Here is a 113,580-nt window from a genome sequence, read left to right as displayed (position 1 = left end):
TCTACGCAGTCCAGGCTCCGGTTCGGCGGGATCACGCCGTCGCGCAGCATCTGGCACATGCCCATGATCTGGAATGCCGCCGCACCGCCCTTGGCGTGGCCGGTCAGGCTCTTCTGCGACACCACGAACAGCGGTGCACCCTCGGAGCGGCCCAGCGCATCGGCCAGACGCTCGTGCAGTTCGGTCTCGTTGGGATCGTTGGCCAGCGTGGAGGTGTCGTGCTTGGACACCACCGCGATGTCGTCGGCCCCGACGCCGAGCTCGGCCAGCGACCGCGCCAACTGCGACTGGCGGCCACCGCGGCCCGCGCCGAGCGCGCCGAGGCCCGGCGCCGGGATCGAGGTGTGCACACCGTCGCCGAACGACGACGCGTAGGCCACCACGGCCAGCACCGGCAGGCCCATCTGCACGGCCAGGTCGCCGCGGGCCAGCAGCAGTGTGCCGCCGCCCTGCGACTCGACGAAGCCCAGCCGGCGCCGGTCGTTGGCGCGGGAGAACTTCGAGTCACTGATGCCCTTGGCGCGCATCGTCTCGGTGTCGGCGGTGGCCGCCATGTCACCGAACCCGATGATCGCCTCCAGCGTCAGGTCGTCGTAGCCGCCGGCGACCACGAATTCGGCCTTGCCCAACCGGATCTTGTCGACGCCCTCCTCGACCGAGACCGCCGCGGTCGCACAGGCCGCGACCGGGTGGATCATCGATCCGTAGCTGCCGATGTAGGACTGCACCACGTGGCCGGCGAAGACGTTCGGCAGGACCTCCTGCAGGATGTCGTTCGGCTTGTTCCGGCCCAGCAGGTTGCCGTGATACATGGTCTGCATCGACGTCATCCCGCCCATGCCGGTGCCCTGCGTGCTGGCCACCAGGCTCGGGTGCACCCAGCGCATCAACTCGGCCGGGGTGAAGCCGGCGGACAGGAACGCGTCCACCGTCGCGCACAGGTTCCACAGCGCCACCCGGTCGATCGAGTTCGCCATGTCCTGGGTGATGCCGTAGACGGTCGGGTCGAACCCGGTCGGGATCTGCGCACCGACGGTCCGCGACAGCTTCACCTTGCGCGGCACCCGGATCTCGGTGCCCGCCTTGCGGGTGACCTGCCAGTCGGCGCTGTCGGGCACCGGCGCGATGACCGTGTGCTCGGGGTCGAACTGCACGAACGCGCGCGCATCGGCCTCCGAGGACACCACGAACGTGAAGTCCTTGTCCAGGAACACCGAAACCAGAAGCGGCGACGCGTGATCCGGGTCGATGGCGCCGTCGTCCACCCACTCGCGGATACCGACGCGCTCCACGACCGCGTCGTGGTAGCGCTCGACGAGTTCGCCCTCGTCGATCAGCTCACCGGAGGCGGTGTCGTACCAGCCCGGCGTGGGATCGTCTTCCCACTTGACCAGGCCGGTCGTCCACGCCAGCTCCAGCACACCGGCCGCCGACAGTTCGTTGTCGACCTCCATCTCGAAGCGGGTGCGCGACGAGCCGTACGGCCCGATCTCGGCACCGCCGACGATGACCACCAGGTCGGCCGGGTCGACGTCGAGGTCGTCCCACTGCGGAGCCGGCGCCGCCTGGTAACCGCGCGGGGGCGACGGCAGCGCACGCACGGTGCCCTCGTCGTCGTCCTCGTCGGCGGCGCTCTCCGACACCATCTCCTCGCGGGCCTGGGTCGCCAGCGCGGTCAGGTCGAGCTCCACCTCGGCCAGCCCGCCGGTCAGGTCGACTTGCAGCGGTTCACGCGCCGCGGCGACCTTGGACTCGATGTCGCACAGCGCGACCAGCATGTCGGCCATCTCGTCGGTGGTGTAGGTGGTGACACCCGCCTGCTCAACCGCGCCGACGATCACGTCGTTGTGACCCATCAGACCGGTGCCCTTGGTCCAGCCGATCAGCGCGTGCGCCAGCGAAACCCGCTGCGCCCACGACGATTCGGCCTTCCACCGGGTCACCAGGGCGTCGAGCGCCGACTTGGCCTCACCGTAGGCGCCGTCGCCGCCGAACATGCCGCGGTTCGGCGAACCGGGCAGCACGACGTGCAGTCGCGCGGCGATGTCACGCTCGGCGCCGATGTGCGACAGTCCGGCGATCAGCCGCTGCACCGCCCACAGCAGCACCTTCATCTCCATCTCGGCGCGCGAGCCGGCCTCCGAGAGGTCACCGGCCACCCGCGGCGCCGCGAACGGGAACAGCAGCGTCGGGGTCTGCGCGTCCTTGAGGTGAATCGACTGCGGCCCGAGGTTTTCGGTCTGCTCGCTGCCGACCCACTGCACCAGCGCGTCGATGTCGGTGTAGGACGCCATGTTGGCGGGCACCACCCACAGCTTCGCGCCGAAGCGGGCGTTGTCGCGGTAGAGCGTGCGGTAGAACGCCAGCCGGGAGTCGTCGAGCTTCGAGGTCGTCGCGATCACGGTCGCGCCGCCGTCGAGCAGCTTGGCCACCACCGAGGCCGCGATCGACCCCTTCGACGCACCGGTGACGACCGCCACCTCGTCGGCGTAGCGACCCTTGCCCGGGTTCTCCGCACCGGCCGCGGCGCGACCGTACAGCGAGGCGTGCACGTTGCGGCCCGCGGCCAGGGCCTTGCCCTGCCACCAGGTGGCCTGGGTGCCGACGATGTGCCCGGCGCCTTCGAAGCGCTCCGACAGCCGGGCCCAGTCCGCGTCGATCTCGCCCTCGTCGAGCAGCCACAGCCGGGCCAGGTCCTCGCGGGCACTGGCCCAGCGGTCGTCGAACAGCACCGCCTTGCGGCCGTCGAACACCGGCGCCACCAGACGCGGCCAGTCCGAACCGAGTTCGGCGGTGACCAGGTCGATGAGTTCGGCGTCGGTGGCCTCCGGCACCGGGATCGGCGTCTCGAGGCCGAGCTGGTTGAGGATCGTGCGTGCCGCCGCGGCAAGCACACCGTTGCGGCCGGTCACCTGTTCGGCGAACTCGGTCAGCGCGGCCGAGTCCACGACTCCGCCACCGCCGCCGGCCGCGGACGGAAGCGACACCGCAATGCCGCGCCGGCCCGCAACCGAGGTGACCGCGCTGTCGATGACCTTGTCGACGGTCGCGGCGTCGGCCAGTGCGCCGTCGTGCAGCCCGCCGAGTTCACCGCCGCGCACGCTGCTGCCCTCGCGGGTGCCCAGCGCCACCTCCACGGTGACGTGCTTGACCCAGCCCTCGCCGAGTTCCCAGGTCTTGGTGACCCGTTCGGCGATGTAGGCCGGCCGCTTGCCGGACGGTCCCAGCACCGTGCGCAGCTGATCGTTGACCGCGTCCGACAGCACGGGCCCGAACGGCTTGTAGGTCCGGGCCAGCTTCGTGACCTGACCCTTCAACCCGGCCAGGTCGGCCTCGGCCGCACCGTCGATCGCCCCGAGGTTGAGCTCCGAGCCCAGGTCGACCAGCAGCTGGTTGCGTCGCGACGACGCGCCGTCGGTGATCGACTCGATGGAGTCCAGCGCCTCGATCTGGTCGATGCGCATCTTGGCCGACAGCGCGATCAGCGCCGTGGTGGCGTCGGCGGCGTCGAACGGCAGATCGTCCGGTCTGGGTCCGCCGGCGGGTGCGGCCGGCGCGGCCGGTGCAGGAGCTGCCGGAGCCGAGGCCTCGACGGGCGCGGCGGCCTCGGGGGCCGGGGCCGGTTCGTCGTCGAGATCCGGTTCGGGATCGGTGTCGGTCGCGAACAGCACCGCGGCGTCCCGCTCGGAGTTCAGCACTTCGGTTGTGCTGTGCGAGTATTCGGGCAGCTTGAGGGTGTTGGTCGCCAGGCCCGCGACGGTCGGCGCGGACTTGACGCCGATCTCGACGAACCGCTCGATGCCGAGACCACCCGCGGCCTCCTCGATGAAGAGCAGGTCCTGGGTCTCGATCCAGCGCACCGGGCTGGCGAACTGCCAGGCGAGCAGCTCGATGACGATCTTGCGGCACAGCTCGCCGGGCTTCTCGTTCCGCCAGGTGTCGTAGTCGGCGAGGATCTCGTCGAGCGGTTCGGCGGGCACCAGATCGCGGATCTCCTGCACGAAGTCGCGGTCCAGCGTGAACGGCCGGGGCACCAGGTTCGGAATGTACTTGCCGACCAACAGGTTCGGATCGGCGTCCCGCGGCATCACACGCTCCAGCGAGCGACGGAAGTCGGCGACACCGACCCGCAGCACCGACGAGTGGAACGGCACGTCGACCCCGGGCACCAGGATGAACGAGCGCTTGCCGCCGGTGATCTCGCGACGACGCTCGACCTCCTCCTCGAGCGCCTCGAGCCCGCGGACGGTGCCGGCGATCGCGTACTGCGAACCACGCAGGTTGAAGTTCACGATCTCCAGGAATTCGCCTGTGCGCTCGGAGATCTCGGCGACGAACGCTTTCACTTCGCTGTCGTCGAGGTCGATCTGCGACGGGCGGATCGCGGCCAGCCGGTAGTTCGACCGGCCGAGGTGGTCACGCGGCACGATGTCGTGCATCTTGCTGCCGCGGTGGAACACCACCTCCAGCAGCGCCTCGAGCTGGTACACCCCGGACACGCACGCCAGCGCGGTGTACTCGCCGACGGAGTGACCGCAGGCGATCGCGCCCTCGACGAACGCGCCCTGCTCTCGCATCTCGGCGACCTGGGCGGCCGCCACCGTCGCCATCGCGACCTGGGTGAACTGCGTCAGGAACAGCACGCCGTCGGGGTGGTGGTAGTGCACGCCGCTGGCGATCAGGCTGGTCGGGTTGTCGCGCACCACGTGCAGCACCGAGAAGCCCAGCGTCTCGCGGGTGAACTTGTCGGCACTGTCCCATACCTTGCGGGCGGCCTTGGACCGGGCGCGGACCTCCATGCCCATGCCCTTGTGCTGGATGCCCTGACCGGGGAACGCGTAGACCGTCTTCGGCGCCGCCAGCTGAGCGGTCGCCGACATCACGAGTTCGCCGGCCACCTTCGCGCTGACCTCGACGATCTCGGCGCCACGGTCGATTCCGACGCGGTCGACGCGGAAGTCGATGTCGTCACCGGGCAGCACCATCCCCAGGAACCGGGAGGTCCAGCCGACCACCCGGGCGGGCGGCGCGGGCTTGCCGTCGGTGGCGGCGACGACGTGCTGGGCGGCCGCGGACAGCCACATACCGTGCACGATGGGCGATTTCAGCCCGGCCAGCAGTGCGGCGGCGCGGTCGGTGTGGATCGGGTTGTGGTCACCGGAGACGACGGCGAACGCGCTCATGTCGGTCGGCGCGGTGACCGTGACGTCGCGGCGGCGCCGACGCGGGGTGTCGGTCGCGTTGTCGGTGATGGCTCCGCCGGCGCGCGGCGGGTCGGCCAGTTCGGCGGCACCGGTGCGGCCGCGGATCGCGAAGCGCTCCTCGAGCTTGGCCAGCACCGTGCCCTCGGCGTCGCTGATCGTCACCGAGACCGGCACGACGCGGCCGTACTCGGTGTCGGTGGCGGCCGAACCCGTTGCGGTGACGGTCAGTTCGGCCTTGGTCTTCGGCATCTGCGCCAGCAGGTGGGCGGCGTGGTCCAGGTGCACCAGGCTGAGCAGGCCCTCGACGACCGGGAAGCCGTCGTCGGTGACCGCGGCGCCGATCGCGGCGAACACCGCGGGCCAGCAGTGGCCGACCAGCGCGTCGGGCACCAGCGTCAGCCCGGGCGCCAGCGGCGCGCCGAACGTGGCGGTCACCCCGGTGTGGTCGGCGACCTGCTCGGGGTCCCATTCCACGGTCACCGTCGCGGTGTTGTCCTGCACGGGCGGAAGCGAATCCGGGCCGTCGACGCCGGCGGCGATCGCCAGCACGGACCGCATCGCAGCCGAGGCGTCCTCGACGGTGACGACGGGCATGCCGCCGTTGACCGTGCACGACGGCAGCGTGAACGGGATGTTGATCCAGATGTCGGACAGCGGGACGCTCAGCGTCACCCGGTCACCGGTCAGCTCCAGACGAGCACCGGTCGATGGATGCGTCGCCTGTGTGAATCCCCGGGTAGTCCCCTGCCCTGCGGGCGTGGGCCCTCCGCTCCTGCCCGCCGGCCGGTTCTCGTTGGCCTGCCACTCCCCCGGCGCCCCGATGCGGTGCACCGGGTTGATCGCGGTCCGGCCGGCCCACAGCACGTCGGGCGAATCCAGCACCACGGCAAGCGGTCCGGTGACGTCGGCGCGGGCCTGGCGGCGCGACACCACCGGCATCGGCTGGCCGTTGTTGGCGAGCACCTCGTCGATCGCGGCCTGCTCGAAGCGGTCGAGGAGCTCACCGACGGGCTCGTCGACGCGGGTGATGCCCGCGACGGCCTGCGTGCCGGGGATGATGCACACCTGGTCGGCGGTGTAGCGGGCGTCGTGCGCCTGCCACAGCGAGTCGCTGCGCCACCACCGGCGCACGTCCTTGTCGATGACCGGGACGAAGTTGACCGGCTTGCCCGGCTTCTTGCACAGCGTGATGAACCACGGCACGTCGGCGGGGTGCAGCCGCAGCGTGTCGGCCTCGGGGTAACGGGCCAGCAGGATCTCGAGCGCGCGGTCGGGATCGTCGAACAGCGCGGCGTCCTCGAACAGCGTCGGGATCGGGCCGGAATCCTTGGTATGCAGCCGGGCCTCGGCGCGGTGCAGCATGTCGGCGAACCGCTCGCGCCAGGTGTCGGCCAGCCACGGGCTGTTCGGCAGCTTGGTGTCGGCAGTGCTGTCGCCGTCACCGATGGCCAGTTCGACGTAGCGCTGCAGCCACTGCCGGTAGGTCATGTCGCCGAGGTCGCCGAAGTACGGCTTGCAGGTGGTGGCCATCGCGGCGATGATCTCGTCGCGCCGCTCCGCCACGGCGTCGGCGTCACCGGCCACCTCGTCGAGCAGCCGACCGCAGCGCGACGCCGCGTTGTCGATCTCGTGGATGTCGGCGCCGAGCTGGCTGCGGCTGGAAGCCATGCCGCCCTGGGCTTTTCCGGCGCTGATCCAGGTGTCGGTGCCGGTGGTCTCGACCAGCATCTGCTTGACCGCGGGCGAGGTCGTGGCCTCCAGCGTGGCCATCGCGGCGGTGCCGACGAGGATGCCGTCGACCGGCATCTCCGGGAAGCCGTACGGCTTGGCCCAGCGACCGGAGAGGTACTCGGCGGCGCGCTCGGGGGTGCCGATGCCACCGCCGACGCAGACCGTGATGTTGGGCAGCTTGCGCAGATCGCCGTAGGTACTCAGCAGCAGGTCGTCGAGGTCCTCCCACGAGTGGTGCCCGCCGGCGCGGCCGCCCTCGATGTGCACGATGACGTCCTTGTCGGGAACCTCGGCGGCGATCTTGATGACCGACTTGATCTGGTCGACGGTGCCGGGCTTGAACACGACGTGGGTGATGCCGACGGTGTGCAGTTCCTGGATCAGCTCGACGGCTTCCTCGAGTTCGGGGATGCCCGCCGAGACCACGACGCCGTCGATCGGCGCACCGGACTGCCGCGCCCGCTGCACCAGCCGCTTGCCGCCCAACTGCAGCTTCCACAGGTACGGGTCGAGGAACAGCGAGTTGAACTGCACCGCGCGGCCCGGCTCGAGCAGCGTGGTCAGCTCGGCGATGCGGTCTTCGAAGATCTCTTCGGTGACCTGGCCGCCGCCGGCGAGCTCGGCCCAGTGCCCGGCGTTCGCGGCGGCCGCGACGATCTTGGCGTCGACGGTCGTCGGCGTCATACCCGCCAACAGGATCGGCGAGCGGCCGGTCAGCCGGGTGAACTTCGTCGACACCTTGACCGAACCGTCCGGCAGCGCAATGGCTTTGGGCGCGAACGACGACCACGCCGGCGGCACGTCGGGCTCGGCGCCGACGGTGAACAGGTTGCGCTGTCCGGCCCGGGTCGCCGCAGGCACGATGCCCACCCCGAGACCGCGGATGACCGGTGCGGTCAGACGGGTCACCGTGTCGCTCGGGCCGAGGTCGACGATCCACTTGGCGCCCGACTCGTGCAGGCGCTCGACCTCGGAGACCCAGTCGATCGGGCGCACGAAGATGGCTTCGGTCATCTTGTGGGCGAGCTCGGCGTCGATCCCGCACCGCGCGGCCCAGCGGTCGACCACCTCGACCCCGTCGGCCAGGCGCGGGGTGTGGAACCCGACCTCGACCTGAACCTGACTGAACGCTGGATTGAATACGCTGCCGCCGCGCAGCTTGTTCTTGCGCTCGGCCTCTTCCTTCTCGGTGATCTTCGCGCAGTACAGCTCGAAGCGACCGAGTTGTTCGGGGGTGCCGGTGATCACCACGGACCGGCGGCCGTTGCGGATCGACAGCACCGGCGGCAGCACCGTGCGGACGTCCTGCGAGAACTCCTCGAGCAGCTCGGCGATGCGGTCGGGGTCGACGTTGGTGACCGACACCATCGGCGACTTGTCGCCGCGGCCGACCATTCCGCGCCGGCGCGACACCAGCGAGCCGGCCGCGCCGATCAGCTGCAGCAGGGCCAGCAGTTCGGCGTCCTTGGTGCCGCGTGCCCGCAGCGACTCGCAGGCCATGATGCCCTGGGAGTGACCCGCCATCGCGACCGGCGGCGTGTCGTACAGGTCGAGCCCCTGGCGGATCGCGGCGCGGATCGCGGCCATCTGCGCGAGCAGGATGCCGGGGCCGGAGATCGCCGCGGTGATCAGTTGCTTGGTCGCGGGAAGGGGTTCGTCGGCGGCCAGCGCGCGCACCCACTGCAGCGGTTCGAAGCCGATCGGGCGGACCACGACCAGCTCGCGGGCCACGGGTTCGAGCAGCAGGGCGGCCTCACCGACCACCTCGCTGAGTTCGGACTCGATGCCCGCCGAGCTGACCAGCTCCTCGAGGTTCTCCAGCCAGGAGCCGCCCTGGCCGCCGAAGGCGACCGCGTAGGGCTCGCCGGCGTTGAGCCGGTCGACGAGCGCGGTACTACCGGCGATCGCGGTATCCGCGCTGCGGTCGGTGGACACCCGGTGCTGCTCGTTGATCGTCACGTGCTGTTATCTCCTCGGTCCCGCGTCATGCTCGTCGTCGGCTGGTGGTCGGTGGGTCTGAAGACGCGTCCGGCTGCTCTGCCGGCGCCTGCGATTCGGCGTCGAATCCCGACTGGTCCGGTGGTCCGGGCCGGCTCGGGCGGTTCCGCGACGCCTTCCTCGAGGCATTGCGTGGACCGTCTTCCGTGCACTCCAGCCGTACTAAGAGTGTCATAAGAGGGACCCCTCTTTTGGCGTCCGAAATGGTTACTGATGAGTTCTACGCTCGGGTAACCATCCGTTGCGTAACGCGGTCCGCGATCGCCGCGGAACGCATTCGGGACAAACGTCCTGCATGCAGGTGGTTACGGTCGAGTAGGCAGAACAGCCCTGATCAAGGCAGTTTTGTTATCGAATCGTTATATAAAAATTCCGTATGGATCTCACCAGCGGAGTCGGACCGCCGCGACGAGACAATTGGCTCGTTAGTGTCCTCTCGACGCCGCCGGACACCCCGATGAGTTTGCTGGGCCGACTTACTGATCGGTAAGGTCTAGTCCCACTGTCCGTAGCGGGGTTTGAGGATGTGGTTGATGTCCACACCGACGCCACCAACGGAGCGCTCGTCGATCTCGACCTGATGCAGGTGCGCCGCCGGGTGCGCCCGCTTCCCCGGCGAGCCCCAGTTGTGCTGCCAGAAGTACGTGCCGATGCCGTCCTGCAGCGCCCATTCGATGGTCTTGGAGTTCGCGTAGACGCCGACCCGCTGCTTGCCCAGCACTGCCTCCCAGCCCTTCAGATACGGCGCGACCTGCTGTTTGTACTGCTCATAGCTGGGGTCGTCGTCGATGGAGGCATAGATCGGGGCACCGTAGGAACCGCCGGCGGCGACGTGCAGTTCCCACCCGCGTTTGGCGTGGGCGACGCCGGCGTTCTGACCACCCAGCCAGTCGGCGGTGTCCTTCTTGCCGTACTGGTAGCACGAGACGATCTTCAGGCCGTTCTGGTAGAGGTCACGCGCTTCGGGCAGCTGGATCGGCTTGCCGAGCATCCACGCACCGCCCGGCCGCCGGTCGGAGACGTACCGGATGGCGCCCAGCGCGCCCGCGGCGCGGATGTCGCTGGCCTTGAGCACGCCGGCCGCGTAGTCCAGCAGGATGCCCAGCGGCGCGGCCGAACCGGTGGCCGGCGCGGCCGCGGTCGCCAGCACCTGCAGTCCGGTGCCGGCGGTCAGCGCGGCGGGCGCGGCGACGAGACCCTTGAGAACGGTGCGCCGCGATATTGACACGAACCACAGAATACGACAGCTGCCGCAGTGATCACGCTGACAACACTGACCACGCCGGCACCGATATTCACGTCGGCGAGCCCGAGCGGCGTGGTTGCCGAGCGAACCGGCTGCGCGTCCGCGAGCGGGTTCAGGGCGTCGTCGGGCGCGCGCCGGGATCGCGCCGCCCGCCGAGCAGGATGCCCGCGGTGTAGTCGGAGTCGGCCGCGGCCATCTTCCGCTGCAGCGCCTGATCCAGATGACTCGACACGACACCGGTCCACAGGTCGCGGTAGTCCCGCACGATCTGGCTGAGTTCGTCCATCTCCTCCGGTTTCGCGGTGTAGTTCTCCCCGAACCGGGCGGTCACGCATTCGTCGAGCGAGCGCACGAACCCGCCCGCCAACCCCTCGATCGCCTCCCGGGTCGCTTCGAAGATCTGCAGCAGCGCGCGCACGTACGCCAGGTGATCCGGCGAGCGCGCCACGACCGCCCGCACGGCGGGGTCGCTGAGCACCAGCGCACCGTCGACGACCTCGGCCAGCCCGTAGCCGAGCAGTTGACGCGCTTCGTCGCCGTCCGGGTCGACGTCGAGAGAACCCGGCGAACCCGCGCCGGGCGCCTCCCGCTCGTCGGACCGGACGCCGAGCACCGCGCGCTGAATGCCGAGGATGTCGGCGAGATCGGCGCCCTGACGCAGGCTCGTGAAGAACTCGGCGATGTGGGCGGTGTTGAAGCCACGACGGTGCAACTGGTTGATGGTCCGCAGCTGCGAGAGGTGGTAGTCGTCGTAATAGGCCGACCGGCCGACCCGGCGCGGCGGATCGAGCAGCCCGCGTTCGCGGTAGGCGCGGATGTTGCGGGTGCTGACACCGGAGATCCGGGCCAGTTCGTCGAGACGGTACTCAGCCACCGTCGCGCACCTTCGCTCCTCGCAGGGTGCGCGTCGCCGCTACGTCACGACGATTCATGCGACCACTGTAGCCCCGCGACGGGGTTTGCGAGCGAAGTGTGACGCACAAATGATCAATTTGCTAGCTATTTGCCACATGCGTCACTATCTGCAGTGATACCTCTGCCCGCTAGCGCGTTAGCGGAAAGAATTTCGCTTACAGCCAACTTCTTAGCCGACCTCGGGCAACCGGTGATCGAGCTCACCGGAAAGGATTTGGCGCCAGCGCTGCTCCTACGGAACCATGGACAGGTCAGCGCTGAGAACCCCACCACGCGAGAAAGGTCCGGTGTGCGTCCCTGGATCGTCTGGGCCACCGGACTGTTCGCCTACATCGTGGCGGTGCTGGACCGCACCACCCTGGGGGTTTCCGGCCTCGATGCGGCGCAGCGGTTCAACGCCAGTCCCGGCGTGCTGTCGACGTTCGTCGTCCTGCAGGTCATCGTCTACGCCGCCGCGCAAGTCCCGGCCGGGTTGCTGCTCGACCGATTCGGCTCGAGGAACCTGATCCTGGCCGGCGGCGCGTTGATGGCCTCGGCCCAGTTCGCGCTCGCGTTCACCGAGTCGCTTCCGACCGCGATCGCGGCCCGCGCGGTGCTCGGACTCGGCGACGCTCTCACGTTCATCTCGGTCCTTCGGCTGGTACCGCACTGGTTTCAGCCGCGCCAGGTGCCGCTGGTGACCCAGCTGACCGGCATCTGCGGACAACTCGGCCAGGTGCTCTCGGCCATCCCGTTCTTCGCGATGCTCAACGCCCTCGGTTGGACGCCGGCCTACGTGTCGGTCGGCGCGCTGGGCGTGCTGTCGATGGTGCTCACCGCGGCACTGGTGAGAAACACCCCGAACGGGAACGCCGTCGAGGCCGACACGATCTCGGTGCGCGAGACGCTCAGGAGCGTCAAGACCGTGTGGCTGCGCCCCGGCACCCGGCTGGGATTCTTCACCCACATGGGCACCCAGTTCTCCGTCACCGTGTTCGCGCTGATGTGGGGTGTCCCGTATCTGACCCGCGCGCAGGGACTTTCAGCCGGGCTGGCTGGCACGCTGCTGACCGTGTCGGTGGTGGCCGCGATCTCCGCGGGCGTGCTGATCGGCATCTTCACCGGCAGACGTCCGCACCGCCGGTCCCGGTTGGTGCTCGCGATCATCGGCAGCAACGCCCTGATCTGGACGGTGGTGCTGGCGCTGCCGGGCCGCGCTCCCCTGTGGCTGCTGGTCGTGCTGATCGTGGTGATCTCGGTCGGCGGTCCAGGCTCGATGGTCGGGTTCGACTTCGCGCGCACGTTCAACCCGAGCGCCACCCTGGGCACCGCGTCCGGGTTGGTCAACATGGGCGGGTTCATCGCGTCGCTGCTGGTGATGCAGGCGATGGGGTTGATCCTCGACGGCTTCGGCGAGATTTCCTCCGAATCGTTCCGGGTGGCGTGGACGGTGCAGTACGCGATCTGGGCCTTCGCAGTGCTGGGCATCCTGATCACCCGGCGCAAGACCCGCAGGCTGATGGCCGCCGAACGCGAGCGGCAGGACGAGATGCTCCTCGAGGGTGTGCGAACCCGCCGGGGCAACTAGCGGTTGCGCGCCGATTCGCGCCGGTTGGCCTTCTTGATCGCCGACACCAGCTCGTCCTTGTTCATCGTCGAGCGGCCCGAGATGTCAAGCCGCCGGGCGACGTCCATCAAGTGCTTCTTCGAGGCGTTGGCGTCCACGCCCTCGGCGGTTTCGCCCTTGGCGTTGGGGCCGCCGCTGCGGGCCCGCGCGTCGGACGGCCCCTTCTCGGACTTCGCTTCCCAGTGGTCGCCGACCTTCTCGTAGCTGTGCTTGAGCGCGTTGTAGGCCACCCGGTGGGCGCGTTCGCCTTCGCCGTACTCCTCGGCCGCGGCGTCGTGCGCTTTGGCGAAGGTGCGCTGGGCTTTGGCGTCTGACTTCTGCAGCGTGCTGGGCAGTTCGCTCTTGCGTGCGCTGCCGCTCTTGGTCGTCTTCGGCATCGTCGAACTCCTCACTGATGGAAAGCATTGCCGCTTTTCGGGAGTTACCCGCGCCGATTCGCGTTAAACGATCGCCCAGTTCGCCGTGCGACGGCAGGGAGGAGGGGTAGTGCACTACGCACGACGTCGCGCGCCGACGGCCCGAGTATCGAGTCATGGCTCGATACTCGGTGCACCTGCTGGGCGGTTTCGCCGTCTACCACGACGGTGAGCTGATCGACCTGCCGCCCGCCTGCCGACGAGTCGTCACGCTGGTGGCACTGAAACACAAACCTGTGCACCGCCTGTGGGTGTGCGCCACGCTCTGGCCGCATGCGCAGACCCGGCAGGCGGTCGCCAGCCTGCGCTCGGCGGTGTGGCGACTGCGCCCCCTCGGTGCCGCGCCGCTGCTGTGCATGGATCCGCAGTATCTGCAGTTGGGTGCGGATGTCTCGGTGGACTGGTACGACGCCGGCGCCCTGATCGACGACGTGCTCGCGGGCGGATTCGACGCGCAGCAGGTGGCCGAACTGCTCCCGCTGCTGCGCGCCGGCGAACTGCTCGACAAGTCGAGCGAGCCCTGGGTGGCCTGCGAACGCGAGCGCTATCACGGCCGGCGAGAGGCGGCGTTCGAGGCGCTGGGCCGCAGCGCCGACAAGCCCGGCCCGCACTCGTCCCGCGCGGTGCTGCGAGGGCCGCGCCCCCACCGCGCCGTCACCGGCACCCGCGGTGAACCCGAGGAGCGTCACCGATGACCGCGCTGATGATCTGCCTGACCATCGGGATACCGTTGCTGGCGTTCGGTCTTTACGACACGCAGCGACGGCTGGAACGCTGGGACTACGACCGTCACGCCGAGGACTGAACGCGCGGATGCCAAGATACGACGGTGACGACGACGGCTGCCGTGGCGGTGGTGCTGGCCGCGGGCATGGGCACCCGGGTCGGCGCCGACGGGAACAAGGCCTATCTGCCGCTGGCGGGCCGGCCGATGGCGGCGTGGTCGCTGGACACCCTGACCCGGGTTCGGGTGGTGGACCGAATCGTGTTCGTGTACCGGCCGGGCGAAGAACAGCTCGCCCGGGACATGGTGGCCGCCGAGATACCCGGTGTCGCTGTTGAATTCGTCGCCGGCGGGGACAGCAGGCACGGCTCGGAGCTCAACGTGCTGCGCTATCTTGCCGCCGACATCGAGTCGGGGGCGGTCGACGTCGTGCTCATCCACGATGCCGCCCGACCGGTCGCCGGCCCCGAGATGTTCGAGCGGGCAGTGTCGGTGGCGCGGGAATCCGGCGGCGCCATCCCGGCGCTGCCGATGTCGGGGGTGCTCACCGCCGAGTTGAGCGCACCGGCGCACCCGCGGCTCGTCCGGGTGCAGACACCGCAGGCGTTCCAGGCGGCGCCGCTGCTGACGGCGTACCGTCGCGCCGACGTCGACGGCTTCGAGGGCACCGACACGTCGTCGTGCGTCGAATCATTCAGCGACCTTGCAGTACAGACGTTTCCGGGCGAGCTGCGCAATCTCAAGGTCACGTTCGCGCGCGATGTCGCGATCGCAGAGCGGCTGCTGGGTGTCAGCGCCGACTCGACATGACCGCGTCGACGAACACGGTGTCGCTGCGCGACTCGACGACGAACGCGTGGGGGTCGCCCTCGACCGTGGTGATCGGCGCACCGGTGGCGAGCGCCGCGGCGATCTCGTCGGCCGTGCCGGTGTCAACGATCCGGACCAGCCGGGCGGTGGCGAACCCGCGTGGGAACTGCGCGGTGCGCAGCGTGGAGCGGTCGAGTGTCGCGGTGACCGCGCCCTGCGCGTCGACGGCTTTGACGCTGTCGGTCACCGGCAGCACCGGGAGCACCATCTCAGCACCCTCGCCCAGAGCTGTGACCACGCTGTCGCGCACCGCGGCCGACGTCAGCGGCTGCCGGACATCGTGCACGAGGACGTACCGTGCCGAATTCGCCTGTCGGGCAATGTGTGTGACGACAGCGGCCAAACACTGCATCCAGTCGGTCCCGCCGGCCAGCACCTGCACCGCTTCCAGGTCGTCGTCGGCGAGCAGCGTCTCGACGATGTCGACGTGGGCCGGCGCGCACGCCACCACGACAGCGGCCGGGTCCGCAACGGACTCCAGTAGAGCGCGCACCACCTTCTCGAGCACCGCGCTGCCGTCGAGTCGGTAGCGGGCGATGTCGGCCGCGACCGGCGGCACGGGCACGACGGCCGACAGCTGCGCGGTCATTACACCGGGTCGAAGGTGTTGATCAGCCAGCGGTCGTCGACCTTGGTGAGCCCGACCTTGACCGCGCTCGCGGCGAACGCGCCGTCGGGGTTCTCCTTGCTGGTGGTGGTCTGGTTGACGAACACCAGCACCACCGCCGAGTCCGGGTTCATCTCGGCGACGCCGGCCTGCACGACCGCCGCGCTGGTCTCGACCTGTTTCTCCTTGGCCGCCGGAGTGACGATCTGCTCGGTGAACTGCGTGTAGTAGTCGAGGAAGTCGCCGGTGAGCCGGGACTTGGCCTCGGTGAAGTCCTGTTCCAGGGTGTCCGGCGAGTAGGACAGCAGCGCGGTGGTCCCGGTGGTCGCCGCGTCCAGGGCGACCTTCTGTGCGTCGGCGTTGACCTGCAGGTCGGTGCGGAACTGGAAGAAGTACAGCCAGGCCGCGACTCCGGCCGACGCCACCAGCGCCACGATCAGCAGGATGGCGCCGAGGTGTCGGCGCACGCCGGTCGGTGCCTTGCGTTCGGTGGGCTCGGCGGTGTCGGCATCGAGTTCGACCCCGGTCGACTCCGGTTCGGTGACTTCCACGTCGTCGGTGTGGGATTCGGTGCTCACGGGACGAACTCGACTTTCGACATCTTGATCTGGTCGCCCTCGCGGACCAGGTCGACCAGCAATCGCCAGGACCGCGGCTCCTGGTTGGCGCCGGCGGCGTTGGTGACCCGCGAGGTCGCCGACACGATCGCGGTGGCGGTGTCGTCGGTCATCGACTGCACAGCGGCCACGTTCACGTTGACCTCGGTGATGACCTTGGAGTCCTTGGCGACCTTGGCGAAATCCTCGGCCTGCGCCTCGAAGTCGTCCCGGAACTGACCGGTCGTGTTGTCGATGATGCGCTGGACGTCTTCCTGGGCCTTGTTGAAGTCCAGCGACATCAGCGTCACCACGCTCTGCCGGGCCGCGGCGGCGTACTCGGCGGTGCGCTGCTGCTCCTGCTCGGTGAGCCGGTGCTGCCAGACCATGTAGCCGCTCGCCCCGGCGAAACCGAGGATGAGCAGGATCGCCAGCACGGCGGCGACGATCTTCCACCGGATCCGCGGGAACCGCCGCCGCGAGCGCGCCGCGGGTTCATCGGCGGCTTCCGTGGTGTCGGCTTGGGTGGTGTCAGCTTCCGTGGTGTCGGCTTCGGAGGTGTCGGCTTCCGTCGCGTCGACAGTTTCCGTCGCGTCGACAGTTTCCGTCGCGTCGGCGGATTCGTCGGCCTCCGGGGCGCCGGACGGAGCCGCGGCCTCCTCGGCCTGCTTGCGGAGCCGGATCGCCTTCGCGCGGGCACGGGCGGCTGCGGCGCGGGCCTCGGCCTCGGCCGCTTCGGCCTCCGCCTCCTCCGCGAGGCGCAGTGCTTCGTCCGCGTCCGCCGACCGCTCAGGGTCTTGCTGCGTCGGTGCGACGCTGTCCGCGTCCGCGACCGATGCGCGGCGCCTGAAAGACGGCACTGCGACCTCCTTGTCTGCACAACTCGATGAGAATGCCATTATCCATTTTGGAGTATCGCTGCGACGATACCCGCGTCCGTAGGCCCCGGCAAACACCGATGCGCTGCGGAAACGCAATTTACGCACTGTGCGGCTGCTCAGCGCACGCTGTCCCGAAGACGGTCCTTCATCACCTTGCCGGTGGCGTTCAACGGCAGCTCGTCGAGGAACTCTACATAGCGAGGCACCTTGAACCCCGCCATTCGTTCGCGGCTCCACGCTATGAGGGCCTCCGCGGTCAGCCCCGCGTGCCCGTCCTTGCAGACGACGAACGCCTTGCCGACCTGTCCGAGCCGCTCGTCGGGCACACCGATCACCGCGGCCTGGGCCACGCCGGGGTGCTCGAGCAGGAAGCCTTCGATCTCGGCCGGGTAGGCGTTGAAGCCGCCGACGATGAACATGTCCTTCTTGCGGCCGACGATGCGCAGCCGGCCCGAATCGGTGAATTCACCGAGGTCGCCGGTGTGCAGGAAACCGTCGGCGTCGATCGCCTCGGCGGTCGCCTCGGGGTCGTCGAGGTAGCCCTGCATGACGTTGTAGCCGCGCACCAGCACCTCGCCGTCGTCGGCGATTCGCACCTCGACGTCCTCGCAGGGCAGACCGGCGGTCGTCGCGACGTCCTCGGGGCTGTCACCGGGGCGCGACAGCGTGACGTTGCCGGCCTCGGTGAGCCCGTAACCGGTCATCAGCGACTGGAACGGCAGCTCGTCGCGGATCCGGCGGATCAACTCGACCGGGATGTCGGCCGCGCCGGTCACCCCGGCCCGCAGGCTTGCGAGCCGGCTCTTGTCACCGACGGTGAGCAGCGAGTGGTACAGCGTCGGCGGGCCGGGCAGCATCGTGATGCGCTCGCGCTCGATGAGGTCGACGACCGTGTCGACGTCGAACGCGGCCACCGGCAGCATCGTCGCCCCGCGCAGGAACGAGGCGACCAGCCCGGCCTTGAGCCCGAACGTGTGGAAGTACGGGTTGATCATCAGGTAGCGGTCGCCGCGGCGCAGATCGGCCAGCGTGGCCCACTCCTCGTAGGCCCGCAGCGTCTGCAGGTGGTTCATCATCGCGCCCTTGGGCCGGCCCGTGGTGCCCGAGGTGAAGATGACGTCGGCGATGTCGGTGCCGGAAATCGCGCACTCGAACGGTGAGCCCTGCGAGAGGAACCCGGACTTCAGGTCGATGACCGGAACATCGGTTGCCACCGAGTAATCCAGGCCCAGGAAGTCCTTCTGCACCAGCACGGCCTTGGCGCCGCTGCGGGTGATCACGTCGCCGGCCTCGTCGGGTTTGAACCGCGTGTTGACGGGCACCAGCACCCCGCCTGCGGTCATCAGGCCGAACGCCGCCACGATCCACTCGGCCGAGTTCGGCGCCCACACCGCGACGCGGTCGCCCTTCGCCACCCCGAGTTCGGCGAACGCTCCTGCGGCGCACCGGATTCGGTGCACCAGTTCGGTGAAGGTCAAGCGCAGCGGACCGTCGACGACCGCTTCCGCGTCGCCGAAGCGGTCCGCCGCGCTCAAGACCATCCCGGGGATGGTCTGCCAGCCGGGCGTCACACTGTGACGAGACGACCCAGGTTGCCGCCCATGATCTTGGCCTGATCCTCGACCGAGAGGTGTTCCAGCGCGGTGACGTAGTGCGTCGGTTCGGCCAGGCCCTCCGGGTGCGGCCAGTCCGATCCGTAGAGCACCTGGTCCACGCCGATCAGGTTGATCAGGTCGTCGATGCCCTCCTCGTAGAACGGGCTGACGTAGATGCGGTTCTTGATCTCCTCGATCGGGTTGCCCAGGAACGCCTCGGGGGCCTTCTTGTACACCTCGGCCATCGAATCCAGAAGCGGGAACATCCATTTCGAGCCGGCCTCGACGATGCCGACCTTGAGCTTGGGATGCCGGAACAGCGCACCGTGGATCACCCACGACGCCACCGCGTCCTGGATCGGGCGCCACTCGTTGAGGATCGACATCGCGTTGGTCTGGAACGGCAGCATCTCCTGCGCGACGCCGTCCCACTCGGAGGTGTAGCGCGAGTAGCCGCTGTCCGACGAGTGCATGCCCACGAAGACGTCGTACTCGACGCACTTCTCCCAGAACGGGTCGAACTCCGGCAGCGCGAACGAGCGAGGGCCGCGGAAGCCCGGCACCGGCGCGGGACGGACCAGGATCGCGCGGGCGCCCCGCTTGACCGCCCAGTCCAGCTCCTCGATCGCCTTCTCGACGATCGGCAGCGTGATCACCGGCGTGACGAAGATGCGGTTCTGGTAGTTGAAGCCCCACACCTCGTCGAGCCACTGGTTCAGCGAGTGGATGATGACGTGGATCGCCATCGGGTCGTCGCGCAGCCGCTCCTCGATGAGGCTGGCCAGGGTCGGGAACATCAACGACCGGTCGACGCCGAGTTCGTTCATCAGCTCCAGCCGCGGGGCCGGCTCGAAGAACGCGGGGATGGACCGCATCGGCTCACCGAACAGCTCGCGCTTGCTCTTGCCGTCGGGGTTGCCGAACTTGAAGTACTCCTCCCACGCGCCGGGCTTGGCGACGTGCGAGAAGGTCGGGTTCGGGATGTAGTTGCTGATCTGGCCCTTGATGGCGATCTTGGTACGCCCGTTGACCTCGACGTACTGGACGACGTCCTTGTACTCCTTGGGCAGGTACTTGGTCATCGCCTCGGGCGGCTCGTAGAGATGGTTGTCCGCATCGAACAGCGGAAACGGGATGTCAACCCGGTGTGAAAGTTGCCCCATGGAACACTCCTTTTCTTCTCGGGAGAATCCTATTCTCACAGATGGTGGCAGCGCAACGTCCCTCCGCTACCCGGTGGCTGCCTGACGGACCATTTCGCGGACCCGGAACTTCTGCACCTTGCCGCTGGCGGTGCGCGGGTAGTCCTGCCCGGCGGGCACCTCGTGCAGTTGTTCGGGCCACTTCTGGATCGCCACGCCGGCCTGCTTGAAGTGGGTCCGCACGTCGTCGAGCGTGGGCATCGAGTGCCCGTCGCGGACCCGCAACACCGCCGCGGTCCGCTCCCCGAGCCGGTTGTCGGGCGCGGCCACCACAACGGCCTCGGCGACACTGGGCATGCTCAGCAGCACCTCTTCGACCTCGAGCGCCGAGATGTTCTCCCCGCCGCGGATGATCACGTCGGCCTTGCGGTCGGTGATGGTCAGGTAGCCGTCCGCGTCGAGCACACCGATGTCGCCGGTGTGGTACCAGCCGTCCTCGTCGAACGACTTGCGGGTCAACTCGTCGTCGGTGTAGCCCAGGCACAGATCCGGTCCGCGGGACAGGATCTCGCCCTCCTCGGTCAGCTTGATCTCGACGCCCGGCCGGGGATCGCCGTCGGTGTAGAGACGCTTGTCCTCCGGCGCCGTCGGCCGCGACCCGGTGATCGACGGGTGCTCGGTGCTGCCGTAGGAGCGGAAGACGAAGAACCCCATGTCCGCCAGCCGCCTGGTCACCGCGGCCGGTACCGTCGACCCGCCCAGTCCGACGGTGGTGAACCGCGACCGGTGCGCGTCGGTGCAGTCGGGATGGTCGAGCAGGCTGGTGACGAAGTACGGCGGACCGCCGCCGATCGACATCCCCTCGGTCTCCATGAGTTTGAGCACCCGGCCCGGATCCCACACGTCGCACAGGTCGATCGGAGCGCCCTCCAGCACCGGGATCAGGAAGGCGCCGACCATGCCGATGAAGTGGCCGATCGGGGTGGCGGTCAGTTGGCGGCCGCGGTCCTTCGGATAGTTCTCCAGCAGCTGGCGGGTTTCGAAGCCCAGCGTCTGATGGCTGTGCACAACGCCTTTGGGGTTGTTGGTGGTTCCGGAGGTGAACGCGATCAGCGCCGGTCCCGCGGGATCGGCGGCCAGGGTGCCGGTCATCGGTTCGGGGTCGAGGAGCTCGTCGAAATCCTCGCCGACCAGTGCGACGATCGGCACGTCGGCGGCCAGGTCGGCGTCGAACCGCATCCGGCCGAAGTCCCGGGTGGTGACGAAGACCTTGGGCCGCGCCACCGACAGGATGTGGGTGAGTTCGCGTCGACCGTAGAAGTGCACGATCGGCACCACGACGGCACCGAGGAACGTGGTGGCCCAGAACGTGACCGCGGCCTCCATCCAGTTCGGCAGCTGCAGTGCGACCACATCGCCCGGCCCCACTCCGCGCCGCCGCAGGCCCGCGGCCAGGCGCCGGGCGCGGTGTTCGACGTCAGCGAAAGTGCCCGTATAGGGCCGGATTTCGGAATGCACGCAGAAGCCGGTGTGCGGATTGGCGGCGAGGTGACGCGCCAGCAGCTCACCGAGCGTGTCGGGCGTCCACCACCCCTGCTCTTCGTAGCGTCTGGTCAGCTCGACAGGAATGGTGCGCATGGACTCCCCACACTCGGGCGGCAGCTCCGACTCGAGGCGATGCTATTCTCTCAATCCGAGAATGCCAATACCGCAAACGGAGAACCTCTGATGGTCGACCTCGAGTTGGACGACGGCTTGGCGGTCATCACCATCGACCGCCCGCAGGCCCGCAACGCAATCGCGCCCGAGACGATGGAACAGCTCGACGATGCGCTCGACCGCGCGCAGGATGCGCGGGCCCTGGTCCTCAGGGGCGCGGGTGACCGGGCGTTCGTGTCCGGCGGCGACCTCAAACAGCTGGCCGCGCTGCGCACCGAGGACGACGCGGCGGCGATGGCACGCCGGATGCGCTCCGTGTGCGACCGGATCGCCGGCTTCCCGGGTCCCACGATCGCGGCGCTCAACGGCCACGCGCTCGGCGGCGGCGCGGAGTTCGCGGTGGCCGCCGACATCCGCCTGGCCGCCGCGGACATCAAGATCGGCTTCAACCAGGTCTCGCTGGCGATCATGCCGGCCTGGGGTGGCGCCGAGCGACTGGTGTCGCTGGTCGGTTACAGCACCGCGCTGCTGCTGGCCGGCACCGGCACGATTCTGCAGGCACCCGAGGCCGAGCGGATCGGGCTGATCGACCGGGTGCTGCCCCGCGAGACGTTCGACGACGACTGGCGTGCGATCGCCCGGCAACTCGCGCACCGCCCCGCCGGTGAGATCAAGCGGGTGATGCGCGGCGCGTCGACCGACGAGGCGGTCGCGGCGTTCGCCCGGCTGTGGGTGTCCGACGAGCACTGGGCGACCGCCGACAAGGCGATGAACCGCGCCAAGTGATTTCCGCGAAACTGTATTCCGTCAGGTCCTCACTCGAACTTTCCCTGCTGGAACACAGTTTCGCGAACGGTCACCCGCCGAGGACGCGGACCGGGTCGGATCCGTCCCAGTTCGCGGCGGCGTCGCGGACGAACGCCGCCATGCCGGTGGTGACCTCGTTGAGTTCCATGATCTCGACGACCGGCGCGACGTACACACCGCCGGCGGGTGGCTCGACGTAGGCGAAGCGGGTGCCGACGTCTTCGCCACCCTGCCAGACGACTGGCCAGCCGGCGGCCGCGACAGCCACCAGCGTGGAGTCGAAATCGTCTGCCCAGTAAGCGATCTGGTGAAATCCTTCACCGTGTGCTTCGAGGAACTCGGTGAACACGCTCGGGCCGGTGCTCTGCTGCCGAATCAGTTCGATCTGCAGGTCGCCGCTGTTGCTCAGCGCCAGCGACTGGGTGATCTCGCAGCGCTCCCCGCGGTAGCTGGCGGTCAGGGTCAGATCGCGCATGACGAACCACGGGCCGACCCCGATGGCGAGCCAGGCTTCGATCGCGCAGTCGATGTCGGTCACGACGTAGCCGACCTGGCGGATCGGTCCCGGCAGGGTCGTCATCTGTCCCTACTCTCGGCGAATTCGGTCGAGGCCGCGCTCATCATCTCCACCAGCGTGCGCCGGTCGATCGTCCAGACCTGCTGTGCCACCGCGCGGTTGTTCTCCCCGACCACGAAAGTCGGCCCGCTGCCGACGTTGGCGATGATCTCGGCGGCCACATCCTCGGAGCGCATCTGCGTCTGCGGGTCGTACTCCACACCCATCCGCGCCAGTGCCGGTGTGTAGGTCATCCCCAGCGGTGTGCAGCACACGTCGACGCCGTGCGGTCGCAGCTCGGCCCACAGCCCCTCGGCGAACGTGTGTTGAAACGCCTTGACCGCGGAGTAGACCGCCAGCGTCGCCGATCCGGCCAGGCAGGCCAGTGAGGCGACGATCACGATGCCGCCGCGACCGCGATCGCACATCGCCGGTCCGAAGTGGTGGGTGAGCGCCAGCGGCCCGATGCAGTCCAGCGCCACCTGATGCAGCGAGTACTCGAGCTCGTTGCGCAGGAACGGCGTCGTGCGATCCGATGCGCCCGCGTTGTAGACCAGCAACCCGACCTCGAGATCGGCGGTGGCAGCGGCGATTCTGGTGCTCGCGTCGGCGGCCGTCAGATCCTGGACCACCACCTGCGTCCGCACACCGTGCCGGTCGCGGACGCCGGACGCAACCTCCTCGAGCAGTGCGCCGTTACGTGCGATCAACACCACGTTGAGCCCGAGCGCGCCGAGTTCGTCGGCCAGCGCGGCGCCGATGCCCTCCGACGCGCCGGCGATCACCGCCCACGGTCCGTAGCGCGCCGCGAACTCTGCACCGTCGGATTCGGTCACGTCGCCGTGCCAGCGGCGCTCAGCACCCGCGCGATGTTGGTGGCGCGCTTGGTGATCCGCCAGCCCTCGGAGGTCCGGGTCAGCTCGTCGTCGTAGTGGCCGAGCGCATCGATCCAGCTGTTGGCGTCGCCCGGTACCGCCATCAGCACCGCGTGCACGTACGAGCGCGCGGTGGCCCGGTCCCCGTCGAGCGTGATCGCGACGTTCGAAATGCGGTGGTACGTTGGGCCCATCCCGCCGTGGATCTGCTCCATCAACTCGGTGAAAGCGCCCGCATCGGTGAACGTGCCCAGATCTCCGTAGTCGATGTCGACCTCGTCGGTCCAGCAGGTGCGAAACAGCGCCCAGTCCTTGGTGTCGATGCCGGTCGCGTAGCGAATCAACACCTCGGTGATCTGTATCTTGTCAGCGTCCACACCGGCAGGCTACGGCACCGAGGCGCTGCGATGGGTGCGGGCACGGCAACCAACCGGCTCCCGGCGCCGACTCGTGTGGCCGAAAGGGGTTGTTCGGCAATTGCTTTGCGCTGAGGTGGCTATGCTTCGCGGGTGACCCCCCAGCGGATCCTGATCACCGGTGCGAGTTCCGGTCTGGGCACCGGCATGGCCCGGATGTCGCCGCGCAGGGCTGCGATGTGGCGATGTGCGCACGGTGTCGCACGACGACCCGACGCACTACCCCCAGCCCGAGGTGTTCCGGCCGGAGCGGTTCCTCGACGGCAACGAGCCCGACCCCAGCGCCTGATTGCCGTTCGGCGGCGGCGCCCGGCGCTGCCCCGGCGCCAACCTGGCGATGCTCGAGATGCGCGTGATCCTCGCGACGGTGCTGCGCCGGGTGCGTCTGGCGCCGGACCGCCCCCAGCCGGAGAAGCGCAAGGCCCACCACGTCACGATCGTCCCGGACCGCGGCGTTCGCGTCGTCGTGACCGCACGCCTCGCCGCCACGCCACGCGTGGTGTCCTGACCGACCACCGCCGAAACCGGGGCGCGGCGGCGGTTCTCTCTAGACGAGAACGTCATTTCCGATTATGGTCACCCCGTGTCCACCCAGATTGCACTCGCACCGGAGATCTCGACCTGGCCCGATGAGAAACCCCAACTCATCGGCAGTAAATGCACCAAGTGCGACGCCACCACCTTTCCCGTCCAGCAGCGCTGCCCGAAGTGCAGCGCCGGCGAGATGTCGCAGGTACTGCTCCCCCGGCGCGGCACCCTGGTTGCCTGGACCACGCAGGGCTTCCCGCCCGGACCGCCCTATAAGGGGCCGTCCGGTAAGGATTTCGTGCCCTTCGGTGTCGGCCTGGTGCAGCTCGAGGACGTCATCCGAGTCGAGGGCCGGCTCACCGAGAACGATCCGGCCAAGCTGCAGTTCGGCCAGCAGGTCGAGCTGACGATGATCCCGTTCACCACTGACGACGAGGGCAACGAGGTCGTCACCTTCGCGTTCCAACCGGTCTAGAGAGGACCACGAAAATGAGCACCGCAGACAACTCGGTCGCGATCATCGGCGTGGGCCTGCACCCGTTCGGCCGCTTCGACAAGACCGCGATGGAGATGGGCGCCGAGGCCATCCACACCGCGCTCGGCGACGCCGGGGTGGAGTGGAAGGACATCCAGTTCGGCTTCGGCGGCAGCTACGAGGTGTCCAACCCCGACGCGGTGACCCGGCTCGTCGGGCTCACCGGCATCACGTTCACCAACGTCTTCAACGCCTGCGCCACCGCCGCGTCGGCGATCCAGCAGACCGCCGACACCATCCGGCTCGGCAAGTACGACATCGGGATCGCGATCGGCCTGGACAAGCACCCGCGCGGGGCGTTCACCGACGACCCGGCCAAGCTGGCCCTGCCGCAGTGGTACGCCGAGAACGGCCAGTTCGTCACGACCAAGTTCTTCGGCATGAAGGCCAACCACTACATCCACAAGCACGGCATCTCCCAGGAGACGCTGGCCCGGGTGGCGAACAAGAACTTCCGCAACGGCGCGCTGAACCCGAACGCGTTCCGGCGCAAGGAAATCCCTGTCGACGAGATCCTGAACTCGACGGTGCTGAACTACCCGCTGACGCAGTACATGTTCTGCGCCCCCGACGAGGGCGCGGCCGCGGTGATCATGTGCCGCGGTGACATCGCGCACCGCTTCACCGACAAGCCGGTCTACGTGCGGGCCTCAGAGATCCGCACCCGCACGTTCGGCGCCTACGAGGTGCACGCGACCTCGGCGCCGCTGGACGAAGACCCCTCGCCGACGGTGTACGCGGCCAGGGCCGCATACGAGGCCGCCGGTATCGGACCCGAGGACGTCGACATCGCCCAGTTGCAGGACACCGACGCCGGCGCCGAGGTTATCCACATGGCTGAGACCGGCCTGTGCGCCGACGGCGAACAGGAGAAGCTGCTGGCCGACGGCGCCACCGAGATCCACGGGTCGATGCCGATCAACACCGACGGCGGCCTGATCGCCAATGGTGAACCGATCGGCGCGTCGGGGCTGCGGCAGGTGCACGAGCTGGTCCGCCAGTTGCGCGGCGAGGCGGGTGACCGCCAGGTGCCCGGCGAGCCGAAGGTGGGGCTCGCGCAGGTGTATGGCGCGCCGGGGACCGCGTCGGCGACGATCCTGTCCCGGTAGGTGACGATTCGCGTCCTGGTCAGCAAACGACGTTTTAAAATCCGGAAATGAACTTCTCGCGACGCTTCCGCGCCTCGGTGTCCGCCCTGCTCGGTGTCGCCTCGGCGGCCGCCGTGACGGTCGGTGGTGTGCTGGCGGCCACCGCACCCGCGGCGGCGCAGGAGCCGCCGGGGCCCCCGTTGCGCAACGTGAAGTACACCGTGTTCGCCGAGCAGCCGTTCTACGTCGACATCTACTACCGCGACGTCGACCCGCCGAACTGGGCTGCCTACAGCCACAATCCGTACTCGTTCAGCCCGAAGGCCAAGGCGCAGATCGGGCCGGACCAGCAGTGGAACCTCGACGTGCAGCTGGCCGATCCCGATCAGTGGGCGATGGTCACGGCGACCAGCGGCCCGGGCGAGGCGAAGCCGAACATCCACTGCGTGCTTGCGGTCGACGGGGTGGTCGTCGCCACGGACCAGGGCCCCAAGGGCGCGCTCTGTTCGATCCGAAGCTGGTGACAGCCCGCCTATTTCGTACTGCCCGCCGGGAGCGGGTCCCCCTCCAGCCGGCGAATCCACGCCTCACAGAACGCGAACACCTCGGCGTGCCCCGTCGACATGCCGAGCGCCCGCTCGACCACCAGGCTCTGCGACACGCTGGTCGCGAACACGGTCCAGACCACCGGCGGCACATCGATGGACTCGACGCCGTACCGCTTGAGCGCCGCGGCGATCGCGTTGTTCTGCTCCTCGCGGAATCGTTCGGCGTAGAAGACGATCTCGCTGCGCAGCGCCTTGCGGTGATTGGCCAGCCCCATGAACTCCATCGTGAGCCGGGTGGCCTCGGGCTGAGTGCTGAACCGCCACAGCGCCCACAGCGGCTGCGGCGACGCCAGCGCTTCGGTGAGCACCTCCAGACCCGCTTCGGCCATGCGCCGGAACACCGCCAGGAACAGGTCCTCCATGGTCCGGAAGTAGTAATGCACGAGTTGCGGTTTCAGGCCGGCCTTCTCCGCGACGCGCCGCGAAGTGACCGCCGCGTACCCCTCCTCGAGGAGCAGTTGTTCGGCCGCGTCGAGCAGCACGCCGCGGTTCTTCGCATCCGGCGCCCCGATGCGGCGCGCCGACCCGGAAGCGCTCGTCATGGCTTCACTTCACTTTCCCGCCCGTTCCGACACGCCGATCGTAGTGGCGACCCGTCGCGCGATCTTGACCCTGACCTTAACCCCATGCTAAGCAAGTGCTCAGCATATTCAGCCAATGTGTTCCCGCGAGCGGCGGCGTCCGCTCATCACCACGCCGGTAAGCGTCGACCCTGGAGGGCGAACAGACCATGACCACAGATTTCGATTCGGTTGACTACTTCACCGACCCCTCCCTGGTCCCCGACCCGCACCCGTACTACGACCACATCCGGTCCAAGGACCCGGTGTGCTGTCCGATCACCAACAACGTGCTCGCGGTGACCGGCTGGGAAGCGGCCAACAGCGTCTACAAGGACAGCGAGAACTTCTCGTCCTGCGTCGCGGTGATGGGTCCGTTCACCCCGATGCCGTTCACCGCCGAAGGCGATGACATCAGCGAGTTGCTGGAGAAGCACCGCACCGAGATCCCGATGTTCGAGCACATGGTCACGATGGACCCGCCGCAGCACACCGATGCGCGCTCCATCCTGGCGCGGCTGCTGACGCCCAAGCGGCTCAAGGAGAACGAGGACTTCATGTGGCGGCTGGCCGACCGCCACATCGACGAGTTCATCACCGACGGCAAGTGCGAGTTCCTGGCGGCCTACGCAAAACCGTTCTCGCTGTTGGTCGTCGCCGACCTGCTGGGTGTGCCCGAGGAGGACCACGAAGATTTCCGTGAGGCCTTCGGCGCCGAGCGCCCCGGCACCAACATCGGCGGCCTGGACCACGAGGTGATCGCCACCAACCCCCTGGAGTGGGCGGACGAGAAGTTCGCCCGCTACATCGAGGAGCGCCGGGAGAACCCGCGCGACGACGTCCTCACCTCGATCGCGACCGCGAAGTACCCGGACGGCTCGACTCCCGAGGTGGTCGACGTGGTCCGCACCGCGACGTTCCTGTTCGCCGCCGGCCAGGAGACCACCGCCAAACTGCTGGGCTCGGCGATGCGGGTGCTGTCCGACCGGCCCGACATCCAGCAGCAGCTGCGCGAGGACCGCAGCCTGATCCCGGTGTTCGTCGAGGAGTGCCTGCGGATGGACAGCCCGGTCAAGAGCGTGTTCCGGATGGCCCGCAAGACAACGACTCTGGGCGACACCCCGGTACCTGCCGGCACCACGGTGATGGTCAGCCCGGGTGCGGCCAACCGCGATCCGAAGCGCTTCGACAACCCGCACGAGTTCCAGCTGGACCGCAAGAACGTCCGCGAGCACATCGCGTTCAGCCGCGGCATCCACTCCTGCCCCGGCGCCCCGCTGGCCCGCGTCGAGGGCCGCGTATCGATCGAGCGCCTACTGGACCGGTTGGGCGACATCACGGTCAGCGAGGAGAAGCACGGACCGCTCGACGCGCGCCAGTACGTCTATGAGCCGACGTTCATCCTGCGTGGGCTCACCGAGATCAACATCGAGTTCACGCCGCTCGACTGATCCTCGACCGTCGACTCTGCGCCGTGGGCGCAGAGTCGACGCAGAGCGTTACAGGTCGCCGCGTTCCCAGTAGGATCGGCCGTCTTTGGCCACACAGGTCAGGAACAGGCCGTCGGGTGCCTGGGCGACTTCGCCCTCCATGGCGGGACACAGGTCGTTCTCCATCTTGATCCCGTGCATCTCCGGCGACCGGAACCACCGCGGTTCGTAGCGTCGCGGCGAACCGCAGAACACCAGCCGACCCCACGACGTCACCCCGAACACGTAGTACGTTGTGTTGTTGCAATAAGACCCGAGCACGATGTTGGGCTGGATGCCCGGTGTGCAGTTCGGGTGGTTGCACTCGGCGCCCGGTGGCGGCAGCGGCGGCAGTGCGGGTTGCGCGCCCGCAGGCGGCGCACCGATCACCCACACCGAGGACACCAGGGCAGCGAACACTGCGGCCACACTTCGCACCCTGGCATTGTTCCACACCGCCAGAACGAAATTCTCCCTTTCGGAGAGCAGAACTACCGGCCACGATAAACTTCCAGCATGCGTGGAGTTGGTCTGACCGCGGGAGCCGCGGCAATCACCTTGCTGGCAAGCCTGGGCACCGCAACCTCGGCCCACGCGAACGACTTTGGCGTCGCTCTCAACGGCACCTACCGCGTGCTGTCCGACGGCGACTGGGCCCAGGTGGGCATGGCTCCCGGCGGGGCCCTGGTCTTCATCGACCAGCAGACCGTAGTCCAGACGTGGACCGTCAGCACCCAGTGCGTCAGCCCGATCGAGTGTGTCGGCGAAGTCAAAAGCGACCGCGGCTGGACCGGCACCGTCCGGCTGAAGGACTACTGGTACATCGACCACGACATCCCGAACTGGCTGCCCTGCCCCGACGGCACCTTCGCGCCCGGCCACCAGAAGTACATCCTGACCGGATGGGACGCTCCCCGAAACGAACGCAACGTCAAGAACACCAATTTCCTGATGGGACGCGAGGCTACCGAGGGGCCCACCGGGGCGTGCGGACGCAACCAGCCGCTGGTGATCGAGATACCGGTCCGCATGGAGCGGATCTGACCTGACCGCTCCGGTCTGCGGCCGCTACGGCCGCAGACCGGTCGCCGCTCACGTCGGCAGCAGGTCCTTCCACGACTTCGGTTCGTTGGTGGGCAGATTGGTGTGCTCCAGCATGCCGTCCGGGGTCATATATCCGCCGGTTTGCGGGTTGTAGTGCGTCACTGCCACCGACGGCCCGCCGGATTGATTGGTGCCGTGCGCACTTGGCGCAACCGGTAGCGCACCGTGATCCGCAGACGGCGGCGCCGGGATCGGCGTGCCGTTGACGGAGTTTCCGGGCGGAGGCGGCGGGGCCACCGGTGCAGGTGCAGGCGCCAGAAGCGACGGAGGCTGATCGGCCACGGGTGCGCCGGCCACCGGCAGCGGTGGCGGTGGCATACCGGGCGGTGTTCCCGACGGCGCGGCACCCGGCGGCAGCGGCGTGCCCTCCACCGGCGCGTAGAGACGCTCGGAGAAGTCGGTCCGGTCGTCGGGCGGGATGCCCTGCGAGATCAGGTTCGGGTCGATCGGGTACGCGCCCAGCGTGTGCTGCCGCATCGCCAGCGGCGTATAGCCTTTGGGGTCGTTGCAGAGTTCCACGGTCGGCGCCCGCTTACCCGGAATGCCCATGCACGGGTAGTTGCGCGCCCCGCGCACCGCGATCGGCGAGTCCTGGGGCAACTTGCAGTACAGCCCGTCCGGGGTGTCGATCGAGGTCATGTCTTCAGGGGACCGCCAACTCGACGGCGGAAGGAACCCGACCGTGCACGGCGGCGGGTCGTTGATGGTGATGGCGAAGTCGCCGGTCGGCAGGCCGGTGGGGTTGTTCTGCGGAAGCCCGAACGACTGCTGGGCGGCGATGATGCCGGGGAAGATCACCAACAGCTGCTCGAGCGACGGGTTGTACTTCAGCAGCACCTGGCCGACGGTCGTCAGGTTGGCCAGCAGGATCGGCAGCGTCGGCTTGATCTCGTTGAGGAGGGTCGAAACCTCCTGCGCGAAACCGGGTCCCTGCTGCAGCAGTGTCCGGATCTGCGGGTCGTTCTGCTGCAACTGGCCGGTCACCCCGGCCAGGCTTCTCGCCCACGTCCGGATCGAATCCGCGGTCTCGGCCTGTGAGTCGAGCAGCGGTCCGCTGTCGTCGATCAGGGCGCGCGTCTGGTCCGAGACACCGTTGGCGTCGGCGCTCACCCGGGCGGCCGAGTCCATCAGTGACTGGAAGTCCGGTCCGGCACCGTTGAACGCCTTGAACGACTCGTCGAGCAGGTCGGAGATCCGGTCTCCGGGGATGCTGCCGACGAGCTTGTTGATCCCTTCCAGGACCGGTCCGACCTCTTGCGGAATGGTGGTGTCCTTCACCGGGATTCGGGACCCGTTCTGCAGGTACGGCCCGGAGTCGGTGCGCGGGCGCAGGTCCACGTACTGCTCGCCGACCGCCGAGACGCTGCGCACCTCGGCTTGCAGGTCCGCGGGGATCTTCGGTGACGTGTCGAGCGACAGCGTCGCCTCCGCGCCGGTCTCGGTCAGGTTCACCTCGGTGACCTTGCCGATCTGGACACCGCGGTAGGTGACATTGCCGAAGCGGTAGAGCCCACCGGCGGCGGGCAACTCGAGGGTCACCTTCAGCCGGCCGATGCCCAACAGTGTGGGCACCTGCATGTAGGCGAACAGCATCACCGTGACGCCGACGATCGAGGCGATCGTAAAGATGATCAACTGATTTCGTACAAAGCGGGTGAGCATCAGCCACCGCCTCCCGGAGTCGGTGCAACCTCCGCCGGCGGCGCCGGTGGCGCGTCCGGCCCGTACGGTCCCGCGAAGATCTGAGACGACGTGATCGCCTTGGCCTGCGGCAGCCACGGCGCTGCCGGGGGCGGTGGCTTGACCGGCAGCAGCGGGCCGGCCGCCGGAAACAGAGGCGCCGTGCCCGGCGGCGGGTTGCCCTCCGGCGGGGCGGTGTCCGGTGGCGGCGCCACCCCGAGGCTCATCGGGTTGTACGAATAGTTCAGGAAGTACGGATCGCCGGGCGCCGGAATCAGTTTCGCATTCTCGTCGCCCCACCGTGTGCCCAGCAGGATGGTCTTCTTCAGCCGCGGGTAGGTCAGGTCGAACGTCGCGAACAGGTTGATGTAATCACCCCTGGTGATCCGGTCGGCGAACGTCGGACCGTACGGGAACGCCGTCGCCCACAACAGCGCCAGGTTGAGGTCGGGCCCGACGTCGGCGAGCGCCCCGAGCACCGGTCCCAGGTTCTCCAGATCCTTCACCAGGTCGTCACCGGCTTCGTTGACCAGATCCGCTGCGGTGTCGCCGAACCGGCCGAGCCGATCAAGTGCGGTGGTCAGCCTCGGCCGCTCCTTGATGAGCACATCCAGGGCCGGCGGAATGTCGCGCAGCGCGCGGTTGATGTCTTCGCGCTGACCGGCGAACGTGCCCGCGACGCGGTTGAGTTGCTCGATCGAGGCGATGATGTTGTCGCGCTGCCCATCAAGGATCCCGACGAAATTGTCGAGCCGGGTCAGCAGCTCGCGAATCTGCGGTTCCCGACCCGAGAGCGCGGTGTTGAAGTTGTGGATGATGTCGCCGATCTGGCCCAGTCCCCCACCGTTGACCACCGTCGCCAGCGACGACAGCGTGCGTTCGGTGGACGGGTAGGTTGACGAGTCGCTCAACGGGATCGTGGCGCCCGGTTGCAGCCGGCCGTCGGGCTTCTCGCCCAGCGGCGGGTTGAGCGCCAGGTGCATCGATCCGAGCAGACTGGTCTGGCCGACCGTCGCGACAGCGTTGCCGGGGACGGCGACGTCGGGCTTCACCGAGATCTCGACGTCGGCATGCCAGTTGTCGACGGTCATCTTCCGGACGCTGCCCACCACGACGTCGTCGATGAGCACCGGCGAATTCGCTTCCAGGGTCGCGACATTGGCGACCTGCACATGGTAGATGGCCGCGTCCGGGCCGCGCCCGACCGCGCCGGGCAGCGGCAGCGAATTGACCCCTTGGAACGAGCACCCGGTCAGCGTCACCGCCAGGCTCACACCGGCGACCGCCAACTTCTTCACGTGACCACAGATCATGCTGGCGGCGCCCCTTCGGCAGGCAACAGCGGTGCGTTCGGGTCCACCGGGGCGGCGGCCGGCGCCGGAGTCGGTGGCAGCAACATCCCCTCGACCGTCTGCGGTTGAGAAGGCAGGTCGCTGATCACGTTCGGCGGACCGGGGATCGGCGCGCCCGGGAACAGAGCCGGCGACGGTATTGCCGGCCCGTCGTCGTCGGGCTTGTACAACCCCGGAGGCCCGGGGGGCGCGTTCCACCCCGGCGGCGGCGGAACGTCACCGGCACCGGTGTAGGCGGACACCGACGGCGCCGGTTCGGGCGCATCGCCGGGTCCGCTGCCGCCAGGCGCGAGCTTGGGATCGGTGTAGATGATCCTGTCCGGGCTGACCGCGGGACGCAGGTACGCATTGATCGGCAGCGGGACGTTGTTGAAGTTGAGCAGGCGCAGTACCGGACCGAGATACTGTGCGCACAGTTTGGCGGTCTCGGGCCCTGTCGCATTGGCGACGGCGCCGATCATGCCGCAGAACATCTGCACCGGGCTGTTGAAGTTGACGATCGAGAACGCACCGGTCACCGATCCGCCGTTGGGGTAGTAGATGTTCTGGAAGTTCGCGATCGCGTTCGGGGTGATGTGCAGGACGTTCTCGAGCGCCATCTTGTTGTCCACGAGGATTTGGAGCAGGCTGCCCAACCGTTGAACCTGCTCGGTCGTCTGGTCGCGGCTTCCGACGACGAACCGCTGGACTTCGCCGACTGCGACCGACAGGTTGCTCAGCGCACCGTCGAGATCGGAGCGGCTGTCGTTGATGACACTGGTTAGGGTCGCCAGCCGGTTCTGGAACAGCACGATCTGCTCCTTGCTGTCACGCAGCGCGGAGACGAACACCTGCAGGTTCTTGATGATGTCGACGATGTTGCCGCTGCCCTCGGCGAAAATCCTTGCCACACCGGACAGTTGGGACAGCGTCTGGCGCAGCTTCTCTCCGTTGCCGCCCATCGCGTTGGCGGCGCTGTCGATGAACCGCGACACCGACGTGTCCGACACGCCGGTCTTCGGGCCCAATTCGTCTGACAGACGCAGCAGTTGTGTCTTGACCTCGTCCCACTCGACCGGCACCGCGGTCCGGTCGCTCGGGATCACCGCGCCGTCGGCCATTGTCGGTCCGTCGCCGTTGCGGTAGGCGGGGGTGAGCTGCACGTACCGCGCGGCGACCAGGTTCTGCGCGACGATGATCGCCTTGGCGTCCGCGGGCACGGGCACACCGCGGTCGACCTTGAGGACCATTTTGGTCTGCGTGCCCTCGGGGGTGATCGCCTCGATCGTGCCGACCTGCACACCCGACACTCGGACCTCGTCGCCCGGGTAGATCGCGGTGGCGGTCGGGAAATACGCGGTGATCGTGGTCGGCCCGAAGAACACCTGGCGCACCAGGACGGCGGCGCCGGCGACCAGACCGATGGCCAGCAGGATCGCCGTGCCGGCCACCATCCGCTTACGGGTTGCCATCATTGGGAAGATCTCCTGGCTGCGGAATGCCGTTGACGGGGAGGGGAAGTTCGGCCCGCGGGCCGGCCTGGTCCGGCGGCTGGCCGGCGTCGGTGCCGCGCCGGAAACCGAACGCGTAGTCGAAGAACGGCTGCAGGATCTGGGCGAACGTCAGGTTCGGGACCAGCGCGTTGTAGTACGCACCGTTGGCCACGATTTCACCCTGGGTCAGGTAGTACTTGGCCGCGCCGGGCAGCATCTTGGCGAGGTTGTCGCGGTTCTTCTCCAGCATCGCGGTGACCGTGTTCAGGTGCTCCAGCGCCGGCGCCAACTCCTTTTCGTTGTCGGCGACCAGCCCGGTCAGCTCCTGGGACACCGCCGAGGTCGCCTGCAGCAGGCTGGTGATCGCGTACCGCCGCTCGTTGAGCACCGCAAGCAGGTCGTTGGAGTTGAGGATCAGCTGGTTGACCTGCTGGCTGCGCTCGGCGAAGATCCCGGTCACATCGCTTGCGGTGCGCAGCAGTTCGGCCAGGCTCTGGTTGCGGTTGTTCAACGACGTCGACAGCCGCGAGAGCCCGTCGAACGTCGGCCCTAACTGGGGCGCAACCTGATCGAGGGTGGCCGCCAGCGTGTCCAGTGACTCGTTCAGGTTGCCGGTGTCGGTGGCCGCGGTGTTGGCGGTCAGGTCGCTGACCGCGTCGGTCAGCGAGTACGGCGACGACGTCCGCGACGTCGGGATCGTCTCGCTGCGATCGAGCGTGCCGCTGCCGTCCGATTCCAACGCCAGCACCCGCTCGCCGAGCAGGGTGCCGGTCCGGATGTGCGCGGTGGTGTCCGATCCCAGCGCGTATTTGCCGTCGATGGTGAAGCCGACCAGGGCATCACCGTTGACCAGTTCCACTGATGAGACCGACCCGACCTTGATACCCGACACCGTCACGTCGTTGCCGACGGTGATCCCGCCCGCTTCGGTGAACAGCGCCTGGTACCGCAGCGAGGTGGCCCAGGACAGCAGCCGCTCGGGCTGGAGCCCGACGGTGATCACCAGGACGATGAGGACGACGCCGATGAAACCGGCCCGCATCAACTGAGCACCACGGTATTTCAGCATTACTCGTCCACACACCTTCCCGTTTCTTGCCGAATCCACGGGAACACCACGGTGCGACCCTCGAGATCGCTGGCACGGAACGTCACACCGCAGATGTAGTACGGGAAGAAGGCACCGTAGGACCCGACGCGTGCCAGCTTGCGGTAGATCTCGGGCAGGCGCTGGATGGTGGCGTCCAGCCGCTCGAGGTCGGTGTTGACCAGCGGGGCGAGCCGCGCCAACTGGTCGACGCTCTCGTTCAGCGGTGCCCGGCCGCGGCTGAGAAGGTCGGCCAGGGAGGTGGTTCCGTTGTCGAGCGCATCGATCGCGGCGCCAATGGGGTCGCGGTCGTCGGCCAGTCCCTTGACCAGTTGATCCAGCCGGTCGATGGCGCCGGAAAACTCCTCGCCGTCCTGGGACAGGGTGTCGAGCGTGGTGCGCAGGTTGTCGATCAGCTGCTCGACGACCTCGTTGTTGTCGGCCAGCGAGTTCGTGAACGACGACGATTTCGACAGCAGCGATTCGAGGGTGCCGCCCTGCCCCTGCAGAATCTGGATCAGCGAGCTGGTCAGCCCGTTGACATCTTCAGGATTGAGTCCCTGGATGACGGGTTTGAGCCCACCGAGCAACAGGTCGAGATCCAGTGCGGGAGCGGTCCGTTCGACGGGAATCTGCGCGCCGACCGGCAGGATCTTCACCGAATCCGGGGTGTCGATCAACTCGAGATAGCGGTCCCCGACCAGGTTGAGATACCGGATCGCGGCCTTGGTCCCTGTCGTCAGCTTCGTCTTGGTGTCGGCGTCGAACTCGACGAGGACTTTCCTGTCGGCCTGCAGCGAGACGCTTTTCACCGTGCCGACCCGGATGCCGGCGATGCGGACGCTGTCGCCTTCCTTCAACCGGGAGGCATCCTGGAAGACCGCCGAATAGCCCTCGGTAGAACCGGTTCTGGTCTCGCTGAAGACGACGAACAGGAAGGCGGTCAGCAGCGCCATCACCAACCCGAAGATGCTGAACTTGATCAGGGTTCCTGTTGATCGTGTCATCCCGGCATTCCGATCTGCGCGGTGTTGCGCGGCGGTCCGTCGAGCGGCCCGAACAGCCAGTTCTTGAGGCCCTCAGAGTTGAGCAGGATTCCGGCGTTGCCGTATTGGTTGGGGTTGCTGCCGACGTCGCCGACGATCATCGGCGGCACGAACTCGGGTGGCATCTCGGGCAGTCCGAGTTCATCGCAGAAGTCGGCGCCACCGCTCTTCGCCGCGACCTTGGGCAGGTCGCGTGGATACCGGTAGCGCTCGACGCCCATGGTCAGGCCGGCGCTGACGATGATCCCGGAGTACTGCGGAGCGGACTTGGAGAACGGCACCAGCCCTCCGATGCCGCACCACAGCGATTTGCGGTATGTGCTGAGCATCTCGACGGTCGGCACCAGCAGGTGGGTCACCTCGGCCAGCGCGTCCTTGTTGCCGCCGATCACCTCATTACCGAGGTCAGCCAGACCGATTGCACTGACCAGGAATTCGTCGAGTTGGTGCTGTTGGTCGACGATCGAGTTGCTCACCTCGGTCGTGCTGCGGATCGTCGACATCAGGTCACCGGCGGCGTCGCCGTAGGCGCTGAACGTGGGCACCGCGGCCTCGATGTCGTGCGCCAGATTGGGCAGGCTGGGTTCGATCTTGGCGAGCAGCTCGTTGAAGTCGACCAGCGTTTTGCCGAACTGCTCACCGCGGCCGTTGAAGGCGGTGGCGATGGCGCCGAGGGTCTGGTTCAGCTTGGCCGGGTCGATCTTGTCCAGCACCTGGACGAGCTGCTGGAACACCGTGTTGACCTCGATGGTGACGTGCTGGCTTTGGATCACCTGGCCGGCCCGCAGGGTCTGGGCCGACGGGTTCTGCGGCGCCTTCATCTGGACGAACTTGGCACCGAAGACCGTCGACGACGTGATGTCGACCGAGACGTTGTCCGGAATGAGGTGTAGCGCACCGCGATCCATCGCGAGGTTGAGTTCGGCGGTGCCGTCCGGGCGCTCCTTGATCGACTCGACCTGCCCGACCTGGACGCCGCGCATCCTGACCTTGGCGTCGGGGTTCATCACCAGACCGGCCCGGTCGGAGATCACGGTCACCGGAACCGTGTCGGCCCAGTCACCCCGGAACAGGCTGATGGCCAGCGCGATGATCAGACCGATGGTCACCACCAGGCCCAGACCCGTCAAGGGGCGAACCACATTGCTGTTCATGCGCCCTTATCCCGAGAGGTTGAAGTTGCCGTTGGAGCCGTAGATCGACAGTGACACCAGCAGGGTGACCGACACGACGACGACCAGGGAGGTGCGCACCGCGTTGCCGACCGCGACCCCGACCCCGGACGGTCCGCCGGAGGCGAAGTAGCCGAAGTAGGTGTGGATCAACAGGATCGTGATCGCCATCAGCACCGCCTGCAGGAACGACCACAACAGGTCGATCGGGTTCAAGAAGGTGTCGAAGTAGTGGTCATACAGGCCACCGGATTGGCCGAACAACACCACCGTGGTGAACTGCGACGCCACGAACGACAAGATCACCGCGATCGAATACAGCGGGGTGATCGCCACCATCCCGGCCACGATGCGCGTGGACACCAGATACTCCACCGGCCTAATCGCCATGGATTCCAGCGCGTCGATCTCCTCGTTGATGCGCATCGCGCCCAGCTGCGCGGTCACCCCGGCACCGAAGGTCGCGGCCAACCCGATCCCGGCCACCACCGGCGCGGCGATCCGCACGTTGATGAACGCCGCCAAAAACCCGGTCAGCGCCTCGATCCCGATGTCACCGAGCGACGAATACCCCTGCACCGCCAACGTGCCACCGGCCGCCAACGTCAAGAACCCGACGATCGCGACCGTGCCACCGATCATCGCCAACGTGCCCGCACCCATGGAGATCTCGGCGATCAACCGCACGATCTCCTTGCGGAAATGCATCGCCGCATGCGGCACCCCCGCCAACGCCCGCAGGTAGAACAGCATGTGGTCGCCGATCCGGCTGAGCAGATCGACCGGTCGGCGTGCACCCCGCGTCAACCGCGGGTAGGTGCTGCGCAGGACTGCCAGAGTTCCCATGGTCGCTCCCCGTTATCCCGCCGTCATCCGGATACCGATCGCGGTGACGACCACGTTGATCACGAACAACGCCATGAACGCGTACACCACCGTCTCGTTGACCGCGTTACCCACCGCCTTGGCCCCACCACCAGAAATCGTCAACCCCCGAAAACAGGCCACCAACCCCGCGATCAACCCGAACAACGCCGCCTTCACACACGAGATCACCACCTCGGGCACCCCGGTCAACAACGTGATCCCCGCCGCGAACGCCCCCGGATTCACATCCTGAATGAACACCGAAAACGTATAACCACCCAAAATCCCGATGATCACCACCAAACTGTTGAGCAACAACGCCACCAGACCCGAGGCCAACATCCGCGGGGTCACCAACCGCTGCACCGGGTTGATCCCCAGCACCTCCATCGCGTCGATCTCCTCACGGATCGTGCGCGACCCCAGATCCGCACACATCGCCGTCGCCCCAGCCCCGGCCACGATCAACACCGTCACGATCGGACCCACCTGGGTGACCGCACCAAACGCCGCCCCCGCCCCCGACAGATCCGCAGCACCCAACTCCCGCAACAAGATATTGAGCGTGAACGACACCAACACCGTGAACGGGATCGCCACCAACAACGTCGGCGCCAACGACACCCGAGCAATGAACCAGCACTGCTCCAAGAACTCCCGCCACTGAAACGGGCGCACGAACACATACCGCACCGCATCAGCAGACATCGCGAACAACGCCCCGACCGCCTGCATCGGACCCGCCAGATTCCGCAACGGCGGAAGCCCAGCCGACCACCGCTCCGGTCCGCTAGCTTGCGCCATTGCCGACTCCCTCCAGGATGGTGACTGCCGACACTGCTGTCGGTCCTCCGATATTGTGCGCCAGGCCAATCCGCGCGCCGTCCACCTGGTTGACGGCTTCACCGCGCAGTTGGGCGAACAGTTCGACGCATTGTGCGACGCCGGTGGCGCCCGGCGGATGCCCCTTGGCCTTCAAACCGCCACTCGGGTTCACGGGCAGCCCCCCGCCGATAGTCGTGACTTCCGCTTCGACGAGTTTGTGGCCCCCGAACCGCTCGGCGAATCCGAGATCTTCATAACTGATCAACTCGATGCCTGTGAAGAAATCGTGAACTTCGGCGACATCGACGTCCGACGGCGTCATTCCGGCCATCGCGAAGGCCTGCTTGGCGGCGCGCGTCGTGGCCGGCATCGTCGTCATGTCGGCCTTGTGCTGATGCATCACCGAGTCCAGGCCCAGACCCACACCGCGGATCCAGACCGGCCGGTCGGTGAACCGGTCGACGGCGTCTTCGGCGGCCAGCACCAACGCGGCGGCCCCGTCGCTCTGGGGCGCGCAGTCGTAAAGCCCGAACGGGGTGACCACGATCGGCGCCGCGAGGGCCTGTTCGACCGTGATCTCGAAGCGCAAGCGGGCTTTGGGATTGTTCACGCCGTGCCGGTGGTTTTTGACCGCGATCATCGCAAGGTGCTCACGGGTAGCGGGCGATTCGTGCAGGTACCGCCGCACATGCAAGGCGAATCCGGCCGGTGAAACCACCCCCAGCGGGTAGTCCCAGGCCATGTCGCGGGCCATCGCCTCCCACTCCCACAGCATGTTGCGCGACGTGGTGTCCCGCAGCTTGTCGGCGCCCACCACCAGTGCGACGTCGAACGCGCCGGAGGCCACCCCGAACAGGGCATTGCGGATCGCGTCGTTGCCTGTGGCACACGAGTTCTCGACCCGTGTCACGGGAAGGTCGGGCAGGCCCAGCGAGTCGGCGAGGATGCCGGCCGGGAATCCGTCGGCGGTGCCCATCGCACCAAACCAGGCGGCCTGCAGATCGGTTTTGAGCAGCCCCTTGTCCACGCTGGCCGCGCATTCGGAGAACGCGATCGGCAACAGGTCTTTGAGGCCGAGCGCGAAATGTTCCCCGAACGCAGTCATCCCGGCGCCGACGACGGCGACGCGTCTCACGCGGCCACCGTCTCGGGTTCGAACATGTAGCCGTAGTCCGGAACCCCGGAGCGCACCGCGACCCGCCGTAGGGCCAGTCGGCCCCTGGTGCCGATGTCGACGCTGCCCGGCTCCGCGCCGGTCACCTTGACCAGCGCGCGCACGCCCACACCGTCGAGTTCGACGATCACCAGTGAGTACGGGGTGCGCAGACCGGGCACCGGCATGTGCACCGTCGTCTCGGTGTAGACGGTTGCGGTGCGCGGCAGGGGGATCAGTTCGTAGCAGGTGGACAGTGCGCCGTTGTCGGCGAGGCGGTAGCGCGGCGGGAAGTCCAGGTCCCCGGAGTCGGCGAATCGTCCGGCCTCCCAACGCACTTTCGCCTCGAACGCCCGCTCGTAGGCGGCCAGCGAGATCGGGATCTCGGCGTCGGCCACGTAGTCGCCCCGCGGCTGCGGCCGGGCGGCGGGCTCGCGCCGGTGCAGCTCGGCCGTCCCGCCGGTGACGCTGAGCCCGGACAGGCTGGCCTGTTCGACCGCCACCAGCGGACCCGTCGTCTGCCGCTCGGCCATCCCGGCCAGCGCGAACAGACTCGAGCTCGCACCGGTGGTCGGCAGCGCCGGCGGATCGCCGATCGTGAGTTCGGCGGCGCGCGCGTGGTCGACGCCGGCCACCGCCACCGGGGTGTCCAGCCACGCCGCCTCCAGCGAGGCGATCAGCCCGCGCTCGTGCAGCAGCCGCGGGTCGCCGTAGTCATGCACGTCGCCGGTCGATTTGCGGGTCCGCACCGGCAGGCTGCGTGCCACCCGCGCGGCGGTGCGGACCTGCAGCCCGCGTTCGGCGGTCAGGATCGCCGCCGCCCCAGCCGGGTCGAGATCGGTCCCGATGATCAGGGTCCGCGGACGCGCCGAGCTGACCGCGTCCAGCGTGGCGGGCGCACCGCCGAGCCGCTCGTCGACCTCCAGTTCCGGGTCGAGTCCCAGGCCGGCCAGCAGCACCGCGGCGTTGCTGCTGTCGAGCAGCGGCAGGTCGCGGCTGACCAGGACCACCCGTTCCACCGCCCCGCTGGCGACCAGCGCGGCACGGCCGGCTTCGACCGCGAGCGTGATCGCGTCCTCGTCGTCACCCGGCACGCGATGCCGGGGCGCACCCCAGCACGGCAGGTACGTGCCGATCGATGCGACGTAGGGCATGGGGATTCTTCTCCGAATCAGGTGACGGCGCCGGCCGTCTTGAGCTCGATGATGCGGTCCCAATCCAAGCCGAGTTCGGTCAGGATTTCGTCAGTTTGCTCGGCAAACCCGGGGGCCGGACCGGTTTGCGGCGCGCTGACGTCGAACTGCACCGGATTCGCGACCAGTTCGAGTTCACCGGCCTGCACGAGGTACTCGTTGGCCCGGATCTGGGCGTCCTCGGCCGCCTGCAGCGTGTCCTGCACCGGCGCCCACGGGCCCAGCAGCGTCGCGAACCGTTCGCTCCACTCGGCGAGCGGACGCTTGGCCATGGTCTCCTTGAGGATCTCCGCGGCCGTCTCGGTGTTCTCGGCGATCGACTCAGCGGTCGCGAACCGCGGGTCGTCGACGAGTTCGTCGAGTCCCATGTGCTGGCACACGTCGGCCCAGAACTTGGTCGGCTGCATCATCACGAACGAGATGTAGCGGTCGTCGGCGGTCGGATACAGCCCGACGAGCGGGTTGATCGGCGATCCGTGCACACCCGGCGGGAACGCCTCCATCCGCTGACCCAGGTGCTTGGTCAGCGCCACCGTGTGACCGAGCGACCACAATCCGCTGCCGAGCAGCGAGACGTCGACCACCGACGCCTCGCCGGTGCGCTCCCGTTTCAGCAGCGCGGCCGCGATGCCGCCGGCGAGGTTGGTGCCGGAGATGGTGTCGCCGTAGGCCGGTCCGGGCGGGCCGACCATGCCCGGGGTGCCCGGCGGCGTGATCGTCGCCGCGGTGCCGGCCCGGCACCAGAACGCGGTCATGTCGTAACCGCCCTTGACCGACTCCTCGCCGCGGGGGCCCAGGGCGCTGCCCCTGGCGTAGATGATGTTCGGGTTCACCGCGCGGATGTCGTCGACGTCGATGCCGAACCGCTGCCGGTGTCCGGGCAGGAAGCTGGTCAGGAACACGTCGGCCTTTTTTGCCAACACCATCAGTATCTCGCGCCCCTCGGGCACCGACATGTCCAGGCCGATGCTGCGTTTGCCCCGGTTGGCGTGTTCGATGTTCGGGTTCGGGTCGCCCTCGACGCGCAGCAACCCGGTCTGGCGCAACCCGCGCTGCGGGTCGCCGGTCACCGCGTGTTCGACCTTGATGACGTCGGCGCCCCACTCGCGCAACACCGCACCGGCCGACGGCACGAAGCCGTACATCGCCACCTCGAGGACGCGGATGCCGTCCAACGGACCACTCATCAGCTCACCACCGTTGCAAAGGTTTTCGACTCCAGGAACTCCTCGAGCCCCGCGATCCCCATCTCCCGGCCGATGCCGGACTGCTTGTAACCGCCGAACGGACTGTCGGGGCTGAAGTAGTTGCCGCCGTTGATCGAGAAGGTGCCGGTGCGGATGCGCCGCGCGACCGCCAGCGCGCGGTCCTGGCTGCCGAACACTGCGCCGGACAGGCCGTAGATCGAGTTGTTGGCGATCCGCACCGCGTCGTCGTCATCGTCGTAGGCGATCACGACCAGCACCGGCCCGAACACCTCTTCCTGGGCGATCTCGCTGTCGGGGTCGACGTCGGTCAGCAGGGTCGGCGTATAGAAGTAGCCGGGGTCGACCTTCTCGCCGCCGGTGACCAGGGTGGCCCCCGCCTCGACCGCGCGCTTGACCATGCCGTCGACCTTGTCGCGCTGCTTGTCGCTGATCAGCGGACCCATGTAGGTGCCGGGGTCGGCGGGGTCGCCGTAGCGCACAAGGCCGAAGTTGTTCTTGACCAGTTCGACGATCTGGTCGTGGTGGCTGCGCGGGACCAGCAGCCGTGACGTCAGCGCACAACCCTGGCCGGCGTGGGTGACCATGGAGAACGCGCTGAACAGCGCGGCCATGTTGAAGTCGGCGTCGTCGAGCACGATCGCCGCGGACTTGCCGCCCAGTTCCAGGAAGACCTTCTTGAGGGTCTCGCTGGCCGCGGCCATGATCCGCCTGCCGGTCGGCGTGGACCCGGTGAACGTCACCATGTCGACGTCGGCGCTGGTGGTCAGCGCGGCGCCCACTTCCGGGTCGGCGCCGCTGAGCACGTTGACCACCCCCGCCGGGATGTCGGTGTGGTTGGCGATCAGCTCCCCGATCGCGAGCGTGATCAGCGGGGTGTCGGGCGCGGACTTGAGGATCACCGTGCATCCGGCCGCCAGTGCGGGCGCCAGCTTCGCCAGCGCCAACTGGTTGGGGTAGTTGTAGGCGATGATCGCCGCGACCACCCCGCCGGCCTCTTTCTCCACCCAGCGGTGGTGCTGCATCCCGCGGCTCTCGATGTTGCCGAGGTCTTCGGTCATCGGATAGGTCTTCAGCAGTTCGGCGTAGTAGCGCACGATCTCGATCGGCTGGTCGAGTTGGGCGCCCTGGCAGAGCGCCTCGGTGGCGCCGACTTCGGCGATGGTCAGGGCGGCCAGTTCGTCGCGGTGCTCGACGAGCGCGCGGTGGAACTGTTCGAGGCAGCGGATTCGCAGCTCGGAGTTGGTCGACCAATCGGTCTCGTCGAACGCCCGGCGGGCGGCGGCCACCGCCGCGAGCGCATCATCGACCGTCGCGTCGGGCGCGTACCCGAGCACCTCGCCGGTGGCGGGGTTGCGCGACGGGAACGTGCGAGCGGTCTCGATCAACCGACCGTCGATCAGCAGCCGGCGATCCACGCTCGAGGGGGTGGCGGCGGGTGGGGCTTCCTCGCTCGAGATGGTGGTCGCGTCCTGCATCTTCCTCCTCAGCCGCGGGCAAGAGTCGCCCTGTGATGGAAACTTCATTCTCATCCCCGGCGAATCATACATTCGCCTCAAGAGAACTCAAGAAAATGCGCCGAATCGCCACTGCCTGCGAATAACGGTGCGACAATCGTCCGTCGATCGTCTCATTCGTGCGAACCGCAGGCCCATGCTGTCTTGCGGAATTACGACGCACGAGAGTACGGTTCTCATAATCGGAAGGACGATTCTTGATAGGTGGAGGCCTGCTGCAGCAATGAAGAACGCCGTCGTCACCGGAGGTGGTTCCGGCATTGGGCTGGCCGTCGCGCAGCGTCTGCGCGCCGACGGCATGCACGTCGCCACCATCGACATCGCCTCGTCGGATGACGAGTTCGCCCACACCGCCGACGTGACCGACCGCGCCGCAGTGGAAGCGGCGTTCGCGGCGATCCGCAGCCAGCTCGGTCCGGTCACCGTTCTGGTCAACGCCGCGGGCCAGGAGAAGTTCAAGCGGTTCGCCGATCTGAAGTTCGAGGACTGGCAGCGCATCATCGACGTCAACCTCAACGGCGTCTTCCACTGCATCCAGACGGTCCTGCCCGACATGGTCGAGGCCGGCTGGGGCCGCATCGTGAACATCTCGTCGTCGAGCACCCACTCCGGGCAGCCGTTCATGTCGTCGTACGTGGCCGCGAAGTCCGCGGTCAACGGCCTCACCAAATCGCTCGCGCTCGAGTACGGCCCCAGCGGCATCACGGTCAACGCGGTGCCACCCGGTTTCATCGACACCCCGATGCTGCGCAAGTCCGAAGAACGCGGCTACCTCGCCGTCCAGCAGAGCATCGACTCGACGCCGGTGCGGCGCATCGGCAGACCCGAGGACATCGCGGCAGCGTGCGCGTTCCTGGTCTCCGAGGAAGCCGGATACATCACCGGGCAGATTCTCGGCGTCAACGGCGGCCGAAACACCTAATCGGATTCGAGTGTCATCGCGAGTGTGAGGAAAGGATTTTCAGTGGGACGCGTACAAGGCAAGGTCGCATTCGTCACCGGCGCGGCGCGCGGGCAGGGACGCAGCCACGCGCTGCGGCTGGCCGAGGAGGGCGCCGACATCATCGCCGTCGACCTCTGCGAGAACATCGACACCATCGGCTACCCGATGGCCACACCGCAGGATCTCGAAGAGACCGCCGCCTTCATCGAGAAGACCGGCCAGCGCGTGGTCACCGCGAAGGCCGACGTGCGTGAGGCGTCGCAGCTGAAAGCCGCGCTCGAGGACGGCATCAGCCAGCTCGGCGGGCTCGACATCGTGGTCGCGCAGGCCGGGGTGGCCGGCATGAAAGGTCAACCGCCCCTGCAGGCGTGGATCGACGTGATCAACACCAACCTGATCGGCACCATCAACGCCATCCAGGTCTCGCTGCTGCATCTGAAGGAGGGCGCGTCGATCATCGCGACGGGCTCCACCGCGGCGCTGATGGACACCCATCAGAAGGACAATCCCGGCAACGACCCCGGCGGCATGGCCTACGTCCACTCCAAGCGAGCCCTGTCGGCGTTCGTGCACGACCTCGCGACCGAGCTTGCGCCCCGCGGCATCCGCGCCAACGTCGTGCATCCGACCAACTGCAACACCAACATGCTGCAGAGCGAGCCCATGTACCGCTCCTTCCGCCCCGACCTGGAGAAGCCGGAGCTCAAGGACGCCGAGCCGGTGTTCTACGTGCAGCAGGCCATGAAGGTGCCGTGGGTGGAACCCGAGGACATCAGCAACGCGGTGCTGTGGCTGGCCTCCGACGAGGCGCGGTTCGTCACCGGCGCTCAGCTGCGTGTCGACGCCGGCGGCTACCTGAAGTGGTACGACTACCACAACTAGAGCGGAAGGAATTGCGACAGTGAAAGTTTCGGTTGACGGAACACGCTGCCAGGGGCACACCCTGTGCGCCATGATCGCGCCGGATTCGTTCGAGCTCGACGATGTCGACGGCCACGCGTCGCCGGTCAATGAAGTGGTGCCTCCCGACCAGGAGGACGCGGTCCGCGAGGCCGCCCACTCATGCCCCGAACAGGCCATCGTCATCGAATGACGCCGGGCTAGCTGCCGGGCTTTGAGGCCGCCGAAATCGATTAGGAGACAGCCGTGACCATCGAAAGCGATGTCGCGACCGACGACGACCGCAAGAAGAACCGGTATCACTTCGACCGGCACACCCCCGAGTACCGGTTGCAGTTCGAGAAGATCACCGAGGAGATGCAGTCCCGGTGCCCGATAGCGTGGACGGACACGTACAACGGGCACTGGGTCGCCGCCGACAGCAAGCACGTGTTCGAACTGGCGCGCTGCCCGGCGGTGTCCAACCACCACGACATCACCGGTGAGACGCCATTCCAGGGCATCACGATCCCGAAGGCGAGTCGCGCCACCGTGGTCCGCGGCGGCATCCTCGAGATGGACGAGCCTGAGCACAGCGCCTACCGCGGAGCGCTCAACCCGTATCTGTCGCCGGCCGCCATCAAACGCTGGGAACCGTTCGTCAACGAGATCACCCGCGCCGCACTCGACGAACACATCGCTTCGGGGCGCATCGATTTCGTCGAGCATCTGGCGAACGTGGTGCCCGCGGTGTTCACGCTGGCGATGATGGGCATCGAGCTCAAGAAGTGGAACGTCTACAGCGAACCCACGCATGCCTCGGTCTATACCCCCGAGCACGCGCCAGAGCGCGAGAAGATCAACGAGCAGCATCGCGAGATGGGCATCGATCTGATCAACAACATGATGGAGATCCGGGAGAACCCGCGCCCCGGCCTGGTCAATGCCCTGCTGCAGTTGCGGATCGACGGCGAGCCGGCCCCGGACATGGAGATCCTGGGCAACCTGGGTCTGATCATCGGCGGCGGGTTCGACACCACCACGGCGCTGACCGCGCACGCGCTGGAATGGCTCGGCGAGCATCCCGACGAACGGGAACGCCTCAGCCGCGACCGTGACACGCTGCTGCATCCGGCCACCGAGGAGTTCCTGCGGTTCTTCACCCCCGCACCCGGCGACGGCCGCACGTTCTCCGAGGACGTCGAGGTCGAGGGCCAGCAGTTCAAGAAGTACGAGCGGCTCTGGTTGTCCTGGGCGATGGCCAACCGGGACCCGTCGGTGTTCGAGAAGCCCAACGAGATCGTCATGGACCGGAAGGGCAACCGGCACTTCAGCTTCGGGATCGGTGTGCACCGCTGCGTCGGCTCCAACGTCGCGCGCACGGTGTTCAAGTCGATGCTGACCGCGGTGCTGGACCGGATGCCCGACTACGTCTGCGACCCCGAGGGCGCCGTGCACTACGACACCATCGGCGTGATCCAGGGCATGCGCAACCTGCCCGCGACGTTCACCCCGAGCGAACCGCTGGGGCCGGGGCTCGACGAGACGTTGGACAAGTTGCAGCGGATCTGCGACGAGCAGGAGCTGGCCCGCCCGATCACCGAACGCAAGGAAACCGCCGTCATCGACTGATCGACGACGTAACAGGGGCGGGGAGTGTTTTGATGGCAGTCGGTACGCGACAGGAAGGGCCGGAATGATGCGGACCGTGCTCACCAGGCTCACCGCCGTGGTGGCCGCACTCGTGCTGGCCGGCGGGCTCGGCGCGCCGGCGCCCGCGGGCGCGATGATGAACCTGGGCAACTACGACCTGCTCACAAACCGCTACGACCGCGCGTCGTGGGTGTGGTTCGTCACCAACTGTTTTCCGGACAAGCAGCCCGACTGCGTGTACGTCAGCGCGCGGCCCCGACTGAAGTTCTACGCGTACTACGAAGGGGCCGCCCAGCTCGTGGACGGGCGCTACACCATGACCGTCGACGTCCCCGACGGCCTGCGCTGCCCCGGCTACAATCTGCCGACTCGCGAGACGTATTCGTGGGACGAGAGGTCACTGGGCGGCACCATCGAATCCCATTACAACGTCGGGTGTTTCAACGGTCCACCGGGCATGCAGTTCTGGACTTTCGCCCTGCAGCGGCTCTGAGGTCAGCGTCCTCGAGTCTCGCAGGCAGCAAACCCGGTGTAGGGGAAACCGGCGAGAAGTCGTCAGCCGGCGTAGCGGCGGCGAACGCCGTGGAACCGTTCCCACATCTGCGCGACGCGCTGCTGCGGTGTTACGGTCACGGTGTCCGGCGGCAATGCGTCGGCCAGTTCGGCACGCTTGACCAACCGGGTGCGCAACGGAGCGGGCTCACCGTCGAGCATGTGCCGGTAGGTGAGATTCCCCCGCTCGAAGCCCTGGGTGTCGATCCAGTTGTGGTAGCCGGGGTCGTCGTGCGAGAGCACCAGACGCACGGCGCCATCGGCGTCGACGGCGGTGCGGCTCGGCGTGTAGCTGACCGGTCGGTACAGGTAGTCCATGCTGGTGAAGAACGCACCCATGTTCGTCAGCATCCACAACCCCTCGTGAGCATCGAACTCGACGATGAGCGCCTCGTCGGGGGCGAGTCGCCAGTGCATGTTGACAGCTGCGCGACCGCGTTTCGCGTCGGCGCCGGTCGTTTCGACGTCGGGGAACCTGTTGACCCGCTCGGGGTCGACACCGCCGTAGGTGAACGGGTAGTCGGGCCAGTCGTCCATCATCGTGGTGAGGAAATCTCCCGCCCACTCGATGGCCGCTGTCATGTCCGTCGGGGTGGGCAGCGGTCTGGGGGTGGTCATGTCGAGCCGCTCGATGTGCATACGCGCCGGCAGCTCGTCCCACCGGTCGAAGCCCTGGCGGATGAACAGCTTCCGCGAGTCCGCGGTGGTGGGTAGCCAGTTCGGTCCCTGTCGCGGTCCACCGACGTAGATCTCGAAGCTGCCGTCGTCGTCTGTCTGCAGCTGCGCGCCGGTCAGATTCGCTTGCGGCACATCGCCGAACGGTTCGTGCAGCACGCCGGGGCCGGCCGGGCGCGGCCCCTGGACCGTGACGTTGAAGAAGGCGGCGCTGCCGCGGTCGCCGACGACGCGATACCTCGAGGACCCGTCGATCCACGCCTGCTGATAGAGGAAGTCAGCGCAGTCACCGCCCAGCTTGCGGCTGGGATGGCAGAACGTGTGGATCGCCGGGTAGCGGGTGTCGCGGGTTTCCAGCGCGAGGTCGAACGCCTGGCCCAGGTTCTGGGTCAGGAACCGCAGCCCGTCAACCCGATGCACGCCCGACGTGGGGTTGTGATCCTTGAAGGCACGTTCGCCGGCCTCTTTGAGCCTGTCGCAGAACGTATCCCACGCCGATCTCAGAGCCGGGTCATCGGGGCCGTCTCCGAACGCCATCGCACTCCCTCAGCTGTCGTCGAGCATCGCCGAGACCACCGCGCACGCCCGGCGTGCCGCCTCGAACCGGCCTTCCTCGTCGATGCGCGGCCCGATCAGCTCCAGATCGAACCCGTGCCGATATCCCTCGGCGAGCACCGAGGCGACGAACGCCTCGATCGGGATCGCGCCGTCCCCCGGCACCGCACGGGCGGGCAGCGCCCGGTCGCCGAGGACGTAGTCGCTCAACTGGATCAGCTCGGTACGGGGCAGCGCCCGCCGGGTCCGCGCGGGCAGGTCGGCTTCCGCCCAGCAGTGGAACAGGTCGATGCAGACCCCGAGCCCGGCCATCTCGGCCAGCGTGATGGTGTCACGCAGGCTGTGCGCGATATGGATGTCGGCGTACAGGGCCGAGGCGTTCTCGATCGCCAGCGCGACCCCCGCCGACTCGGCGGCCCGCACGCACGGCGCCACGGCCTCGCAGAACCGCTCGGCCGCGTGCTCCCATGTGAGGTTTGCCCGGCCGCCGGTCAGCATGTAGACCACCCGCGCGCCGAGCCCGGCGGCGTCATCGATCACCCGCAGCAGGGCATCGGGGGTGTCGAACAGGTGGTAGACGGATTCCACCGAGCACTCCCCGCCCGAAACCGATTCCCGCAGAGCGTCGTCGGACAGCTGCGCATCGATGAGGCTCAGGCGCCGCACCCCGAGTGCGCGCCAGTGCTCGCGCTGATCGCGCACCGGCTCACCGAGGAACGTCACGCTGTGCACCGACAGTCGCTCGTCGGTCACGTCATCCCCGCTTCTCGATCTGGACGCCGAACCGCTCACGGAACGGGCGGAACTCCTCGTGCAGTGCGTCCAGATCCTCGCCGATGTCGGTCAGCAGCGAGGTGGAATAGCGGAACTTGCCGTGCCGGTCGCCCGGGTTGGCGGCGAGGTAGTCGCGCATCGCGGACGCGGCCTGCGGGGTGAGCTCTCGGCCGCGGAACTCGTAGTAGCGGCCGACGGTGCCGACCTGGTCGCCGACGAAGTCGGTGTAGCGCACGTGCAGGATCCGGGGGTCGTCGACCAGTGGGTTGGTCATGGTGTTGGCGATGCTCTCGCGGGTCAGCGCCAGGTGCATCTTGGCGGCGGCCCGCAGGTCGACGGGACCGACGATGCCCTCGAGAATATCGGCCATCATCATCGTGCGCGACGCCGCGACCTGGACCGGGTCGCGGTGCAACCACAGCAGCGTGGCGTCCGGGTAGGCGTCGAACAGTTCCCGCAGCCGGAACCCGTGAAACCCCTTGAGCACCCAGCGTTTCCGTGGCCGACGGTACTGCAGGTGCTGCAGCATCGCTTTGTGGATGCGGTACTGCGCGGCGGCGTCGGTGGGCAGACCGCCGACGACGGTCTGCATGGGCACCCGCCACCACGCCGTCGGGGTGAGTACCCGGAAATCGAAGGCCCAGGTCCGCTCGTCCTCGGGCAGCCCGTTGCCCAGCATGTCGTTGTACGGGTGGCTGTGCAGCCATTTCGGCAGCTTGGTGTTGATCTCACGCCAATCGTCGTCGGCGCGTGCGCGACGCGGGTCGTCGCCGCCGACCGTGCCGGGCGGCGGCGACGGGTACATCACCTCCCAGAACCGCAGCGCGCGGGCATCGGGGTCCACCGCCATCAGCGCGTGCATCAGCGTGGTGCCCGACCGTGGTTCGCCGGTGACGAACATCGGCTGCTCGATCACTTCCTCGGCCAGCGGATAGCGGTCGCGGTCGGCGAAGAACTCCAGGCGGGAAGTGAGCAGCCAGTGGCACGTCTCGGTGGCGCGCCGTCTTCCGTCGGCGTCCATCCCGACCGCGTTGAGGTGGTCGACGACCAGGGAGAACCGTTCCGGCAGCGACGGATCCCCGTAGTCGGTCAGTCCGGTTTCGGTCTCGGCGCGATCGAGCATGTCGCGCGCCACCAACTGCGCGGTCACCGGATGTCTCCGCACAGGGCCATCAGCTCGTCCTCGACTTCCCGTACGTTCTGCGCCGACCGGGCGCTGTACCGCAGGCCGGCCATGGCCCCGTAGTCCATGATCTTGGGGACACGCAGGCCGGCGTCGACGTAGTCCTTGATGACGCGCGCAAGCTGTTTCGGCGTCCCGTGCGGGACCATCGCCAGCACCATCTCCGGTTGGACGCGGTCGAGGAAGTCGACGATGCGGTCGCGGGTGAGCACCGCGGGATCGATGTCCTGGTACCCGCGCCAGTTCTCCCCCATCGGGTGCTCGAAGCCCGCCTTGCGCAGCGCCTGCGCGGAGACCTGCAGCAGGAACGACTTGACCAGCGGCGCGTCGAGGATCTCGGCCAGCGCGGCGTCGTCGCGGCCCACCAGGCACACCTGGATGAAGCACGGTGTGATCGCCGAGGGGTCGCGCCCGGCCTGGTCGGCGGAATGACGGACAGCCGAGAGCTTTTCGGCGTAGTCCTCCGGTGACCACGCCCCGGTGGGCCACCACCCGTCGGCGTAGCGGCCCACGATGTCCAGGGTGCGGGGCCCGCTGCCGCCGATCCAGATCGGCGGGAAGCGACCGTCGAAGGGCTCGGTGTCGAGGCGGGCGTGCTGCAGGCGGTAGAAGCGGCCGTCGAAGTCCACCGGCCCGTCGCTGTCCCACAGCAGCCGGATCACCTGCAGCGCCTCCTCGAAACGGCTGACCGGCGTGGAGAAGTCGAAGCCGTACGGCACGGTGTTCTCGGTCTCGCCGCTGCCGAGTCCGAGGATGAACCGTCCGCGGGAAAGGTGGTCGATGGTGAGCGCGCTCTGCGCCAGCAGCGCCGGATGGCGGCGCACGGTGTCGACCACGCTGGTGGCGAGCGGGACGTTCTTGGTGAGCACGGCGGCGGCCGCGGCGACCGCCAACCCGTCCAGGTGCCGGTGCGGCGACGGGGACACCGTTGCCAGATCGGTGAATTCGGGCGTCCAGATCGAGTCCGGCCAGAAGCTGACCATGTGGTCGGGCAACCAGATCGAGTGGTAGCGGCCGCCGTCGAGGTCGTCGAGCACGGCAAGGTCCAGCGGCAGCGTGGTGCGCAGGTACGCCGCCGGCTGCACCCTCATTCGAACACCCCTTCGCGCGCCGAACGTGGGTTACCGTCACACCGAACCGCCGGTTGGCGTGACAAAACCCCACACTCGCGCGTCACGGCGTCTCCGCGAGGAAGGGCTGGGTGTGGGCGATCCGCCCTGTCAGCACCCGCGGGTCGCCGGTGCAGAGCAGATACGCGGTCTCGGTGATAAGCCCGATGTCCTCGGTGTCGGTCTTGGCCAGGTCGAGGCTGCCCGCGCCGGGGGTGGCGACCGGGTTGGACGGCGCCGCGGCGTTGACCGCGATTCCGTCGTCGAACAGTTCGGCGGCAAGGCTTTTCGTCAACCGGTTCAGCGCCGCCTTCACGGTGCCGTAGATCCCGAAACCGGCGCTGCGGTCGAACTCGGCGAACGGCGGCCCCGGCGGCAGGTCACCGCCGACGGAGGTCAGGTTCAGCACCCAGCCCCGGCCGCGCTCCCGCATCGCCGGCACCGCCAACTGAACCAGGTGCAGCGGCGCCACCACGTGCATCTCCATCATCAGCCGGACCCGGCGTTCGGGGAACGTGTCAAGCGGGCGCAGGAAGGTGACCGCCGCGTTGTTGACCAGGATGTCGGGTGCACCGACCCGCTCGACCACTTCGGCGAAGAGCCGCTCCCGCTCGGCGCTGTCAGACAGGTCAGCCGCGACGGCGATCGCGGTTCCGCCTGCGGCTTCGATCTCTTCGCGTGTCTGGCGCAGTGAGCCTTGGTATTTCGGGTCGGGTTCGGCCGTGCGGGCGGTCAGCGCGACCGTCGCCCCCTCGGCCGCCAGCCGCTGGGCGATGGCCTTTCCGAGGCCGCGGCTGCTGCCGGTCACCAGCGCGACCTTGCCCTCACACGACATTGTGTGCCTCCCGGTGTCAGCTGCGCGGAATGCCCGCGAGTTTGTCGGCGAATTTGGCCTCGGCGGCGGCGCGTAGCCGCAGCAGGTGCTGCGAGGGGAACACGTCGGGCGCCGGTTCGACGTCTTTGAGCAGCAGCCGGGCCAAGGTCACCTTGTGCACCTCGGTCGGTCCGTCGGCCAGTCCGAGCACGAACGACTCGGTCAGGTACTGCACGAACGGCATCTCGTGGGAGGTGCCCAGCGACCCGTGCAACTGCAGCGCCCGCGCGGACACGTCGTGCAGCACCTTCTGCATCATCGCCTTGACCGCGGAGATGTCCGCGCGCACCGCCTTGTAGTCGTTGTACTTGTCGATCTTCCACGCCGTCTGCAGGGTCAGCAGCCGGAACGCCTCGATCTCCATCCACGAGTCGGCGATCATCTCCTGGACCATCTGCTTGTCGGCCAGCACCGAACCCTGGGTGTAGCGCGATACCGCGCGCTCGGTGAGCATGTCGAAGATCCGCCGCACCAGGCCGACGGTGCGCATCGCGTGGTGGATGCGGCCGCCGCCGAGGCGGGTCTGCGCGACGACGAACGCGCCGCCGCGCGGTCCGAGCATGTGATCGGCGGGCACGCGGACGTTCTCGTAGCGGACATAACCTTCGCGCCCTCCGCCGCCGAGCGGCTGGTAGCCGAGCCCGACGTCGCGCAGCACGTTGATGCCGGGCGTGCCGCCCGGCACCACGAACATCGAATACCGTTGATAGGGCGGTGCATCCGGGTCGGTCATCGCCATCACGATGATGAACGACGCCATCGACGCGAACGACGAGTACCACTTCTCGCCGTTGATGACCCAGTGGTCGCCGTCTTCGGTGGCGGTGGTGGTGAACACTTTCGGGTCGGCGCCGCCGTGCGGCTCGGTCATCGAAAAGCACGACACGATGCGGTTGTCGAGCAGGGGTTCCAGGTAGCGCTGCTTGAGTTCGGGGGTGCCGTAGTGGGCGAGGATCTCGCTGTTACCGGAGTCGGGCGCCTGGGAGCCGAACACGATCGGCGCGCATTCCGAGCGGCCGAGGATCTCGTTGAGCAGCGCGAGCTTGACCTGGCCGAAGCCCGGCCCGCCGAGGTGCGGGCCCAGGTGGGTGGCCCACAGGCCGCGCTCCTTGACGATCTGCTGTAGCGGCGGGATCAGCGCCTGGCGCACCGGGTCGTTGAGGTCGTGCGATTCTTTGACGATCAGGTCGATGGGCTCGCACTCCTCGCGGACGAACTCCTCCACCCACGCCAGTTGCCCGGCCCACTCGGGTTCGGTTGCGAAATCCCATCCCACTTACCGGTCCTCCGTCCGCGCTCAGGACCACTTCTGCCGTCGGTCGGCGGCGTCGTCGGTGGCATGGCTGAGCACCTGGTTGCGGTTCTCCAGCTCCATCGCTGCCTCCAGTGCCGGTGCGTCGGTGTTCGCCTGCAGCGCGCGTTTGGTCAACTGGACACCCAGCGTGGAGAGTCCCGCGATGGTGGCGGCGATCTCGTGTGCGCGCTCGGTCAGTCCGTCCGGTGAGACGACCTCGCTGACCAGACCGCGGCGGTCGGCTTCCTCGGCGCTCACGGTGCGCCCGGTCAGCATCCAGTCCGCGGCGACGCTGGTGCCCACGATCCTGGGCAGGTGGTAGCTCATCCCCATCTCGGCGCCGGAGAGCCCGAGCAGGATCGCCGCGTTGCCGAATGTCGCTGTGGCCGAGCAGATCCTGATGTCGGCGGCCAGGCACAGGGCCAGCCCGGCGCCGACGCACGGCCCGTTGACCGCCGCGATCACCGGCTGCGGTAGCGCCCGAATGGCCTGCGGCAGCGCGGCCATCGACTCCTGGAACCGCATCCGGTCGACCGCGGGAGCCGACGCCGGCGGGATGCCGGGCCCGAAGGCGCGGACGTCGAGCCCGGAACAGAAGCCGCGCCCGGCGCCGGTCAGGATCACCGCGTCGACGGAGGTGTCCGCGGCGATCTCGGCCAGGGTCCGCACGAGTTCGTCGCGCATCACCTCGTTGATCGCGTTGAGCTGCCGCGGCCGATTCAGTTGCAGCGCAACCACTGCCGGCTGCGGCCGGGTGATCTCGAGGGTCTCGCTCACCGGGATCAGCGCCGCGGCAGGCCGAGTACCTGGGTGGCGATGATGTTGCGCTGGATCTCGGAGGTGCCGCCGGCGATGGTGCCGCCGAAGCTGCGCGCGTACCGCTCGAACCAGCTCGCGAAGTAGTGGTCGAGGTTCATGTGCGCGTACGGACCCGATGTCGACGGGTGCACCAGGCCGTCGGGCCCCGCGGCGGTCAACGCGTTCTCCATCGCCTGCCGCTCGGCCTCGGATCCCAGCAGTTTGAGCACCGACACCGATGCGGTGTCCATCTCACCGCGCGCAGCGCGCGCCAGCGCGGCCGAGCCCATCGCCCGCAGCGCCTGGTAGTCCATGATCGTCGTGGCGTACTGATCGCGTTCGAGGTCGGTGCGCGGCGTGAAGTCGGCGATCATGTTGTCGATCCGGTCGGCGAAGCCCAGCCACATCATCGTGCGCTCGTGACCGAGCGAACCGTTGGCCACTCCCCAGCCGCCGTTGAGCGGTCCGACGAGGTTCTCGGCGGGCACCCGCGCGTCGGTGAAGAAGACCTCGTTGAAGTCGAGGTTCTCCTCGCCGGTCATGTCGGCGAACGGCCGGCACACCACGCCCGGGGTGTCGGTCGGGATGATCAACGCGCTGATGCCCTTGTGCTTGGGCGCGTCGGGATCGGTGCGCACGAACGTCAGCAGGTAGTCGGCGTCGTGGGCGCCGGAGGTCCACACCTTCTGGCCGTTGACGACGAACTCGTTGCCCTCCAGGACCGCGCGCGTGCGCAGCGACGCCAGATCCGATCCGGCGCTGGGTTCACTCATCCCCAGCGACGCGGTGATCTCGGCCTTGAGCACGGGAACCGCCCACCGGTGCTTCTGCTCGTCGGAGCCGAACGTCAGCAGCGAGGCCGCGATGATGTTGACGCCCTGCGGATTGAAACTGTGGTAGATGCGGCGGCGGCACAGTTCGTCGAGGTGGACGAACTGCTGCACGACGGTCGCGTTGCGGCCGCCGAACTCCGGCGGTTGCGCGGGCAGCAGCCATCCGTTGTCGAACAGCAGCCGCTGCCAGTCGCGGGCCCACTGCGGCATGTGCGACACCGAGCGGGGCCGCTCCAGCGTCTGCGCCTCCGACGGCAGGTGCTCGTCGAGGAAGGCCGCGAACTCGGCGCGGAACTCCTCGACGTCGGAATCAAAAGTCAGCTGCACCGTTGCTCCTGTACTCCTCGGCGATGACAGCGCGGTGCTCGGCGGCGCCGCCGAGCAACAGCTCCCCGGCCTTGGCCCGCTTGAGCGCGAACTGCAGATCGTTCTCCCACGTGAAACCCATTGCGCCGAACAGCTGCAGACCGTGCCGGAACACCAGCGCCTGCGCCTCCCCCGCCGAGGCCTTGGCCATGGCCGCGGCCAGCCGGCGCCGCGGGTCGTCGGCGGCGATGGTCAACGCGGCGAAGTACGCCAGCGCCCTGGCCCGCTCGGTCGCCACGTGCATGTCGACGGTCTTGTGCTGGACGGCCTGGAACGAGCCGATCGCGACCCCGAACTGCTGACGTTGTTTGACGTGCTCGATGACCAAATCGAGGATGCGCTGGCAGGCGCCGACGGTGGTGATCGCCATCCCGGTCAGCGCGACGTGGCGGGCCCGTTCGACGTCGGCCTTCACCCGCGCGGTGTCGGGTAGGTGGACATCGAGCAGCGACACCTCGGCGATGTGCAGCACCGGATCGAAGACCGCGGTGCGCCGCGTGGTGACCTGGTCGGCGTCGACGACGAACACGCCGGCGTCGGTCACCACCGCCAGGCGTTCGGCGCGGTCACCGTCGAGCACGTAGCGGGCCGTGCCGCTGAGCCGCCAGCCGTCGGCGTCCCGGTACGCGGAGACCCCGCCGTAGACCGCGGTACCGGCCTGCTGGGGGTCGAAGCCCGCACCGATGAGCGGCGCGAACTGGGTCAGCGTCGCGAGGAACGGTGTCGGGTCGGTGGCGCGGCCCAGTTCCTCGAGCACGATCGCCAGTTCGACCGCGTTCTCCGGGTCGGCCAGTTCGGTCCACCCCGCGTCGACGTAGGTCTTCCACAGCGGTGACGGGTCGACCCCGTTCTCGGCGATACCGCGGATCAGCGAGGCCGGGCACTGTTTGGTGACCGCGTCGCGCACGGTTTCCTGCCAGAGTCGCTGATCGGCGTCGAACTCCAGTAACACCAGGCCTCCCGGGACGGTAGTGGGCAGCGCGTCGGAGTGAGAATAGCATTCTCCAATGCGGGTGAAAGCATTCTCCCCTTTCGACTACCTCGTTTCGGTGCGGGCGTGTCGTGCATATGACCAGCAGACACCCTGACCTGCGCAAAAGTAAGCGTTTCGTTGAGAACTCGATTCTTGCCATTGAAGAACAACGCTTTACACTGGGGGTGTTCGGCGGTTTGCGTAGACATCGGAGGAACGCCTTGGTGATGCAACACACTGACGGGAGCACCACTCCCCTCATCGACGCCAGCGTGCACATCTTCAGCAAGTCGAACAAGGACTTCCGCAGCTTCCTGCGCGAGCCGTTCAAGAGCCGCGGCTTCCCCGACTACGAGATGGACTGGTACGGCGCCCCGGGCGGCGAGTACGCGCCGGGCACCGACGCCGACCGCCGGTATCCGGGCTCGGATCCCGAGTTCGTCGGCGCGCATCTGTTCGGTGAGCGCGGCGTCGACGTGGCGGTCCTGCACCCGATGACCCGCGGCATCATGCCCGACCGGCACCTGGGCACCGCGATCGCGGCCGCCCACAACGAGCTGATGGTCACCCGGTGGTTGGAGGACAACCCGCACGCCGAGAAGTTCCGCGGCACCATCCGGGTCAACCCCGACGACGTCACCGGCGCGCTGCGCGAGATCGCCAAGTACGCGGGCCATCCGCGCGTCGTGCAGATCGCGGTTCCGCTGCAGTCCCGCGAGCTGTACGGCAAGCCGCAGTACTGGCCCATCTGGGAGGCGGCCGCCGAGGCCAACCTGCCGGTGGCGGTGCACATCGAGGTCGGCGCGGGTGTGCAGTACGCCCCGACCCCGTCGGGTGTTCCGCGGACGTACGAGAACTACGTCAGCTTCATGGCGCTGAACTACCTCTACCACCTGATGAACCTCATCGTCGAAGGGGTGTTCGAGAGGATGCCGACGCTGAAGTTCGTGTGGGCCGACGGCGCGGCCGACCTGCTGACCCCGTTCATCTGGCGGATGGACTGCTTCGGCCGCCCGCACCTCGAGCAGACGCCGTGGGCCCCGAAGATGCCCAGCGACTACCTGCCCGGCCACACCTACTTCGTGCAGGGCGCGATGGACGGCCCCGGCGATGTGGAGTTCGCCGGGGAATGGTTCGGGTTCACCGGCAAGGACGACATGGTGATGTACGGCTCGAGCTATCCGCACTGGCAGCTCAACGAGCCGACCGTGCCGTCCTCCTACACCGCCGAGCAGCGCGACAAGCTGTGCTGGCGCAACGCCGCCGAGCTCTACGGCATAGACGTCGGCGCCGGAGTTGGCGCACAGTGATAGAGACCCGGGAAGCACGCGAGAGCAGGGAGCCACGATGACGGTGACAGTGACAGAGCGCAAGCCCGCGGCCGAGCGCGTCGCGGTGCGGTGCGTCGACTCCGACGTGCATCCGACACCGAGGGCCGGCGAGCTCACCCAGTACATCCCCGAACCGTGGCGCAGCAAGTACTTCCTGCCGCGGCGCATCGGTGACCAGATCTACTACGACGCCCCGGACTACGCGCACGCTTACGCGATGCGGGTGGACACCTTCCCGTCGGACGGCAACTTCGCGGGCAGCGACCCCGAGCTGGCGTTCAAGCAACTGATCATGGAGGCGGGCGCCGACATCGCGATCCTGGAGCCCGCCGCCTACCCGGCGCGGTTCCCCGAGGTGAACCACGCGATGAGCGTGGCGCTCAACGACTGGCAGGCCAACCACTGGCTCGACAGCAAGAACAACTGGCACGAGCGCTGGCGCGGGTCGATCTGCGCGGCGATCGAGGCGCCCGAGGACTCGGCCCGCGAGATCGAGCGCTGGGCCGGCCACCCCTACATGGGCCAGATCCTGATCAAGGCCGAGCCGCGCCCGGCGTGGGGTGATCCGAAGTACAACCCGATCTGGGAGGCCGCGACCAAGCACGACATCACGGTCAGCTGCCACCTGTCGCGCAGCCACCACGAGGAGCTGCCGATCCCGCCGGTCGGATTCCCCAGCTACAACCACGATTTCATGGTCACCTACTCGCTGCTGGCGGCGAACCAGGTGATGAGCATGGTCTTCGACGGGCTGTTCGACCGGTTCCCGACGTTGCGAATCGTGTTGGTGGAGCACGCGTTCACCTGGATTCTGCCGCTGATGTGGCGGATGGACGCCATCTACGAGGCCCGCAAGTCGTGGCTGGACATCAAGCGCAAGCCGTCCGAGTACGTCAAGGACCACATCAAGTTCACCACCCAGCCGCTGGACTACCCGGAGGACAAGACCGAACTGTCGCGCGCGTTCGAGTGGATGGAGTGCGAGAAGATCCTGCTGTACTCGTCGGACTACCCGCACTGGACGTTCGACGACCCCCGCTGGCTGGTCAAGCATCTCCCCGAGCACGCGCGCGAAGCCGTGATGTTCCGCAACGGCATCGCGACGTATCACCTTCCCGACACGGTTCCGGCCCTCGAGGGCCAGGTGCGGGTGTTCTGATGCGGCGGGTAGGAGCGCAGCGACTGGGGATTTCAGCCCAGTGAGCGAACAGGAGAAGGCGCCCCCGGCCGGCCCGAAAAGATTGGCGCAGGGGCGTGAACACGTCGTCGCCACGGTCGACGAGATCCCGCCCGGCAAGCACAAACTGGTGCCGATCGGGCGCCACGGCGTCGGTGTGTACAACGTCAACGGCACGTTCTACGCGATCGCGAACTACTGCCCGCACGAGGGTGGACCGCTGTGCTCGGGCCGCGCCCGCGGCCGCACCGTGGTCGACGACAGCGTGCCCGGCGACGCCGTGATGGTCCGCGACATGGAGTACATCTACTGTCCCTGGCACCAGTGGGGTTTCGAGTTGGCCACCGGCACCACCGCGGTCAAACCCGAGTGGAGTATCCGGACCTACCCGGTGCGGGTGGTCGGCAACGAGGTGCTGGTCCAGGCATGATCACAACTACGGCGAGCGTGCGGGTCTGCCCACGACACGCCGCCGAAATTCAGCAGATTGCGCACCCTCGCGGAGGCTCAGCATGACCACGACCGAGGCCGCCGGCCCGACACTCAAGCGCGGCGAGAAGACCTTCGAGGTCAACGGCGGCAACGTCGTCTACGAAATCCTGGGTAAGGAAGGCGATTTCATCGCTCTGACGCCCGGCGGCCGGTTCAGCAAGGACATCGAGGGGCTGCGGCCGCTGGCCCAGAAGCTCGTCAAGGGCGGGTACCGGGTGCTGCTGTGGGACCGGCCCAACTGCGGCAAGTCCGACGTGCAGTTCTACGGGCAGAGCGAATCGCACATGCGCGCCGAGACGCTGCACGCGCTGATCACCGGACTCGACATCGGGCCGTGCATCATCGCGGGCGGATCGGGCGGCGCGCGGGACTCGATGCTGACCACCATGCTCTATCCGGAGATCGTCCGGAAGCTGGTGGTGTGGAACATCGTCGGCGGCGTGTACGGCTCGTTCGTACTGGGCTCGTACTACATCGTCCCGAGCATCCTGGCGGTCCGCGGGTCGGGCATGAAGGGCGTCATCGGTGTCGACGAGTGGAAGCAGCGCATCGCCGAGAACCCGGCCAACCGTGACCGGTTCCTGTCCCAGGATCCCGACGCGTTCCTCAAGCTGATGTTGCGCTGGCTCAACGCCTTCGTGCCCAAGCCCGGTCAGACGATCCCGGGTGTCGAGGACGAGATGTTCGACAACATCAAGGTGCCGACGCTGATCATCCGCGGCGGCGAGAACGACCTCGACCACCCGAAGCGCACGTCGCTGGAGGTCAGCTGCCTGATCAAGGGTTCGCAGGTGATCGACCCGCCGTGGCCGGAGGACGCCTGGGAACGCGCCGGCGAGGCCCGTGCCTCAGGAAAGGTAAAGCGGTTCAACATGTTCGACACGTGGGTGCAGGCGGCGCCCGCGATTCTGAAGTTCCTGGACAGTTGATGATCCCGGCGAGGCCTCAACACGTGTGGATGTGCACCTCGCAGTTCAGCGACGCCTCCAGCGCGGTGTGGACACGGCTTTCGGGGACCCGCTCGAGGTCGGCCCTGCGCAGCGTGACGTGCACGACGTCCCAGCCGTCGGCGTCGGCGACGCGTTCGATCTCACCGGACAAGCCGAGGCCCGCGAGCACGCCGTGCGCGTCGTCGTCGGTGCCGCGGCTGATGAACGTCAACACCCCGGGAACCGGTGTGGTACCGAACGCGTTGCCGCACAACTCCAGTGCGATCCTCTGCAGTTCCTCGGGATCGTCGCCGGCGATCAGCAGTTCGACCTCGCGACGCGACGGCGGCAGCCCGGACAGGTTGTTGGCGACCACCTCGATCCCGGCCGGCGCGGCGGCATCGCGAAGGCGCGCCACACCGTCGTCGAGTTGCGCGGCCGTGAGCTCACCGGCCTTGTCGACGCCGACGCGCACCACCGCAGTCCTCATGTCCGTCAGCCTATCCGGGGCCCGGAAGGACCTATCATGACCACCACCGCCACCGAGTTCACCGTCGCCGCCTGGCCGGACTGTCCCCCGCGCCTGCTGCGGCCCGGGCAGACCGGCGCGCAGAGCTACGCCGAATACACCCGCGACGGCGGCTACCTCCCGCTGCTGGACGCCGAGGAACTGCTCGTGCAGGTCGACCTGTCCGGCCTGCTGGGCCGGGGCGGCGCGGCCTTCCCGATCGGCACCAAACTGCGCACCGTGCACGACGCGCACCGCCGCGGTTCGGACACCGTCGTCGTCGCCAACGGCGAGGAAGGTGAGCCCGCCTCGATCAAGGACCGGTGGCTGCTGCGCCACCGACCCCATCTCGTCCTGGACGGGCTGCGGCTGGCACTCGCGGTCGCGGGCGCGTCCCGCGGCTTCGTCTACGTCTCGGACCCCGCCGCCGCCGAGGCGGTGGCCGCCGCGCTGGCCGACGTGCCCGCCGAGACGTTCGGCGCCGCCGAGATCGCGCTGGTCACCGTCGACGCCGGATACGTCGCCGGTGAGGAGACCGCCGCGGTGCGCCGCATCAACGGCGGACCGGCCAAACCCACCGACAAACCCCCGCGGCCCTTCGAGGAGGGCGTCCACGGGTTGCCGACCATGGTCAGCAACGTCGAGACGCTGGCCCACCTGCCCTACATCCATCAGCACGGCGCCCAGCAGTTCCGGGCAGTGGGCACGCCGATGTCGCCCGGCACGTTCCTGGCCACCGTCACCGGCGGCGGACGCCCGCCTGCGCTCTACGAAATCCCGCACGGGGCAGCGGTTTCCGAACTCCTCGATGTGCACGGGGTGCCCGCCGACGCGGTGACCGGCGTGCTGATGGGGGGCTACTTCGCCGGCCTGGTGAACACCGACATCCTCGACGCCACCCTCGACCACGAATCGATCCGCCGACTCGGCAGCGGTCTCGGATGCGGGGCGCTCTCGCTGCTCACCGACGAATGCCCGGTCGCCGTCGCGGCGTCGGTGATGTCGTACTTCGACAACGAGAACGCCGGGCAGTGCGGTTCGTGCTTCAACGGGACCGCCGCGATGTCCGCGGTCACCTCCGCGCTGCGCGACGGCAACGCCACCGACGAGGATCTCACCCGTCTTGAGCGCTGGTCGGTGGTCCTGCGGGGTCGCGGCGCCTGCGGCACGCTCGACGGCGCCACCAATGTCGCCGCGAGCCTGCTGCGGCAGTTCCCCCAGGTGGTGGCCCGTCATCTGTCCGGTGACTGTGAATCCTGCCGTTCCGGCGCGTTCCATCAGGTCCGGCCCTACGAGGTGGAGGCTATAGCCCAATCATGAGTGACGGCTTGCGGATTCGACTCGACCGGACCCTGTGTGACGGGTTCGGGATATGCGCCAAGCACGCACCCGAGTACTTCTCGCTCGACGACTGGGGATACGCGTCGCTGATCGGCGACGGGACGGTACCGGAGAAGGACCGCGACGCCGTGATGCGCGCGCTGCTCGACTGCCCCGTCCACGCGATCATCTACATGGGCGAGCACCGGCCGTCCACCGACAACACGGCGCACGAAGATGTGCACGAGTCCCCGGAGCCGAACCCCAGAACCGATGGCAGCGAGGCGATCTCGGAGTTCGTGCGGTGACCCGACCGCTTCCGGAACTGACGGTCCTCAACGAGTTCTTCTGGACCGCCGGCGCGGACGGCGTCCTGCGCATCCAGGAGTGCCGGGACTGCACCGCGCTGATCCATCCACCGCAGCCGGTGTGCCGCTACTGCCGCGGACGCGACATGGGGGTGCGTGACGTGTCGGGCCGGGCCACGCTGTCGGCGTTCACGGTCAATCACCGGTTCGGCTTCCCGGACCTGCCGCCGCCGTACGTGATCGCACAGGTGGCGATCGTCGAGGATCCGCGAGTCCGGTTGACCACCAACATCGTCGACTGCGAACCCGACGACCTCAAACCCGGCCAGCCGGTCGAGGTCCGGTTCCAGCAACTCGACGACGTCTGGCTGCCGGTCTTCGCGCCCAGCAGCGACGGACAGAGCGGTCCGCTGCCCGAAGACGAGATCGCACCACAGGACTTCGCCCGTCACGTCAGGGCACCGCTGACCACGCAGAAGTTCGAGGAACGGTCGGCGATCACGGGTATCGGCGCCTCGAAACTGGGCCGGCGGCTGATGGTGGCGCCGCTGTCGCTGACCATCGAGGCCTGCGAGCAGGCTGTCACCGACGCCGGGCTGAGTTTCGACGACATCGACGGTCTGGCCACCTACCCCGGGCTGGACGTCGCCGGTATGGGCGAGGGCGGCGTCACCGCGCTGGAGAACGCGCTGGGTCTGCGGCCCACCTGGATCAACGGCGGCATGGACACTTTCGGGCCCGGCGGGTCGGTCATCGCCGCGATGATGGCCGTCGCGACGGGGATGGCGCGCCACGTGCTGTGCTTCCGCACGCTGTGGGAAGCGACGTTCCAGCAGTTGATGAAGGAGGGCAAGGCCTCGCCCCCCGGCGGCGCCCGCACCAGCAGCTGGCAGATGCCGTTCGGTGCGATGTCGGCCGCGCACACGCTCGCGCTCAACGCCCAGCGGCACTTCGACCGGTACGGCACCACCCGCGAGACCCTCGGCTGGATCGCGTTGAACCAGCGGGCGAACGCGGCGCTGAACCCCACCGCGATCTACCGCGACCCGATGACGATGGACGACTACCTCGACGCCCGGCCGATCACCACACCGTTCGGGCTCTACGACTGCGACGTCCCGTGTGACGGCGCCGTCGCGGTGGTCGTGTCGGCGGTCGAGACCGCCCGGGACATGCCGCACAAGCCGGTGCTGTTCGAGGCGGTCGGCACGCAGATCGTCGAGCGCACCGACTGGGATCAGGGCACTTTGACCCACGAACCGCAGGTGCTCGGTCAGGCGGCCCACCTGTGGACCCGAACGTCACTGCGGCCCAACGACGTCGACGTCGCCGAACTCTACGACGGGTTCACGTTCAACTGCCTGTCGTGGCTGGAGGCACTCGGTTTCTGCGGGATCGGTGAAGCCAAGGACTTCCTCGACGGCGGCACCGCGATCGCCCGGGACGGGGTGATCCCGCTCAACACCCACGGCGGGCAACTGTCGCACGGACGCACCCACGGGATGGGGTTGATCCACGAGGCGGTCACCCAGCTGCGCGGCGACGCCGGCGACCGCCAGGTCGAGGGCGCCCGCGTCGCGGTGGTCAGCAGCGGCGGCCTCACCCCCAGCGGTGCGATCCTGATGCGGACCGACTCGTGAGCGCGTCCGGCGTGACCGTGCGGCCCCGCGTCGTGCTCGTCGACGGCGTCCCGATGTCGGGTCTGGTCGCCGAGGCCGAGCAGCCGACCGCCGTCGTCGTCGCCTTCCACGGAGGTGCCAGCACCGCAGCGTATTTCGACTGCCCGGGGCATCCGGAGCTGTCGCTGCTGCGGGCCGGTGCGGCGCGGGGGTTCACGGTCGTGGCGCTGGACCGGCCGGGGTACGGCAGCTCTGCGCCCTACCCCGACACGATGCACGACCCCGGGCAGCGGGTGGCGCTGGCGTTCGGGGCGCTCGACAAGGTGCTCGGCGAAAAGCCGCGCGGCGCGGGCGTTTTCCTGCTCGGCCATTCGGCGGGCTGCGAGCTGGCGGTACGCATGGCCGCCAGCGACGCCGGCGCCCACGTGCTCGGCCTGGCCCTGGCGGGCACCGGCCTGCGCTACGCCGACGCGGCGATCGACATCATCAAGACCACGACCGAGACCCGCCGGCCGGTGGGCCTGCGCGACCTGCTGTGGCAACCCGCCGAGGTGTACCCACCCGAAGTGCTGTCCGGAATCACCAACTCGTCGACCGGCGCGCCCTACGAGACCGAGACCACGAAGAACTGGCCGCGGCGGGACTTCCCGGAGAAGGCGGCCGAGGTGACGGTGCCCGTGCACTTCACCGTCGCCGAGCACGAACGGGTGTGGCGCACCGACCCGGACGCGCTGGCCGACATCGAAGCGCTGTTCACCGCGACGCCGCGGTTCGTGCACCACCGCCAGGCCGGTGCAGGCCACAACATCTCGCTGTCGCTCGCCGCGGCGGACTACCACCAGGCGGTCCTGTCGTTCGTCGAGCAGTGCAGTCGGCAACGGCGCGACACTCAACAGAAAGTGGAGGCGGATTGATGCGGGTCGGATTCATCGGACTGGGCAGCCAGGGCGGCCCGATGGCACGGCGGATCGCCGAGGGCGGCTTCGAGACCACGCTGTGGGCCCGCCGCGCCGCCAGCCTCGAACCGTACGCCGACACACCCGCCAAGACCGCGGGCACTCCGGCCGAGATGGCCGCCGCCAGCGACCTGGTCTGCCTGTGTGTGGTCGGTGACGACGACGTGCGCGAGGTGCTCGGCGGCGACACCGGAGTGCTGGCGGGCCTGGCACCGGGCGGCATCATCGCCATCCACAGCACCGTGCATCCCGACACCTGCCGCGAAATCGCCGCCACCGCCGCCGAAAAGGGCATCTCGGTGATCGACGCGCCGGTCAGCGGCGGCGGCCCCGCCGTCGAGGAAGGCAAGCTGCTGGTCATGGTCGGCGGCGACGACGAGGTCGTCGAGCGTTGCCGGCCGGTGTTCGCCACCTACGCCGACCCGATCGTGCATCTGGGTCCGCTCGGCAGCGGCCAGGTCACCAAGATCCTCAACAACCTGCTGTTCACCGCGAACCTCGGTGCCGCGCTGAGCACCCTCGATCTCGGTGAGGCGCTTGGCATTCCGCGGGTCCGGCTCGCCGAGGTGCTCAACGGGGGATCGGCGACCAGCAAGGCGCTCGGCAGCATCGCGATGTTCGGCGGCACGGTCGAGGGTCTGGCACCGATCGCCGGCGCGCTGCTGCAGAAGGACGTCCGGCACGCGGCCAGCATCGCCGCGGCCGGGTCGGTGCCGGAGGGCGCGGTGTTCACCGTCGCCGACACCGCGCTGACCGACATGGACCATCCGCGGTGACCTCGGTCGGCTTCATCGGGGCGGGGCGGATGGGCGCTCCGATGGTGCGCCGCCTCGTCGAGCACGGCCACCGGGTGACGGTGCTCGGCCGAACCGACGACAAGCGCGCCACGATCCGCGACCTCGGCGCCCACCCGGTGCCCGACGCCGCGGACGTCGCCGTCGACGCCGATGTGGTGATCGTGTGCGTGTTCACCGATGAGCAGGTCCGGCAGGTATGCCTGGCCGACGGTGTGGCCGCCGCGATGCGGCCGGGCTCGACGCTGGTCGTGCACACCACCGGCAGCCCGGCGACCGTGCGCGAGCTGGCGGCCAAGTTCGGCGACATCGACGTCATCGACGCGCCGGTCAGCGGCGGGCCCCACAACATCGCCGCCGGCGAGGTGACGCTGTTCGTCGGCGGCGCCGAAGAGGCGCTCGACCGGGCCCGACCGGTGCTGGCGAGCTACGGCGAGCCGATCCTGCCGGTCGGCGCGCTCGGCGCGGGCCAGGCCGTCAAGCTGGTGAACAACAGCCTGTTCGCCGCGCAGATCGGCCTGCTGCGCACCGCGGTGGACCTGGGCGCCCGGCTCGGTGTCGAGGAGTCGAAGCTGCTGGCGTCGGTGCGGCACGGCAGCGGTGCCAGCCGCGTCGGCGAGTTCGTCGCCGCGCGCGGCTCGGTGCAGGGGTTCGTCGCCGACGTCGGCGAGTTCATCGGCAAGGACGTCGCGGTGGTCCGGCGCACCACCGCCGACCTGGGCGGTGATCTCGGTTTGCTCGATCAGGTCATCGAAGCCGGAATCGGCTGACGAAGGTGGCGATTCGCCTTACCCGCAGACGCCCGGTGAGGCATACTAGGAGCGTTACAGTATTGCGCCCTCGCGTAACGAATGCGGTCGACAGCCCGCCGCGAAAGAGGAGAACATGACGAAGCCCAAGCTGGTGTTCAACCCGGTTTCGCAGGAGTACTTCGACAACCCGTACGAGATCTACAAGCGGATGCGTGACGAGGCTCCGATCTACTACGACGAGGAGGAGGACTTCTACGCGCTGACCCGGCACGCCGATGTGGCGGCCGCGTTCAAGGACTACGAGTCGTTCTCGTCGGCCTACGGGTGCGACCTGGCGATGGTGCGCACCGGTGACGTGCCGCAGAAGTCCATCATCTTCATGGATCCCCCGGACCACCGGCACATGCGCAGCCTGCTCAACAAGGCGTTCACCCCGCGCGCCGTCCAGTCCCAGCGCGAGACCGTGGTCGAACTCGTCGACGAGTATTTGGCCAAGGCCGACCCGGACAACTTCGATGTGGTGCAGGACTTCTCCGGACCGTTTCCCGTCGAGGTGATCACCCGGATGGCCGGGGTGCCCGAGGAGTTCCGCCAGCAGGTGCGGCACTGGATCGACACCAGCCTGGAACGCCTGCCCGGCCAGATCGAACTGTCCGAGAAGAACATGCAGGCCAACATCGACTCGGGCATGTACTACTACAGCCTGGTCCAGGAGCGGCGGCAGAACCCGCAGGACGACATGATCAGCCGGTTGATCGCCGCGGAGATCCCCGACGACGACGGCAACCTGCGCAAACTGGACGACATCGAGATCACGGGCTTCGCAACACTTCTGGGCGGCGCGGGTGCGGAGACGGTGACGAAGCTCGTCGGCAGCGCGGTCGTGGTGTTCGCCGAGTACCCCGAACAGTGGCAGATGCTGCTCGACGACCGCAGCCTGATCCCGGCCGCGGTCGAGGAACTGCTGCGCTACGTCGGCCCGGTGCAGTACAACGTCCGCTACAGCCTCAAAGAGGTCGAACTGCCCAGCGGCACCGTGCCCGCGCACAAGCCGGTGTTCCTGATGGGCGCGGCCGCCAATCGGGATCCGCGGGCGTTCGACAACGCGGAGACCTTCGACATCACCCGTGACCGCACCCAGTCGCAGAACCTCGGGCTCGGGTACGGCATCCACAGCTGCCTGGGCGCGGCGCTGGCGCGGATGGAGAGCGCGATCGCGCTGGACCGTCTGCTGGATTTCATGCCGCGCTACGAGGTCGATTTCGACGGCCTGCAGCGGGTGACGATGCAGAACGTGGCCGGCTACCACCATGTTCCGGTGAAGGTGCTGCGGTGAGACAGCGAGGAGCGGAGCGGGAACGCGCATGACACAGCGAGGAGCGGAGCGGGATCGCGCATGACACAGCGAGGAGCGGAGCGGGATCGCGCATGACACAGAAGATCGTGGTGGACTTCGGGCTCTGTGAGAGCAACGGGGTGTGCATGGGCATCATCCCCGAGGTGTTCGATCTCGATGACGAGGACTACCTGCACGTGCTGCAGGAGGAAGTGACTCCGGAGAACGAGCAGCAGGTCAGGGAAGCGGTGCGCCAGTGCCCCCGCCAGGCAATCTCGATCGAAGACGCATGACCACATCGAAACTGGTCTTCGACCCGCTCTCGCAGGAGTATTTCGACGGGCCGTGGGAGATCTACCGACGGCTGCGTGAGGAAGCGCCGGTCTACTACAACGAGGAACTGGACTTCTACGCGTTGTCGCGGCATGAGGACGTCGCGGCGGCGTACAAGGACTTCGCGACCTACTCGTCGGCGTACGGTCTGGATCTGGCGACCATCCGCTCTGACGAGCCGATGCCGGCGAAGATGATCATCCTGATGGATCCGCCCGAACATCGCCACATGCGCAGCCTGGTGAACAAGGTGTTCACCCCCCGCGCGATCGAGGCGATGCGGCCGATGGTGACCGAGACCATCGACCGGTACCTCGCCAACGCCGACCCCGCCCACTTCGACGTCGTCGCCGACTTCTCGGCGTTCTTCCCGGTCGAGGTCATCACCCAGATGTTGGGCGTGCCCGAAGAGCACCGCCAGCAGGTCCGGGAATGGGTGGACAAGTCGCTGCATCGCGAGCCCGGCCAGGTCGATATGTCCGAAGAGGGTATGCAGGCCATCGGCGAAGCCATGGGCCTGTACTTCCAACTGATCCAGGAGCGGCGCGCCAACCCGCAGGACGACATGTTCAGCCGACTGGTGGCCGCGGAGATCACCCGCGAGGACGGCGAGGTGGAGTCACTGGACGACTTCGAGATCGCCGGTTTCGCAACGCTTCTCGGTGGTGCTGGTGCGGAGACCGTCACCAAGCTGGTTGGCAACGCGGCGGTCACTTTTGCGCGCAACCCCGAGCAGTGGCAGAAGCTGCTCGACGACCGCAGCAAGATTCCGGCCGCGGTGGAGGAACTGCTGCGCTACGAACCACCGGTGCACTACAACGTCCGGCGGTCGATGCGCGACGTCGAGTTGCACGGTGTGACGATCCCCGAGGGCAAGCCGGTGTTCCTGCTTCAGGCTTCGGCGCACCGCGACCCGGAGGCGTTCACCGACCCGGACACTTTCGACATCGACCGCAACCGCACCGAGGCGCAGAACCTGGGTTTCGGTTACGGCATCCACAGCTGCCTCGGTGCGGCGTTGGCCAGGATGGAGACGGCGATCGCGCTCGAACGGCTGCTCGACCTGATCCCGCACTACGAGGTGCTGTGGGACGACTGCCGACGGGTCGCGATGCAGAACGTCGCGGGATGGTCGCACGTGCCGGTCCGCAAATTGAGCTGATGCGGTTCGTTCTCGTACACGGCGGATTTCACGCCGCGTGGTGCTGGGATCGCACGATCAGCGAACTGACCGCGATGGGCCACGATGCGGTCGCGGTGGACCTGCCCGGGCACGGCGCACGGGTCGACGAGGAGTCGACGCTGGCCAACCGTCGCGACGCGATCGTGTCCGCGCTGAACGCCGGCGCTGCGGAACCGAGTGTGCTGGTCGGCCATTCGGGTGGCGGCTTCGACGCGACGCTGGCCGCCGACGCCGCGCCCGGGTTGGTGCGACACGTCGTCTACCTGGCGGCCGCGCTGCCCCGCGAGGGCCGGACCTATCCCGAGGCGATGGCGATGCGCGACGACGAGCAGGAACTCGGCGAGGATTTCGACGCCGATGTCGGAGAGATGTTGAGCTACCTGAAGTTCGACGACGACGGGGCGATGTGGTTCGCCGACTTCGAAGGGGCGTGGCGGTACTTCTATCACGACTGCGACGAGGCGACCGCGCGGTGGGCGTTCGAACGCCTCGGCCCGGAGCGCTTCGGCGACACCACGGTCACGCCGGTGTCGGTGCCGCGGTTCTGGGCCGCCGATCTGCCGCGCAGTTTCATCCGGTGCCTTCAGGACCGGTCGATGCCGCAGTGGCTTGCCGACACCGTGACGCGTCGCCTCGGCGTCGAGCAGTTGACCATCGACACGTCGCACTCACCGTTTTTGAGTCGCCCGCGGGAGTTGGCCGAGTTGCTCGTCCATGCCGCCACGACGACGCCCACCGGCCCGTTGCAGCCCCACTAAAACGCTGCCGAGCAGACGCAAAGTGACCCTATAACCCGCGATTTCGGGGCACTTTGCGTCTGCTCGCGCCAAAAAATTGAGGGTGGGGGTCAGCCCAGGCCGTGCAGGATGACGCCGTTGCAGTCCGCGGCGGCCTGACGCAGCTTCGCGGCGGCCTGATATTCATCCGAGTAGTACCAGGCCTTGGCGGCCTCCTCGGACTCGAACTCCAGCAGCACCGTCTGCGTGCCGTGCCAGGTGCCCTCGATCACCTCGGCCTTCTGGTCGAAGGCGAGCAGCGTCGCGCTGGCCATGGTCTGGCTCGCCAGCTTGGCGTACTCGCCCATGCCTTCGGGATCCTTGATGTCCTCGGTGATGAGGATGTACGCCTTGGCCATTGAAACTCCTTTGTTGTCAGTCGATTTCGCGGATCGCTCGTTCGGGACAGTTTGCGATGGCATCGCGTGCGGCGGATTCCAGGCCCGCCGGCACCTCTTCGGGGCTCGCGACGGCCCACCCGTCGTCGCTGAGCTCGAACACCTCCGGGCACAGCGTCAGGCACATGCCGTGCCCCGCGCAACGGTCCTCGTCGACGGTGACCTTCATCAGGCATCACCCGCGATGACGTCGAACTCCAGGTGCAACTCGGTCAACCCCCGCAGGATGTAGGTCGGGATGTAGTCGTAGCGGCGCTGCCCGGCCGGGCCGTGGTGGGCCTCGCTGATCCGGATGTCGGTGGTGCGGTCCAGCAACCGCTCCAGCCCGACGCGGGTTTCGGCGCGGGCCAGCGGCGCACCGGGGCAGCTGTGGATGCCGCGCCCGAACGCCAGATGCTGGCGGGCGTTCTTGCGCTCCGGGTCGAAACTGTCGGGATCCTCGAAGCGGCGCGGATCCCGGTTCGCCGCACCGTTGATCACCATCACCGTGCAGCCGGCGCCGAGCGGTTGGTCCCCGATCGTCGTCGGCACCCGCGACAGCCGGAAGTCGCCCTTGACGGGGCTCTCGATGCGCAGGCACTCCTCGATGAAGTTCGGCAGCAGGCTGCGGTCGTCGCGCAGCTTGCGCTGAATGTCCGGCTGGTCGCCCATCACCTTCAGCGCGGTGGAGAGCAGCCGCACCGTCGTCTCCTGCCCGGCCGAGAACACGTTGGTGGCCACCCGCACCACGTCGGCGACCTCGGGCACGGTTCCGTCCGGGAAAGTCGCGGTGGCCAGCCCGGTCAGCACGTCGTCGCGCGGTTCGCGCCGCCGGTCCTCCACGTACTCGGCGAACACCTCGTAGAGGTACTCCATCGGGGTCTTGGTCAGCGTCTTGTCGGCATTGCCGAGCCCGCCGCCGTGGGTGCCGCGCGCCAGCCGCTCGAGCAGTTCGGCGCGGTCCTCGTCCGGCACGCCGAGCAGGTCGGCGATCACCCGCAACGTGAACGGGCCGGCGAACCCCTTGATGAACTCCCCCTGTCCCGGGGCCAGGAAGTCGTCGAGGATCTCGTCGGCAAGATGCCACATCGCGTCCTCGTTCTCCTTGAGGCGCTTGGGCGTGAGCAGCCGCATCAGCAGGGCGCGGTGGTTGGTGTGCGTCGGCGGATCCAGCGTCGGCAACTGGTCGCTGAACGGGATCTCGTCGCGGTGCTCGATGATCAGGTCGGTGACGTCGTCACCTTCCAGGGGCACCGGGAAGCCGGGGAACGGACCGGTGACCGAGATGCACGACGAGAACGTCTCGGCGTCGTTGTAGACGTCGACGGCCTCCTGCCAGCCGGTTACCATCGTCACGCCGTAGTGGTCTTCGCGGCTCACCGGGCATTTGTTGCGCAGCGCCTCGTAGAACGGGTACGGGTCGTCGGTCAGACGTCCATCCCGGAAGAAGTCGACCTTGGTCATGTCCTCGGTGAGGTCCTCGGCCATGCGCCCTCCGTTTCGACGATCTCAAATCACGAGAACGTGATTCTCATATCTGGTTATCAGATTTCCATAATCGCACGTCGCCGTCAACGAGCGCCCAGCGGGTGGTTTCGGGGCGCTGCCGGTCGACCAGCGATCGGCAGCGCACCGAAACCGCTCATTGGATGGGTTCGTCGCCGAGCACCGTGGTGCGCAGCATCTCGCGCGGCGAGTCCGGGTCGTACGGCGCGGCACGGTGCAGCACCCCGTTGTTGTCCCAGATGACCGTGTCGCCGACCGACCAGCGGTGGCGGTAGACCAGGTGCGGCTCGGTGGCGCGGTCGAGCAGTTCGGCCAGCAAAGCGCGGCCCTCCTCGAGGTCCATGCCGACGACGTAGTCCGCCGACGCACCGAGCACCAGCGACTTGCGGCCGCTGCGGTGCGTCCACACCAGAGGGTGCTCGTGGGTGGGCCGCGACCGCCACTGGGCCACCAGCTCCGGTGACGGATCCGGGTTGACCCTGCGCTGGGAGGCCTCCAGCGAGTGCACGACGCGCAGCGCCCCGAAGCGTTCCTTCTCCTCGTCACTGAACGCCTCGTAGGCCGCGTAGGAGTTCGCGAACTCGGTTTCGCCACCGGTCTCGGCGACCTGCTTGGCTGAGAGCACCGTCGCCTTCTGCGGGCACTCGTCGTTGGTGGGCGTGCACCCGTCGATGTGCCAGTCGAAGGTGGCCCTCAGGTAGGCCGCCGACGAGTTCTTGGACTTGTCGAGTGTGACCGGGTAGATGCCGGCGACCGGGTGGTGTCCGTCCGAGGAGTGGTCGATCTCGCCGAGGCGACGGCAGAACGCCACCTGCGCCTCGGGCGTCAGGCCCAGCCGGGGGAACACCAGTACGCCGTTGTCCTCCAACGCATCCAGGATGGCGCCGCCCAGCGCGTCGTCGTGGGCCAGCGCCTCGGAGTCGACGTCGGTCACCTCCGCGCCCACCGATGCGGTGAGCTTGTTGATGGTGAGCAGGCTCACGGTGTCGTCTCCTTCGTCATGGCACCGGCGCGCTGACGCGGTTCATCACCGCGTCGGCGGAGTCGGCGGGTTTCTGGGTACCGAACACCTCGACGGCCATCGACACCATGATCATCGAGTAGACGAGGTGCAGCAGGTTCAGCACGTCCTCGGGCAGGTCGTCGAGCGGGAACTTGTCGCAGTAGTCGATCGCCTCCTCGAACCGCGGTGTGAACGCGTCGTAGAACTCGCGGATCTCCGACATCGGGGTCGCCATCCGAGTCGCCCACCGCTCGGCTTCGGTTGGCAGACACCACTTCTCGGCGAACGACTCGAATTCTGCGAACGCATCGGGCAGCCGCGCCATGTCACACCCCCACCGGGGAACGCTCGGCCTTGTACTGCTCGACCCACTTGACGGCCTCGTGGCGGAGGTGCCGCACCAGGATCTCCTGGTCGCTGAGCGGGTAGTCGTCGACGATCGGCTCGTCCAGGCCGTACTCCAGCGCGGCCTGGGTGCCGCCGAGCATCCCGGCGTCCTGCAGCGCGAACTCCTTGAGCACCACCGACGCGACCTCGTGCTCGACGCGTTCACGCACGGTGCGCGCGGGGTGAAAAGCGTTGTACGCCTCGAACTTGTGGGTGTTGTGCGACGTCGGCCAGTACCGGTACAGCAGGTACCACCCGTGGTAGATCAGGATCTCCAGGTTCGGGAAGATCTGGAAGTTGGTGATGCCCCACGGTTCGATCCCGCCGGGGTTCAGGCCGGCCGACTGGTGTGTCTCCGGAGTGCGCCACGGGCCGACGAGCCCACTGCGCGTGACCCGTTCGACGGGGTACATGTACTCCGGGTCGAGCAGCCAGCGCCGGGTGCCCGCGGTCGACACCAGCCGGTGCGGTCCGTCGATCTGGAAGTGGCCGCACTCGAACGTCGCGTTCGGCTGCCGCACCGCGCTGGGCACCTGCTGGGAGTGCAGCGACGGCACGTGGTAGTACTCCTGGAACGCGTCGGCGAAGATCTTCCAGTTGCTGTTGTTGCGCGCCTCGAACTCGTAGCGCTCGGTCATCAGCTCGAACGGGTAGTCGTCGAGCGCGGTGATCATCGGGCCGAGGAATTCGCGCAGGCTCCACCGGGGTTCGGGGTCGAAGTTGATGAAGATGAACCCGTTCCAGACGTCGCACTGCACCGGCTTGAGGCCGTACCGCGAACTGTCCAGGTTGAAGAACTCGCCCTCCTGCTGCACGAACGTCAGGTCACCCTTGAGGTCGTAGCGCCACCCGTGGTACTTGCAGGTGAACTGCCGGCAGGTGCCCTTGATCTCCTCGTCGGGAAAGTCGTTCCACACCAGCTTGTTTCCGCGGTGCCGGCAGACGTTGTGGAAGGCGCGGATCTGCTGGTCCTTGCCGCGGACCACGATCACCGACGTCTTGGCGACCTCGATCTCCTTGGTCAGGTAGCTGCCCACGCGCGGCAGTTCCTCGACGCGGGCCACGTTGAGCCAGGCGCGCTTGAAGACCGCCTCGCGTTCGAGCTCGTAGAAGTCCGGCGAAATCGAGTCGCGGAACGAGATCGGACCGGTACCCAGTTGCGGATAGTGCTCGGTCCAGCTGCCCTCTGCCGGCTTAGGCCACTTTCCCATGCGAACCTCCGTGTCGTGGTTGGTGTTTGAGCGAGCAGGTCACAGCACCGACCCGCCGTTGACGCCGAGGATCTGGCCGGTGATGAAACCGGCCTCCTCTGAGCACAGGAACCCGACGGCCGCGGCGATGTCGTCGCCGGTGCCGAGGTGGCCGACCGGAACGGTCGCGGCCATCTGCTCGTTGGACGGCAGGTGTCCGGCCGCCTGACCCGCATGCTGCATCGGGGTCTCGATCGCCGAGGGCGGGATGTTGTTCACCGTGATCCCGGCCGGGCCGTATTCGCGGGCAAGGGATTTGGTCAACGACAGCAGTGCGCCCTTGGACGCCGCGTAGTGCGCCATCTTCGGGGAGCCGCGCTGGGCGCTCGACGACGAGATCATCACGATGCGGCCCCAACCGGCGGCGAGCATGTCGGGCACTGCGACCTGACAGCAGTGGAATGTCCCGGTCAGGTTCACGTCGACCAACCGCTGCCACGCCTGCGGCGTGATGTCGGTGAACGGTGCCCAGTCCACCGCGCCCGCGCTGGTGACCAGGATGTGCACCGGGCCGAGGTCGGAGCGGACCTTGGCGAACGCCTCCTCGACCGTGGCCCGGTCGCTCACGTCGACCGCGACCCCGAGCGCCGAGACGCCCTCGGCCCGAAGTTCTTCGGCGACGCGTTGCGCGGCGTCGCCGTTGAGGTCGAGCACCGCCACCTTGTGCCCGCGCCTGCCGAGTTCGTGGCACGTCGCCTCACCCATGCCCGACGCGCCGCCGGTCACCACCGCGACCCGGCTCATCGATCCGACCCCGTCATATCAACGACCACGTCACATCAACCACCTCTACTCGTAGACCATGTGGACCGACCGGCTCGTCGGCAGCGACTGGCACGTCAGCACCCACCCTTCGGCCACATCGTCGTCGTCGAGCGCGTCGTTGTTGAGCATGCGCGCGCTCCCCGACTCGAGCCGGGCCATACACGTTCCGCAGGAACCGGTCTCGCACGATGACGGGGCGCGCAGCCCCGCGATCCGCGCGGTCTGCAGCAGCGTGTTGCCGGCCCGGTACGGCGCGGTGATCTTCTTACGGTCCAGTTCGATGATGATCTCTTCGGTCTGCTCGGCGGCCTCGACGGCGTCGGCGGACGCCGGCTCCACCTGGAACCGCTCCAGATGCACCCGCTCGCGCGCGACACCGCGGTCCAGCAACGCGTCGGCCACGGTGTCCATGAACGGCCCGGGGCCGCAGATGAAGTAGTCCACATCGGCGGCGGTGTCGACGAACGCCTCGACCGCGCCGGGCGTGACGACGCCGGACTCCTCGTCGAAGTGGTGTACCACGGTCAGCCGGTCCGGGTTCGCCTCGGCCAGCGCGGTCAACGCCGCACCGAAGATGACCGATTCGCGTCCGCGATTGGCGTAGAACAACCGCACACTCCGCCCGGCACCGGCGAGCGCCGACCCGATCAGCGAGAAGATCGGTGTGATGCCGCTGCCACCGGCGAATGCGACGATGTCGCGTTCGTCGTCGCCGAGCACGAACCGCCCGTCCGGCGGTGCCGCGTGGATCTCCGCGCCCTCGGTCGCGGTGTCGTTCAACCAGTTCGAGACCACACCGCCGGGGTCGCGCTTGACGGTGATCCGCAGGTCCTCACCGAGGTGCGGGGACGACGACATCGAGTAGCACCGTTGATGCTGGTCGGCGCCGACCTGCACCCGAAGCGTCAGGAACTGCCCGGCCCGGTACCGGAAGCGGTCCGAACAGCCCTCGGGGACGTCGAGCACCAGCGATACCGCGTCGCGGGTTTCGCGCACGACGCGTTTGATCCGCAACGGCGCGAATTCGGCGAGTTGGTCCGACATCGAGGCCACAATATCAAGTACTTGTGATTGGTTTCAAGGGGCGGTTCCACTCGGTCCGGCAGCCGCCACGTGGTCGAATGGCTGCGTGGACGAGCCAGACACCCGACACCGCGTCATCGCATGGGGCACCGGCGCGGTCGGCACCGAACTGCTCACGGCGATCATCGACCACCGCCGTGACCTCGAGATCGTCGGTGCGCGGGTGTACTCCGCCGACAAGGCCGGCCGCGACGTCGGCGCCCTGGTGGGCCGGGGGCCGGTCGGAGTCACCGCCACCACCGACGTCGACGAGATCCTCGCCCTGGCCGCCGACTGCGTGCTCTACACCCCGCGCAACACCGACATCGACGAGGTGTGCGCGCTGCTGGCCTCCGGCAAGAACGTCGTCACCACCGCGTTCCTGTTCCACCCGAACCGCACGAACGCCGACGTGCGCGAGCGCCTGCTGCAGGCGTGCCGCACCGGAGACACCACTGTGCACGGCGCCGGGCTGAACCCGGGCAACCTCTCCGGAGTGCTGCCCCTGGCACTGTCGGGCATGAGCCGCACCATCGACAAGGTCACACTGCAGGAACGCGCGGACTGGACGGTCTACGACAGCACCTCGATCACGTTCGACAACATGGCGTTCGGGCGGCCGGTCGACGAGATCAGCCCGACCGGTACCGATTTCCTGGCCTTCAACAGCGCGATCTTCAGCGAGCAGGTCTGGTTGATCGCCGACGCGCTGCACGCCGGTGTCGACGAGGTGACCGCGACGGTGGAAGCCGTGCCCGCCGAGAACGACCACCAGATCTTCGACCGGCTGCTGCCGGCGGGAACGACTGCGGGCCAACGCTGGACATGGACCGGACGCCGTCACGGCGAAGCCCTCGTCGAGATCGAGACACTGTGGACCGTCGGCGGCGAATACCCGCGGCACTGGCCGAAACCGCGGCACGGATGGACGTTGACGATCGAAGGCGACCCCTCGATGCAGGCCCACTTCTTCTCGCTGGCCAGCTTCACCCGCGACGCCGACATGGCCGAACACGTCCGGTCGGCCAACGTGGCGACCGCGATGCAGGTCCTCAACGCCGTTCCGTCCGTCATCGCCGCGCCGGCCGGTTTCGCGACGATGGCCGACCTGCCGCTGATCCGCAGCCATACCGGATTCGGCAACCGCTGATCGGTCAATCCCCGATGTGATCGTCGAAAAGGGTGTTCCCGGTGCCTTTTTCGACAACCCGAGCCAGCAGATCGCGCAGCGTGCGCTGCTCGTCGGGAGTGAGGACTCCGAAGACGGCCTCGTGGGCCGCGATCGCGTCACCGACCACCGCGGCCGCGACGCGGCGTCCCTCGGCGGTGAGGTACGCCTTGAGGATCCGGGCGTGCTGCGGATCGGTCTTGCGCTCGACCAGGCCGCGCTGCTCGAGCGCCTTGAGCGCGAGTTGCACACCCTGGGGGGTGATCAGCATCCGGCGCGCCAGTTCCGCGCCGGACAGCCCCGGTTCGTTGGCCAGCTGGCGCAGCACCCCGATCTGGGCGGTGCTGACGCCGTGTTGGCTGACGGCATCGTTGACCGCGGTGAGCGCGAAGTACCAGGCCTGTTTGAGATGCCACAGGATGTTGTCGCCGAGCTCCATGCCGAGATCGTCAGCCATGTCCGGCGGTCCCGTCGTGCTTGTAGACGCGCCCGTCCTTCATCACGAACCGCACGTCCAGCGTGGTGGCGATGTCGCGTGACGGATCTCCGGGTACCGCGATGATGTCGGCGAGATAGCCGGGCGCGAGGCGGCCGAGTTCGTCGTCGGCCTCGATCAGCTCGGCGCTGACGACGGTCGCCGCGCGGATCGCCTGCATCGGCGTCATGCCCCGCTCGACCAGTGCGCACAGCTCTTTGGCGTTCTGCCCGTGCGGGATGGCCGGCGCGTCGGTGCCGCAGGCGATCCGCACCCCGGCCGCGATCGCCTTGGGCAGCATGGCCTGCGCCTGCGGGAACACCACCTCGGCCTTCTTGCGCAGTTCCGGTGCGATGCGGTCGATCGCCATCGCCTGGGTCAGGTAGGTGGTGGAGACCAGGAACGTGCCGGTGTCCGCCATCATCTGGATGGTGTCGTCACTGGCGAGGAAGCCGTGTTCGATGCAGTCGATGCCGGCGCGGATGCATGCGCGGATCGCGCTGTCCCCCACCGCGTGTGCGGCGACCCGGACCCCGGCGCGGTGGGCCTCGTCGGCGATCGCCTCGAATTCCTCGTCGGAGTACTGCTGCGCGCCGGGGGCGGTGCTGTGCGACATCACCCCGCCCGAGGCCGACACCTTGATCAGCTTGGCGCCGTGGCGAACCTGATATCGAACGCAGGCGCGGACGTCGTCGACGCCGTTGGCGATGCCCTCGGCCACCGACAGCGGCATCACCCCCGGCGCCAGCCGCTGGAACACCGTCGGATCCAGGTGCCCGCCGTACGGCGTCACCGCGTGGCCGGCCGGATAGATCCGCGGTCCGAGGTGCCAGCCCTGGTCGATGGCGCGCTGCAGGGCGACGTCGAGCAGGTATCCCCCCGTCTTGACCATCAGACCGAGGTTGCGCACGGTGGTGAACCCGGCCTCCAGCGTCGTCCTGGCGTTGACCGCGCCGCGCAGCGTGCGGTACGCCGGATCGTCCTGCACGCCGTGCATCGGGCTGGGCAGTCCCTCGGGTCCGCCCGGGCCGCCGATCAGGAAGTTGAGCTCCATGTCCATCAGGCCGGGCAGCAACGTGACGTCGCCGAGGTCGATCTCGGTGGCTGAATCCGGGGGCGGCTCAGCGGGATTGACCGCGACGATGCGGTTGTCCTCGACCACGACGACCGCCGGTGAGCGCACCTCACCGGCGTCGACGTCGGCCCACCGCGCGGCGCGCAGGACGGTGGTGGTCACGGGACGGGTTCTACGACGCAGTCCAGCTTCGTCGCACCCGTGTCGGGTACCTTCGGTTGCTTCCAGCATTCGACCGGAAACGACACCTGGATCATCGAATAGAGCAGATGCATGAGGTTGAGCACGTCCTCGGGCAGCTCGTCGAGGGAGAACTTGTCGCAGTAGGCGAGCGCCTCCTCGGCCCGCGCGGTGATCGCGTCGTAGAACGCCTGCATCTCCTGCATCGTGCTGCCCAGCCGCTTGGCGTACCGCTCGGCCTCGGTGCCCAGGCACCAGTCGGAGAACTGCTCGAGGTCGGCAAATTCGGGTGGTAGCTTGGCCTCTTCGCTGTGTGACACGGTCAGACTCCCTGCCCGACTTGCTGGTGCTTGCGCTGATAGTCCTCGACCCACGCGGCGGTCTCCTTGTGCAGGTGCCGGATCAGCACCTCCTGGTCGCACAGCAGGAACTCGTCGAGCACCTCGGACTCGATCATCGACTGGGTGGCCTCGAGCGTGTTGGCGTCCTGCAGGCCGTACTCCTTGAACGAGACCGCGGCCAGTTCCTGCGCGACGCGCTCGCGGGGCGTGCGCGGCTGCGGGAAGTAGGCCGCGCCCTCGAAGATGTGGGTGTTGTGCGAGGTCGGCCAGTAGTGGTAGGTGATGTACCACCCCTGCCCCCAGAACAGCAGGACGAAGTTCGGGAACAACTGAAACGAGTCCAGCCCCCACGGATCGCACTTGGCCGGGTTCAGGCCCGCGGGCATCTCCCCCAGATCCGGCTTGTCCCACGGCCCGAAAAGCCCGCTGCGACAGATGTCCTCGATGGGCTTGCGCATCTCGTCGGCCATCTCCCAGGCCCGCACCCCGGAGGTGCTCACCAACCGGTGCGGGCCCTCGATGCGGTAGTGCGGCGCCTCGAAGCCGGCCTCGGCGGCGGCCTTCGAGTACGCGGTCGGCGACTGGTTCGCATGCAGTACCGGCGCGTGGTAGAACTCCTGGAACGCGTCCATGTACAGCTTCCAGTTCGCCTTCACCTCGGAGCGGTAGACGAAGCGCGAGGTCATCTTGTCGAACGGGTACCCCTCGAGGTCCGTGATCATCGGCCCGAGGAATTCGCGCAGCGACTGCTCGGGCTCTTTGGCGAAGTTGACGAAGATGAACCCTTCCCAGACGTCGCAGTGCACCGGCACCAGGCCGTAGCGACTCTTGTCCAAGTTGAAGAACTCACCCTCCTGCTGCACGAACGTCAGGTTGCCGTCGAGGTCGTAGCGCCAGGCGTGGTACTTGCAGGTGAACTGGCGGCACACCCCGCTGGTCTCTTCGAGCGGCATGTCGTTCCACACCAACTTGTTGCCGCGGTGCCGACAGATGTTGTGGTAGGCCTTGATCCCGCCGGTGCTGATCCCCGAGTCGCTTCGCTCCTGCCCGCCGGTGCCGGTGCGGACCACGATGATCGAGGTGCCGACGACCTTGAGCTCTTTGGTGAAGTAGCTGCCCTTGCGCGGAACCTGTTCGACGCGACCGACATTCAGCCAGGCACGCTTGAAGATCGCTTTGCGTTCCTTCTCGTAGAACTCGGGGCTGATCGAGTCCTGGTAGGAAACCGGGTCAGTACCCAGTTCTGGGTAGTGCTCGGTCCAGCTTCCCTCTGGTGGTTTCGGAAATCGGGCCATGGGATTCTCCTGTCGACCATCCGGCGTCGAGCATGCCGGGGGGCTGCAGCGCCGACGGTATATGCTCCAAATCACAATCGCAAGTAGTTGATAATGGTCGGCGAGGCATCGACATCACCGACTTCTGCGCCAGGGCTGTCGGCCGGCAGAAATCACGACCTCGGTGCAGAAATCGGCGTGGGAAGGCGGGCATATGCGATCGGAAGAGTTGTTCATCGGTGGACAGTGGTCAAAACCGAGCACCGCAGAGCGCATCGAGGTCGTCTCCCCGCACACCGAACAGCCCGTGGCACAGGTCGCGGCGGCGGCGCCCGCCGACGTGGACGCCGCGGTCGCTGCCGCGCGGACGGCGTTCGACACCGGCCCCTGGCCGCGGCTGGAGCCCGCCGAACGGATCGCCGCCATCCGGCGGCTCGGGGCCCTCTATGACGGGCGCCGTGACCAGATGGCCCAGGTGATCACCTCCGAGATCGGCGCGCCGATCAGCTTCGCTGCGCGGGCGCAGGTCGGCCTGCCGGCGATGATGTTGACCGCCTTCTGCAATCTCGCGGAGTCCTACCCGTGGATCGAGGTGCGGCCGGGCATGTACGGCGCCGACGTCCACATCCGTCGGGAACCGGTGGGCGTCGTGGCCGCGATCGTGCCGTGGAACATGCCGCAGTTCCTGATCGCCACCAAGCTGGTCCCGGCGCTGCTGGCCGGCTGCACCGTGGTGCTCAAACCGGCGCCCGAGTCGCCGCTGAACGCGCTACTGCTGGCCGAGCTGATCGCCGAGTCCGACCTCCCTCCCGGCGTGGTCAGCGTGTTGCCCGGGGACGGCGCCGTGGGCGAGTACCTGGTGCGGCACCCCGGGGTCGACAAGGTCTCATTCACCGGGTCGACGGTCGCGGGCCGGGCGGTCGCCGCGGCGTGCGCGGCCGATCTCAAACGCGTCAGCCTCGAACTCGGCGGCAAGTCCGCCGCGATCGTGCTCGAAGACGCCGATCCGCAGGCGGTCGCCGCCGCCGTGCGGTCGGCCAGCCTGTCCAACAGTGGCCAGATCTGCAATGCGCTGACCCGAATCCTGGTGCCGGCCCGGCGGTCCGAGCCGTTCACCGATGCGCTGGCCGTCGAGCTGTCCGCACTGACCGTCGGTGATCCCGCCGACGCCGCCACCCAGGTCGGCCCCCTGGTCTCCCGCCGCCAGCAGGAGCGGGTACGCGGTTACATCGACACGGGCGAGGCCGAAGGGGCGCGCCTGGTGACCGGCGGCGCAACCATGCCCGACGGCGTCGACACGGGCTGGTATGTGCGGCCCACGCTGTTCGCCGACGCGACGAACTCGATGCGGATCGCCAGGGAGGAGATCTTCGGCCCGGTGCTGACGGTCATCCCCTACTCCGACGAGGACGAGGCGGTCGCCATCGCGAACGATTCCGACTACGGCCTGGCGGGATCGGTGTTCACCGCGCACCCCGAGCGCGGCTTGCGCGTCGCCGCCCGGATCCGCACCGGCACCTTCGGCGTCAACCAGGGCTACACGATGGACCCGTTCGCGCCGTTCGGCGGCGTCAAGGGCAGCGGGTACGGGCGCGAACTCGGCCGCGAGGGCATCGACGGCTACACCGACACCAAATCCATCTCGGTAGCCGCCCAGGGCTGAGGTTCTCCTGGCGAGCAGACGCAAAGTGACCCGAAAACGCCCGCGAATAGGACACTTTGCGTCTGCTCGCGGGGGAAACTAGGGCAGCTTGATCGCCGAGACGTACATGTCGACGATCGGCCGGTAGAGGTCGACGTCGTCGAGTTCACTGCCGAGCACGATCGCATCGCTGGTGGCGATCAGCACCTGCGCCAGCGTCACCGGCGAGATCAACAGCGTCCCGCCCAGCCGGTCGATGCCTTCGACGATGAACTTCGCCAGCGCCTCGACCACCTCGGACCGCTTGGCGGCCACACGCTCTCGCGCGTCGGGATTGCGCAGCAGATAGAGCGTGAACTCGTGACCGAGCGCGGCGTGTTCGGCGCCGCGATCCCGGCTCAGCTCGCGCCACCGCTGGGCGATCTCGTCGCGTTCCCGGGCCCCCACCTGTTTGGCCGCCGACATCAACTCGGCGAAGTTGTCGAAATAGCGGCGCCAGTACCGGTCGCTGACGGCCAGAAACAGCTCCTCCTTGGTGGAGAAGTGCTTGTAGATCGCCCCCTTGGTGTATCCGGCGGCATACGCGATGTCATCGAGAGTCGCTGCGGTGAACCCCTTTTCACCGAACACAGTCTCCGCGGCGTCCAGCAGCAGAGAACGTGTGTGCTCGAGTCGGCGCTCCCGCGTCCAACGCTCAACCATGACGAGAGTCTGCCACAAGATTCTGAGAAACCATTGAGTTCTCCAGATACTCGTCGGTATATTGAGCCGAATTCGTGCTGCCGATGCGCGAGCAAGGAGGCTGTCGTGAGCGAACTGTCGGACAAGCGGCCCCCGGTCACCGAGTCACTGAGCTCGGTCGGTCGACTCGAGGAGCCGGCCCCGCGGTCCTCACGACGGGTCAAGATCTGGGCCACCGCGGGCGGGATCATCCTGGTCTTCCAGATCTACGTGTGGATCCGGTGGATCACCGGCCCCTACTTCACTCCCGTCGATCCCGGGCCGACGGACCCGCCGACCTTCATGAAGGTCGCGCTGATGATGTGGCAGATCGGCTCGCCGGCGCTGTTCCCGGTCGCGATCTGGTGGTTCATCATCCGCCCGTGGCGGCGCGAGCGACGCATCACGCTCGACGGCATGATCATGGTGTCCACCGGGCTGTTCTTCTTCCAGGACCCGCTGCTCAACTACATCAACACCTGGTGCACGTACAACGCCTGGGCCTTCAACATGGGCTCCTGGGCCCCGCACGTCCCCGGCTGGATGTCGCCCGAGCGGCCTGGCGCCCAGGTCGCAGAACCGTTGGGCATCAACGTCTCCGGATACGCCTACGGAGTCCTGCTGTGCACGATCCTGGGCTGCTGGGTCATGCGTAAGGCCCAGACGCGCTGGCCCAACCTCGGCACCAAGGGCCTGATCGGCGTCGCGTTCGCCTGGGGCTTCGTTTTCGACTTCGTGATGGAGGGTCTGATCCTCATGCCGCTGGGGATGTACACCTTCCCCGGCGCGATCCAGGCGCTGTCGATCAACGCAGGCACCTACTACCAGTGGCCGATCTACGAGGGCCTCATGTGGGGCGGTGTCCAGGCCGCGCTGTGCTGCCTGCGCTTCTTCACCGACGACCGCGGCCGCACCGTGGTCGAGCGCGGATTGGACAATGTGCGTGGCGGTTTCGCCAAGCAGCAGTTCGTCCGCTTCCTGGCGATCTTCGCCGCGATCAGCGCGTCGTTCTTCACCTTCTACATCATTCCCGCGCAGTTCATGGCCACGCACGCCGACCCGTGGCCCGAGGATGTGCAGAAGCGTTCGTACTTCACGTCGGGTATCTGCGGCGACGGCACCGACCGGCCGTGCCCCGACCCGTCGCTGCCGATCCCGACCAGGCATTCGGGCTACGTCAACACCGACGGCGAGCTGGTGTTGCCCGACGGTGTGGAGATGCCGCCGGTCATCCCGCACGAGCGGAGCGAATAGTTGTCGACCAACAACCATGCGCCGACGGTCGAAACCCGTTCGACCGCACCGTTCTACCGCCCCGTGGGCGACGAGGCCGAGGTGTTCCGCGCGGCGGCCCGCCGCGGCCTGCCGGTGCTGCTGAAGGGGCCGACGGGCTGCGGTAAGACCCGCTTCGTCGAGGCGATGGCGCATGAACTCGATCGCGAGTTGATCACCGTGGCCGGTCATGAGGACATGACCTCGGCCGATCTGGTGGGCCGGTTCCTGCTCAAGGGCGGCGAGACGGTCTGGGTGGACGGGCCGCTGACGCGGGCGGTGCGTTCGGGCGCGATCTGCTATCTCGACGAGATCGTCGAGGCCAGGCAGGACACCACGGTCGTCATCCACCCGCTGGCCGACCACCGTCGCGAGCTTCCCGTCGACCGGCTCGGCACGACGGTGTCCGCGGCACCGGGCTTCCAGCTGGTGATCTCGTACAACCCGGGCTATCAGAGCGTGCTCAAGAACATCAAGGAGTCGACGCGTCAGCGGTTCGTGGCCATCGAACTCGACTTCCCACCCCCGGACGTCGAGACCGAGATCGTCGCGCATGAGGCCGGCGTCGACGCGGCGACCGCGCGGGCACTGGTGGCGGTCGGCAGCGCGATCCGCACCATCGACGGCTCACCGCTTCGCGAGGCCTCCTCCACCCGCATGCTGATCCTCGCGGGCGGTCTGGTCGCCGAGGGACTCGGGTTGCGCAGGGCGGTCCAGTCGGCGGTCGTCGAGGCGCTGACCGACGACCGCGATGTCATCCGCGCGCTCGGCGAACTCGTCGACGCCGTCCTGCCGGGGCCGTGACAGCCACGGATCTGCAAGGGCCCGAACGGTTCCGGCTGCTGGCCAGCTTCGCCGCCGGGCGGTCGGTGGAGGTGGCGGAAACGCCGGACGGACCGGCGCACACCAACGGTCGGACGATCTTCGTCAGCGCCGGCGGTGACACCGAACGGCAGCGGCGGGAGGTGTTGCTGCAGAGCGCGCTGCTCGCGGCGGGCAGCCTGGAACCGCAGCTGGTCAAGAGCCTGCGGGCGCGACCCGGCCTGGGCCGTCGGTACCTGGCCGTCGAGGGACGCCGCGCACTCGCGGACCTCGCCGACCGACTGCCCGCCGCGGCACCGCTGAGCGCCGCCGCGCCCCCGATCACCGCGACCGCCGACGAATCACTCGAAATCGCCCGCAGCCGCGCCAAGCTCGCGGACCCGCCGGACTGGTTCGGCGCGATCAGACCCACCCGGCTGCGCAACGCCCCGCCGGTGCCCGGCGAGCGGGCCGCCGACAAGGACCTGCGTCTGCGCTTCGACCGCGTCGACGCCGACGACGAGCAGGACGACGAGGGTGACGACGGGCCCGCCGAGGAGAGCAAGATCCTCAAGCTCTTCGACAACCCGCTGTTCAACTCCGAGGCGGTCGGCGACTTCCTGCGCAAGCTGCTGGGCGCCGACAGGTCCGCGGGCGGCAGCGGCACCGGCGGTGCGGAGATGCGGGTCGGCGCCGTGCGACGCGGTCGCGCCGCGGGTCCCGAGGCACGGCCGCTGCCGACGCGTATCCACTTCACCGGTGACGCCAAACCCGGTGCCGCCGTGGGCGTCGGCGGGGCGCTGCATGCCGAGTGGGACGTCCACCACAACCGGTACCGGCCCGACTGGTGCCGGGTCATCGACTATCCGTTGACCACGCACGCCGACGTGTCGGCCGGCGCCGTCACCCACGACGACGTGCTGCGCCGACGCCTGTCCCGCGTCGGTCTCGGCCCCAAGGTGCTGCGGCGTCGCGCCGACGGTGACGAACTCGACGTCGAGGCGCTCGTCGACCTGTCCGTCGATCTGCGGTGCGGATTCTCACCGCCGGAACACATCTACAACGAGCACCGCAAGATCGCCAGGAATCTCGGCGTGCTGATCCTGCTCGACGCGTCCGGTTCGGCGACCGATTCGGACCCGGCCGGCCTGGCGGTGCACGATCACCAGCGCCGCGCGGCAGCGACCCTGGCCGCCACGCTCGAACATCTCGGGGACCGGGTCGCGGTGTACGCGTTCCGTTCTCAGGGGCGCCACGCCGTGCACCTGCCGGCGATCAAGACGTTCGACCAGCGCTTCAACGCGCTCACCCGTGCCCGGCTCAACCAGCTCAAGCCGTCGAACTACACGCGCCTGGGCGCCGCCATCCGCGGGGCGGGCGAGATCCTCAAGGCCGAGGCGGGCACCCCGAACCGGCTGCTGGTCGTGCTCTCCGACGGTCACCCGTACGACGACGGCTATGAAGGCCGGTACGCCGAGGCCGACGCGCACCGCGCGCTCGACGAGCTGCGCATGGACGGCGTTGGGTGCCTGTGCCTTTCGCTCGGCACCACGGGCGGGACGGAGGCGCTCGAGCGGGTCTTCGGCGCCGCAGGCCACGCCAGCGCAGCGACGCTCGCCGAGCTGAGCCCCCGGATGGATGAGCTGTTCATGGCGCCGCTGCGCGAACTCGCCGCCCCGAAACCAGTGCCGAGCAGACGCGAAATGCCCTGAAAACCCGCGAAAGTGAGGCAGTTTGTGTCTGCTCGCGCCAGGATTCTCAGCGCGCGGGCAGGCCGAGCACCCGCTGCGCGATGATGTTGCGCTGGATCTCCGAGGCACCGCCCGAAATGGTTCCGGCGTAACTGCTGATATAGCGGGTGAACCAGTCGGCGGTGAAAAGCTCTGGGCTGTAGGGGTTGTACGGCGCCGTCAGCGTCGGGCTGCGCAGCCCCTCGGCACCCGCGGCATCGAGCGCGTAGCCCAGCGCCCGCTGCTCGGCCTCCGAACCGAACAGCTTGAGCACCGAGACACCCGGGATGTCGCGCTCGCCGCGCGCGGCCTGGCCCAGCGCCGCGGATCCGAGAAGCCGCAACGCCTGGTAGTCCATCGCGGCCGTCGCGTAGCGGTCCTTGTCCACCGCCGCGGCCGGGACGAAGTCCTGCAGCAGTTGCTCCAACCGGTTGGCGAACGCCATCCACATCATCGTGCGCTCGTGGCCGAGCGAGCCGTTGGCCACCCGCCACCCGCCGTTGAGTGGGCCGACCAGGTTCTCGGCGGGCACCCGGACGTCGGTGAAGAAGACCTCGTTGAAGTCGAGGTGGTCGCGGTCATACACCGACGCGAACGGCCGGCGCACCAGGCCCGGGCTGTCGGTCGGGATCAGCAGCGCGCTGATCCCCTTGTGTTTGGGCGCATCCGGGTCGGTGCGGACGAACGTGAGGATGACGTCGGCGTCGTGAGCGCCCGACGTCCACACCTTCTGCCCGTTGACCACGAACCCGTCGCCCTCGCGCACCGCGCGGGTGCTCAGACCGGCCAGGTCGGAACCGGCGCCCGGTTCGCTCATGCCCAGCGACGCGGTCATGTCGGCGCGCAGGATCGGCACCGCCCAGCGCTGCTTCTGCTCGTCGCTGCCGAAGGACAGCAGCGACGCCGCGATGATGCCGACACCCTGCGGGTTGAAGGCGTGGTAGATCCGCCGCCGCGCGAGCTCCTCGCGGTGCACGAACTGCTCGAGGATCCCGGCGTTGCGGCCGCCGAACTCGGGCGGATTGCCCGGTAGCAGCCAGCCGTGATCGAACTGCAGTCGCTGCCAACGGCGGGCCCACTGCGGTACGTGCGACGTCGACCGCGACTGCTCTGCTGCGGCTTCCACCTCGGGCGGCAGGTTCGCGTCCAGGAACCGGACGAACTCCGCGCGGAAGTCTTCGACGTCGTCATCGAACGTGAGCTGCACGAACCCAACGTATCAAGTACTTAACATTTGCGTCCCGGTGCGCTATGAAGAACTGGATGATCGGAGCAGAGAAGATCCTCGTGACCGGCGCGACCGGCAAGATCGGCTTCCCGATCGCACGGGCGTCACCTACTGCTTCCGCGACGACGACCCGGTCGCCGTCGCCGAGCGGCTTCGGCCGCGCCTGAAGGACCGGTGGCGCGAGCACGGTGTCGAACCGCTGCTGGCCGCGCCCTTTCACCCTGGTCGGCCCCACCGGTGGGGCCGACATGATCCGTGAGCGGAGGATCTGAATGCGCATCGGGTTGATGGTCGGTTCCGATCGGGAGCGCGCCCGCGCGGACCGGCTGGCTGGTCTGCTCGACGACGGAAAGACCGCCGAACGGCAGGGTTTCGCGTCGTTCTGGATGCCGCAGGTACCCGGTTATCTGGACGCCATGACCGCGGTGGCGCTGCTCGGCGGCGCCACCGAGCGCATCGAACTCGGCACGGCGGTGGTGCCGATCCAGACCCGCCATCCGCTCATCATGGCCCAGCAGGCGCTGACCACCCAGGCCGCCTGCGACGGGCGCTTCACCCTCGGCATCGGCCCGTCGCACCACTGGATCATCGCCGACCAGCTCGGCCTGGACTACACCCGGCCGGCCAGTCTGGTGCGTGACTATCTCGACGTGCTCAACGCGGCGTTCAGCGGGCCCGGCGCGGTCGCGGTCGACAACGGCAGCTACCGCGTGAACGCTGCCGTCGACGTGGTCGACGCCGGGGCCATGCCGGTGCTGATCGCCGCGCTCGGCCCCACGATGCTGCGGACCGCCGGGCAACGCGCCGGGGGCACCATCCTGTGGATGGCCGACGAACGCGCGATCGGTGACTACGTCGTGCCCACCATCACCGCGGCCGCCGAGGACGCCGGACGCAGCGGTGTGCGGATCGTCGCCGGGGTCCCGGTGGCCCTGTGCAGCGACGACGAAGTCGACGACGCCCGCGGCTACGCCAGTGAAGTGCTCGGCCACGCCGACTTCTCCCCCAACTATGTGCGTCTGCTCGAGCACGGCGACGCCGACGATGTCGGCGACACCATGGCCGCGGGCGACGAGGCGGCTGTGCTGGCCCGGCTGCGCCGCTACCGCGACGCGGGCGTCACCGACCTGGCACTGCGGGTGGTGGGGCTCGGAGCGGACCCGGCGCAACGTCACGCGTCGCGCAGTCGCACCCAGGAGTTCGTCGCGTCACTGGCAGCGGAATTCGACTCCACCACATAGGTTCGGCATGCCTTACGCGCCGAGCATGACCAGTCCGCCGTCGACGGCCACGAGCTGTCCGGTCATGAAATGCGAACCCTCGCTGCAGAAGAACACCAGTGCGGGGCCGAGGTCGCGAGCCGGGTCACCGAGCGTGCCGCCGAGCGGGATCGACGACTTCATCTGTTCGTCGAGCAGTTCGGCGGCCGGCCCGAGAAACTCCCGGAGCCGGTCGGCGCCGGGTGTCTGCACCGCGGGCGCCAACGCGATCACCGTGACGTTCTCACCCGCCCAGGTTCGGGCCGCCGAGCGGGTCCACGCAGCGACCGCACCCTTGGTCGCTGCGTAGACCGCCGAGATCGGGCTGCCCATCACCGCTTCGGCCGAACCGAAGTTGATGATCCGGCCGCCGCCGTCGGCACGCATCACCGAATAGGCGGCCTGGTTGGTGAAGATCGTGGCCTTGACGTTGGTGTCGAGCAGCAGGTCGATCTCGTCGTCGGTGATCTGGCCCGGGATCCCCGGCTGCCACAGCCCGGCCGCGTTGAGCAACACGTCGAGCCCGCCGAGTTTGTCTGCCGCCGCGCGCACCGTCCGGTCGACTGTCGCGGCGTCGCGCACGTCGCACTGCATCCACGTGACACCGGCGACGTCGGGCGGAGCTGTGCGGTGGTACGTCGCGGCCACCCGCGCGCCCGCCCCGGTCAGAACGTCGACCGCCGCCGCCCCGATACCCGTCGCGCCACCCGTCACCAGGATGCGCCGACCCTCCAGTGTTCCCGCCACCCCTAGATAGTTAGACAAACGTCAACTATTTGCAAGAGCCAGTTACGCTGTTACAGTGCGCTTGTGCCGCGGACCGACCGAGAAGCACCCGCTGACGGTAGTCAGCGCAGAGCTTCTTACCAGCGCGCGCGCTCGCACGAGACCAAGCGCGCGCTCGTGCAGTCCGCGATGGCGCTGTGGCGCACCGGCGGGTACGCGAAGACGACGGTCGCCGACATCTGCCGCGCGGCCGGGGTCTCCAGAGGTCTGTTCTACTTCTACTTCCCCACCAAGGAGGACATCCTCTTCGAGGTCGGCCTGCTGTCGACCCGGGCGGCGCAGCAGAAGGTCGCCGCGCTGCTGCGCGGCGACTACGACGTCGAGGCCGTCATCGGCGAGGCGCTGCGCAGCCTCGAACGGTCGATGGCCCGCAACCCCCGCGATTTGATCGTCGAGACGATCCTCGAGGGTTACCGACACGAACACCGGATCCTCGCCGGCGAAGCACCCGACGACACCACCGACGCCGACATGTTCGGTGAACTGTTCGCCCGCGCGCAGCAGGACGGGAAGATCGGTGCACACGTCGACGTGCAGCACCTGTCCCAACTCGCGGGCATGCATGTCAGCGAGGGTGTCCGGCATTGGGCCGGAGGCAGTTTCGGGAAGCGGCCATTCGCTGAGGTCGTCACCGAGGACATCGCCGCGCTGATCGCCGGGTTCAATCTGCGCGCCGGGCACGTCGAGACCGCATAGACCACAAATCAGTTAGCGAAAGGAGACCACGATGGCGTGGGATTTCGAGACCGACCCCGAGTACCAGAAACTTCTGGACTGGGCCGACGAGTTCGTCCGCGAGGAGATCGAACCCCTGGACCTGGTCTTCCCCGACCAGCAGTATGTGCCCCTGGACGCCAGGCGGCGCAGCGTGATCGACCCCCTCAAGGAGGAGGTCCGCCGCCGAGGGCTGTGGGCCACGCACCTGGGTTCCGATCTCGGCGGCCAGGGCTACGGTCAACTCAAACTCGCACTGCTCAACGAGATCCTCGGCCGCTCGCAGTGGGCGCCGATCGTGTTCGGTTGCCAGGCCCCGGACACCGGTAACGCCGAGATCCTCGCCCACTACGGCAGCGAGGCACAGAAGCAGCGGTACCTGCGTCCGCTTCTGGACGGAGAGCTGTTCTCGTGCTACTCGATGACCGAGCCGCACGCCGGTGCCGATCCCACTCTGTTCACCACGCGGGCCGTGCGCGACGGCGACGACTGGGTGATCAACGGTCAGAAGTTCTTCTCCTCCAACGCCGCAACGGCGTCGTTCCTGATCGTCATGGTGGTGACCAATCCCGATGTCAGTGCCTATCAGGGGATGTCGATGTTTCTGGTCCCAACGGACACGCCGGGGGTCAAGATCGTCCGCAACGTGGGTCTGCACGGTGAGCCCGACGGCGAGGGTTCGCATGCGCTGATCCACTACGACAACGTGCGGGTGCCCAACGAGGCGCTGCTCGGCGGTGAAGGCCAGGCGTTCGCCATCGCCCAGACCCGCCTCGGCGGTGGCCGGATCCACCATGCGATGCGCACGATCGGGTTGTCCCGCAAGGCACTGGACATGATGTGCGAGCGGGCGCTCAGCCGCGAGACCCAGGGCAGCCGCCTGTCGGACAAGCAGTTCGTGCAGGGCTACATCGCCGATTCGTACGCGCAGTTGCTGCAGTTCCGGCTGATGGTGCTCTACACCGCGTGGGAGATCGACAAGTACAACGACTACAAGAAGGTGCGCAAGGACATCGCCGCGGTCAAGGTGGTGATGCCCACGGTGCTGCACGACATCGCCTGGCGGGCAATGCAGGTGCACGGGGCGCTCGGCGTCACCAACGAGATGCCGTTCCTCGGCATGGTCACCGGCGCTGCGGTGATGGGGCTGGCCGACGGTCCGACCGAGGTGCACAAGGTCACCGTCGCCAAACAAGTGCTGCGCGACTACCAACCCAACCCCGACACGTGGCCCAGCGAATGGATACCGGCCAAGCGGGAGCAGGCCCGCGCGAAGTTCGCCGACTATCTCGAGAACGAGGTGGGCAACCTGTGACCGCACTCGATACCGCGCGCCTGACGGACTGGATGGATGCGGCGTCGCTGCCCGGCCGGGGCGAGCCGCTGCACACCCGGTTCCTCTCTGGCGGAACCCAGAACGTGATCTACGAACTGCGCCGCGGTGAGCACCGCTGCGTATTGCGCATGCCCCCGCCCGGCGCGCCCGCCGACCGGGACAAGGGCATCCTGCGCGAGTGGCGCATCATCGAGGCGCTCGACGGTACCGACGTCCCGCATACCGAAGCTGTCGCCGTGTGCGCGGACGCATCGGTACTCGGGCGGCCGTTCTACCTGATGGGTTTCGTCGACGGATGGTCGCCGATGGAGCTGACCGACCGGAAGTGGCCCGAACCGTTCGGTTCCGATCCCGCGGCCCGCGGCGGGCTGTCCTACCAGCTGGCCGAGGGCATCGCGCTGCTGTCGCAGGTGGATTGGAAGGCCAAGGGGCTGCACGACCTCGGCCGTCCCGACGGCTTCCACGAACGCCAGGTCGACCGTTGGACCGCGTTCTTCGAACGCATCAAGGGCCGCGAGATCGACGGCCTGGACACCGCGACCGAGTGGCTGCGGGCGCGGCGGCCGCTGGATTTCATCCCCGGCCTGATGCACGGTGACTACCAGTTCGCGAATGTGATGTACCGGCACGGTGCGCCGGCCCAGTTGGCGGCGATCGTCGACTGGGAGATGGGCACTGTCGGCGACCCGAAGCTCGACCTGGGCTGGATGGTGCAGAGCTGGCCGGAGAACACCGATGCGCCAAGCGAATCGGAGATGAGCTACGTGGACATGCGCGGGATGCCGTCGCGCGACGAGGTGGTCGCGCACTACGCGGCGGTGTCGGGACGTCAGGTCGACGACCTGGACTACTACCTGGTGCTGGCCAAGTGGAAGCTGGCCATCGTGCTCGAACAGGGATACCAGCGCGCCGGTGACGACGAGAAGCTGCTGGCCTACGGGCCGATCATCGTCGAACTGATGCGCTCGGCCGCCGACCTCGCCGAATCCAGCGACTACCGCTGATGCGCGCGGCCGTCTGCCCGGCCTACGGGCCGCCGGAGGTGATCCGCATCGAGGACCGGCCGACGCCGTCCGTCGGACCCGGGCAGGTGCGGGTGCGGGTGGCCGCCGCGGCAGTCAACTTCCCCGATGTCCTGCTGATGGCCGATGCGTACCAGATCAGTGTGCCGCCGCCGTTCGTGCCGGGCAGCGAGTTCGCCGGCGAGGTCGTGGAACTCGGCGACGGATGTGAGGGAGTCGCGGTCGGCGACCGGGTCACCGGTGCGGGGCTGTGCGGCGCGTTCGCCGAGCAGGTCGTCGTCCCGGGCGACACCCTCGCCCGCATCCCCGAGGGTGTCGACGACCGGAGCGCCGCGGTGTTCGGCGTCGCGTACCGCACCGCGTATCACACGCTGCGGTCGATGGCGCGGATCCGCGGCGGTGACGAGCTCGTGGTGTTGGGTGCCGGCGGCGGTGTGGGGCTGGCCGCGGTCCAGCTCGGCGTCGTTCTCGGCGCCAGGGTGACCGCGGTGGCGTCGTCGCACGAAAAGCTCTCCGCTGCAGAAAGTTACGGTGCCAGCCGGATGATCAATCACCGCGAGGTTGCGCTGCGCGATGCGCTGCGGGCCGCGGTCCCCGACGGTGCGCACGCCGTCGTCGACCCGGTCGGCGGTGAGCTGTCCGAACCTGCGCTGCGGTCGCTGCGCCGCGGCGGGCGGTTTGTCACCGTCGGTTTCGCGTCGGGCACGATCCCGCGTATCCCGCTGAACCTCGTCCTCGTCAAGGGTGTCCACGTGTTGGGCTTCCACTTTCAGGATGTGCCCCCGGACGAGTTCGCCCGCAATGAGTCGGAGTTACGCGGTCACCTGGTCGACGGGCGGGTCGGCCCGCACATCGGCGCGGTCTACCCGTTCGCCGAGACCGCGCGCGCCCTGCGCCATGTCGCGGACGGCCGGGCGGTCGGCAAGGTGCTCATCGACCTCACCTCATAGGCGCGAGCAGACGCAAATTGCCCTGAAAGTGCCGCGAAAAGGGACATTTCGCGTCTGCTCGCGATCAAAAAGTCAGCTCGCCGGGACCAGGTCGGCGGCTACCGAGGCCATCATCCCGCAGCGGAACGTCTCACACGCGCTGACCTCGACGGCACTCGACTCCCCTGCGGCGGCAAGGGCTTTCGTCTTGAACGCGCGCGCCGCTGCGCTGAGGTGATGTTCGACGGAGTCCACGCTGCTGTCGAGGTCGGCGGGCACCCGCTCGCCCCAAAGCGTCACCTCGGTGCCGCCGTGCTCGAGCGCGTTGCGCACATGCTGGAGCACCCGCGGGTCACGGTCGATCAAGTTCGCGGCCACCGCGACGGTCTGCGGGTGCGGCCGTCCCTCCCAGTCCGCCAGAACGCTCTGCAGCTCCAGGGTATCGGCGCCGAGGATCGTCAGCGGCCGGACATCCTCGTCACCACCGACGAGCACCGTGACGTCCCAGCCGGCCATCACGCGGTCGTAGATCCAGCCGCCCGCGTAGGTCACCGCGTCGACGACCGTCGGCGCCACGACGTCGAGCCGGTACCTCATGTCGAGCTCCGCGGCGCCAGTTCGCGTCCCAGCGACTCGGCGTACTCCTTGAACACCCCGGCCAACTGGATTGATGGGTCGAGCAGCCATAGCGTCTCCATTCCATAGGTGAAGGCGAGAATCTCGACGGCCTTGCCGGCCGCGTCGACGTCTGAGCGGTACTTTCCGCTTTCCTGTCCGCGCTCGATGATCGCGGTGATGATGTCCACCGCATCGCGGTAGCGCTTGACGAGCCGGTCGTGCAGCGGGGCGTCGGGGGCGATGTTCTCCACCAGCAGCACGGTGAAGGTGCCGACGAGCTCAGGTGCGCGGTCGAAGCGTTCGGGGACCCGCGCGAGCTCGGTGACGAGGTCGCCGGAACGGTAGTCGGCGTGAATCGCGTCGTCCGCGTCACGCGCGTCGAGCACGGCGTTGAGCAGCTGCTCTTTGGACTCGAAGTGGTGCAGCAGACCCGCCGGGGTCACCCCGGCCTCCTTGGCGATCAGCGCCAGCGAGGTGCTGCGCCAGCCGTTGCGGGCCAGCAGCCGCTCGGCCACCGAGAGGATGCGCTGCCTACGGTCCTCACCTTTGGCGAGGAGCGTGGCATACGGTCGCGCGGCTTCAGTGCCGGACACCGGACTCCCTTCGAACCAACCTAGTGAACACACAGTAGGTAGGTTTCGGCGCTGTGACAAGCGTCTCAGCAGAATCGGGTTTAGACGGCCATCACAGCCGCAGGTCAGCGGCGATTTCGGTGTCGCAAGCGGCGCCCAGCGCACCCAACTGCACCGAAGTCGCAACCACCGCTAGGTCGCCGGGCTGAACTCGATGTGCAGTTCCGTCAGGCCACGGAGCAGAAATGTGGGGTCGTACGCGTAGCTGCGCTGCCCCGCCGGACCGTGGACCGACTCGCTGATCCGCAGGTCGCTCAGGCGGTCGAGCAACCGTCGGACCGTGATCTGCCCCTCCACCCGGGCCAGCGGGGCCCCGGCGCAGGAGTGGATTCCGCGGCCGAAAGCGATGTGCTCGCGCACATTCTTGCGGTCGGGCCGGAACGCGTGCGGGTCCTCGAACTTGCTCGGGTCGCGGTTGGCCGCGCCCAGGCACAGCATCACGACGGCGCCGGCCTTCAGCGGTACACCGCCGAGCGTGGTGCTCTTGCGGACCAGCCGGAAGTCGACCTTCGTCGGCGACTGGGTACGCAGCGACTCCTCGATGAACGCGGGGATCCGTTCGAGATGCTCGCGCAACAGCTGCTGATACTCCGGGCGCTCGCCGAGGGTCTGCACCGCGGCACTGAGCAGTTTGGTGACGGTCTCCTGGCCGGCGGCGAACAGGAAGGTCGCGGGCTTGACCACCTCGATGAGTTCCGGGGTCGAGCCGTCGGGGTAGCGGGCGGTCGCCATTCCCGACAGCACGTCCTCGCGCGGCTCGCGGCGCCGCTCGGCGAGGTAGCCCGCGAACTTGTCGTCGAGGTACTGCAGGGGGTCCCTACCCACCGGGGCGCCGTCGAGCGCGCCTACGCGGCTGCCGTGGCGCTCCTCGACACCGAGCGCGGCCAGGAACTCCGGGCGGTCCTGTTCCGGCACCCCGAGCAGGTCGATGATCGCCGACGTGGCAAAGGGTTTGGCGTACTCGGACAGAAACTCACAGCGGCCGTTGTCGATGAACTGGTCGATCTGGCGGTCGACCATTTGCCACATGTAGTCCTCGTTCTCCTTGAGGCGACGAGGGGTCAGCAGCTTGGTCAGCAGCGATCGGGCCCGTTCGTGGGCCGGGGGGTCCATCACGACCATGTGCTCGTGGATCGGGAACAGGTGCCGATGCGCCTCGATCTGTTCGGTGATGTCGTCACCGTCGGGCTCGAACGGCAGCGGCGGGAACGGCCCGCCGATCGCGTTCACCGCGCTGAACGAGTCGTGATCCTTGAACGCCGCCACCACTTCCGCGTATCCGGTGACCGCGTAGACGCCGTGGTTCGGCTCCTGGAACACCGGCCCCTGCTCACGCAGGTGATCCCAGTAGGCGTAGGGGTCCTGGCTGATCGCATGGTCGGAGAAGTAGTCCACCGAGGCGAGATCGGTCACGACGGTCGTCCTTTCGGTCCTGGCATCCACACCTAGAGCTGATCGATCGACCAAACTGTTAGGATGCGCCATGCCTACCACGGGCCAGAACAACCGGTCAAGCGACCACGCGCCGGGCCGCTGATGCCGCGCGCGGAGAAGACCAAACCCGCTGAAGCGGGCGCGCGCCAACGGCTGATCGAGGCCACCGCCAAGGTCATGCGCGACGAGGGTTACGCCGCGGCGACCTCACGGCGCGTAGCCGCCGAAGCGGGCGTCAAACAGGCGCTGGTCTACTACTACTTCCCCACGATGGACGACCTGTTCGTCGAGGTGCTGCGCGCCGGGGCCGAGGCGTCGCTGCAGAACATGCGCGCGGCGCTCACCGACGACGACCCGTTGACCACCCTGTGGCAGATCAACACCGACCTGCGACGAACCGCCCTGAACACCGAGTTCATGGCCCTGGCGAACCATCGCAAGGCGATCCGCGCCGAGCTCAAGGCGTACGCCGAGCGGGTGCGCGACATCGAGACCGCCGCCGTCACCGTCGCCCTGCGCGCCAAGGGCATCGATCTCGAGGACTATCCGCCGGTCGCCGTGTCGATGCTCATCGTGCAGATCGCCCGCAGCCTGTGCAACGAGAACGCGGTCGGCGTCACGCTCGGCCACGACGAGATGCGCACGTTCATGGAGCGGCTTCTCGACCTCTGGGGTGGACAGGGCGGGGACCGCCCGCAGCGCTGAGCGACGTTCGGTTGACAGCCGGACCGATTGGTGCCACGCTCCTGATCGATCGACCAAATCACACTAGCTGCGGAGGTATGCACGTGAGTGGGACGATTTCGGCGTAGTTGGGTGCGGTCAGCGCCACTGCCGACACCGAAACCACGTGACAGGAGTCCGACGTGAAACTGGTCTTCAACCTGCCGCACATGCTGCGGCTCAAAGCGATGATGCAGCCGTGGGAAGCGGCCGTGACGGGCGCCGACCAGACCCGGATGGCCAAGTGCGCCGATCGGTGGGGTTACGACATGATCGCCGTGCCAGAGCATTTCATCATTCCCAACGATCATGTGGAGCTCTCCGGGCCGCACTACCTGCAGTCGACGGTCGCCCAGGCGTACCTGGCCGGCGCGACGGAGCGGATCATGCTCAACTCGTGCATCACGGTGTTGCCGCTGCAGCACCCGATCGTGTTGGCCAAGGCGCTGGCCACTGCCGACTGGATGAGCAGCGGCCGGATGATGGTCACGTTCGGGGTGGGTTGGCTGGAGCGGGAATTCGAATTGCTCGGCGTGCCGTTCCGCGAACGCGGTCGCATCGCCGACGAGTACCTCGCGGCGATCGTCGAACTGTGGACCAGCGAATCACCGCGCTTCCACGGCCGGTACGTCTCGTTCGAGGATGTCGCATTCGAGCCCAAACCGCTTCAGAAGCCGCACCTGCCGATCTGGATCGGCGGCGACGCCGACGCCGCATTGCGCCGCGCGGCGAGGTACGCCTCCGGATGGTGGTCGTTCCTCACCCCGCCGGAAAAGATCGCCGAACGCGTCGACTTCATCAGGTCCCAGCCGGAATACGACGGTCGGCCGTTCGACGTGGTGCACGGTCTGGGCACCAACCGGGTTGGCGAAGGGCACACCGTGCAGGACGCGCCGGACGCCACTCCGGGCATGAGTGCCGGCGAGATCGTCGACCGGTTGAGCAGACTCGCGCAACAGGGCGTGACGGTCAGCGCGGTACCCCTGCCGCCCGTCAGCGGCGTCGACGAGTATCTGGACTACGCGCAGTGGGTCATCGAGGAGATCAAACCCCAATTACCCCAGTGATTTCGGTGGCCGAAACTCACAGGCCGAGCGACTTGGCGATCATGACCTTCATGACCTCGCTGGTGCCTGCGTAGATGCGGGTGACGCGCGCGTCGGTGTACAGCCGCGCGATCGGATACTCCATCATGTAGCCGTAGCCGCCGAACAACTGCAGGCACCGGTCCACCACCCGCTGCTGCATCTCGGTGCAGAACAGCTTGGTCCGGGCCGCGTCAGCGCCCGACAACTCGCCGTCGACGTGCAGCGAGACCGCCCGGTCGAGCATGGCCTGGCCGGCCTCGACCTCCGTCGAACACGCCGCCAACTCGAACTTGGTGTTCTGGAACGACGCCACCGGGGTGCCGAAAGCCTTGCGGCTCTTCGTGTAATCGATGGTCGCCGCGATCGCCGAGCGCGCCTGGGCCACCGACCCGACCGCGACGGTGAGCCGCTCCTGGGCCAGGTTGTGGCCCAGATAGCCGAACGCCTCGTCGACCTCGCCGAGCACATTGGCCGCCGGCACGCGCACGTCGACGAACGACAGCTCGGCAGTGTCTTGGACCTTGCAGCCCATCTTCTCCAGCTCGCGGCCGCGGGTGAAGCCGACCATCCCGTCCTCGACGACCAACAGCGTCAGGCCTTTGCGCCGGTTTTCCGGGTCGGTCGAGGTGCGCGCGACCACGATTACCAGGTCAGCCTGCATGCCGCCGGTGATGAATGTCTTGGCGCCGTTGAGGATCCAGTCCTCGCCATCCCGCACCGCGGTGGTGCGCATGCCCGCCAGATCCGACCCCGTCCCGGGCTCGGTCATCGCGATCGCGGTCAGCAGTTCGCCCGAAGCCAGCCCGGGGAACCACCGCTGCCGCTGCTCGGCACTGGCGTAGTGCAGGAAGTACGGCAGGATCACCTCGAGTTGGGTGCGCACCGTCGACAGCGTCACCAGCGCGCGCGCCGCCTCCTCCTGCAGGACGACGTTGTACCGGTAGTCCGGGGTGCCGCCGCCGCCGTACTCCTCGGGGATTTCCACGCCCAGCATGCCCAGCGATCCCATCCGCTTGAACACCTCGCGCGGCATCCGCCCGCCCTTCTCCCATTCGGGATAGTGCGGGACGACCTCCTTTTCGACGAAGTCGCGGGCGAGTTCGCGAAACGCCTCGTGGTCCTCGGTGAACAGATCTCTACGCACGCGTGCCTCTCCGGTTCAGGCGATCAGCTCGACGAGCGTGGCGTTGGCGGTGCCGCCGCCCTCACACATTGTCTGCAGGCCGAATCGAATCCCGTTGTCGCGCATGTGGTTGAGCATGCGGGTCATCAGCACCGCTCCCGACGCGCCGAGCGGGTGTCCGAGCGCGATCGCCCCGCCGAGCGGGTTGAGCTTGGACTCGTCGGCTCCGGTTTCGGCGAGCCACGCCAGCGGCACCGGCGCGAACGCCTCGTTGACTTCGAAGACGCCGATCTCGTCGATGCCGACACCGGCCTTGTGCAGAACCTTCTCGGTGGCCGGGATCGGTCCGGTCAGCATCAGCACCGGATCGGCCCCGGTCACCGCGCCGGCGCGGTACCGGGCGATCGGGTTCAGGCCCATCGCCACCGCGTTCTCGGCCGTCATGACCAGCAGCGCCGCTGCGCCGTCGGAGATCTGCGACGAGTTCCCGGCGTGGATCACCCCGTCGTCCTTGAACGCCGGCTTGAGCCCGGCGAGCTTCTCGACGGTGCTCCCCCGCCGGACCCCCTCGTCACCGACGACGGGCCCACCGTCGGTGAACACCGGCATGATCTGCGATTCGAACGCGCCGCTGTCCTGTGCGGCGGCGGCGAGTTCATGCGAGCGGACCGAGTACTCGTCGAGCCGGGTGCGCGAAAATCCCCACTTCTGCGCGATCAGCTCCGCCGAGATGCCCTGGTTGAACGTGAAATCACCGTAGCGGTCAAGCACTTTCGGCCCGTACGGCATACCGGTGGCGCGCGCCGAACCGAGCGGCACCCGGCTCATCACCTCGACCCCGCCCGCGACGACCACGTCCTGCTGGCCGGACATCACCGCCTGCACGGCGAAGTCGACGGCCTGTTGAGAGGATCCGCACGCGCGGTTGACCGTGGTCCCGGGAATCGACTCGGGCCACCCGGCCGCCAGCACCGCGTACCGACCGATGTTGCTGGACTGGTCGCCGACCTGCGACACGCAGCCCCACACCACATCGTCGACGATCTCGGGGTCGATGCCGGCGCGTTCGACCAGCGCCGTCAGCACAATCGCCGACAGGTCCGCGGCGTGCATGTCCGACAGCCCGCCATTGCGTTTGCCGACCGGTGTGCGTACCGCCTCGACGATCACCGTTTCACGCATTGTCCTTCTCCGATCCGGGCCGAATCGCCCACCGACCATCAAATACCGCGTCCCGCTTCTCCGCGAACGCGGCGTACGCCTCCGCCGAGTCTGTGGTCGCGAAGTTACCGGGCTGCGCGCGGGCCTCGTTGGCCAGCGCATCACGCAGCGTCGCGTTGGCGCCGTCGTTGAGCAGCGCCTTGCTCTGGGCCAGCGCGACCGGCGGGCCCGCGGCCAGCCGGGCGGCCAGGTCGTCGACAAAGCCGTCGATCTCGGCTTCCGGTTTGATCCACGTCACCAGGCCCAGTGACCGGGCCTCGTCGGCGTCGATCATGTCCGCCAGCAGAACCAGACGTTTGGCCTGCTGCAGGCCCACCAGTTTGGGCAACAGCCAGGAACCGCCGAGATCCACCGACAGACCGCGCTTGGCGAAGATCTGGCAGAACCGCGAACCCGGGGTCGCGACCACGAAGTCACAGCCGAGCGCGAGATTCCAGCCGGCGCCGACCGCGACGCCGGTCACCTTGGCGATGGTGGGCACGGCCAGTTCGTGCAGGGCCAGCGCGACATCGGTCAGCTTGCGCAGCTTGTGCCGCGGGTGGATGTCCTCCGGGGTGCCGATGTCGGCGCCCGAGCAGAACGCCCCGCCGGCGCCGGTGACGACCAGCGCCCGCAGTTCGGTGTCGCGGGCGGCGGCGCGCAGCGCATCGGCGAGTTCCTCCCACAACTGCGCGTTGATCGCGTTCTTGCGCTCGGGCCGGTTCAGCGTCAGTGTCCGCACACCGTCACGGTCGGAGCTCAGCAGCACATCGCTCATGAGTACGCGGGTCCGATCACACCGTCGGCGCGCAGCCGCGCGAGATCGGCTGCGTTCAAACCGAGTTCGCTCAGCACAGCGTCGGTGTGCTGGCCGAGCCCCGGGATGGGGCCCATCGGTTGTTCGAATCCGCTGATCACCGGCGGCGGCCGCAGCGCGGAGATGTCGCCCGCGGGGGTGGCGACGGTGCGCCACCGGTCACGCGCGGTCAAATGCGGATGCGCGACGACCTCGCTGGGCAGGTTGTAGCGGGAGTTGCCGATGCCCGCCGCGTCGGCGATCTTCTGGATCTCAGCCAGATCGCGCTGCGCGCACCAGGATCCGATCGCCTCCTCGAGAATCTCGCGGTGCTCACAGCGGTCCGGGTTGGTGGCGAAGCGGGGATCCTCGGCGAGATCCGGGCGGTCGATGATCTCGCGCGCCACCCGCTGCCACTCCCGATCGTTGGTCGTCCCGAGAACCACGGTGTGCCCGTCGCGGGTCGGGAACGCGCCGTACGGCGCGACCGCCGGTGAGCCGACCCCGAGCGGTTCCTGGTCGATCCCCGAATGCTGGGTGTAGGTGAGCTGGTACCCCATCACGTCGGTCATCACGTCGAACAGGCTCAACGCCACCGACGGTGCAGGATCCGCGCCACCGCTGCGGGCGCGCCCGAGCAACAGCGCGAGGATCGAGATCGCCGCGTAGAGGCCGGTGCTGAAATCCGCCATCGCGGGCCCGGGTTTGGCCGGCATCCCGGGGTATCCGGTCACCGCACAGGACCCCGCCTCGGCCTGCACCAGCAGGTCGTATGCGCGTTTGTGCGAGATCGGCCCGCCGGGTCCGTAGCCGTCGATCTCCACCGGGATCACGTTCGGGTGGCGTTCGGCGAGGTCGGCGGGCGACAGGCCCAGCCGCGCCGTCGCCCCCGGCGCCAGGTTGGACACGAACGCGTCGGCCCGGTCGAGCAGGCGGTGCAGCAGGTCGAGGCCCTCGGGCGACTTGGTGTTAAGCGTGACCGATTCCTTGCCGCGGTTGCACCAGACGAAGTGCGCGGCAAGGCCGCCCGGGCCGTTGACGACGTCGTCGTAGTCGCGGGCGAAGTCACCGCCATTGGGGTTCTCGACCTTGATCACGCGGGCACCGAAGTCCGCGAGGACGCGGGTGCACATCGGTGCGGCGACGGCCTGTTCCATCGCGACGACGGTGACGCCGCTCAGTGGCGCTGCGGTGCTCACATCACCATGCCGCCGTCGACCGGCAGCACCTGTCCGGTGATGTAGGACGCGGCGTCGGACGCCATGAACACGAACGCGCCGGCGACCTCCTCCGGATACGCCCACCGTTTCATCGGGATGCGGTTCATCATGTTGGCCGAGAACTTCTCGTTGGTGCGGATGGTCTCGGTCATCGGTGCGGCGGCCAGCGGCGCCAGCGCGTTGGCCGTGATCTTCTTCGTCGCCAGTTCGCGGGCAGGGGATTTGGTGAAGCCGATGATCCCGGCCTTGGCGGTCGAGTAGTTGACCTGGCCCAGCGTGCCGGTCAGGCCGGCCGCCGAGGTGACGTTGACGATGCGGCCGGTGCCGTCAGTCGGGATGTGGGGCAGGTCGGCCTGGGTGACGTTGAACGCGCCCATCACGTGGATGTCGAACAGCAGCCGGAACGACTCCTGCGTCGTCTTCTCGAACATCGCCGGCTTGGTCACGCCCGCGTTGTTGATCACGATGTGCAGGGCACCGTCGGCCAGGGCAGCCGCCTGCGCGGCGGCGGCGTCGGCCGAGTCCCGGTCGGCGACGTCGAGCGCCGCAGCCTCGGCGCGCCCGCCGCCCGATGAGATCCGTTGCGCCACCGCCGCTGCGGCGTCCTTGTCGACGTCGGTGACGAGCACCGCGGCGCCCGCATCGGCCAGGGCCTGCGCGACAGCCGAGCCGATACCGCCCGCAGCCCCGGTCACCAGCGCCGAGCGACCCGACAAGTCGAAATAGTTGACCATCAGTTGTAACTCCGTCGTCAGTAGCTGCGCGGCAGCCCGAGCACGTGCTCGCCCAGGAAGTTCAGAATCATCTCCTGGCTGACCGGGGCGATCTTCATCAGCCGTGACTCGCGGAAGTAACGGGAGACGTGGTACTCCTCCGAGTAACCCATGCCGCCGTGCAACTGCAGGGCCCGGTCGGCGGCGCCGAAACCGGCGTCGGCGCACAGGTACTTGGCCGTATTCGCCTCGCGCCCACAGGGTTTGCCGTTGTCGTAGAGCCAGGTAGCCTTGCGCAGCACCAGCTCGGCCGCGTCGAGTCGGGCCAGCGAGTCGGCCAGCGGGAACTGCAGGCCCTGGTTCATCCCGATCGGCCGGTTGAACACGTGGCGCTCGTTGCCGTACTTCACGGCCTTCTCCAGCGCCACCCGCCCGATGCCCAGCGCTTCGGCGGCGATCAGCATCCGCTCGGGGTTGAGGCCGTCGAGGATGTATTTGAAGCCCTTGCCCTCTTCGCCGACGCGGTGCTCGACGGGCACCATCAGGTCGTCGATGAACACCTCGTTGGAGCTGACCGCGTTGCGCCCCATCTTCTTGATGGGACGGATGTCGACGTGGTCGCGGTCGAGGTCGGTGAGGAACAGCGTCATGCCGTCGGTCTTCTTGGCGCCGCGTTTTTCTAAGTCGGCCGGCGTCTCGGTCCTGGTCAGCAGCAGAATTTTCTCGGACTCCAGCGCTTTGGAGATCCACACCTTGCGCCCGTTGATCCGGTACTTGTCGCCTTCGCGCTTGGCGAAGGTGGTGATGCGCGAGGTGTCCAGGCCCGCACCGGGTTCGGTGACGCCGAAGCAGACGTGCAGATCGCCGTTGACGATCCGCGGCAGCGTCTCTGCCTTGAGTTCGTCGGAGCCGTGCTTGACCACGGGTTGCATCCCGAAGATCGACAGATGGATGGCGCTGGCGCCGTTCATCGCGGCCCCGGAGCGCGACACCTCCTCGAGCAACAGCGTCGCCTCGGTGATCCCCAGACCGTGCCCGCCGTACTCCTCGGGGATGGTCATGCCGAGCCAGCCGCCCTTGGCGATCGCGTCGTAGAACTCCTGCGGGAACTCGTGCGCGAGATCCTTTTCCATCCAGTAGTGATCGTCGAACTTGCTCGCCAACTCACGGACGGACTTGCGGATCAGCTCCTGGTCCTCGGTCAGCTCGAAACTCATCCCGCCGGGCACGGTCGTTCTCCTCTTGTCGTCTTCTCGCGGAGCGTTGTCATCGTCTCGCAGAGCAGTGCGCCGGCGCGTGAACGCAGCTTCCGCACCGGCGCACTCCAAGACGTTGCTTCCGGCCCTGCGGCCGGAGCTTCCGATACTGGCAGACCTCTCAGTCCTGGTTGCCCGTCACCTGCTTGGCGCTGGCCGCGAAGTCCGCGAACGAGGCCCCGGTCTTCTCCTTCTTCGACAGCGCCTGAATGGAGACGTCGTGGCCTTCGGCGGCTTTGCGCAGGGCACCGACGGTGGCCTGTTCGCGGGTGATGTGGGTGAACGGGTCCCAGTGGTACCAGCGCATCGCGTTCTCGTAGGTCATCTTGTTGATCTCGTCGTCGGGCACGTTGTTGGCGGTGAGCACCTCGTCGAGTTGCTCGGGGGCCCCGGGCCACATCGAGTCGCTGTGCGGGTAGTCGGCTTCCCAGCAGATGTTGTCGATCCCGATCGCGTTGCGGGTGGCCACCCCGACCGGGTCGGCGATGAAGCAGGTCAAGAAGTGCTCGCGGAACACCTCGCTGGGCAGCTTGCCGCCGAAGTCCTGACCGGTCCACGTCGAGTGCATCTCATAGGTGCGGTCCACCCGTTCCAGGAAGTACGGGATCCAGCCGGTGCCGCCTTCACTCAGCGCGACCTTGAGCGTCGGGTACTCCTTGATCGGGCGCGACCACAGCAGGTCCGCGGCGGCTTGGACGATGTTCATCGGCTGCAGCGTGATCATCACGTCCATCGGCGCATCGGGGGCGGTGATGGCCAGCCGACCCGAGGACCCGATGTGCACGTTGAGCACGGTCTCGGTGTCGACAAGCGCATCCCACATCGGCTTCCAGTGCTCGAAGTCGTGGAAGCTCGGATACCCCATCGCCGAGGGGTTCTCGGTGAACGTCAACGAATGCACACCGCGCTCGGCGTTGCGCCGGATCTCCTTGGCGCACTCCACCGGATCCCAGATCACCGGCAGCGTCATCGGGATGAAGCGCGCCGGATAGGCCCCGCACCACTCCTCGACGTGCCAGTCGTTGTAGGCCTTGACCAACGCCAACGAGAACTCCTGGTCCTCGGTGGCGAACAACCGGCCGGCGAACCCGGGGAAGGACGGAAAACACATCGAACCCAGAATGCCGCCGGCGTTCATGTCCTTGACCCGCTCGTCAACCTGCCAGCAGCCGGGCCGGATCTCGTCGAGTCCCTGCGGTTCCAGCCCGTACTCCTCCTTGGGCCGGCCGGCCACCGCGTTGAGCGCGACGTTGGGGATCACCGTGTCACGGAACTGCCACGTGTCACTGCCGTCGGGGTTGTGCACCAGTCGCGGCGCCTCGTCGATGTACTTCTTGGGCAGATGATTCTTGAACATGTCGGGCGGCTCGACGATGTGGTCATCGACGCTGATCAGGATCATGTCGTCTTTGTTCATGCCCGTTCCTTTCGTCCCATCCCCTGAGGCTAACCATCAAGCTTGTTCTCGATGTGAGGAAACTATCTTCTCACCGTACGAGAATCAATGTTCGAAAGCCACCCTAGGCCCTCCTGGCAGGGCGATTGCGCCTCCGGCACCACCCCGGTGACCTCCGCATCTAGTCGCATGCGTTGACCATTCGGTAGAAAGGTGGAAATCTACTGGCGAAATATGAGAACCTGATTCTCATACCGGAGAGGCGATGGAAAGGAGCCCGGTCTTGCGAGTGGCACCCCTGCCGGCAGAGCAGTGGGACGAGGCCGTCGACGGCGCGCTGTCAGCCCTGTCTCCCGAACGGCGCAACCCCGAGTCGGCCGGCAACCTGCTGGCCACGCTGGTCCGTCATCCGAAGCTGACCAAGGCGTTCCTGCGGTTCAATTTCCACCTGCTGTACGGATCGACGCTCTCACCGCGGCTGCGGGAGTTGGCGGTCCTGCGTGTCGCCCACCTGGCCAACTGCGAGTACGAGTGGCGCCACCACGTCGTGATGGGCCGCCAGGAGGGCCTGACCGATCAGGACATCGAGGCGCTGCAGCGCGGGGAGGCCGCCACCGACCTGGACCGCGCCGTGCTGCGGGCGGTCGACGAACTCCGGGACGCATCGACCGTGTCCGATTCGACCTGGGCCGCGCTGGCCGCACATCTCGAGGAACGTCAGCTGATGGACCTCGTCTTCACCATCGGCTGCTATGGCGCACTAGCCATGGCCATCAACACCTTCGGCGTAGAACCCGACTCCGAAACGCACGCAGAGAGGTAACACCGTGGCATTTTTCCCCAAACCCGAAGAGGGCAGCTGGACCGAGCACTGGCCCGAGCTCGGCACCGCTCCGGTCGATTACACCGACTCGATCGATCCGGAGCAGTGGAAGCTCGAGCAGCAGGCCATCTTCCGCAAGTGCTGGCTCAACGTGGGCCGGGTCGAGCGGCTCCCCAAGAAGGGCAGCTACTTCACCCGCGAGATGCCGTCAGCCGGCGTCGGAACCTCGGTCATCATCGTCAAGGACGGCGACAACGAGGTGCGCGCGTTCTACAACATGTGCCGCCACCGCGGGAACAAGCTGGTGTGGAACGACTATCCCAACGAAGAGGTCTCCGGCACCTGCCGCCAGTTCACCTGCAAGTACCACGCGTGGCGGTACAACCTCAAGGGTGACCTGACGTTCATCCAGCAGGAGGGTGAGTTCTTCAACGTCGACAAGGGCGACTACGGCCTGGTGCCGGTGCGCTGCGAGGTCTGGGAAGGCTTCATCTTCATCAACTTCGACAACGACGCCGAGCCGCTCGTCGACTACCTCGGCGACTTCGCCAAGGGCCTGGAGGGCTACCCCTTCCACGAGATGACCGAGACGTATTCCTATCGGGCCGAGGTGAACTCGAACTGGAAGCTGTTCATCGACGCGTTCGTCGAGTTCTACCACGCACCGATCCTGCACATGAAGCAGGCGGTCAAGGAGGAGGCCGAGAAGCTGGCCAGCTACGGCTTCGAGGCGCTGGCCTACGACATCAAGGGCAAGCACTCGATGGTGTCCTCGTGGGGCGGGATGAGCCCGCCCAAGGACGAGAGCATGGTCAAGCCGATCGAGCGGATCCTGCACAGCGGTCTGTTCGGCCCGTGGGACCGCCCGAAGATCAAGGGCATCCTGCCCGACGAGTTGCCGCCGGCGGTCAACCCGTCGCGGCACCACGCCTGGGGTCAGGATTCGTTCGAATTCTTCCCGAACTTCACGCTGCTGCTGTGGGCGCCGGGTTGGTATCTGACCTACCACTACTGGCCCACCGACGTGGACAAGCACATCTTCGAGTGCACGCTGTACTTCGTGCCCGCCACCAACACCCGCGAGCGACTCGCGCACGAACTGGCGGCGGTGACGTTCAAGGAGTACGCGTTCCAGGACGCCAATACCCTCGAGGCCACGCAGACGATGATCAACACCCGCGTCGTCAAGGAGTTCCCGTTGTGCGACCAGGAGGTCCTGCTGCGCCATCTGCACAAGACGGCGTGGGATTACGTCAACGCGTATAAGAAGGAGAAGGGCCTGACCAACGGACAGGCCGCCAGCGAGAAGGACGCCGTCAATGCCTAAGCTGCCCGAAGAGTTCGCCGATCTGGAGCGGTTCACCGACTGGTGCCTGCCCACCGAGGAAGAGCGCTACCAGAAGCGGCTGTCCTCCACCATGGAGGAGATGCAGGAGTTCTACGACGCAGGCATGGAGCGTCTTGAAGCCGTCATGGAGTACTGCGACGCACGGTTCCCGCTCGACGGAATGCCCGATGACGCAAAGGCTCTCATCCACATGATGCAGTCGCTGGTCAACGTGTCGTTCCCGATCGAGGTGTGGAAGCAGCCGCGCGTGCTCGACAGCGGGGCGGCCTACATCGAGTGCATCAAGGAGCCGGTGGTCTAGAGGTGCTGACCCTCAAAGCCGCGGGTCTACTCGACGTCGACGCCGGCGAGATCATCCGGCCGGGCGTCGTCCGGGTCGACGGCGACCGCATTGTTTCCGTCGGCGGAGCCGACAGTTCAGCAGGAGTCGACGGAGCCGACAGTTCAGCAGGAGTCGGCGGAGCCGACAGTTCAGCAGGAGTCGGGGGCTCAGCCGAAGGCGAGGTCATCGACCTCGGCGACGCGATCCTGCTGCCCGGCCTGATGGACATGGAGGTCAACCTGCTCATGGGCGGCCGGGGTGAGAACCCCGGCCTGTCCCAGGTGCAGGACGACCCGGCCACCCGGGTGTTGCGGGCGGTCGGCAATGCGCGACGCACGTTGCGGGCGGGGTTCACCACGGTCCGCAACCTCGGGCTGTTCGTCAAGACCGGTGGCTATCTGCTCGACGTGGCGTTGGCCAAGGCCATCGACGCCGGCTGGATCGACGGGCCGCGGGTGATCCCCGCCGGTCACGCCATCACCCCGACCGGTGGGCACCTGGATCCGACGATGTTCGCCGCGTTCATGCCCGGCGCGCTGGAACTGACGGTCGAGGAGGGCATCGCCAACGGCGTCGACGAGATTCGCAAGGCGGTGCGCTACCAGATCAAGCACGGCGCGCAGCTGATCAAGGTCTGCGTCTCCGGTGGCGTGATGTCGCTGACCGGAGAAGCAGGCGCACAACATTATTCGGACGAGGAGCTGCGCGCGATCGTCGACGAGGCGCATCGACGCGGGCTCAAGGTCGCCGCCCACACCCACGGCGCCGAAGCCGTCAAACACGCCGTGGCCTGTGGCATCGACTGCATCGAACACGGCTTCCTGATGGACGACGAAGCCATCCGGATGCTCGTCGACAACGACCGGTTCCTGGTCAGCACCCGTCGGCTCGCCGAGGCGATGGACGTGTCACGGGCTCCGAAAGAATTGCAGGACAAGGCCGCCGAGATGTTCCCTAAAGCGCGCACGTCGATCAAAGCCGCCTACGAAGCGGGCGCCAAGATCGCCGTCGGCACCGATGCACCGGCGATCCCGCACGGCAAGAACGCCGACGAGCTGGTGACCCTGGTCGACTGGGGCCTGCCGCCGGCGGCGGTGCTGCGCGCGGCGACCGTCGTCGCGGCCGACCTGATCGACAAGCCCGACCTGGGCCGGATCGCCGAGGGCAAGATCGCGGACATCATCGCGGTGCCGGGCGACCCGCTCGCCGATATCAGCGTTACACGAGACGTCAACTTCGTAATGAAGGGCGGTAAGGTCTTCCGACATGACTGAGTCCAAGCGAATCGAGGATCTCGTCGAGATCCAGCAACTGCTGGCGAAGTACGCCGTCACCATCACCCAGGGTGACATCGACGGCCTGATCTCGGTGTTCACCCCGGACGGCACCTACAGCGCGTTCGGTTCGACGTACACGCTGGCCCGCTTCCCCGAACTCGTCGACGCCGCCCCCAAGGGGCTGTTCATGACGGGTACCTCGCTGGTGCATCTGGATCCCGACGATCCGGACAAGGCCACCGGCACCCAGCCGCTGTGCTTCATCGAGCACTCCAAGCACGACATGCGCATCGGCTACTACAACGACACCTATCTGCGCACCGACGACGGGTGGCGGCTGAAAACCCGTGCCATGACGTTCATCCGGCGCAGCGGCGAGCACGATTCCGGTCGTCCGCATGCGATTGGGAGACCCGAAGCCGGATGAGCGAAGCCCTCTTCGAGCCGGCCGCGTTCCGCACGGCACTGCGGGAATGGCTCGACGCCAACGACCTCACACCACCACCGGGTGACGACTCGCTCGACGCCCACCAGCAACAGCACCTGCGGGTTCTCAAGGCGCTGTACGACGCGGACTGGATGCGGTACGGCTGGCCGGAATCGGCGGGCGGACTGGGCGGTCCGGACATCCTGCGCGCGATCGTCGGCGAGGAGGTCGTCGGGCGCGGCCTCGACCATCCGGGCCCGTACTCCATGCTCGACGTGCTGACACCGACCATGATCGACTATGCGCGCCCTGAATTGGCCGCCGAGATGGTGCCGCGCCTGCTGTCCGGCCAGGAGTCGTGGTGTCAGGGCTTCTCCGAACCGGGCGCCGGTAGCGATCTGGCGTCGCTGACCACCTGCGCCGAACAACGCGGCGACCAGTGGGTCGTCAACGGGCAGAAGGTCTGGACGAGTTTCGCGCAGTACGCGACGCGGTGCATCCTGCTCACCCGCACCGGCGGCCCGGACACCCCCAACCACGAGGCGATCACGGCGTTCTTCGTCGACCTCGACTCCCCCGGCGTGACCGTGCGACCGCTGCGCACCATGCACGACGTCGACGAGTTCTGCGAGGTGTACTTCGACGACGTGGCGGTGCCGGGAGACCGGATGCTCGGAAACGTCGGTGACGGTTGGCAACTGGCGATGGACCTGCTGCCTTATGAGCGCTCGACGTGTTTCTGGCAGCGGATCGCGTACCTGTACGCCCGCTTCGACACGCTGATCAACGAGGTCAAAGGGCTGGGCACAGCGTCGGATTCGGACCTCGGCGAGGCGTACCTGGCGTTGCACACTCTGCGCTGCCGGTCTCGTGCGACCCAGCACCGCCTGGCCGGCGGTCAGAAGCTCGGTGCGGACACCTCGATCGACAAGGTGCTGCTGGCCGGCGCCGAGCAACGGCTGTTCGACACCGTGCGCGACCTGCTGCCCGGACACATCGAGCTGACCGACGACTTCTGGCGCACCGACTACCTGTACTCGCGGGCGGCCAGCATCTACGGCGGCACCGCCGAGGTGCAGCGCAACATCATCGCCCGCCGGCTGCTCGACCTCGGGAAGGAGTGACCATGGACGCTCTGGACGCCGAATCCCTCGGCATGCTCGAGGACACCCTGCGCAAGACCATGCTCTCGACATCGGGCGCCGAACTCGACGCCGCGCTGGCCGAACTGGGCTGGGCCGAGATGCTGGCCGACATGCCCGACATGGCGATCCCGTTGGTGTTCCGGCTGCTCGGCGAAAC

110 protein-coding genes and 1 pseudogene (2 of these 111 running past the window's edge) are annotated in these 113,580 nt (G+C 67.9%); 48 read left to right on the top strand and 63 right to left on the bottom strand.

The window, feature by feature from the left end; translation table 11 throughout:
- The 3 genes from BHQ18_RS13475 to BHQ18_RS13465 form a co-directional block, all read right to left on the bottom strand.
- A protein-coding gene (locus BHQ18_RS13475; RefSeq protein ID WP_069414115.1) for a type I polyketide synthase crosses the window boundary here: on the bottom strand, positions 1-8,894 show its 5' portion. The gene continues 385 nt to the left of window position 1, outside the view; only the first 8,894 of its 9,279 coding nucleotides appear in the window; it begins with the start codon at positions 8,892-8,894; its stop codon lies off the left edge, out of view.
- Between the two features lie 532 nt (positions 8,895-9,426).
- On the bottom strand, positions 9,427-10,161 hold the full coding sequence (locus BHQ18_RS13470) for a DUF1906 domain-containing protein (RefSeq protein WP_069414114.1): 735 nt from the start codon (positions 10,159-10,161) through the stop codon (positions 9,427-9,429).
- Between the two features lie 130 nt (positions 10,162-10,291).
- The gene (locus BHQ18_RS13465) at positions 10,292-11,053 is read right to left on the bottom strand and encodes a MerR family transcriptional regulator (RefSeq protein ID WP_069414113.1); all 762 of its coding nucleotides are present in this window, start codon (positions 11,051-11,053) and stop codon (positions 10,292-10,294) included.
- Between the two features lie 330 nt (positions 11,054-11,383).
- Between BHQ18_RS13465 and BHQ18_RS13460 the strand changes: the two genes are divergently transcribed.
- Positions 11,384-12,661: an MFS transporter gene (locus BHQ18_RS13460; RefSeq protein WP_069414112.1), complete on the top strand. Its 1,278-nt coding sequence runs from the start codon at positions 11,384-11,386 to the stop codon at positions 12,659-12,661.
- On the opposite strand, the gene BHQ18_RS13455 is transcribed toward BHQ18_RS13460, so the two are convergent.
- Positions 12,658-13,077 (bottom strand): ChaB family protein, encoded by a 420-nt coding sequence (locus tag BHQ18_RS13455; RefSeq protein ID WP_069414111.1) that lies wholly within the window; start codon positions 13,075-13,077, stop codon positions 12,658-12,660. The two genes, BHQ18_RS13460 and BHQ18_RS13455, sit on opposite strands and share 4 nt — an antisense overlap.
- Before the next feature lie 155 nt (positions 13,078-13,232).
- Here BHQ18_RS13455 and BHQ18_RS13450 point away from each other — a divergent pair, with 155 nt between their 5' ends.
- Entirely contained in the window at positions 13,233-13,811 is a 579-nt protein-coding gene (locus BHQ18_RS13450; protein WP_131815684.1) for an AfsR/SARP family transcriptional regulator, read from the top strand.
- A gap of 134 nt (positions 13,812-13,945) precedes the next feature.
- A complete protein-coding gene (locus tag BHQ18_RS13445; RefSeq protein WP_264010226.1) occupies positions 13,946-14,650 on the top strand; it encodes an IspD/TarI family cytidylyltransferase in 705 nt (234 codons plus the stop codon).
- Here the strand turns inward: BHQ18_RS13445 and BHQ18_RS13440 are convergent.
- The 6 genes from BHQ18_RS13440 to BHQ18_RS13415 all read right to left on the bottom strand — a co-directional run bounded on the left by BHQ18_RS13440 (position 14,631) and on the right by BHQ18_RS13415 (position 21,169).
- Positions 14,631-15,299 carry an IspD/TarI family cytidylyltransferase gene (locus BHQ18_RS13440; protein ID WP_069414108.1) on the bottom strand — a complete coding sequence of 223 codons (669 nt, stop codon included), beginning with the start codon at positions 15,297-15,299 and terminating at the stop codon, positions 14,631-14,633. The two genes, BHQ18_RS13445 and BHQ18_RS13440, sit on opposite strands and share 20 nt — an antisense overlap.
- Positions 15,299-15,895, bottom strand: coding sequence for a hypothetical protein (locus BHQ18_RS13435; RefSeq protein WP_234794166.1), 597 nt, complete (start codon positions 15,893-15,895; stop codon positions 15,299-15,301). Before BHQ18_RS13435 ends, BHQ18_RS13440 begins: the two co-directional genes overlap by 1 nt.
- Positions 15,892-16,773, bottom strand: a complete 882-nt coding sequence (locus tag BHQ18_RS30115) for an Rv1363c family protein (RefSeq protein WP_069414107.1) — start codon at positions 16,771-16,773, stop codon at positions 15,892-15,894. Before BHQ18_RS30115 ends, BHQ18_RS13435 begins: the two co-directional genes overlap by 4 nt.
- Positions 16,774-16,910: 137 nt before the next feature.
- Positions 16,911-18,365 carry a FadD3 family acyl-CoA ligase gene (locus BHQ18_RS13425; RefSeq protein ID WP_084294043.1) on the bottom strand — a complete coding sequence of 485 codons (1,455 nt, stop codon included), beginning with the start codon at positions 18,363-18,365 and terminating at the stop codon, positions 16,911-16,913.
- Positions 18,362-19,552: an amidohydrolase family protein gene (locus BHQ18_RS13420; protein WP_069414106.1), complete on the bottom strand. Its 1,191-nt coding sequence runs from the start codon at positions 19,550-19,552 to the stop codon at positions 18,362-18,364. The genes BHQ18_RS13425 and BHQ18_RS13420 overlap by 4 nt, the downstream gene beginning before the upstream one ends.
- A 66-nt stretch (positions 19,553-19,618) precedes the next feature.
- Complete coding sequence (locus tag BHQ18_RS13415; RefSeq protein WP_069414105.1) at positions 19,619-21,169, bottom strand: AMP-binding protein; 1,551 nt, start codon at positions 21,167-21,169, stop codon at positions 19,619-19,621.
- Between the two features lie 90 nt (positions 21,170-21,259).
- On the opposite strand from BHQ18_RS13415, the gene BHQ18_RS13410 reads away from it, so the two are divergent.
- Positions 21,260-21,976 (top strand): enoyl-CoA hydratase/isomerase family protein, encoded by a 717-nt coding sequence (locus BHQ18_RS13410; RefSeq protein ID WP_069414104.1) that lies wholly within the window; start codon positions 21,260-21,262, stop codon positions 21,974-21,976.
- A gap of 70 nt (positions 21,977-22,046) precedes the next feature.
- Here BHQ18_RS13410 and BHQ18_RS13405 read toward each other — a convergent pair whose 3' ends face one another.
- From BHQ18_RS13405 to BHQ18_RS13395, 3 genes are read right to left on the bottom strand one after another with little or no spacing between them, the layout of a single operon-like run.
- Entirely contained in the window at positions 22,047-22,577 is a 531-nt protein-coding gene (locus BHQ18_RS13405) for a VOC family protein (RefSeq protein ID WP_069414103.1), read from the bottom strand.
- Positions 22,574-23,389, bottom strand: coding sequence for an SDR family NAD(P)-dependent oxidoreductase (locus tag BHQ18_RS13400; protein ID WP_069414102.1), 816 nt, complete (start codon positions 23,387-23,389; stop codon positions 22,574-22,576). Before BHQ18_RS13400 ends, BHQ18_RS13405 begins: the two co-directional genes overlap by 4 nt.
- The gene (locus tag BHQ18_RS13395; RefSeq protein WP_069414101.1) at positions 23,386-23,805 is read right to left on the bottom strand and encodes a nuclear transport factor 2 family protein; all 420 of its coding nucleotides are present in this window, start codon (positions 23,803-23,805) and stop codon (positions 23,386-23,388) included. The genes BHQ18_RS13400 and BHQ18_RS13395 overlap by 4 nt, the downstream gene beginning before the upstream one ends.
- Positions 23,806-23,965: 160 nt before the next feature.
- Between BHQ18_RS13395 and BHQ18_RS13390 the strand changes: the two are divergent.
- The 4 genes and pseudogenes from BHQ18_RS13390 to BHQ18_RS13375 all read left to right on the top strand — a co-directional run bounded on the left by BHQ18_RS13390 (position 23,966) and on the right by BHQ18_RS13375 (position 26,519).
- Positions 23,966-24,352 (top strand): annotated as a pseudogene (locus BHQ18_RS13390) (cytochrome P450).
- Positions 24,353-24,427: 75 nt separating this feature from the next.
- Positions 24,428-24,847, top strand: coding sequence for a Zn-ribbon domain-containing OB-fold protein (locus tag BHQ18_RS13385; protein ID WP_205866093.1), 420 nt, complete (start codon positions 24,428-24,430; stop codon positions 24,845-24,847).
- A gap of 14 nt (positions 24,848-24,861) precedes the next feature.
- A complete protein-coding gene (locus BHQ18_RS13380; protein WP_069414098.1) occupies positions 24,862-26,016 on the top strand; it encodes a thiolase family protein in 1,155 nt (384 codons plus the stop codon).
- A gap of 47 nt (positions 26,017-26,063) precedes the next feature.
- On the top strand, positions 26,064-26,519 hold the full coding sequence (locus tag BHQ18_RS13375) for an Rv2576c family protein (protein ID WP_069414097.1): 456 nt from the start codon (positions 26,064-26,066) through the stop codon (positions 26,517-26,519).
- A gap of 8 nt (positions 26,520-26,527) precedes the next feature.
- On the opposite strand, the gene BHQ18_RS13370 is transcribed toward BHQ18_RS13375, so the two are convergent.
- Positions 26,528-27,145 carry a TetR/AcrR family transcriptional regulator gene (locus tag BHQ18_RS13370; RefSeq protein WP_069414096.1) on the bottom strand — a complete coding sequence of 206 codons (618 nt, stop codon included), beginning with the start codon at positions 27,143-27,145 and terminating at the stop codon, positions 26,528-26,530.
- A gap of 188 nt (positions 27,146-27,333) precedes the next feature.
- On the opposite strand from BHQ18_RS13370, the gene BHQ18_RS13365 reads away from it, so the two are divergent.
- A complete protein-coding gene (locus tag BHQ18_RS13365) occupies positions 27,334-28,614 on the top strand; it encodes a cytochrome P450 (RefSeq protein ID WP_069414095.1) in 1,281 nt (426 codons plus the stop codon).
- 48 nt (positions 28,615-28,662) lie between these two features.
- Here the strand turns inward: BHQ18_RS13365 and BHQ18_RS13360 are convergent, their stop codons facing one another.
- Positions 28,663-29,070, bottom strand: coding sequence for a hypothetical protein (locus BHQ18_RS13360; RefSeq protein WP_069414094.1), 408 nt, complete (start codon positions 29,068-29,070; stop codon positions 28,663-28,665).
- A gap of 78 nt (positions 29,071-29,148) precedes the next feature.
- Here BHQ18_RS13360 and BHQ18_RS13355 point away from each other — a divergent pair, with 78 nt between their 5' ends.
- A complete protein-coding gene (locus tag BHQ18_RS13355; protein ID WP_069414093.1) occupies positions 29,149-29,676 on the top strand; it encodes an Rv2253/PknI dimerization domain-containing protein in 528 nt (175 codons plus the stop codon).
- A gap of 48 nt (positions 29,677-29,724) precedes the next feature.
- On the opposite strand, the gene BHQ18_RS13350 is transcribed toward BHQ18_RS13355, so the two are convergent.
- Genes BHQ18_RS13350 through BHQ18_RS13295 form a run of 12 tightly spaced genes read right to left on the bottom strand, consistent with a single transcriptional unit; the run spans position 29,725 to position 44,266 of the window.
- Entirely contained in the window at positions 29,725-31,398 is a 1,674-nt protein-coding gene (locus tag BHQ18_RS13350; RefSeq protein ID WP_069414092.1) for an MCE family protein, read from the bottom strand.
- Positions 31,398-32,729, bottom strand: a complete 1,332-nt coding sequence (locus BHQ18_RS13345; protein ID WP_069414091.1) for an MCE family protein — start codon at positions 32,727-32,729, stop codon at positions 31,398-31,400. The genes BHQ18_RS13350 and BHQ18_RS13345 overlap by 1 nt, the downstream gene beginning before the upstream one ends.
- The gene (locus BHQ18_RS13340; protein ID WP_069414090.1) at positions 32,726-34,222 is read right to left on the bottom strand and encodes an MCE family protein; all 1,497 of its coding nucleotides are present in this window, start codon (positions 34,220-34,222) and stop codon (positions 32,726-32,728) included. The genes BHQ18_RS13345 and BHQ18_RS13340 overlap by 4 nt, the downstream gene beginning before the upstream one ends.
- The gene (locus BHQ18_RS13335; protein ID WP_069414089.1) at positions 34,206-35,309 is read right to left on the bottom strand and encodes an MCE family protein; all 1,104 of its coding nucleotides are present in this window, start codon (positions 35,307-35,309) and stop codon (positions 34,206-34,208) included. The genes BHQ18_RS13340 and BHQ18_RS13335 overlap by 17 nt, the downstream gene beginning before the upstream one ends.
- The gene (locus BHQ18_RS13330) at positions 35,309-36,334 is read right to left on the bottom strand and encodes an MCE family protein (protein ID WP_069414088.1); all 1,026 of its coding nucleotides are present in this window, start codon (positions 36,332-36,334) and stop codon (positions 35,309-35,311) included. Before BHQ18_RS13330 ends, BHQ18_RS13335 begins: the two co-directional genes overlap by 1 nt.
- Entirely contained in the window at positions 36,331-37,527 is a 1,197-nt protein-coding gene (locus BHQ18_RS13325; RefSeq protein WP_069414087.1) for an MCE family protein, read from the bottom strand. Before BHQ18_RS13325 ends, BHQ18_RS13330 begins: the two co-directional genes overlap by 4 nt.
- Positions 37,528-37,533: 6 nt before the next feature.
- A complete protein-coding gene (locus BHQ18_RS13320) occupies positions 37,534-38,391 on the bottom strand; it encodes an MlaE family ABC transporter permease (RefSeq protein ID WP_069414086.1) in 858 nt (285 codons plus the stop codon).
- A gap of 12 nt (positions 38,392-38,403) precedes the next feature.
- The gene (locus BHQ18_RS13315; protein WP_069414085.1) at positions 38,404-39,216 is read right to left on the bottom strand and encodes an MlaE family ABC transporter permease; all 813 of its coding nucleotides are present in this window, start codon (positions 39,214-39,216) and stop codon (positions 38,404-38,406) included.
- Positions 39,203-40,372, bottom strand: coding sequence for a thiolase C-terminal domain-containing protein (locus BHQ18_RS13310; protein ID WP_069414084.1), 1,170 nt, complete (start codon positions 40,370-40,372; stop codon positions 39,203-39,205). Before BHQ18_RS13310 ends, BHQ18_RS13315 begins: the two co-directional genes overlap by 14 nt.
- The gene (locus tag BHQ18_RS13305; protein ID WP_069414083.1) at positions 40,369-41,544 is read right to left on the bottom strand and encodes an OB-fold domain-containing protein; all 1,176 of its coding nucleotides are present in this window, start codon (positions 41,542-41,544) and stop codon (positions 40,369-40,371) included. The genes BHQ18_RS13310 and BHQ18_RS13305 overlap by 4 nt, the downstream gene beginning before the upstream one ends.
- A gap of 17 nt (positions 41,545-41,561) precedes the next feature.
- Complete coding sequence (locus BHQ18_RS13300) at positions 41,562-42,770, bottom strand: CaiB/BaiF CoA transferase family protein (protein ID WP_069414082.1); 1,209 nt, start codon at positions 42,768-42,770, stop codon at positions 41,562-41,564.
- Positions 42,770-44,266, bottom strand: coding sequence for an aldehyde dehydrogenase family protein (locus BHQ18_RS13295; RefSeq protein WP_069414081.1), 1,497 nt, complete (start codon positions 44,264-44,266; stop codon positions 42,770-42,772). Before BHQ18_RS13295 ends, BHQ18_RS13300 begins: the two co-directional genes overlap by 1 nt.
- A 262-nt stretch (positions 44,267-44,528) precedes the next feature.
- Here BHQ18_RS13295 and BHQ18_RS13290 point away from each other — a divergent pair, with 262 nt between their 5' ends.
- From BHQ18_RS13290 to BHQ18_RS13270, 5 genes are all read left to right on the top strand, one after another.
- Positions 44,529-45,227, top strand: a complete 699-nt coding sequence (locus tag BHQ18_RS13290) for an SDR family NAD(P)-dependent oxidoreductase (protein ID WP_069414080.1) — start codon at positions 44,529-44,531, stop codon at positions 45,225-45,227.
- 42 nt (positions 45,228-45,269) lie between these two features.
- Positions 45,270-46,130, top strand: coding sequence for a mycofactocin-coupled SDR family oxidoreductase (locus BHQ18_RS13285; protein ID WP_069414079.1), 861 nt, complete (start codon positions 45,270-45,272; stop codon positions 46,128-46,130).
- Positions 46,131-46,149: 19 nt separating this feature from the next.
- On the top strand, positions 46,150-46,341 hold the full coding sequence (locus tag BHQ18_RS13280; RefSeq protein ID WP_069414078.1) for a ferredoxin: 192 nt from the start codon (positions 46,150-46,152) through the stop codon (positions 46,339-46,341).
- Between the two features lie 53 nt (positions 46,342-46,394).
- Positions 46,395-47,759, top strand: coding sequence for a cytochrome P450 (locus BHQ18_RS13275; protein WP_069414077.1), 1,365 nt, complete (start codon positions 46,395-46,397; stop codon positions 47,757-47,759).
- A 76-nt stretch (positions 47,760-47,835) separates the two neighbouring features.
- Positions 47,836-48,273, top strand: a complete 438-nt coding sequence (locus BHQ18_RS13270) for a hypothetical protein (RefSeq protein WP_372516676.1) — start codon at positions 47,836-47,838, stop codon at positions 48,271-48,273.
- 62 nt (positions 48,274-48,335) lie between these two features.
- On the opposite strand, the gene BHQ18_RS13265 is transcribed toward BHQ18_RS13270, so the two are convergent.
- The 9 genes from BHQ18_RS13265 to BHQ18_RS13225 all read right to left on the bottom strand — a co-directional run bounded on the left by BHQ18_RS13265 (position 48,336) and on the right by BHQ18_RS13225 (position 57,745).
- Positions 48,336-49,544 (bottom strand): DUF1214 domain-containing protein, encoded by a 1,209-nt coding sequence (locus BHQ18_RS13265; protein WP_069414075.1) that lies wholly within the window; start codon positions 49,542-49,544, stop codon positions 48,336-48,338.
- 9 nt (positions 49,545-49,553) lie between these two features.
- Positions 49,554-50,315: a sugar phosphate isomerase/epimerase family protein gene (locus BHQ18_RS13260; RefSeq protein WP_069414074.1), complete on the bottom strand. Its 762-nt coding sequence runs from the start codon at positions 50,313-50,315 to the stop codon at positions 49,554-49,556.
- A gap of 1 nt (position 50,316) precedes the next feature.
- On the bottom strand, positions 50,317-51,459 hold the full coding sequence (locus BHQ18_RS13255; RefSeq protein WP_276046278.1) for a sulfotransferase family protein: 1,143 nt from the start codon (positions 51,457-51,459) through the stop codon (positions 50,317-50,319).
- 23 nt (positions 51,460-51,482) lie between these two features.
- Positions 51,483-52,610 (bottom strand): LLM class flavin-dependent oxidoreductase, encoded by a 1,128-nt coding sequence (locus tag BHQ18_RS13250; RefSeq protein ID WP_069414072.1) that lies wholly within the window; start codon positions 52,608-52,610, stop codon positions 51,483-51,485.
- Positions 52,611-52,692: 82 nt separating this feature from the next.
- Entirely contained in the window at positions 52,693-53,463 is a 771-nt protein-coding gene (locus tag BHQ18_RS13245) for an SDR family NAD(P)-dependent oxidoreductase (RefSeq protein WP_069414071.1), read from the bottom strand.
- 16 nt (positions 53,464-53,479) lie between these two features.
- Positions 53,480-54,778, bottom strand: a complete 1,299-nt coding sequence (locus BHQ18_RS13240; protein ID WP_069414070.1) for an acyl-CoA dehydrogenase family protein — start codon at positions 54,776-54,778, stop codon at positions 53,480-53,482.
- A gap of 21 nt (positions 54,779-54,799) precedes the next feature.
- Positions 54,800-55,579, bottom strand: coding sequence for an enoyl-CoA hydratase/isomerase family protein (locus BHQ18_RS13235; RefSeq protein ID WP_372516679.1), 780 nt, complete (start codon positions 55,577-55,579; stop codon positions 54,800-54,802).
- Positions 55,579-56,754, bottom strand: coding sequence for an acyl-CoA dehydrogenase family protein (locus tag BHQ18_RS13230; RefSeq protein ID WP_069414068.1), 1,176 nt, complete (start codon positions 56,752-56,754; stop codon positions 55,579-55,581). The genes BHQ18_RS13235 and BHQ18_RS13230 overlap by 1 nt, the downstream gene beginning before the upstream one ends.
- The gene (locus BHQ18_RS13225) at positions 56,738-57,745 is read right to left on the bottom strand and encodes an acyl-CoA dehydrogenase family protein (RefSeq protein WP_069414157.1); all 1,008 of its coding nucleotides are present in this window, start codon (positions 57,743-57,745) and stop codon (positions 56,738-56,740) included. The genes BHQ18_RS13230 and BHQ18_RS13225 overlap by 17 nt, the downstream gene beginning before the upstream one ends.
- Positions 57,746-57,993: 248 nt before the next feature.
- Here BHQ18_RS13225 and BHQ18_RS13220 point away from each other — a divergent pair, with 248 nt between their 5' ends.
- The 4 genes from BHQ18_RS13220 to BHQ18_RS13205 all read left to right on the top strand — a co-directional run bounded on the left by BHQ18_RS13220 (position 57,994) and on the right by BHQ18_RS13205 (position 61,695).
- Positions 57,994-59,076 (top strand): amidohydrolase family protein, encoded by a 1,083-nt coding sequence (locus tag BHQ18_RS13220; RefSeq protein WP_205866092.1) that lies wholly within the window; start codon positions 57,994-57,996, stop codon positions 59,074-59,076.
- 37 nt (positions 59,077-59,113) lie between these two features.
- On the top strand, positions 59,114-60,256 hold the full coding sequence (locus BHQ18_RS13215) for an amidohydrolase family protein (RefSeq protein WP_069414066.1): 1,143 nt from the start codon (positions 59,114-59,116) through the stop codon (positions 60,254-60,256).
- A gap of 40 nt (positions 60,257-60,296) precedes the next feature.
- On the top strand, positions 60,297-60,704 hold the full coding sequence (locus BHQ18_RS13210) for a Rieske (2Fe-2S) protein (RefSeq protein ID WP_069414065.1): 408 nt from the start codon (positions 60,297-60,299) through the stop codon (positions 60,702-60,704).
- An 82-nt stretch (positions 60,705-60,786) separates the two neighbouring features.
- A complete protein-coding gene (locus BHQ18_RS13205) occupies positions 60,787-61,695 on the top strand; it encodes an alpha/beta fold hydrolase (protein WP_069414064.1) in 909 nt (302 codons plus the stop codon).
- A gap of 16 nt (positions 61,696-61,711) precedes the next feature.
- Here BHQ18_RS13205 and BHQ18_RS13200 read toward each other — a convergent pair whose 3' ends face one another.
- Positions 61,712-62,185 (bottom strand): hypothetical protein, encoded by a 474-nt coding sequence (locus BHQ18_RS13200; protein ID WP_069414063.1) that lies wholly within the window; start codon positions 62,183-62,185, stop codon positions 61,712-61,714.
- A 36-nt stretch (positions 62,186-62,221) separates the two neighbouring features.
- Between BHQ18_RS13200 and BHQ18_RS13195 the strand changes: the two genes are divergently transcribed.
- The 10 genes from BHQ18_RS13195 (at position 62,222) to BHQ18_RS13150 (ending at position 71,562) form a co-directional block, all read left to right on the top strand.
- Entirely contained in the window at positions 62,222-63,523 is a 1,302-nt protein-coding gene (locus BHQ18_RS13195; RefSeq protein ID WP_069414062.1) for an NADH-ubiquinone oxidoreductase-F iron-sulfur binding region domain-containing protein, read from the top strand.
- Positions 63,520-63,831: a ferredoxin gene (locus BHQ18_RS13190; RefSeq protein WP_069414061.1), complete on the top strand. Its 312-nt coding sequence runs from the start codon at positions 63,520-63,522 to the stop codon at positions 63,829-63,831. Before BHQ18_RS13195 ends, BHQ18_RS13190 begins: the two co-directional genes overlap by 4 nt.
- Complete coding sequence (locus tag BHQ18_RS13185; RefSeq protein ID WP_069414060.1) at positions 63,828-65,471, top strand: thiolase C-terminal domain-containing protein; 1,644 nt, start codon at positions 63,828-63,830, stop codon at positions 65,469-65,471. Before BHQ18_RS13190 ends, BHQ18_RS13185 begins: the two co-directional genes overlap by 4 nt.
- A 53-nt stretch (positions 65,472-65,524) precedes the next feature.
- Positions 65,525-66,364 carry an alpha/beta hydrolase gene (locus BHQ18_RS13180; RefSeq protein WP_069414156.1) on the top strand — a complete coding sequence of 280 codons (840 nt, stop codon included), beginning with the start codon at positions 65,525-65,527 and terminating at the stop codon, positions 66,362-66,364.
- Entirely contained in the window at positions 66,364-67,182 is an 819-nt protein-coding gene (locus tag BHQ18_RS13175; RefSeq protein ID WP_069414059.1) for an NAD(P)-dependent oxidoreductase, read from the top strand. The genes BHQ18_RS13180 and BHQ18_RS13175 overlap by 1 nt, the downstream gene beginning before the upstream one ends.
- Positions 67,179-67,970: an NAD(P)-dependent oxidoreductase gene (locus BHQ18_RS13170; protein WP_069414058.1), complete on the top strand. Its 792-nt coding sequence runs from the start codon at positions 67,179-67,181 to the stop codon at positions 67,968-67,970. Before BHQ18_RS13175 ends, BHQ18_RS13170 begins: the two co-directional genes overlap by 4 nt.
- Before the next feature lie 115 nt (positions 67,971-68,085).
- Positions 68,086-69,288: a cytochrome P450 gene (locus BHQ18_RS13165; RefSeq protein WP_069414057.1), complete on the top strand. Its 1,203-nt coding sequence runs from the start codon at positions 68,086-68,088 to the stop codon at positions 69,286-69,288.
- A 92-nt stretch (positions 69,289-69,380) separates the two neighbouring features.
- Positions 69,381-69,581: a ferredoxin gene (locus BHQ18_RS13160; protein WP_069414056.1), complete on the top strand. Its 201-nt coding sequence runs from the start codon at positions 69,381-69,383 to the stop codon at positions 69,579-69,581.
- Positions 69,578-70,783, top strand: a complete 1,206-nt coding sequence (locus BHQ18_RS13155; protein ID WP_069414055.1) for a cytochrome P450 — start codon at positions 69,578-69,580, stop codon at positions 70,781-70,783. The genes BHQ18_RS13160 and BHQ18_RS13155 overlap by 4 nt, the downstream gene beginning before the upstream one ends.
- A complete protein-coding gene (locus tag BHQ18_RS13150; RefSeq protein ID WP_069414054.1) occupies positions 70,783-71,562 on the top strand; it encodes an alpha/beta fold hydrolase in 780 nt (259 codons plus the stop codon). Before BHQ18_RS13155 ends, BHQ18_RS13150 begins: the two co-directional genes overlap by 1 nt.
- An 89-nt stretch (positions 71,563-71,651) precedes the next feature.
- On the opposite strand, the gene BHQ18_RS13145 is transcribed toward BHQ18_RS13150, so the two are convergent.
- The 8 genes from BHQ18_RS13145 to BHQ18_RS13110 form a co-directional block, all read right to left on the bottom strand.
- The gene (locus BHQ18_RS13145) at positions 71,652-71,939 is read right to left on the bottom strand and encodes a DUF1330 domain-containing protein (protein WP_069414053.1); all 288 of its coding nucleotides are present in this window, start codon (positions 71,937-71,939) and stop codon (positions 71,652-71,654) included.
- Positions 71,940-71,955: 16 nt separating this feature from the next.
- On the bottom strand, positions 71,956-72,147 hold the full coding sequence (locus BHQ18_RS13140) for a ferredoxin (protein WP_069414052.1): 192 nt from the start codon (positions 72,145-72,147) through the stop codon (positions 71,956-71,958).
- Positions 72,147-73,445, bottom strand: coding sequence for a cytochrome P450 (locus BHQ18_RS13135; protein WP_069414051.1), 1,299 nt, complete (start codon positions 73,443-73,445; stop codon positions 72,147-72,149). Before BHQ18_RS13135 ends, BHQ18_RS13140 begins: the two co-directional genes overlap by 1 nt.
- 154 nt (positions 73,446-73,599) lie before the next feature.
- A complete protein-coding gene (locus BHQ18_RS13130; protein ID WP_069414050.1) occupies positions 73,600-74,445 on the bottom strand; it encodes a TauD/TfdA dioxygenase family protein in 846 nt (281 codons plus the stop codon).
- 16 nt (positions 74,446-74,461) lie between these two features.
- A complete protein-coding gene (locus BHQ18_RS13125; RefSeq protein WP_069414049.1) occupies positions 74,462-74,791 on the bottom strand; it encodes a hypothetical protein in 330 nt (109 codons plus the stop codon).
- 1 nt (position 74,792) lies between these two features.
- On the bottom strand, positions 74,793-76,064 hold the full coding sequence (locus tag BHQ18_RS13120; protein ID WP_069414048.1) for an aromatic ring-hydroxylating oxygenase subunit alpha: 1,272 nt from the start codon (positions 76,062-76,064) through the stop codon (positions 74,793-74,795).
- A 39-nt stretch (positions 76,065-76,103) separates the two neighbouring features.
- Positions 76,104-76,847 carry an SDR family NAD(P)-dependent oxidoreductase gene (locus BHQ18_RS13115; RefSeq protein ID WP_069414047.1) on the bottom strand — a complete coding sequence of 248 codons (744 nt, stop codon included), beginning with the start codon at positions 76,845-76,847 and terminating at the stop codon, positions 76,104-76,106.
- Positions 76,848-76,892: 45 nt separating this feature from the next.
- Positions 76,893-77,912, bottom strand: a complete 1,020-nt coding sequence (locus BHQ18_RS13110) for a ferredoxin--NADP reductase (RefSeq protein WP_069414155.1) — start codon at positions 77,910-77,912, stop codon at positions 76,893-76,895.
- A 148-nt stretch (positions 77,913-78,060) separates the two neighbouring features.
- On the opposite strand from BHQ18_RS13110, the gene BHQ18_RS13105 reads away from it, so the two are divergent.
- A complete protein-coding gene (locus tag BHQ18_RS13105) occupies positions 78,061-79,080 on the top strand; it encodes an NAD(P)H-dependent amine dehydrogenase family protein (RefSeq protein ID WP_234794169.1) in 1,020 nt (339 codons plus the stop codon).
- A 4-nt stretch (positions 79,081-79,084) separates the two neighbouring features.
- Here the strand turns inward: BHQ18_RS13105 and BHQ18_RS13100 are convergent, their stop codons facing one another.
- The 4 genes from BHQ18_RS13100 to BHQ18_RS13085 are packed head-to-tail and all read right to left on the bottom strand — an operon-like array spanning position 79,085 to position 82,464.
- On the bottom strand, positions 79,085-79,537 hold the full coding sequence (locus BHQ18_RS13100) for a MarR family winged helix-turn-helix transcriptional regulator (RefSeq protein ID WP_069414153.1): 453 nt from the start codon (positions 79,535-79,537) through the stop codon (positions 79,085-79,087).
- Positions 79,538-79,547: 10 nt separating this feature from the next.
- Positions 79,548-80,810 carry a metal-dependent hydrolase family protein gene (locus tag BHQ18_RS13095; protein WP_069414045.1) on the bottom strand — a complete coding sequence of 421 codons (1,263 nt, stop codon included), beginning with the start codon at positions 80,808-80,810 and terminating at the stop codon, positions 79,548-79,550.
- The gene (locus BHQ18_RS13090; protein ID WP_372516677.1) at positions 80,807-81,148 is read right to left on the bottom strand and encodes a hypothetical protein; all 342 of its coding nucleotides are present in this window, start codon (positions 81,146-81,148) and stop codon (positions 80,807-80,809) included. Before BHQ18_RS13090 ends, BHQ18_RS13095 begins: the two co-directional genes overlap by 4 nt.
- Positions 81,149-81,150: 2 nt before the next feature.
- On the bottom strand, positions 81,151-82,464 hold the full coding sequence (locus BHQ18_RS13085) for an aromatic ring-hydroxylating oxygenase subunit alpha (RefSeq protein ID WP_069414044.1): 1,314 nt from the start codon (positions 82,462-82,464) through the stop codon (positions 81,151-81,153).
- Between the two features lie 193 nt (positions 82,465-82,657).
- On the opposite strand from BHQ18_RS13085, the gene BHQ18_RS13080 reads away from it, so the two are divergent.
- On the top strand, positions 82,658-84,106 hold the full coding sequence (locus tag BHQ18_RS13080) for an aldehyde dehydrogenase (RefSeq protein ID WP_069414043.1): 1,449 nt from the start codon (positions 82,658-82,660) through the stop codon (positions 84,104-84,106).
- Positions 84,107-84,184: 78 nt separating this feature from the next.
- On the opposite strand, the gene BHQ18_RS13075 is transcribed toward BHQ18_RS13080, so the two are convergent.
- On the bottom strand, positions 84,185-84,787 hold the full coding sequence (locus BHQ18_RS13075) for a TetR/AcrR family transcriptional regulator (RefSeq protein ID WP_069414042.1): 603 nt from the start codon (positions 84,785-84,787) through the stop codon (positions 84,185-84,187).
- A gap of 105 nt (positions 84,788-84,892) precedes the next feature.
- Between BHQ18_RS13075 and BHQ18_RS13070 the strand changes: the two genes are divergently transcribed.
- The 3 genes from BHQ18_RS13070 to BHQ18_RS13060 are packed head-to-tail and all read left to right on the top strand — an operon-like array spanning position 84,893 to position 88,590.
- Entirely contained in the window at positions 84,893-86,059 is a 1,167-nt protein-coding gene (locus BHQ18_RS13070; protein ID WP_069414041.1) for a spirocyclase AveC family protein, read from the top strand.
- Positions 86,060-86,881, top strand: coding sequence for a CbbQ/NirQ/NorQ/GpvN family protein (locus BHQ18_RS13065; RefSeq protein ID WP_069414040.1), 822 nt, complete (start codon positions 86,060-86,062; stop codon positions 86,879-86,881).
- Positions 86,878-88,590 (top strand): nitric oxide reductase activation protein NorD, encoded by a 1,713-nt coding sequence (locus BHQ18_RS13060; protein WP_069414039.1) that lies wholly within the window; start codon positions 86,878-86,880, stop codon positions 88,588-88,590. Before BHQ18_RS13065 ends, BHQ18_RS13060 begins: the two co-directional genes overlap by 4 nt.
- A 46-nt stretch (positions 88,591-88,636) precedes the next feature.
- Here the strand turns inward: BHQ18_RS13060 and BHQ18_RS13055 are convergent, their stop codons facing one another.
- Complete coding sequence (locus BHQ18_RS13055; RefSeq protein ID WP_069414038.1) at positions 88,637-89,815, bottom strand: acyl-CoA dehydrogenase family protein; 1,179 nt, start codon at positions 89,813-89,815, stop codon at positions 88,637-88,639.
- Positions 89,796-90,116, bottom strand: coding sequence for a hypothetical protein (locus BHQ18_RS30105; protein WP_165614558.1), 321 nt, complete (start codon positions 90,114-90,116; stop codon positions 89,796-89,798). Before BHQ18_RS30105 ends, BHQ18_RS13055 begins: the two co-directional genes overlap by 20 nt.
- Here BHQ18_RS30105 and BHQ18_RS13050 point away from each other — a divergent pair.
- Positions 90,109-91,077 carry a TIGR03564 family F420-dependent LLM class oxidoreductase gene (locus tag BHQ18_RS13050; RefSeq protein ID WP_069414037.1) on the top strand — a complete coding sequence of 323 codons (969 nt, stop codon included), beginning with the start codon at positions 90,109-90,111 and terminating at the stop codon, positions 91,075-91,077. The two genes, BHQ18_RS30105 and BHQ18_RS13050, sit on opposite strands and share 8 nt — an antisense overlap.
- Positions 91,078-91,089: 12 nt before the next feature.
- Here BHQ18_RS13050 and BHQ18_RS13045 read toward each other — a convergent pair whose 3' ends face one another.
- Positions 91,090-91,842 (bottom strand): SDR family NAD(P)-dependent oxidoreductase, encoded by a 753-nt coding sequence (locus BHQ18_RS13045; protein WP_069414036.1) that lies wholly within the window; start codon positions 91,840-91,842, stop codon positions 91,090-91,092.
- Positions 91,843-91,905: 63 nt separating this feature from the next.
- Between BHQ18_RS13045 and BHQ18_RS13040 the strand changes: the two genes are divergently transcribed.
- From BHQ18_RS13040 to BHQ18_RS13025, 4 genes are read left to right on the top strand one after another with little or no spacing between them, the layout of a single operon-like run.
- The gene (locus BHQ18_RS13040) at positions 91,906-92,577 is read left to right on the top strand and encodes a TetR/AcrR family transcriptional regulator (RefSeq protein ID WP_205866091.1); all 672 of its coding nucleotides are present in this window, start codon (positions 91,906-91,908) and stop codon (positions 92,575-92,577) included.
- A 31-nt stretch (positions 92,578-92,608) separates the two neighbouring features.
- Complete coding sequence (locus tag BHQ18_RS13035) at positions 92,609-93,910, top strand: acyl-CoA dehydrogenase family protein (RefSeq protein WP_069414034.1); 1,302 nt, start codon at positions 92,609-92,611, stop codon at positions 93,908-93,910.
- 32 nt (positions 93,911-93,942) lie between these two features.
- A complete protein-coding gene (locus BHQ18_RS13030; RefSeq protein ID WP_069414152.1) occupies positions 93,943-94,935 on the top strand; it encodes a phosphotransferase family protein in 993 nt (330 codons plus the stop codon).
- A complete protein-coding gene (locus BHQ18_RS13025; RefSeq protein ID WP_069414033.1) occupies positions 94,935-95,903 on the top strand; it encodes an NADPH:quinone oxidoreductase family protein in 969 nt (322 codons plus the stop codon). Before BHQ18_RS13030 ends, BHQ18_RS13025 begins: the two co-directional genes overlap by 1 nt.
- A 72-nt stretch (positions 95,904-95,975) precedes the next feature.
- Here BHQ18_RS13025 and BHQ18_RS13020 read toward each other — a convergent pair whose 3' ends face one another.
- The 3 genes from BHQ18_RS13020 to BHQ18_RS13010 all read right to left on the bottom strand — a co-directional run bounded on the left by BHQ18_RS13020 (position 95,976) and on the right by BHQ18_RS13010 (position 98,545).
- On the bottom strand, positions 95,976-96,479 hold the full coding sequence (locus tag BHQ18_RS13020) for a hypothetical protein (protein WP_069414032.1): 504 nt from the start codon (positions 96,477-96,479) through the stop codon (positions 95,976-95,978).
- Positions 96,476-97,093, bottom strand: a complete 618-nt coding sequence (locus BHQ18_RS13015) for a TetR/AcrR family transcriptional regulator (RefSeq protein WP_069414031.1) — start codon at positions 97,091-97,093, stop codon at positions 96,476-96,478. The genes BHQ18_RS13020 and BHQ18_RS13015 overlap by 4 nt, the downstream gene beginning before the upstream one ends.
- A gap of 171 nt (positions 97,094-97,264) precedes the next feature.
- Positions 97,265-98,545, bottom strand: coding sequence for a cytochrome P450 (locus BHQ18_RS13010; protein WP_069414151.1), 1,281 nt, complete (start codon positions 98,543-98,545; stop codon positions 97,265-97,267).
- Positions 98,546-98,668: 123 nt separating this feature from the next.
- On the opposite strand from BHQ18_RS13010, the gene BHQ18_RS13005 reads away from it, so the two are divergent.
- Both BHQ18_RS13005 and BHQ18_RS13000 read left to right on the top strand, forming a co-directional pair.
- Positions 98,669-99,271 carry a TetR/AcrR family transcriptional regulator gene (locus BHQ18_RS13005; RefSeq protein ID WP_069414150.1) on the top strand — a complete coding sequence of 201 codons (603 nt, stop codon included), beginning with the start codon at positions 98,669-98,671 and terminating at the stop codon, positions 99,269-99,271.
- A gap of 161 nt (positions 99,272-99,432) precedes the next feature.
- Entirely contained in the window at positions 99,433-100,356 is a 924-nt protein-coding gene (locus BHQ18_RS13000; protein ID WP_069414030.1) for a TIGR03619 family F420-dependent LLM class oxidoreductase, read from the top strand.
- A gap of 16 nt (positions 100,357-100,372) precedes the next feature.
- Here the strand turns inward: BHQ18_RS13000 and BHQ18_RS12995 are convergent, their stop codons facing one another.
- The 7 genes from BHQ18_RS12995 to BHQ18_RS12965 form a co-directional block, all read right to left on the bottom strand.
- On the bottom strand, positions 100,373-101,521 hold the full coding sequence (locus BHQ18_RS12995; RefSeq protein ID WP_069414029.1) for an acyl-CoA dehydrogenase family protein: 1,149 nt from the start codon (positions 101,519-101,521) through the stop codon (positions 100,373-100,375).
- 15 nt (positions 101,522-101,536) lie between these two features.
- On the bottom strand, positions 101,537-102,682 hold the full coding sequence (locus BHQ18_RS12990) for a thiolase family protein (protein WP_069414028.1): 1,146 nt from the start codon (positions 102,680-102,682) through the stop codon (positions 101,537-101,539).
- Positions 102,675-103,478, bottom strand: a complete 804-nt coding sequence (locus BHQ18_RS12985; RefSeq protein WP_069414027.1) for an enoyl-CoA hydratase/isomerase family protein — start codon at positions 103,476-103,478, stop codon at positions 102,675-102,677. The genes BHQ18_RS12990 and BHQ18_RS12985 overlap by 8 nt, the downstream gene beginning before the upstream one ends.
- Entirely contained in the window at positions 103,475-104,695 is a 1,221-nt protein-coding gene (locus BHQ18_RS12980; protein WP_084294040.1) for a CaiB/BaiF CoA transferase family protein, read from the bottom strand. The genes BHQ18_RS12985 and BHQ18_RS12980 overlap by 4 nt, the downstream gene beginning before the upstream one ends.
- Positions 104,692-105,450, bottom strand: coding sequence for an SDR family oxidoreductase (locus BHQ18_RS12975; protein ID WP_069414026.1), 759 nt, complete (start codon positions 105,448-105,450; stop codon positions 104,692-104,694). The genes BHQ18_RS12980 and BHQ18_RS12975 overlap by 4 nt, the downstream gene beginning before the upstream one ends.
- Before the next feature lie 17 nt (positions 105,451-105,467).
- Positions 105,468-106,646, bottom strand: a complete 1,179-nt coding sequence (locus BHQ18_RS12970) for an acyl-CoA dehydrogenase family protein (RefSeq protein ID WP_069414025.1) — start codon at positions 106,644-106,646, stop codon at positions 105,468-105,470.
- A gap of 160 nt (positions 106,647-106,806) precedes the next feature.
- Positions 106,807-108,102: an amidohydrolase family protein gene (locus BHQ18_RS12965; protein WP_069414024.1), complete on the bottom strand. Its 1,296-nt coding sequence runs from the start codon at positions 108,100-108,102 to the stop codon at positions 106,807-106,809.
- A 262-nt stretch (positions 108,103-108,364) separates the two neighbouring features.
- Here BHQ18_RS12965 and BHQ18_RS12960 point away from each other — a divergent pair, with 262 nt between their 5' ends.
- The 7 genes in view from BHQ18_RS12960 to BHQ18_RS12930 are tightly spaced (at most 4 nt apart) and all read left to right on the top strand, a layout consistent with a single transcriptional unit that may run on beyond the window.
- A complete protein-coding gene (locus BHQ18_RS12960; RefSeq protein ID WP_069414148.1) occupies positions 108,365-108,904 on the top strand; it encodes a carboxymuconolactone decarboxylase family protein in 540 nt (179 codons plus the stop codon).
- 4 nt (positions 108,905-108,908) lie between these two features.
- Positions 108,909-110,231, top strand: coding sequence for an aromatic ring-hydroxylating oxygenase subunit alpha (locus BHQ18_RS12955; protein ID WP_069414023.1), 1,323 nt, complete (start codon positions 108,909-108,911; stop codon positions 110,229-110,231).
- Positions 110,224-110,553 carry a hypothetical protein gene (locus BHQ18_RS12950; RefSeq protein WP_069414022.1) on the top strand — a complete coding sequence of 110 codons (330 nt, stop codon included), beginning with the start codon at positions 110,224-110,226 and terminating at the stop codon, positions 110,551-110,553. The genes BHQ18_RS12955 and BHQ18_RS12950 overlap by 8 nt, the downstream gene beginning before the upstream one ends.
- Positions 110,554-110,555: 2 nt before the next feature.
- A complete protein-coding gene (locus BHQ18_RS12945; RefSeq protein WP_069414021.1) occupies positions 110,556-111,848 on the top strand; it encodes a metal-dependent hydrolase family protein in 1,293 nt (430 codons plus the stop codon).
- Positions 111,841-112,278, top strand: coding sequence for a nuclear transport factor 2 family protein (locus BHQ18_RS12940; RefSeq protein ID WP_069414020.1), 438 nt, complete (start codon positions 111,841-111,843; stop codon positions 112,276-112,278). The genes BHQ18_RS12945 and BHQ18_RS12940 overlap by 8 nt, the downstream gene beginning before the upstream one ends.
- Positions 112,275-113,402 carry an acyl-CoA dehydrogenase family protein gene (locus tag BHQ18_RS12935; protein ID WP_069414019.1) on the top strand — a complete coding sequence of 376 codons (1,128 nt, stop codon included), beginning with the start codon at positions 112,275-112,277 and terminating at the stop codon, positions 113,400-113,402. Before BHQ18_RS12940 ends, BHQ18_RS12935 begins: the two co-directional genes overlap by 4 nt.
- Positions 113,403-113,404: 2 nt before the next feature.
- A protein-coding gene (locus tag BHQ18_RS12930; protein ID WP_069414018.1) for an acyl-CoA dehydrogenase family protein crosses the window boundary here: on the top strand, positions 113,405-113,580 show its beginning. 622 nt of this gene lie beyond the right edge of the window; 176 of the gene's 798 nt are visible here — the first part of the coding sequence; it begins with the start codon at positions 113,405-113,407; its stop codon lies off the right edge, out of view.

Source organism: Mycolicibacterium flavescens, from assembly GCF_001722335.1.
In the GTDB taxonomy this organism is placed as follows: domain Bacteria; phylum Actinomycetota; class Actinomycetes; order Mycobacteriales; family Mycobacteriaceae; genus Mycobacterium; species Mycobacterium flavescens.
This window is presented reverse-complemented; position numbering and strand designations above follow the sequence as displayed.

Excerpts from the sequence above, each read along its gene's own strand:
- BHQ18_RS12965 (WP_069414024.1), bottom strand. The coding sequence starts at position 108,102 with ATGAACAAAGACGACATGATCCTGATCAGCGTCGATGACCACATCGTC.
- BHQ18_RS13245 (WP_069414071.1), bottom strand. The coding sequence starts at position 53,463 with ATGTCGTGTGAGGGCAAGGTCGCGCTGGTGACCGGCAGCAGCCGCGGC.
- BHQ18_RS13255 (WP_276046278.1), bottom strand. The coding sequence starts at position 51,459 with ATGCTCGATCGCGCCGAGACCGAAACCGGACTGACCGACTACGGGGAT.
- BHQ18_RS13195 (WP_069414062.1), top strand. The coding sequence starts at position 62,222 with ATGACCACCACCGCCACCGAGTTCACCGTCGCCGCCTGGCCGGACTGT.
- BHQ18_RS12970 (WP_069414025.1), bottom strand. The coding sequence starts at position 106,646 with ATGAGTTTCGAGCTGACCGAGGACCAGGAGCTGATCCGCAAGTCCGTC.
- BHQ18_RS13410 (WP_069414104.1), top strand. The coding sequence starts at position 21,260 with ATGGTCGACCTCGAGTTGGACGACGGCTTGGCGGTCATCACCATCGAC.
- BHQ18_RS13330 (WP_069414088.1), bottom strand. The coding sequence starts at position 36,334 with ATGACACGATCAACAGGAACCCTGATCAAGTTCAGCATCTTCGGGTTG.
- BHQ18_RS12935 (WP_069414019.1), top strand. The coding sequence starts at position 112,275 with ATGAGCGAAGCCCTCTTCGAGCCGGCCGCGTTCCGCACGGCACTGCGG.
- BHQ18_RS13035 (WP_069414034.1), top strand. The coding sequence starts at position 92,609 with ATGGCGTGGGATTTCGAGACCGACCCCGAGTACCAGAAACTTCTGGAC.
- BHQ18_RS12985 (WP_069414027.1), bottom strand. The coding sequence starts at position 103,478 with ATGAGCGATGTGCTGCTGAGCTCCGACCGTGACGGTGTGCGGACACTG.
- BHQ18_RS13180 (WP_069414156.1), top strand. The coding sequence starts at position 65,525 with ATGTCGGGTCTGGTCGCCGAGGCCGAGCAGCCGACCGCCGTCGTCGTC.
- BHQ18_RS13250 (WP_069414072.1), bottom strand. The coding sequence starts at position 52,610 with ATGAGGGTGCAGCCGGCGGCGTACCTGCGCACCACGCTGCCGCTGGAC.
- BHQ18_RS13355 (WP_069414093.1), top strand. The coding sequence starts at position 29,149 with ATGCGTGGAGTTGGTCTGACCGCGGGAGCCGCGGCAATCACCTTGCTG.
- BHQ18_RS13315 (WP_069414085.1), bottom strand. The coding sequence starts at position 39,216 with ATGGCGCAAGCTAGCGGACCGGAGCGGTGGTCGGCTGGGCTTCCGCCG.
- BHQ18_RS13335 (WP_069414089.1), bottom strand. The coding sequence starts at position 35,309 with ATGCTGAAATACCGTGGTGCTCAGTTGATGCGGGCCGGTTTCATCGGC.
- BHQ18_RS13200 (WP_069414063.1), bottom strand. The coding sequence starts at position 62,185 with ATGAGGACTGCGGTGGTGCGCGTCGGCGTCGACAAGGCCGGTGAGCTC.
- BHQ18_RS13050 (WP_069414037.1), top strand. The coding sequence starts at position 90,109 with ATGCGCATCGGGTTGATGGTCGGTTCCGATCGGGAGCGCGCCCGCGCG.
- BHQ18_RS13205 (WP_069414064.1), top strand. The coding sequence starts at position 60,787 with ATGACCACGACCGAGGCCGCCGGCCCGACACTCAAGCGCGGCGAGAAG.
- BHQ18_RS12975 (WP_069414026.1), bottom strand. The coding sequence starts at position 105,450 with ATGGTCAACTATTTCGACTTGTCGGGTCGCTCGGCGCTGGTGACCGGG.
- BHQ18_RS13405 (WP_069414103.1), bottom strand. The coding sequence starts at position 22,577 with ATGACGACCCTGCCGGGACCGATCCGCCAGGTCGGCTACGTCGTGACC.
- BHQ18_RS13155 (WP_069414055.1), top strand. The coding sequence starts at position 69,578 with ATGACCACATCGAAACTGGTCTTCGACCCGCTCTCGCAGGAGTATTTC.
- BHQ18_RS13345 (WP_069414091.1), bottom strand. The coding sequence starts at position 32,729 with ATGATCTGTGGTCACGTGAAGAAGTTGGCGGTCGCCGGTGTGAGCCTG.
- BHQ18_RS13420 (WP_069414106.1), bottom strand. The coding sequence starts at position 19,552 with ATGGGGCAACTTTCACACCGGGTTGACATCCCGTTTCCGCTGTTCGAT.
- BHQ18_RS13120 (WP_069414048.1), bottom strand. The coding sequence starts at position 76,064 with ATGGGAAAGTGGCCTAAGCCGGCAGAGGGCAGCTGGACCGAGCACTAT.
- BHQ18_RS13305 (WP_069414083.1), bottom strand. The coding sequence starts at position 41,544 with ATGCCCTACGTCGCATCGATCGGCACGTACCTGCCGTGCTGGGGTGCG.
- BHQ18_RS13125 (WP_069414049.1), bottom strand. The coding sequence starts at position 74,791 with ATGGCGCGGCTGCCCGATGCGTTCGCAGAATTCGAGTCGTTCGCCGAG.
- BHQ18_RS13020 (WP_069414032.1), bottom strand. The coding sequence starts at position 96,479 with ATGAGGTACCGGCTCGACGTCGTGGCGCCGACGGTCGTCGACGCGGTG.
- BHQ18_RS13300 (WP_069414082.1), bottom strand. The coding sequence starts at position 42,770 with ATGAGTGGTCCGTTGGACGGCATCCGCGTCCTCGAGGTGGCGATGTAC.
- BHQ18_RS13025 (WP_069414033.1), top strand. The coding sequence starts at position 94,935 with ATGCGCGCGGCCGTCTGCCCGGCCTACGGGCCGCCGGAGGTGATCCGC.
- BHQ18_RS13075 (WP_069414042.1), bottom strand. The coding sequence starts at position 84,787 with ATGGTTGAGCGTTGGACGCGGGAGCGCCGACTCGAGCACACACGTTCT.
- BHQ18_RS13085 (WP_069414044.1), bottom strand. The coding sequence starts at position 82,464 with ATGGCCCGATTTCCGAAACCACCAGAGGGAAGCTGGACCGAGCACTAC.
- BHQ18_RS13145 (WP_069414053.1), bottom strand. The coding sequence starts at position 71,939 with ATGGCCAAGGCGTACATCCTCATCACCGAGGACATCAAGGATCCCGAA.
- BHQ18_RS13080 (WP_069414043.1), top strand. The coding sequence starts at position 82,658 with ATGCGATCGGAAGAGTTGTTCATCGGTGGACAGTGGTCAAAACCGAGC.
- BHQ18_RS12990 (WP_069414028.1), bottom strand. The coding sequence starts at position 102,682 with ATGCGTGAAACGGTGATCGTCGAGGCGGTACGCACACCGGTCGGCAAA.
- BHQ18_RS13175 (WP_069414059.1), top strand. The coding sequence starts at position 66,364 with ATGCGGGTCGGATTCATCGGACTGGGCAGCCAGGGCGGCCCGATGGCA.
- BHQ18_RS13165 (WP_069414057.1), top strand. The coding sequence starts at position 68,086 with ATGACGAAGCCCAAGCTGGTGTTCAACCCGGTTTCGCAGGAGTACTTC.
- BHQ18_RS13005 (WP_069414150.1), top strand. The coding sequence starts at position 98,669 with ATGCCGCGCGCGGAGAAGACCAAACCCGCTGAAGCGGGCGCGCGCCAA.
- BHQ18_RS13440 (WP_069414108.1), bottom strand. The coding sequence starts at position 15,299 with ATGACCGCGCAGCTGTCGGCCGTCGTGCCCGTGCCGCCGGTCGCGGCC.
- BHQ18_RS30105 (WP_165614558.1), bottom strand. The coding sequence starts at position 90,116 with ATGCGCATTCAGATCCTCCGCTCACGGATCATGTCGGCCCCACCGGTG.
- BHQ18_RS13380 (WP_069414098.1), top strand. The coding sequence starts at position 24,862 with ATGAGCACCGCAGACAACTCGGTCGCGATCATCGGCGTGGGCCTGCAC.
- BHQ18_RS13140 (WP_069414052.1), bottom strand. The coding sequence starts at position 72,147 with ATGAAGGTCACCGTCGACGAGGACCGTTGCGCGGGGCACGGCATGTGC.
- BHQ18_RS13100 (WP_069414153.1), bottom strand. The coding sequence starts at position 79,537 with ATGGAGCTCGGCGACAACATCCTGTGGCATCTCAAACAGGCCTGGTAC.
- BHQ18_RS13320 (WP_069414086.1), bottom strand. The coding sequence starts at position 38,391 with ATGGGAACTCTGGCAGTCCTGCGCAGCACCTACCCGCGGTTGACGCGG.
- BHQ18_RS13160 (WP_069414056.1), top strand. The coding sequence starts at position 69,381 with ATGACACAGAAGATCGTGGTGGACTTCGGGCTCTGTGAGAGCAACGGG.
- BHQ18_RS13450 (WP_131815684.1), top strand. The coding sequence starts at position 13,233 with ATGGCTCGATACTCGGTGCACCTGCTGGGCGGTTTCGCCGTCTACCAC.
- BHQ18_RS13455 (WP_069414111.1), bottom strand. The coding sequence starts at position 13,077 with ATGCCGAAGACGACCAAGAGCGGCAGCGCACGCAAGAGCGAACTGCCC.
- BHQ18_RS13115 (WP_069414047.1), bottom strand. The coding sequence starts at position 76,847 with ATGAGCCGGGTCGCGGTGGTGACCGGCGGCGCGTCGGGCATGGGTGAG.
- BHQ18_RS13370 (WP_069414096.1), bottom strand. The coding sequence starts at position 27,145 with ATGACGAGCGCTTCCGGGTCGGCGCGCCGCATCGGGGCGCCGGATGCG.
- BHQ18_RS13220 (WP_205866092.1), top strand. The coding sequence starts at position 57,994 with ATGCAACACACTGACGGGAGCACCACTCCCCTCATCGACGCCAGCGTG.
- BHQ18_RS13030 (WP_069414152.1), top strand. The coding sequence starts at position 93,943 with ATGGATGCGGCGTCGCTGCCCGGCCGGGGCGAGCCGCTGCACACCCGG.
- BHQ18_RS13365 (WP_069414095.1), top strand. The coding sequence starts at position 27,334 with ATGACCACAGATTTCGATTCGGTTGACTACTTCACCGACCCCTCCCTG.
- BHQ18_RS13110 (WP_069414155.1), bottom strand. The coding sequence starts at position 77,912 with ATGTCGGACCAACTCGCCGAATTCGCGCCGTTGCGGATCAAACGCGTC.
- BHQ18_RS12950 (WP_069414022.1), top strand. The coding sequence starts at position 110,224 with ATGCCTAAGCTGCCCGAAGAGTTCGCCGATCTGGAGCGGTTCACCGAC.
- BHQ18_RS13295 (WP_069414081.1), bottom strand. The coding sequence starts at position 44,266 with ATGCAGGACGCGACCACCATCTCGAGCGAGGAAGCCCCACCCGCCGCC.
- BHQ18_RS13350 (WP_069414092.1), bottom strand. The coding sequence starts at position 31,398 with ATGCTCACCCGCTTTGTACGAAATCAGTTGATCATCTTTACGATCGCC.
- BHQ18_RS13340 (WP_069414090.1), bottom strand. The coding sequence starts at position 34,222 with ATGATGGCAACCCGTAAGCGGATGGTGGCCGGCACGGCGATCCTGCTG.
- BHQ18_RS13265 (WP_069414075.1), bottom strand. The coding sequence starts at position 49,544 with ATGGCGTTCGGAGACGGCCCCGATGACCCGGCTCTGAGATCGGCGTGG.
- BHQ18_RS13190 (WP_069414061.1), top strand. The coding sequence starts at position 63,520 with ATGAGTGACGGCTTGCGGATTCGACTCGACCGGACCCTGTGTGACGGG.
- BHQ18_RS13290 (WP_069414080.1), top strand. The coding sequence starts at position 44,529 with ATGAAGAACGCCGTCGTCACCGGAGGTGGTTCCGGCATTGGGCTGGCC.
- BHQ18_RS12940 (WP_069414020.1), top strand. The coding sequence starts at position 111,841 with ATGACTGAGTCCAAGCGAATCGAGGATCTCGTCGAGATCCAGCAACTG.
- BHQ18_RS13325 (WP_069414087.1), bottom strand. The coding sequence starts at position 37,527 with ATGAACAGCAATGTGGTTCGCCCCTTGACGGGTCTGGGCCTGGTGGTG.
- BHQ18_RS13215 (WP_069414066.1), top strand. The coding sequence starts at position 59,114 with ATGACGGTGACAGTGACAGAGCGCAAGCCCGCGGCCGAGCGCGTCGCG.
- BHQ18_RS13150 (WP_069414054.1), top strand. The coding sequence starts at position 70,783 with ATGCGGTTCGTTCTCGTACACGGCGGATTTCACGCCGCGTGGTGCTGG.
- BHQ18_RS13415 (WP_069414105.1), bottom strand. The coding sequence starts at position 21,169 with ATGCGCACCATTCCTGTCGAGCTGACCAGACGCTACGAAGAGCAGGGG.
- BHQ18_RS13375 (WP_069414097.1), top strand. The coding sequence starts at position 26,064 with ATGAACTTCTCGCGACGCTTCCGCGCCTCGGTGTCCGCCCTGCTCGGT.
- BHQ18_RS13135 (WP_069414051.1), bottom strand. The coding sequence starts at position 73,445 with ATGGCCGAGGACCTCACCGAGGACATGACCAAGGTCGACTTCTTCCGG.